We start from the raw sequence: 101,231 nt of genomic DNA, 5'->3' as shown, positions 1-101,231 counted from the left end.
GGAGCCGAAGTGGTGCAGTTATATGTAAGCGACCCGGTTTGTTCGGTATTGCGTCCAGAAAAAGAGCTTAAAGGGTTTAAAAAAGTATTTCTGCAACCAGGCGAAACAAAAACGGTAGAACTGGATGTAAAGGTTGCCGACCTGGCATTTTATGATGCATCAAAAAAGTCATGGAATGCGGAAGCCGGCGACTATGTTCTTCAATTAGGTAATTCATCACGCAATATTTCAAAAAAAGTAAAAATCCTGGTTAAATAAACTCATTTCAGAAGCCGTATGAGGTTTATGGAAATCTGTAAACTGGACATACAGGTTATCCGGAATACCGATAAACTCAGAAATAATTTTCAATGGGAATGCCCTGTTGATTTTATAAAATAAGTGTGAAAAACACAATAAATAATATTAAATTTCACGATGAAAAAGTTATTATCCATTTCAAGTTTGTGCCTGTTCCTATTCACTGCAACAAACTTAAAAGCGCAAAACCCTAAGCTTACGCTTGATTTAACTAAACCCGGTGCAAATGTAAGTCCGCAACTGTATGGGTTGATGACCGAAGAGATCAACCATTCATACGATGGAGGTTTGTATGCCGAGCTGATCAAAAACCGGATATTTAAGGACAACCCAAATACGCCGGAAGCATGGAGCGTAATCAAGGAAGGTGGTGCAAAGGCCACAATTCAATTAGTTGCCCCAAACCCCGACAATGTACCCATCGATCAGCGGCGCCATGCAATTAATGGCGCGTTAACTACGTGTTTGAGACTATTAGTGGATACAGGTGGCGGTCGGGCCGGTATTGCAAATGAGGGTTATTGGGGCATACCTGTTTTGCCTAATACAACTTATAACGCTTCTTTTTACATTAAGGGTACAGAAAGCAAGCCACTCCCCGGCCGCCCCTGGGATCCCAAACCTACAGTTGCTGTTCCGATAATTGCTGATAACACTGCCGGACCTATCACCGTAAGTATAGAAAGCAATGACGGTAAAACGGTATATGCTTCGGGGACTATTAATCTGGTAAAAAGTACCTTTTGGAAAAAATATGAACTTAAATTAACAACAAGCGCAGATGTTAAACCAACATCTGCCGCCCGTTTTGTTATTTCAACAAACCGTACTGGGGTTTATTATTTTAACCTCGTGTCTTTATTTCCACCAACTTATCATAACCGTCCAAATGGCAACCGGATTGATATAATGAAGTTACTGGCTGATATGAAGCCCCGTTTTTTACGTTTTCCCGGCGGTAATTTTCTTGAAGGTCCAAAATTGAACGATGCATTTCCGTGGAAGACTACTTTGGGGCCACTTGAGGGGCGGCCCGGCCATACCGGCTCATGGGGCTACCGTCCTTCTGATGGAATGGGCTTACTTGAATTTTTAGAATGGTGCGAAGACTTGAAAATGGAACCGCTGCTTGCCGTTTATGCTGGCTATTCACTCGACGAGGATCATGTGGACGCAGGTCCGCTTTTAAAGCCATATGTAGATGATGCGCTGGATGAAATTGAATATGTTACGGGAGACGTACACACGTACTGGGGCGCTAAGCGCGCGGCAGATGGGCACCCGGCGCCTTTTAAACTCAGCTATGTGGAGATTGGTAATGAAGACGGGTTTGACACGTCTGGCAGTTACGATGGACGTTTTGCCCAGTTTTATGATGGCATTAAAGCCAAATATCCAAACCTTCACTGTATTGCAAGCATCGGCGGTAAGGATTGGCTTGGGAGCAGGGGTAAATTAACCATCCGCAAGCCCGAAATTGTAGATGAACATTATTACCGTAATGCCTGGGGGATGGAAGAGGATGCGGCACATTATGATAACTACGACCGCAAAGGGTATAAAGTGTTTGTAGGTGAATGGGCAACAACGGAAGGCATGCCCACCACCACTTTGAATGCTGCCCTCGGTGATGCCGCGTGGATGACCGGTATGGAACGTAACTCAGACCTCGTTATCCGCTCATGCTACGCGCCTTTATTGGCAAATGTAAATAAGGCTACCGCAACCGCGCCGAAAGCATGGCAATGGGAGTCAAACCTGATAGGTTATGATGCATTGACAAGTTTTGGTTCACCATCGTATTATGTGCAAAAGATGTTTAACAGCTATATCGGCAATAAAGTGGTGCCTATAGCGGGCGCCAATATACCAACCCAAACGCGGCCTGCCACTAAGCAAGACAGCGCAGCGAACAAAATGCCCCAACCTATACCAGCCATGTTTTATGTAGCTACCCAGGACACCAAAACTGGAAAATTGTTTCTTAAAGTAGTAAATGTAACAGGAAAGCCGCAGCAGGTTGATATTGATTTTAAAGGGGCCGGAAATTTATCACCAGAGGGTATCCTGGTAGTAATAAAAGGTGATAAACCCGAAGATACGAACACAATTAGCGATCCGGTAAAAATAGTTCCGGTTACCTCCAAAATAAAAGTGGCCGGCGCTAAATTCACAAGGACTTTCGACCCATACTCAGTAAGCGTGCTTCAAATAAATACATTAACTAAATAATTAAAACCAGGTAAGAATATATCAGGACAAAAAAACAAATGCCAAAATGAGAAATGCGATTTACAGGTTATGGATGACGGCCTTAATTATCACACTTATAGCGCCGTGTTTATACGCGCAAAAAGCCACTAATCCTATTATTTATGCAGATGTTCCAGACATATCAATAGAACGTGTAGGCAATAGCTATTATATGAGCAGCACAACGATGCACATGAGTCCCGGTGTGCCAATTATGAAGTCGAACGACCTGGTGAACTGGAAGCTTGTGAATTATGCATACGATACTTTAGCAAATGTTGACGCATTAAATCTCACAAGTGGAAAAAACGCATATGGGGCGGGTTCGTGGGCAAGTTCTATTCGTTTCCATAATGGTACCTATTATGTAAGTACATTTTCTGCAAATACCAATAAAACGCACATTTACAGTACTAAAAATATCGAAAAAGGTCCGTGGAAAGCAAGGTCGTTTGCCCCCGACCTGGGTGATCACTCCTTGTTTTTTGATGATGACGGAAAAGCGTATATGATTAGCGGGAGCGGAGATTTAAGGTTAGTTGAATTAAAGGACGATCTTTCTGGCATAAAACCCGGCGGAACGGACAAAATTATCATTAAAAAAGCAAACGTGCCTTCGGGCGGTACCGGCCTCGGTCCGGAGGGCTCTCAGCTGTTTAAGATAAACGGCAAATATTACCTTTTCAATATTACATGGCCACCGGGCCACGTACGCACTGTTATCATACACCGGGCAGATAAAATCACCGGTCCGTACGAAGGACGAATTGGCCTTCAGGATCTGGGTGTGGCACAAGGTGGGTTGGTTGAAGCGCCAAATGGGGCCTGGTATGCTTATTTGTTCCGTGATTATGGCTCGGTGGGCCGTATTCCCTATTTGGTCCCTGTAAAATGGGTGGATGGATGGCCCGTTTTGGGCACCGGCGGCAAAGTGACCGATACACTCGACCTGCCGGCCGGTAAAGGTTTGATCCCGGGCATTGTTGCTTCGGACGAGTTTACCCGTAAAAAAGGCGAACGGGCATTACCGCTGGTTTGGCAATGGAACCATAACCCGGATAATAGCTTGTGGTCTGTTACCGCGCGGAAAGGGTATTTACGACTCACCACCGGCAGGATTGACACCAATTTCCTGACGGCACGGAATTCACTGACACAACGCACTATCGGCCCGGTATGCTCCGGGACAGTTTCGCTCGACGTTTCAAATATGAAAGATGGTGATTTTGCGGGTTTGGGACTTCTGCAAAAAAATTACGGATTGACAGGTGTCAAAATAACCGGAGATAGCAAAGCCGTCGTCATGATCAATGCAAGTACTGGAAAACCTGTAGAAGCACAAAAAATCCCCTTAAACCAAAAGGTAGTATACTTTAAGGCTGAATGCAATTTTACGAACAGAAAAGATGTGGCAGATTTTTTTTATAGCCTGGACGGGAAAACGTGGATACCATTGGGCACACAATTAAAAATGGCCTATACCTTCCCGCATTTCATGGGCTATCGTTTTGCTTTGTTTAATTATGCTACAAAAAACATAGGCGGTGCGGCCGACTTTGACTTTTTTCATATAACAGATTCCATTTCCCCGGAAAAATAAAGCCTATTAAATTAACTAACAACAATATCAGCGTTCACGCTATTTGAATAAAATAATGAAAATAAACAAACGGATATTATTAGTGTTTTTTACACTATTCTACTGTTTTCAAACATCCGGTTATGCCCAGGTAACTTTGGCAAAAGTGTTTGGCGATAATATGGTTTTGCAAAGAGGTATAAACATTCCTGTTTGGGGTAAAGCAACTCCGGGTTCTTTGATTGTTGCAACAATTGGTAAAGCAAATACAAAAGCAAAAACCGGTAAAGACGGCAAATGGATATTGCATTTGCCGAAGTTTAAGGCAGGTGGCCCTTATGATCTCCAAATTTCTGAATCAGGAAAGCCCTACTCTGCAATCAAATTAACGGGGATTCTCATCGGGGATGTATGGATAGCTTCGGGACAGTCCAATATGGAATGGCAGGTACAGCAAGCGCAGGATGCTCCGAATGAAATTGCTAAAGCAGATTTTCCTCAAATCCGCTTTCTTACTGTAGAACACGATATTAAACTTACTCCTCAATCTGATTTTTTAGCAGGTAAATGGAAACCATGCGACCCAAATAATGTAAAGCAGTTCTCTGCCGTGGCCTATTATTTTGCCCGTAAGATTCATAAAGAACAAAACGTACCAATCGGTATCATTCAAAGCACCTGGGGCGGAACGCCGGTACAGGCATGGACAAGCCGGGAAATGCAGCTTTCATCGCCTGCTACCAGGGCAAAAATGCTCGCAGGAGACACGCTGACTCAAAATAATGTTGTAAAAGATAGCCTGGATATGATCCGTTTTTGGGACATCGTTTATCATCCACAGAATAATGCTGATAAAACCGTTCCATCACCGCAATACGATGATTCTGGCTGGACTGCGGTTGATATGCCCAGGCTGGTTAAAGATTTTGGGATTGGAAAATATGAAGGGATGATGTGGTTACGCAAAAAAGTTGTGTTACCCGCATCTTTTGCAGGAAAACAATTGATATTGAATATTGGTCACCCTGAAATGAATTACTCGCTTTATTTTAATGGGGCCGAAATATGCAAAGCTATTTGGAATAGCAATCCAAAACAATCTTATACCATTCCGGCCGGCCTGGTTAAAAACGGGGAAAATACTATTGCTATAAGAATGGCTATGCTGTGGGGCGGTGGCGGATTGAACCCTCCGGCCGAAAATATTTATATTGCCGGTGAAGATGCTAAGACCTCTTTAGCAGGAAAATGGTTGTATAAAACAAATATTGAACCGGCCACTCCTAAAATTCACAATTATCAAAATTACCCCGCGGTACTATTTAATTCCATGATTAATCCGTTAATTCCTTTTGGGGTCAAAGGGTTTATCTGGTACCAGGGCGAGGCTAATGATACTGAAGCTTACCTCTATAGGAAATTATTCCCAATGCTGATCAACGACTGGAGACAACGCTGGCATCAAGGTAACCTTCCTTTTTTATATGTTCAGTTGGCAAACTTCAAAAAAGAAGATCCGCTTCCTGCTGAAAGCGAATGGGCTGAACTGAGAGAAGCACAAACACTAACACTGTCACAACCCAACACAGGCATGGCTTGCATAATAGATATTGGCGATGCCGGCAGTATTCATCCGACAAATAAGCAGGAGGTAGGACGCAGGCTGGGGCTGATAGCGGAAAAAAAAGTATATGGGAAAGACGTTATCGCCTCGGGGCCAATGTATAAAAACTTCGTTATTAAAGGGAAAGATATAATTATAGGGTTTAACGATACAGGCTCGGGGCTTGCAACCCGCGATACTGCTTCACTAAAAGGATTTGCGATTGCCGGAGATGATAAAAAATTCTATTGGGCATCGGCCAGGATCGAAGGTAATAAGGTGATAGTTAGTTCGGATAAGGTAAATATACCGGTAGCTGTACGTTACGGGTGGGCCGACAACCCCGTTTGTAACCTTGTTAACAAAGAAGGGTTGCCGGCCGTACCCTTCAGAACTGATGAATGGAAGGGAGTTACCCAAAAGTGATTGGGTTTACAAACTCCAAATAACGGGTTAAGGAAATAGCAAAAGTAGTCAATAGCATAACAGTAAAAATGCGTAAATGAGTAAAATAATGAACTTTATGGTGAACATTCTGGAAGGTTTGGCCGGTCTATTCTGTATTCTTTAGAGCACCAAGTTGGGTCAGCAATAAGAAAAGCTCGGTTAATCGTCAATTAATTAATATGGTCAAAGTGTGTTTCGGAATAATTTGTTTTCTATTCCGGAACGAGCTGGTCAATGGCTTCGGAATGTCCACATGAAGCTGCATTTCCGTAAAAGGACCTACCAGTTTGGTTCTTCTATAGTTCCTAAATATTCTGAAAGGTGATTGCTACTGTGAATATATTATTGTTATTTTCAGACTAATTACAAACCAACATATGAAACGAATTACCGCGCAGGCTTTGCGCAAAACCCGGATTTTTACGATCGGATTGTTTTTCAGCATACCGGCATATTCTCAATACATCGGTCAACATCAGCATATGGAGATGATTAAACCGAACATCACTGCCAAAGCTCAAAGTTTCAACTTGAATAATATTAAATTGTTAGACAGCCGTTTCAAAGATAATATGGAACGCGATGCCAACTGGATGTTAAGCATTAGTAACGCAAGCTTGTTGCATGCTTGGCGGTTAAATGCCGGTATCGCATCTAATGCTAAACCTCTTGGTGGATGGGAATCACCAAATTGTGAGTTACGTGGACATATTATGGGCCATATACTTTCGGGACTTGCGTTAATGTACGCTTCAACAGGTGAGATGGTTTACAAACAAAAAGCTGATTCGTTGGTGACAGCACTTGCGGAGTGCCAGCAGGTTTTGGATGAAGGTGGTTACCTAAGTGCTTTCCCAAAACAATTTATCAACCGGGCAATTAAGGGTGAGTGGGTGTGGGCACCCTGGTATACGATCCACAAAGTGATGGCAGGGCTGACTGATATGTATCTGTATGCAGGCAACAAGCAGGCTTTGGATATTGCAGAAAAGATGAGTGGATGGGCTTTTCATAAACTTGAGCCTTTAACACCTCAACAATTGGACACAATGGAGAAAACTGAGTTTGGCGGAATGAGTGAAGTTGCCTATAATTTGTATGCCATAACAGGGAACAAGAACGACAAAAGATTAGCAGAACTTTTTTATCATCACGCTATTCTTGACCCTTTAGCAAACAAGGAAGATAAATTGGCAGGGTTTCATGCTAATACTCAAATTCCTAAAATAATAGGTGCGGCGCGCGGATATGAACTTACACATGATGACACGCTAAAAACGATTGCTGAATTTTTTTGGCAGACGGTTATCGATCATCATACCTTTGCAACCGGCGGTAACAGCGATCAGGAATTTTTTTTTACGCCTGATCAAATCTCGAAACATATTACCGCCACTACCACCGAAACCTGCAATACCTACAATATGCTAAAACTGACGCGCCACTTGTTTACGTGGACGGCGGATGCAAAGTATGCAGATTATTATGAGCGTGCTTTATACAATCATATATTACCATCGCAGGAAGCGGGAACCGGTATGGTGACTTACTTACAATCCTTAAAGCCCGGTTTGTTCAAGACTTATAGTTCACACGACGACTCCTTTTGGTGTTGCGTTGGCACTGGTTTTGAAAATCATGCTAAATATGCAGAAGGTATTTATTACCATACGGATAATGGCATTTATGTTAATCTGTTTATCCCATCGGAATTGAACTGGGGCGAGAAAGGTTTTAAAATCGTTCAACAAACCAGCTATCCCGAAGAAAGTGTGACTAACCTTACCGTAAAGGAAGCGCCACCGCGGATTCCATTTTCGTTATATATCCGATATCCGCATTGGGCAATGTCAGGTGCTAAGATTACAGTAAATGGTAAAATGGTTAAGATATCAGAAAAACCCGGAAGTTATATTGAGTTAAAAAGAGTATGGAAAACCGGTGATAAAGTGGTTGTTAATTTTCCAATGTCATTGCGATTGATCCCAGCGAATGATAATGCAAAGGTGGCCGCAATCGCTTATGGCCCACTATTGCTGGCGGGGGATATGGGCACCGACGGAATAAACCCGCCTGCACCTTTTGCTAAGGACCAGCTGGAATTTGTAAAATATAATATTCCTGAAGATGTTATCAGTTCGCTAACCGTAAAAAAACGGAAATTGACTGAGTGGCTAACACCATTGGCGGGGAAGCAGCTTACATTCGAAACGAAAGACGTGGGAGCCAGGCCCATTACTATGATTCCCTATTACCAGATTGATAAACAGCGTTACGTACTTTATTGGAATTTGAAATGACCGAACTACAATTATGAAAAGCCGGTCTCTCACTTTACATTTGCCTGAAATGACAAACAGAAAGAGCTTACCATATCTCTATTTACATTCCTCATTCACCGGTAAAGCAAAGATAGCCCATGCCTCGATAAAATGTCTTGGCTACCAACGACTGACGAATAGTAGATAAAGCTGAATTTACGGTACCTTATGCACCTGGTCGGCTTAAAGCAGTTGATGTGGTTGATGGGAACAGCTGTCAAAGGTTAATAATTTATAAAGGATTATGAAAAAATATCAAAAATACGCGGTGCTGGTGCTATGTTTTTTGTTTTGCCTGTCAATATCATCAACAAAAGCACAGCAAACACAATATCAATATTTGTCTGGTACAAACAAGGACCACACTGTCGACTGGGATTTTTATATCAATACCGGTCAAAAAAGTGGTTCATGGAGTAAGATAGCTGTCCCTTCAAACTGGGAGCAGCAGGGCTTTGGTACTTATAATTATTATAAAGACACACAAAACCCCCAGGAGCAGGGAAAGTATAAATATCATTTTAAAGTACCGGCATCAGTAGCTGCCAAAAATGTTTTTATAGTTTTTGAAGCCTCCATGACCGAAACTGAAGTTAAGATAAATGGAAAGCTTGCGGGTCCTATACATCAAGGTGGCTTTTACCGGTTTAAATATGATGTTACCAAATTGCTAAATTATAACGGTGATAATTTATTGGAAGTAACTGTTAGCAAAAGATCAACTAATGAATCTATTAATCAGGCTGAGCGTAAAGCTGATTTTTGGTTATTCGGCGGTATTTTCAGGCCCGTTTACCTTGAAATAGTCCCCAAAACATATATCGACAGGTTAGCTATTGATGCCAAAGCAAACGGCTCTTTAACGCTTGATGTATATACCGCGAATGCAAACAGCGGCCATATTATAAAAGCACAGGTACAAAAGCTTAACGGGCAACCTTTGGGTTTACCTTTCAGTATGAAAGTTGCCAGCAACGAACAGAAAACAACACTGCAGCAGCAGGTCAACAATATTTTACCCTGGAACCCAGAGTCGCCAAATTTATATAACCTCGTAGTATCAGTTAATAGTCCAAAAGGTGTAGTGCATGTGATAAAACAACGTTTTGGTTTCCGTACCGCGGAGTTAAGATTACTGGACGGTTTTTATGTAAACGGCAAAAAAGTTGTTTTTAAAGGTGTATGCCGGCATAGTGAATGGCCGGAGTCTGGTCGTACGTTAAGTAAGGATATCAGCCTGATGGATGTTAAGCTGATGAAAGAAATGAACATGAACGCCGTAAGGATGTCGCATTATCCACCCGATCAGCATTTTCTGGATGTTTGTGATTCGCTCGGCCTTTTTGTATTGGACGAATTAACCGGCTGGCAAGCCAAATATGATACCGAAGTTGGGAAAAAGTTGGTAAAAGAACTGGTGGTAAGAGATGTAAACCATCCATCTATCGTGATATGGGATAATGGAAACGAAGGAGGCTGGAATACGGATCTGGATACGGAATTTGCTAAATATGACCCTCAGCATCGCCTCGTGATTCATCCCTGGGAAAAATTTAATGGAACAGATACCAAACACTATCCCGATTATAATTATGTAAGTAATTCAGTTTTATATGGTAAGGAGGTGTTTTTTCCAACTGAATTTATGCACGGTTTATATGATGGCGGGCAGGGTGCAGGATTAGACGATTTTTGGAATCTGATGCGCAAACATCCGTATTTCGGCGGCGGGTTTTTATGGTCATTTCATGACGAAGGGGTGGCACGTACAGACAGGAATGGGCAAATAGACATACAGGGTAATGCCGCACCTGATGGCATATTAGGCCCACATCGTGAAAAAGAAGGCAGCTTTTATACGATCAAAGAAATCTGGTCGCCGGTGGTGATTGAAAAAACTTTTATTCCAGAAATATTTGATGGTAAATTGGAGGTAGAGAACCGGTATATTTATACCAACCTCAATAAATGCTCTTTTAAATGGAAACTGGTATCCTTACCCTTACCTGGGAGTAGTGATCTCCAGGGTAAGACTGCAGCATCCGGAACGGTTGCACCTATAAATCTTGAACCGGGGAGCAAGGGATTTTTAAAACTAAATTTACCTGCAAATAGAGCAAACAGTGATGTATTGTACTTAACTGCCATTGGCCCTGATAACAAAGAGATCTTTACCTGGAGCTGGCCATTAAAATCACCGGTAAAGGTAATAGATAAATTTGTTGCACAAACAGTTGGTAAACCGGTAGCCAATGAACAGGGGGGGAGTCTGGAGATTAAAGCCAATGGCATCAGTTATTATTTTGATACACAAACAGGCTATCTTCAAAAGGTAATTACTCCAAAGTCAACCATTGATTTAAAAGACGGACCTGCTTTAGCCGGTGCAAAACATATCCTTAAACAATTCAAACATTATATGGTAGGCGATGATGAAATAGTAGAACCAGTATATGAAGGAAGCCCGCGTCTTTACATAAAATGGACATTCAGCGCCGGCAAACCAGCAAAGCTTGATTATCAGTTTGATGAAAAGGGCGAATTTGATTTTTCTGGTATTACCTTTAATTATCCGGAAGACCAGATAACCGGGATGAAGTGGGAGGGGCGCGGCCCATATCATGTTTGGAAAAACAGGTTGAAGGGACAGCAGTTTGGCATTTGGCACAAAGCTTATAATAATACCATAACTGGCGAAAGTTGGAACTATCCCGAATTTAAAGGCTACCATGCCGAAGTATATTGGGTAACTGTTGAAAGTAAGCAAGCTCCATTTACCGTGTATACTAACCAAAAAGGTATGTATTTACAAATGTTGAAACCGGCAAAAGCTGCAGGTTCAGGAAATGATAATACTGATCCACCTTTTCCGGAAGGTAACCTGGGATTCCTCCATACCATAAGTCCAATTGGAACAAAATTTCAGACTGCCAATAAACTAGGTCCGCAAAGTCAAAAAAATGTTGCTCTGAATTATTCGCCGGTAACGGGTAGTTTATGGTTCGATTTTCAGTAGAAGATGATTGTCGAATAAAAATGGAATACTTTAGTAATAGATTTTCATTAAATAATAGAATGCCTTATTGGATAGACAATTTCATTTGAAATGATTGAGGTTTATCTTTTTTCAGGACATGTAACGAACAATAACTATTCGTTTGTGGTAATAAAGCATAAATCCTTTGAAGTAACTATAATTTTCTACCCAGACTTGGCGGTTTATTTGCGACTCTTAATCAGAGCCTCTTGGGGCCGAATTCAACCTCAATAACAAAAGCGACCTTAGTAATACAGTTAAGGTCGCTTTTGTTTTTAGCTGTTTTCATGAAGCTTGTATAAGAGCCACTTGTATAGTTATAAGAAATACAGGGGAAGCAAGGTGAAGTTATATAGATGTTATAGCGTGGCGCTCTTTTCAACAATAACGTTTCTTGCAGACATGGAAGTAGTTCCTGTTGGACCAGGCGTCCCTGACGAGCCTTCCATCTGATAGTCAATAATAATGTTCAAGCCCTTACCAACAAAATTGGCCCCAGTTTGCGTACTTTTTAATGAACCATCGATCCAGTATTCTATCGAAACATCGGTTGCATTGGTTTTTGTCATGTATACCGAGTAGGTGTGCCAACTGGCCGGGTTGGATATTGTTGTACCTATACTTGACCAGCCACCGCTGGCATTTTTGTAGGTATTTGTCCAACACGTTGTACTTCCTTTAAATTCCATAAAATCGCTTTCTGGCGGCCAGCTGGTAGACCCTGTTACCCAAAACGCAGGCCATGTGCCCGTTTGCGAAGGGCATTGAAACTCTCCCTTAAAGTGCCATTTAGGCCATGAATCATCAACAACGGGTACTGTTTTAGCATAAATAGTGCCCGAATAATAATGAATGGCGAGGTAAGGGGATGACGAACTGTTACCAACACTGCCGCTGGGAGAGCTGGTTAAAGTAAGTACGCCCCCTGATACCGAGATGTTTTCGGCACGCATACGGGCTGATCCATTATGATCTGATCCCCAGGGATACAAATTGTTCCAATAGGTACTAAAGGAGCTAAATGAATTAGCCGGAATAACATTTACCCACGAAACGGCATTCGTTTTTAAAGTGGATGAAGATTGATCGGCATTTAGAATCTGCTGTTTAGCTTCTTTTTTGCATGCCAGCAATGCGACAAACAAAGACAACGCGGTAAGCATGTGAATTGATTTTTTCATAAATAAGATTTTTTTTAGGTTAATTTGTTTGCTTCTCCAGTATTCCTTATTAATTGGTGTGACAAATGAAGTATAAAAAAGTCGACCTAAGCGGGGGCAAATCAGCCTTTTATAGGGGTGAGTTTATGGAGACTTTAAGTTTACAACCCAAGAACAAAGTTAATCGAGATAATATATGAGAATATAATCATCCCAGTATTTAATAAATTTGATTGACCAATTATTTACTGAGGTGAAATGTTTTATCGGGCAAAATTTATATTGAAGAGCGGAATATTCATTTGTGCCTGTTTTATTTTTTTATGCTATTCGGCCCTGGCGATAGGAACTAATCAATCTATCAGGTATTTAGGTATTGAGAATGGCTTATCGAACAATGCTGTTACCTGCATTTATCAGGATCGATATGGGTTTATGTGGATGGGTACTTATGACGGATTGAACCGGTATGACGGTGATCAGTTTAAGATTTTCAGAAATATATGGGGAAATACCAGGTCATTAACCAATAATCATATTACTGCCGTTGGCGGCACCGGTGATAAAATATTAATTGGGACACAAAGGGGACTTGTGTACTATAATTATACTGATGCTTATTTTTATCCTGAATATTATCAGCCAGGGTCGGGAACTCAAAAATTAAAAATAACAACTAATATAAATGCAGTGATTACAGATAATGCTGGTCATGTTTATGTTGCTGCTGACGAAATGGGGTTGCTGGTTTATAGTAAAAAACTGAATTTATACCAGCAGGTTGCTCTAAATAAAAAGTATAATTATAATATACAAGCTCTCGCATTAGCCAATAAAGGTCTATGGCTCTTTGTAAAGGATGTTGGGTTATGCCTGTATGATATACAAAAAAATAGCATTACTGAATTTAGCGGGCAACTCCAATTTGCCAGTTGCCTGATCGATGACGGACATAATCATATTTGGATAGGAACTGAAAACGGGCTATATATCTGTAATATCAATACCCGGAAAATTAACAGGTTTAACTCGGCCTACAGTAAACTTACGAATGATAACATCTTCAATTTAAGCCTGGATGAAAAAGCAAATTTATGGATAGCTACTAATGGTGGTGGGGTAAATATTTTAAATACCAATACCAATAAGCTAACCTATATAATAACCGGCGAAGAAAAGGGATCTTTACGTAGTGGTGCTATAAACGCGGTTTATCAGGATAAGGAATCAAGAAAGTGGATAGCAACACTACGCGGAGGGGTTAATATAGTAGATCCTGAAAATAAGCCTTTTGATCGATATAGCCATGATCCTTTTAATAAAAATACAGTCATTAATGATTTTATACTTTCATTTTGCGAAGATGAATTAGATAATATCTGGATCGGAACAGATGGAGGAGGGTTAAGTTATTGGAACACCAAGAATAACACCTATACCCACTACATACACAATCAGCAGCGGGGCGCATTAAGCGGCAATTTTATTGTCAGTATCATTAAAACCTATGATAATAATATCTGGGTGGCCACATTTTGCGGCGGGATTGATTTATTTAACAAATCCACGGGGCATTTTAAACACTATGCCTGTTATAATACTTATACTAAAAGAGCTGATAAAAACCTATGGAAGTTATATGAAGATTCGCACCACCATTTGTGGGCCGGAACAACACGGGGGGGAGCCTTGTATTTGTACAATAACAAAAGGGACAGGTTTGAACTGTTTGATAAAAACCTGGTTGATATACATTCGTTATATGAAGATCTGGAGGGAAGGCTTTGGGCCGGTGATTATACCCATTTAATTAAGATTGATACTCAAAATAAAAAGCATCAATATTTTACTATTGGATACGCCATACGATCAATCACGGAGGATAAATCACATCATTTATGGATTGGAACAGAAGGTGGCGGACTTTTATTATATAACCCTGACCACAATACCTACAAAAGATATACGCAAATTAATGGCCTGCCCAGCAACTCCATACTTAATATGCTGGTTGATGATAAAAACAATTTGTGGTGCAGTACCTACAATGGATTAACGCAGTATTCGCCCCAGAACAACAAGTTTACCAACTTTAATGTATCAGATGGTTTGCAGAGCCATCAGTTTAATTACAATGCCGCTTTAAAACTTCAATCGGGCAAAATGCTTTTTGGCGGTATTAACGGTTTTAATCTTTTTAATCCGGATAGCATTCAGATCGGAAGCCATCAGCCCGGTCTCCGTTTAACCGGGTTGAAAATAAATAACATTGATGTTGAGGGCAATAGTTCACATACAGGATATCAGCCCATAGTTAATCTCCAAAAAATTATACTACCCTATGACCAGGCAACTTTAACGATTGATTATACAGCGCTTGAATACTCATTTCCTGATAAAATTGATTACGCTTATTATCTGGAAGGATGGGATCATGGTTGGAATTATGTAGGCAAAATCAAAACGGCATATTATACCCGTTTAAATGAAGGAGATTATATACTTAGAATTAAAGCAACCGATACTAAAGGGCATTGGACGGCCAAACAACTGATAATTAAGGTAACCGTTATGCCGCCATGGTACCGGACATGGTGGGCCTATATATTGTATGCATTTATTATTTCGGCAATTGTATATGTATTCAAGACATACCGCGTAAGACAGGCAAAACTTCAATTTGAAATTGAGATTGCCAACCTCAGGGTGGAAAAAGAAAAAGAGCTTAATGAAAAGAAACTTTCATTTTTTACAAACGTTTCGCACGAGTTCAGAACACCGCTAACTTTAATTATTAGTCCCATTAAAGATCTGCTGAATCAAAATAAAGGCAATGCCGATGAGTTGAATATTATTTACAGCAATGCCCGCCGCCTGCTTGGTTTGGTTGATCACCTGCTGCTTTTCAGAAAAACAGAGAGTGAAAACACACAGCTGAAAGTAAGTAAATTAAACTTTGTAAATTTATGTAATGAGGTATTTGCCTGCTTTATTCATCAGGCCCGGATCAAAAAGATAAATTATACCGTTCACAGCTCCTGTGACCAGATCGATGTATACGCCGATCTTGAAAAAATAGAAACTGCCCTGTTTAACCTGATATCTAATGCTATTAAGTTTACACCCGACTGTGGAGTCATCAATATTATAATTCAGGAAGACGAGGAGCAGGTATATTTTAAAATCACAGATAACGGCATTGGTATAAATACAGATATAGGCGATAAATTATTTGATAAATTTTATCAGATCAAAGATAAAAACTACTTCAGAACGGGTTTTGGCATAGGTTTATACCTGGTAAAGGTTTTTATTGAAATTCATCAAGGCAATATCAGCTATTCAAACAATGTAACTGGCGGAACCACTTTTGTATTGAGTTTACCAAAAGGAAAAAAGCATTTTGCTACTGAGCAGTTGGTTGAAGATATTACGCCTGATTATACTTATGTTAATGAATTTATTGATCATGATAATAAAGACGCCATTGTTCAGGAGGAAGGAATTAATAAGCTTGAATTATTCATTTCAGACAAGCATTCTGTTATCATTATTGATGATAATGATCAGATGAGAAGCTATATCAGGAAGATATTTATACCTGATTATACTGTTTTTGAAGCTGATAATGGTACAGTTGGTTTTGATCTGATAAAAAAGCATGTCCCGGATGTGGTCATTAGCGATATTGTGATGGATGGTATAGATGGGTTAGAATTATGTAAGATGGTAAAGGAAGACCCGGCCATTAATCATATTCCAGTTATTCTGTTAACCGGTAATGCTACCCCTGATATTATGATGAAAAGTATAGAGGAGGGGGCAATTGACTTTTTGCGAAAACCATTTGAAAAAGAGTTGCTTATAGCCCGTGTCAAAAGTGTTTTACGGAGCAAGACCGAGCTGCAAAAGTATTTTTATAAAGAAATTACTCAAAAAAATGCAACGCTGCAGATATCTCAGGAGCATAAGGACTTCTTAAACAATTGTATCGCTGTTATTGAACAGAATTTTACAGACGAGCTTTTTGATGTTGATGTATTGGCAAAAGAAATGAGTATAAGTTATTCAACACTTTTTAAAAGAATTAAAAGCATTACCGGGCAATCTGTTAATAATTTTATCAGGGTTGTGCGCCTGCGTAAAGCCGCTGAGCTTTTGATCCATACCAATTGTAATGTTAACGAAGCAGCCTTTCAGGTTGGGTTTAGCGATATGAAATATTTTCGCGAACAATTTAACAAACAGTTTTGTGTAAACCCTTCTGAGTTTATAAAAAAACACAGGGCAAATTTTCAAACCTCTTACCGGATGTGTGAATTTGTTAAGGAAAACCCAGTCAAATAATTAATGGTTATTCTGCTGCCTAACGTTTATTGGTTTTGATGGATAGCAGAGACTATGACAATAAAAAATAAAGGTTCTTTTAACACTTATTTTTCTCGAATTCTCATCAAAAAGGCTAAAAATGCTTAAAACAGGTATTTTAACCCCCACAATTTATAGTTTTACCCCCCTCGCACAACGGTAAATAACGCTTATTTAGTTTTAACCAGTTAGTAATAGTATCAGCTTTTACTGTTCTTCTTAAACAATAATAAACTAACCATCAGCATGAAACATTCAAAAACCAGTAACTGGATTTTGACCTGTAGGATATTAAATCTGTCAGGTTAACACTTATTTATTCTCCTAATTATTATTAAACTTATTTAACCCTAAAAATTATGAAAATAAAATTTACTTATTTAACTCGTTACACCATGTGGTTATTGATGATAATGCTCACGAGCATAAGTCAGTTAACCTATGCGCAAACAAAAATTAATGTTAAAGGCATTGTAAAAGATGTTTCAGGCAATATATTGCCTGGCGCTACCATTAAGGTAGCTGGTACAGCGCAAGCTACCGTTACCGATGTAAATGGTGTTTTTAAGATCGAAGTAAACGATGGCGCCACACTAAACATATCCTTTGTAAGTATGGTTACCAAAACCGTACAGGTTAATAAAGACCATGCCTTAATAAACATAGTACTTGAAGATAAAGATAAGCAGCTGAATGAAGTAGTAGTAGTAGGTTATGGTACCCAAAAACGCTCAGATGTAACAGGTTCAGTGGTGTCAGTGCCCAAAGCGCGTTTATCGCAATTGCCGGTTACCAATGTGTTGCAGGCACTTGAGGGTGCCGTTGCAGGTGTAAGCGTAACAACTACTTCATCTGTACCGGGTAGCTCTCCCTCGGCTATTGTGAGGGGGCAAAACTCCATTAACGCAGGTACTGGTCCGTATGTGGTGGTTGATGGTATCCCGCTTAGTAAAACCGGTGGTTCGCTTAATGATATTAATCCTAATGATATTGCCTCCATGGAAATCTTGAAAGATGCATCGGCAGTAGCCATCTATGGTACTAATGGTTCAAACGGAGTAATACTGATTACCACAAAAAGAGGAACCAGTGGTAAACCTGTGATTCGTTATAACGCTTATGCAGGTGTTGAGAACATAGCACATATTCTGGAACCACGTGATCCGGCTTCGTACATTCAAAAATATGCAGATTACATGTCGCAAACCGGCCAAAAACAAACAAGCCCGGTTCCTAATAGTTCTGAACTTCCTAATTACCAGGCCGGTCGTACCATAGACTGGGTGAAAGCAGTAACTCAGCAAGGCGTTATGCAGGATCATAACCTAAGCATATCAGGTGGTAACCCCGATGTTAAATATTTTGTTTCTGGTGATTATATGAAGCAGAAAGGTGTAATACAAGGCTATCAATATAACCGTATAAGCATTCGCTCAAATCTCGATGTTAATGTTACCGATTTTTTAACCGTAGGTACATCTGCTTTTTTTACCAATAATAATTATGATGGTGGTCGGGCTAATTTATTGTTCGCTACTGCTATGAGCCCTTATGGTAATAAGTATAATGCCGACGGTACCTATGCAATTTACCCCATGAATCCGGAGCTGTTATATACTAACCCGTTATTGGGACTTGTTACTGATCAGGTTAACCGCAGTATAAACCTTAATGGGAATGCTTATGCCGAGCTGAAATTTGGGGGTATACTCAAAGGGTTAAAATATCGTGTAAATGCAGGCTACTCTTATTTACCAACGCGTATTGACAGTTATAGCGGCCGCCTTGCCAATACCCCGCTTGGTTATGCTACTGCAACCAGCTCAGAAACCAATTCATATACTATTGAAAACCTCTTGTATTATAATAAGGATATAGGGAAACATCATTTTGATCTTACCGGCCTTTACAGCGCCCAGCGAAGGCGGTATTTTATTTCAAGTTTTGCCGGAAGTGGTTATGTAAATGATCTGTTGTCATTTAATAATATTGGAGCCGGGGCTACCATATCAGCTTTGAATATTCCAGGCACATCAGTTTCTGGAACTTATTCAGATCGATATGCACTTAATTCACAAATGGGGCGCATAAATTATTCGTATAACAGCCGTTATCTTTTCACTTTTACCGCTCGCAGAGATGGCTCATCTGTATTTGGCGCTAATACAACAAAATATGGTTGGTTTCCTTCGGCAGCTTTGGGCTGGAATATAAGCCAGGAAGATTTTCTGAAAAGCTCAACTGTTATCAATAGCTTAAAATTAAGGGCATCTTATGGTAAAACAGGTAATGAAGCCATCAGCGTTTACCAAACTATTACTACTGATGGTGCTGTTAAATCTCCGTTCAATGGTGTTGGGGTCACAGGTATACAAGCAAGTAACCTGGGTAACCCCAATTTGCATTGGGAAACAACTGTTGGTACTAATATCGGGGTCGATTATTCGTTATTTAACAACCGAATAAGTGGCTCGGTTGATGCCTACAGTACGCGTACATCCGGTTTATTGCTGCAAAGGAGCCTGCCCCTTATAACCGGCTATTCAAGAATATTGGATAATATAGGTAAGGTGGCTAATAAAGGTATTGAGGTTACGCTTACTACCCGTAATATAACCGGGAGTGATTTCCGTTGGGAAAGTAACATTGTGTACGCAATTAATCGTAATAAAATTGTTGACCTATATGGTGACGGTAAGGACGATTTGGGTAACCGGTGGTTTATCGGACAGCCAATCAACGTGATATATGATTACAAGATGACAGGTGTTTGGCAAACAGGTGAGGATGCATCTAAACAAGATCCCGGCGCAAAACCTGGCGATTTAAAGTTTGCAGATACTAACGGTGATGGTAAAATCACAGCGGATGACAGAGTAATACAAGGCCAAACCGCACCTAAATGGACTGGCGGTTTAACCAATACATTTCATTATAAGCAGTTTAACCTGAGTGTATTCATTCAAACCGCCCAGGGCCAGATGAGAAATAATGCCGACCTGAACTATGCAGATGAATCAGGCAGAAGAAATACCCCTGCTGAAATAGGTTACTGGACACCTACCAATGGCAATAACTCATTTCAGGCATTGTCGTATACTAATACGCGTGGATATGGTTACCCGCGCGATGCCAGTTATACCCGTATAAAAGATGTAACCTTTAGTTATGTAGTTCCGCAAAAACTATTGGATAAAGCACACCTGGCCAGTTTAACTTTTTATGCAAGCGGTCGTAACCTGTACACCTTTACCAAATGGATAGGCTGGGATCCTGAGCAAACCTTTTACACAAGAGGAACATCAAATTCATCAGCCAATCAACAAGCTTATGCCTCCGATTGGACCAATAACTATCCTGTAACACGCACATTTGTTTTAGGTGTAAATATTTCATTAAAATAAACTGATAATTATAAAGACATGAAAAAGTATTCAACAATATTGGTTTCAGTATCAGTGCTTATTATTGCATTTGCGTCCTGTAAAAAAAACTACCTGGATGAAAAACCATATTCCTCATATACGCCGCTAACACTTACAGATTCACTTGGGTTTGAAGCCTCTGTTGTTGGTCTGTATAACTACGAAAGCACAATTTTAACTTATTCAAGTTCACAAGGGTGGCCAAGTGTATGGCAGGTAGGTACCGATGTGGCCAACGCTACCGCCAACCAGCAAGGCATCGAAGTACCTTATTACAATTATGCCCAACTAACATCAACTGATGGAGCTGCCTCTTATATATGGGGCAAATATTATTCAATGATAAATAATGCCAATATTATTGTTGACGGTGTGGAAAGCCCCTCAACAACTAAAATAAGCCAGGTAGGTAAAAACGCTTTTGCTGCTGAGGCTAAATTTTTCAGGGCTTATGCTTACAACAACCTGGCGACACTTTTTGGCAAAGTACCGCTGATTATACATACCATTACCGCCCCCAAAACAGATTTTGTACGTACATCTCTTGACGATGTAAATGCACAAATCGTAAACGATCTTACCTTTGCCATTAGTAATCTGGCTGACCTAACAGCGGGTACAGGTAAATTAAACTCGCAGGGTAAACCTGTTGGCCGTGCCAACAAGTATATGGCGATGCAGCTGCTTGCCGAAGTTTATTTACGCATGGGTAAAAATGATCTTGCCGAACAGCAGGCACAGGCTGTTATTAACAGCGGTAAATTTAGCCTGATCAAAGCTCGGTATGGTGTGAGGGCAGGCGGAGCAGGTGATTATTATTCTGATATGTTTGTTTACGGTAACGAAAGGCGCGCCCAGGGAAATACAGAAGCTATTTGGGTGCTTGAGCAGGAAAATCCAAGCACGGTAGTAGGGGGTAATACTGATGCCGCGCAACAGCGCCGGGTATGGGGAGCAGCCTATTACAATATCAGCGGACTGGTTATTTCCGATACTTTAGGTGGCCGTAGTATTGCCCGGCTCAGGTTAAGTAACTGGGTGTTATATGGACTTTATCCAGCAGGCGACATTCGTAACTCGCAGTACAGTATACGCCGCCGGTATTACTATAATGATGTTACCAAGCCGGATATTTACGGCAAACAAGTGCCGTTTACCGGTCCGGATACCCTGTATAAAATATGTCCGAGCACAACAAAATGGGGCGCTTTTGATCCTAATGATGTTTTTGGGTATGCTATGATCAAGGATTTTATGATGATGCGTTTAGGCGAAACCTACCTGCTATTGGCCGAAGCTCAGGTAAAACAAGGTAAAACCGCCGACGCTGCAACATCAATAAATGTATTGAGAACAAGGGCAAATGCTCCACAGGTTACATCTGACCAAATGACCCTTAATTTTGTGTTGGATGAGCGTGCCCGGGAACTGATTGCTGAAGAAAACCGCCGGATGACACTAATGCGAACAGGTACTTTGGTTGAACGCTCCCTGCGTCTTAATTCAAATGATGCACAGCATCCAACAACAGGTTTGGCAACTAAAAACTTACTCTTGCCTATTCCGTTGTCAGAAATTCAATTAAATAAGGATGCCGTTTTAGAGCAGAATCCTGGTTATTAATTTTTTTAATAAATAAGGGTTTACAGGTAAGCCCTTATTTATTACTTTAAACCTGTATAATATAGTTTTATTGATCAGGCTTTGACTATACGTAAATACTGTTTACTTTTTTTATTTACTGTGTACTGCCTGGCAATGCATGGCTTATTTCGGTTAAATCCAAAACAATTCATTTGAATAGGTTTGTGTTATCTAAGGTATAAATAAAAAACAGGTGGTCGGATAGGTAATGAGAACTTTGGCTTTAGGACGAGTTATTCCGGGTATAATTAATGAAAAAACCCTGTAAATCAACGATTTGCAGGGTTTGTCATAGTTGAAAGCTACTGTTTTGTGCGCCCACCTGGGCTCGAACCAGGGACCAAAAGATTATGAGTCTTCTACTCTAACCGACTGAGCTATAGGCGCGGTTATTTGTTTTTGTTTGCGGGTGCAATTTTACATATTTGCCGTCAAATTACAAAACGCTTTTATGGAAAACATTAAAAATATCATTTTTGATTATGGTAACGTTATATTTAGTCTTGACTTTTTGAAGGGCCAGGCAGCCTGGAAAGAGTTGGGTATCAATAATGCCGCTGATTTTTTTGGGCATAAACAACAGGATGAAATTTTTGATAAATTTGACAGGGGAGAGGTCACTGCTGATCAATTCAGAGACTATATCAGGCAAAAAACAAGTAATTATCAGCTTACCAATGATCAAATTGACGCTGCCTGGAACAGCATGTTGCTCGGAATTGAAGCAGGCAACCATGAATTGTTATTGAGTTTAAAAGATAAGTATCGCACATTTTTGTTAAGTAATATCAATGAGATCCATTACGAATACATTATGAACTATCTGAAAACTGATTTCGGATTTGATGGTAATGATCACATTTTTGAAAAAGCTTACTACTCTCACTTAACAGGTAAACGTAAGCCTGAACCAGCAATTTTTGAATTAGTATTAAAAGAAAATGATCTTAACCCTTCCGAAACACTGTTTATTGATGATAGCCCCCAACATTTGGCAGTTGCGCAAAAGCTGGGGATACAAACCTTTTTAATGACGGTCCCGGATACTTTACAACAGTTTTTTAAAAGAGAGAAGCTATAAACAGTTTAGTTTTGCTTGCCAATAGTGTTTAGTATCAACTCAATAAAATGATCCATTATATTAAGCGGATCGTTGCTGAACTGATTTGTTGAACGGTTGGCAAGAATCACATTAAATGAAAGCGCCTGGTGACCCAAACAAGCGGCAAGGCCATATATTCCCGCGGTTTCCATTTCCAGGTTAGTAATTTGCGAGCCATCAGAACCCTTGAAGGATGAAAGTATAGATAGCAGGTTAGGTGTAGATGATTTTGCGCGTACTTGTCGGCCCTGTGGCGAATAAAACCCTGGAGCGGTAAGCGTTATACCCCGCGAAGCTATGTTTCCAAATTGTTTGAGCAGTTTTTCTCCTGCGGGGGCATAATAGGGTTTAAGATCGAAGTGGGCCGTAATGGCTTCATGAAATGCCTGTAAAAGTTGTTCGTCGTGATCACTTAGCTGGTATTCATAAAAATGCATAAGCGCGTCTAAGCCAAAGGCACCAGACGATATCAGCAGGCTATCAATGGGAATATCAGGTTGTACTGCGCCGGAAGTACCAATGCGAATAATGTCGATACTGCGAAGCTGTGGATGGAGTAAACGCGTATTCAGATCGATATTTACAAGAGCGTCCAGTTCATTTAGCACGATGTCTATATTATCAGTGCCTATGCCTGTTGAAATAACCGAAATCCGTTTACTATCAATGCTGCCGGTATGCGTAATAAATTCGCGTTTGCCTTTTTTTAATTCTATATGATCAAAAAAACGACTAATCCTGGGCACCCGGTCAGGGTCGCCAACTAAAATAATAGTGTCGCTTATATCTTCTGGGAGCAGGTTTAAATGATAAATGCTGCCATCGTCATTTAAAATAAGATCGGTTGATGAAATTCTTTCCAAGTGATTTGTTATTGGGTGATATAAATTAAGCAAATAAAACTAATAGGGGCTTTTGTGGTATTGACTGAGATAAATATAATTGTTTAATTTTTATCCATAACCTTTAGTTTATTATCATTGTTAACGAACAGTTAATCTAAATGAAATATCTGAGAAGCAATTTTGACACAATTTTTAACTTTGATTATAACTACTAAATTCAACTCCATAATATCATAAATATGAAAACCCTTTTAAGTGTACTTTTGATACTGATTTTGCCTCTGCGCCAGTGGAGTGATGGTGATGACAATATACCTATGAATAAAATACAGGTGATTGGATCTCATAACAGCTATAAAGAAGCCATATATCCTACCTTATTTAAAGCTTTTCAACAACAAAATCCCGAAGCTGCAGAAAAGATCGATTACGAGCATATTGGTTTATCAGATCAATTGAATATGGGATTGTTAAATTTAGAAATTGATGTTTATGCCGATTCAAAAGGAGGGAAGTATGCACATCCAAAAGGTTTGGATTGGGTGAAAGATCAACCCCCATTTGATCCCGAAGGTGAAATGAAGCAACCAGGTTTTAAAGTATTTCATATTATTGATCTTGATTTTCGCAGTCATTGTTTAACTTTTAAAGATGGTTTAAAGCAGTTAAAAACATGGTCTGATGCGCATCCTGATCATAATCCCATTTTTATTACACTGGAGCCTAAGGATGAGAAACCAAAAGATCCAAACCGCACTGCTCCTGAAAAACTCACTGAACAAACGCTTGATGAGTTGGACCAGGATATCAGAGACGGTTTAGGCAATAGCCTGATAACTCCTGATATGATTAGGGGTACATACGCGACCTTGGAAAGCGCTGTATTGCATGGCAATTGGCCCACATTAAAAGCAGCCCGTGGCAAGTTTATATTTATAATGGATAATACTAAAGATTGCCGCGATCTGTACATTAAAGGTCATCCATCCTTGAAAGGAAGGGTTTTGTTTACCAATACAGACCCGGGCAATCCGGAGGCTGCTATGATGATCAGAAATAATCCTAAAGATCCTGAAATAAAGGAGTTGGTTAAAAAAGGCTACATTATCCGTACCCGTGCCGATTCAGATACCGAACAGGCCCGTGCAAATGATAAAAGTGATTTTATAGCCGCCTGTAATTCAGGAGCACAAATTATAACTACTGATTATTATTTGAAGAGCACCCATTTTAAATCTGATTACGTAGTAAACTTTGAAGAAGGAAATAAATATTTTAGGTTAAACCCCGCGTTTAATAATACACGGCAAAATAATGGCACAGGAAAATAAAACGCGCTTAAAATAATCGTTTTCCATGAATTAATAATAATTGAGCTGCAATACTTCGGTATATCTTGGCATTTAGCTGTAATTTTATACTTTTATCCCTATTATAGCTAAGTGTATGTATTGGTACGAAGAAGAAGTTAAAGGACTTGAAAAAGAAAGATTAAAACTAACATATGAACCGTCAACACTGTTCTATGGAAGTTCATCGATAAGGCTGTGGGATGCATTATTTGACGACTTTAAGCCCTTTAAGCCAATTAATTTGGGCTTTGGTGGTTCAACACTTGCGGCCTGTTCCTGGTTTTTTGATCGTGTTGTTGCTCCTTATGATGCTAAATCCATCGTTGTATACGCAGGTGATAATGATCTGGGCGATGGAAGGCACCCCGAAGAGATTTTTATTTTTTTTGAACAGCTTGCCAACCAAATATCGCAAAGGTTTGGCTCTATTCCTTGTTACTATGTTTCCATTAAACCCAGCATAGCGCGCTGGGATCTCATAAACTCACTCCGGTATACCAATAATATTATTGAAAATGAGATCATTAAGCGGGATGATAATTGGAGGTTCATCAATATATATAACAAGATGTTGAATAAAGATGGATATCCAGATAAAGAATATTTTCAACCAGATGGTCTCCATTTAAGTAAAAAGGGGTATGCTTTGTGGAAACAAACTATTTATGCCCGGCTTTCAGAGAATTTTCATGCAGAATTAATATAAATATCACACCATAGAGGCATCTTGCATATAGTATGAACAGAGAATACACGCGATGGTATAGCCCGGTTCTTCAAAAAAATATGGAGATGCTGATATTTGGCCATAGCGGAGCCTCTGTTCTGTTTTTTCCGGCAAGAATGGGGCGATTTTATGATTACGAGAATTGGCGTGTGATTGAATCACTACGTCATAAAATTGAAAATGGGTATATCCAGGTTTATTGCGTGGATAGTTGTGATACTGAAAGTTTTTATAGCTCAGGATTTCATCCATCGGTAAAAATATTACGGCACATTCAATACGAGCAATATATTCTTGAGGAGGTTATGCCATATATCGATGTTAAAAACCCCGATTCATTTAAAATTGCCGCAGGTTGTAGCTTGGGAGCTTATCATGCGGTAAATATATCGTTAAGACATCCTGGTATATTCAATAAAGTGGTTGGTATGAGCGGCCGATATGATCTGGCAACCAAAATAGGGCACTACGAAGATCTGTTAGAAGGTTATTGGGATGAGAATGTATATTTTAACATGCCATTACAATATATACCCAATTTAACAGATGAGCATAAGCTTGAAGTACTTAGACAGCTATATATAGTTTTGACAGTAGGGAAGGATGATATTTTACTGGATAACAATTATACATTAAGCAATCTGTTAACAGAGAAAGGGATTAATAATTCGTTGTACATCTGGGATAGCGAAGCGCATCAGGCCCGTTCATGGCGACAAATGGTAGTCAATTACTTATAGGACCTTCGCGTGTGCCTGCTGCTTCCTTACAGATTAACTAAATTAATGATAGTGAAAAGATGATGAGCTTCATGTAGCAGGAATCGCTCTGTCCATTTTGTGATATTTAAATTTCCAAAAAAAGGGTGCAATCCTTTTTTATCCGATTGATTTTCAGGAATCGCATTGATCAATTGTATGATATCCCGCCTGTCTGCATTGATTTGTTGTATCAGTTCTTCTGTAGATTTATTTTGACAGCTTATAAACTCCGGGTCATTATCAGCTTTATAGCTGCCAAATAAGGGGTTTTCAGTATTTAAAATTTGATTGATCCGTTCAATAAATACATGTTGATATCTTGCTAAGTGCGCAATGTTATCATGGATATTCCATTTATCAGGCTGAGGTCTTTTAAACAATTGCTGCTCATCAAGATTAAAAATGAGTTCGCCAATTGTTTCATGCTGAAATTTTAGTCTGCTTGTTATAGAATTACTAAGGTTCATATCAAGTTATGGTTGTATTTAAAAACAATATTAGTAACAATTATGATAATTTAGCATCGCTTAACTTTCATTATAAAGTGTTAGTATAATTTTACCGGCCAGGAACAAAAAATGAATAACAGGAGTCGAAAAATATTTACCCTTATTTCAGGGTTGTCTATATTGGTTATGGCTTGCCATAACATAAACAAGAATAAACAGTCAACCGCTAATGAGCAGGTGAACATGCATAGCGCCTATGATGACAGTACGCTAAATCGGAACATATTGCCTGTTTTAATGCCTTATAACCGGATTGTTGATCCAGCGGGCAAAGTTGTTTCATTTGGTGATCCTGGTGACGAAAACCACAGTATGGATGTGAGGCTTATACCCAACAGCAAACTTATAGCTGTTGAGGATAGGTATGGAATCACTTTAATTGATACTGTATTAAGTAAAGTGGTTACCCGCTGGACGTATAAACAGGATGCCCGGTATCTTGGGCTTTCCAGTACTTATTCAGGGTTAAAGGTTTTAAAAACAGGTAATCAAACACAGATATTCTGGAGCGCAGCTGCCGGCAAAGGGAAAGACTCTAAATCATATGTTTTTGAGGCAATTTGGAATGGCGAAAGCATCAGTATAAAAAACACCTTTACTTTTAAAGCCGAAGGAGAATCGCCTTTGGCTTTACCAAATGATCTGGCTATAAATAACGAAAATGGTGTAGATTTTTTATATGTGGTTTTAAATGGCAATAATCAGTTGGTTAAAATTGATCTGTCGACCAATAAAACTGTCTGGACAAAGCCTACAGGAGTTGCCCCTTATGGCATTGTGATAGCTAAAGGCAAAATTTTTGTAACCAATTGGGCCGGTCCCAACGTCATTGATACCGTGAATAAGGAAACCGCCGGTGTACCGTATGGCAAAACCTATATTGATCCCAAAACCGGAGCTACCGCCCAGGGTACCGTTATGGTAATGAATTTAGAAAAAGGGGATCTAATTAAAGAGATATCAGTTGGTTTGCACCCCAATGCAATAATTAGCAGTGCAGATGAAGCCTTTGTTTATGTAGCCAATGGTAATAGCGATATGGTATCGGTTATCTCAACAAACGCACTGCAAAGTGTTGATGCGATTGATGTAAAGTTAAATCCAGGCAAAAAAAGTTATATAGGTGATACGCCAAATGCATTGGCTATTAACCAAGAAGGTACGATCTTATATGTAGCCAATGGACTTGATAACGCGGTTGCTATAGTAAAACTTGGATCAAAAGCGGCAACAAAGGGCATAGGGCGTAGTATTGTAAAGGGTTTTATACCTACAGAAGCCTACCCGGGCGGACTTGCAGTTGATAATAATAATACACTATTCGTAACCAATCTGGAAGGAGAAGGATCGCGTATAAGCAGCAAAGAAATGGATAAGGGCGGGGTAGATGGTGAGATAAGTGAGGGTAGCCCGGAGGCATACAATTCGCATCATCAAAAAGCGACGGTATCCATTATCCCAATCCCCGGTGAGGCACAGTTAAAGCAATATACTCAAAAGGTAAAAGACCTTAACCTGAGTTTCAGGCAGCAAATTGCTCAGCTATTACCCCGGAAAAACGTTCCTGCACGGCCAGTACCTGAACGTATAGGTGAACCATCTGTGTTTAATCACGTGCTTTACATTATCAAAGAAAATCGCACCTATGACCAGGTTTTAGGCGATATGCCTGAAGGTAATGGAGCAAAATCATTATGCATCTATGGAGACAGCGTTACACCTAATCAGCATAATCTGGCCCGTAATTTTTTGTTGCTCGATAATTATTATGCATCCGGAAAATGTTCTGCCGAAGGTCATCAATGGACAGATGCAGCTATGGTAACCGATTATGTTGAAAAAAGTGTACGGTCATGGTTCCGCAGTTATCCGCATGTGCAAGAAGATGCATTGGTTTATGACGGTAATGGTTTTATATGGAACAATGCGGCAGACCATGGCAAAACGGTAAGGATATACGGGGAAGCTTGTGCGGTTCATTTTGATGAAAAATTAAGCTGGAGCGATATTTACAACAATTACAATGCGGGTAAACCTTTTGCATTCAAAAATACGAGTACCATATCGAGGGTACGACCTATGTTGTCGCAAAATTATCCCGGTTCTGATGAACACAAGATCAACGAACAATTGCGAGCCTCGACTTTTATTAAAGAACTAAATGAGTATGAGAAAAAGCCCGGTGATCAGTTGCCTCAGCTAATGATCATGGCTCTTTCAGCCGATCATACGGTAGGTACACGACCAGGGTTTCCTACACCCGATGCCATGGTGGCTGATAATGACCTGGCTCTTGGGCGTATTGTTGAAGCAGTATCAAAGAGTCGGTTTTGGAAAAATACGGTGATTTTTGTTACCGAGGATGATTCACAGGCTGGGTGGGATCACGTTTCGGCATATCGCACTACCGGTTTTGTGATAAGTCCTTATAGCCGCCTGCAAAGTAAGGTTAGTAAAAACTACAATCAAACCTGTATAGTACGTTCCATTGAGCAGATACTCGGTTTACCGCCAATGAATATCATTGATGCAACCGCTTTACCCATGTTTGATTGTTTTACCAATAAACCATCAAACTATACCTATCAGGTTATAAAAAATAAAATTCCATTAAACAAACTTAGCCCTAAACTATCCTCCCTTAAAGGAGCAGCATTACATTATGCGCAGCAATCATCAAGGCCAGAATATGATCATATTGATGGGGGAAATGATGACGTGATGAACCGTATTTTGTGGTTTGCGGCCAAAGGGAAAAAAGCATACCCGGCTAAACTGGCAGGAAAGGACACAGATAATGATGATTAGGCAGTCCACTTTTTAGCGGAAATGTATTTAAATGCTGCTTAGTATATAAATAGGCCAATATAATGCCACGTTTTGTTATAATAAATTTAGACATTTGCCTATCAAAACATTTCTTAATTAATTTAGACTGTTATTAAATGTCGTCCGTTGTGAGTACACAGGAACATATTCGTCGTATTCAGATAAATGGTGATGAAGCGGCATTTAATGAGCTTTATGAGTTGAACGAATCAAGGCTCAATAAATTTGCTTATTCGTTTTTGGGCGACAGAGAAGTGGCGCAGGAGATTGTAAATGATGCTTTTTTAAAAATATGGACCAACCGTGCAAATCTGGATACTATAAAGAATTTGCAGGTTTATTTATATGTTTTGATAAAGAATGCCTGTTTGAACCATTTACGAAACACATCTTCCAAAAAAATTAAAGAACTTCAACTTACCGAGACCTATTATTTTCGGTTATCTGTAGATCCCTCTCATTTGCTTATTAGTAAGGAGTTAGAAACAAGGGTTTTGAATGCAGTTAACCTATTACCTCCCCGTTGCAAACTCATATTTAAAATGGTTAAGGAAGATGATCTTTCCTGTAATGAAGTGGCGGCCATTCTCGGCCTTTCCAATAAAACCGTTTTTGCTCAGTTAGCCATCGCCCTTAAAAAATTGGATGACGCGCTTGGTGGTAAGTAAAGCTTTGGTATTCGATTAAACTATTTAAAAAAAAGTTTTATTTCCTTTAGGAAAAACCAATAGTTGTGTGTCCTTATGGAGTATACAAATTATTATGGGCAAATCCAGGTTTATTGAGTTAATGGCTAAAAGTATGGGCAAAACGGCCACTGCTGAAGAATTAGCCGAACTTAACACGTTTCTTGAGCAGTTTCCGGAATCAAAAAAAATGTACCAGGTTACTGCTGCTTTAAAGGGCAGCGCAAAACAAGTTGATACTGTAAAACAAAAAGATATCAGTACAAAGCTTGAAGAACTTTGGTATAAAATAAAAAGCTCAGACAAAAATCAAGGTTTTATTAATGATGCAAGCAAGGTAAAGCCTTTATTTCATTGGCGTTGGGCGGCCGCGGCTGTTTTAGTGTTAGGTATGGTAGGTAGCTTGTTGTATACACGGAAACTGCGATTGGCAGATCAGGCCGCAAGATTAGTTATGCATGAAGTTCGGGTTCCTTATGGAACAACCCGGAAATTAGTAATGCCGGATGGAACTAAAGTAATACTGAATGCAGGGAGTACCTTTACTTATCCCGAAACATTCGCAAAAAATACCAGAGACGTTACGCTTAATGGTGAAGGCTTTTTTGAAGTAACCCACAATGCTAAAAGGCCTTTTCTGGTACACACCAACAACTTAACAGTAAAAGTACTCGGAACAGTATTTAATGTTAAGGCTTATAATAACGATAAAAATATCGAGACTACATTACTAAAGGGTAAAGTGCAGGTTGAATTGGAAAACAACCCAGAGAAAAACATTATACTGCTACCTAACGAAAAACTATTAGTTACCAACAATGAGCCTCAAACCCGCCCTCGGGCTGGTAATACTCTTAACCAGGCAAAAGTAGAATACCAGGTGATCACACTACCAGCTGTTAAAGCCGATGAGGTCAAAGAAACCGCCTGGCTTGATAGCCGGATATTGTTTACTAATGAGCCATTTGAAGATGTGGCTAAACAAATAGAGCGAAAATACAACGTGCAGATTGTGTTTGAAAGCCAGGCGCTTGAAACCGAACAAATAAGTGGCCTGTTGGATAAAGAGTCATTGCAGGATGCTCTTCGGATTATTGAAATAACAACTCCATTCAATTACCGCATGGATGGAAAGACGGTTTATTTGTCGAAAAAAGAGAAACAAAATTAATTTAACTAACCCCTAAAACTAACGCGTATGACATTGAAGCATTACTTATCAGATTCCTGACATCCAAATAAACAAGGGAAGAGCTGGCACTCCTCCCTGTAAAAACAAATCGGATTTTTATTAACAGAGTAAGATGTTGTAACACAGTGCTTACTCTATCCATTAATTTTCAAAACAAATGTAATGAAAAAAACAAGAAGGGTATTTCCACTTCAGGGTGCCTCCGTATGTCTAAAAGTTATTTTGCTGATGAAAGCAGTTTTCCTCCTAATTCTGGTTACATGCATGCAAGTTTCGGCAACAGTGTATTCTCAACAAAAGTTTACACTTAGCATTAAGCAAACCGAAGTAAGCAGCATATTAACCAAAATTCAAAAACAAAGTGATTATCGTTTCTTTTACAATTACACATCCATTAAAAAACTTGGCAAGGTTGATCTGGATGTAAAGGATGCCACGATTGATCAAATACTAAGCAGCCTTATTGATAATAAACTTTCCTATAAAATGACTGATGACCATGTGGTTATCATATCTAATCAGGAAGATGCCAGCCGTCAGGCTATCATTAAAGGTAAAGTTGTTGATAAAACAGGTGAGCCCCTGATAGGCGTAAGCGTTAAATTGCAAGGTACCAATGTGGGTATCACTACGGATGTTAATGGTACATTTAGTATCAATGCACCAGACGACGGTACCTTGGAGTTAACCTATATAGGTTATGCCAAAAAGATAGTGCCAATTGCAGGCAACCACAATTTAACTATTACAATGGATGCCTTGCCATCAGCTTTAAATGAGGTGGTAGTGGTTGGTTATGGTACCAGCAAAAAAGTTGACCTTACAGGTTCGGTAGCCAACGTTAAGGGAAGTGATATTCAAAACCTGCCAGTAGCTTCGGCGGCACAGGCTTTGGATGGCCGTGCCAGTGGTGTAAACATTGTAAGTAACAATGGCTCGCCAGGAGCGGCTCCTAGTATACGTATCCGTGGTACAGGTACTATTAATGATGCTAATCCATTAATAGTAATTGATGGTGTACCTACGTTTGATCCCAATGCGTTTAGCGATCTGAACCCAAATGATATTGCCAGTGTCGACGTTTTAAAAGATGCTTCTTCAAGTGCTATTTATGGTACAAGGGCTGCAAATGGTGTGGTAATGGTAACTACAAAAAAAGGTACTTATAACCAAAAATTGAGCACTACGGTTAATTTTTATAATGGGTTTTCAAAATCAGTTAAATATCTGGATCCGCTTACAGCACCCGATCTGTATAAATTGAAAAGAGAACGTTATACGAATGATGGCGTTGCTATTGACGCGCCATGGAATGATACCTATTATGCTACTCAAAGAACCGACTGGCAACGTGCCATTATGGGAACCGGCCATGTAACCAGTGGAGATATTAATATAAATGGTGGTAATGAAGTATCAAACTACTATTTTTCTACCTCTATTTATGATGAAAAAGGAATCATCGATAAAAGTGATTTTAAACGCTACAGTGTACGGATTAATTCTGAACACAAACTAAAACCCTGGTTAAAAGTAGGCGAAAACATACAGTTAACCTTTACCGATAATAATGGGTACGATACTTACAGCTCACAAACCGGTCTGGTGTTCTCGGCGCTTCGTTTTAACCCAGCAATACCATTGGTAAACCCCGATGGTAGTTTTGGAACATCAAGAAATTTTGCCAATCAATTGGGTGATATCAATAGCCCATATGCAACTATTCAGGAAACAGATGCCTATAAACGCAAATACCGGACATTAGCTAACGCTTTTGCCGAAGTGCAGTTCATCAAAGATCTGAAATTGCGTGTTAATTATGCTTTTGATGGTGATATAGGCCGTCAGTATGAGTTCGATATTAAAGATATTAACCAGGCAAGACCTAACAATAGTTCTTCGCTAAAACAATCTGAAACAGAAGAATACTCCCAATTGCTGGAAGCTTTTCTTACCTATGATAAGGTTTTTGGAAAAAGTCATTTAACAGTTACCGGTGGTTATTCGTACCAAAAGTTTAATACCAATAATGGCTTTACCGCGCAAAGGATTGGATTTGATGATACGTCGCCAAGCCAGCGATACCTTTACCTGGGCCAGGATCAGTTTGCCACTGGGCTACCGCCTGATCAATCATCATTACAATCGGCTTTTGGAAGGGCTTTTTATAATTATGACGACAGATTTTTAGCTACCGTAACATTCCGGGCTGATGGATCATCAAGATTCGGACCTACCAATCATTGGGGGTATTTTCCTGCCTTTTCACTCGGTTGGCGCTTATCACAGGAAGAATTTATCAAAAATATCAGTTGGATCAGTAATCTAAAATTAACAGGCGGGTACGGCAGGCTGGGTAACCAAAGTGTTGATACCTTTCAATATTTAAGCTTAATACAGGTTAACAACACCTATGGCAACGGTGGTTATGCTTTTGGCGGAACAAGTGCGAGCGGAGCGGCTGTTACCCGGATTGCCAATCCTGATATACACTGGGAGGTTACCGCTATGACCAACGTAAGCTTAGACGCGGGTTTTTTAAACAATAAGCTAAACACTACCATTACTTATTTTAATAAAAATACCAGCGATATGCTTTATTCTCCACCTACGGTAGGAACCTTTGGCATTGTTAATATTCCGAGCCAAAACGTTGGCTCAATGAATAACAAGGGTATTGAGATCGAAGCAAATTATCAGGGAGGCAACAAACTAAAGTTTAGTGTTGGGGCTAATGCATCATTTATTAAAAATAAGGTTACCCATCTTGATGGCGAAGGGTCATATATTGGGTCGGTTCTTTACGGACGCTCCAATCAGGAGATCTCCAGAACTTATCAGGGGCAACCCATCGCATCCTTTTATGGCTGGAAAACCAATGGCTTATATCAAACTCAGGCCGATATTGACAACGACCCGGCGCTGAAGAACGATCCTCGTAAAGGAAATATTAAACCAGGTGATGTGCGTTTCCGGGATCTGGATGGTAACGGCCTGATTGATGGTAACGACCGTACCAATCTGGGCAATCCAAATCCAAATGTAACCGCTGGTTTGCAGGGAAGCTTATCATACAAAGGCTTTGACCTTGCAGCAAATTTTACAGGAGTTTTTGGTGTTAGTTTGTATAATGCTGATAGAATGCAAGGTATTGATCCAACTTATCCGTTCAATATGTACGCATCAACATTGGGCCGCTGGACCGGACCGGGTACCAGTAATACCATTCCCCGCATGTCATTAGACCGGGCGAATGATAATTACCGTACATCTGATCTGTTTGTTGAAAGCGGTAATTATTTCAGTCTTAAAAATGTAACCCTGGGTTATACACTACCAACAGTATGGAGCAAAAAAGCTGCTTTTAGTAGTATAAAGCTCTATGCATCAGGTCAAAATGTATTTATCCTCACCAAATACTCCGGTTATACACCTGAGCTGGGTTACAACAATGGTGGTAATCTGCAAAGAGGGGTTGATGTGGCCCAATATCCGGCAGTACGTACAATAACATTTGGTATATCAGCAAAACTATAACCTCATGAAAGCAAAAAGTATTATATATATAGCAACAGCGGTAATGTTATTTACAACCGGCTGCAAAAAAGCGCTTGATCTGGATCAGAAAGGTGCTTACAATAGCGATAATTATTTCAAGAACGAATCCCAGGCGGTAACCGCTATAACCGGTATATACAGTTTACTGGAAGGTGAGGATTACATTGCCCATGCCGAAACTACCTTTGATGTGGCATCTGATGATTACTGGCGCTCTGGTGACCACAGCGAGGATGAAGCTATAGAGAATTTAACCTATGACGCCTCAAACGCGCAGGTTAACTACAGCTGGAAATGGAAATATGAAACCGTTAACCGCGCTACGAATTGTATTATCAATATCCCTAAGATCACTGATATAACCCCCGCCATCAAAACACGCAGCATGGGCGAAGCCTATTTTTTCAGAGCTTTTGGTTACTGGCGTTTAATGGTAATTTATGGCGATGTACCTATTATTACCGAGGATGATTACACTAAACAAAACTTCAATGTTCCTAAATCACCTATTGAGGATGTACGCAAGCAAATTGAATCAGACCTAAAACTGGCTATAGCCAATCTGCCTGAAAGTTATGGCGCTGCTGATCGTGGTCGTGTAAGTAAGGGGACTGCGCTTGGGCTTTTAACTAAATTGTATATGTATTGGGAAAAGTTCCCCGAGGCGATAGCTACCGGGCAACAGGTAGTATCCAATGCTAACTACGCGCTGGCTGCTAATTACCAGGATAACTTTACCCGTGCAAATGAACAGAGTAAAGAGTTATTATTATCAATACAAGCCATTCAAAATGTAATACAAAACGATTTTACCGTGTATTATATTCCAAGGCCATGGGGTGGTTATGGTTTTAGTCAGCCATTACAGGGGCTCGCTGATGAGTTTGAGGCTAATGACCCACGCAAACAGGCAACTCTATTGAGTGTTGGTGATAAGATAGACATTGGAGACGGCAATGGTTTAACTACATTTACAGCTGATCTTTCAGCAACTGGTTTTGCTTTCCGTAAGTACGCTGTATTTAATACGGTAGCCGATGGCGGTGGTCCTGACCACACTTTCGCGGTACCGTTAATGCGTTCAGCCGACATTTATCTGCTGGTAGCGGAGGCGCTTATCCGTACTCAAGGAGCTGGAGCAGGGGATGCCTTGATCAACCAGATCAGACATCGTGCTTCGCCTTTATTAAAACCGGTTTCGGGGGCGGGCATGAAAGAGTTGATTCATGAGCGTCGTGTGGAGCTCGCCGGTGAAGGTGAGCGTCACCAGGATCTGATGCGCTGGGATAAAGATAAAATTGTTGATATCGCTGCGATTTATAATTCTCCGGTATCAAAAGCGCCGATCGATAAAAATAAGAATGTCATTTTTATTCGCCCTAAACATTACTATTATCCAATTCCCCAAGTTGAAATTGATAAGAGTAAGGGTGTTTTAAAACAAAACCCCAACTTTTAAAGGATGATAAAATAAATTACCGACAATCAGGATAAAAATTCTCTTGCAGAATATTTTGTTCTGATTGCCGGTGTTTTATGAGACCTCATCCCAACCCTTCTCCTTTGGAGAAGGGCTTTAAAAGAATAATTAATCATCTTGCCGATCAAAGTCCTCTCCTTTGGAGAGGATTTAGGTGAGGTTACATACCCTATTAAATGAGAAAGTATTTACTTGTACTTGTTGTTATGGCATTTGGCTTAAGTGCCAGTGCACAGGTTGATCAAAAGGCATTATATGCCTTTATTGAACGGGTTATTCCCGGCAAAAGCAGTTCTTTTATTATCGAGGCTATTCCGCAGCAAAATGATAAAGATGTTTTTGAACTTGACAGCAGGGACGGTAAAATAATTTTGCGGGGCAATAATGGTCTTTCCATTGCCTCGGCCTTAAACTATTATCTTAAAAATTACTGTTTTTGCGATATCAGCTGGAACGGTACAAACCTTAATTTACCAACTACCTTACCCTTAGTTAAAGGACCGATTCATAAAAGTACACCATATCAGTATCGCTATTATTTAAATTACTGTACCTACAATTATTCCATGGCCTGGTGGGATTGGGCCCGTTGGCAAAAAGAGATAGACTGGATGGCTTTAAATGGAATTAATCTGCCCTTGGCCATTACAGGCGAAGAAGCCGTTTGGCAAAATGTTTACAAAAGCATGGGCTTTACTGATAAGCAACTAGATGAGTTTTTTAGCGGTCCTGCTTATTTTGCCTGGTTTTGGATGGGCAACATTGATGCCTGGGGTGGCCCGCTGCCACAGCATTGGATGGACTCCCACAAAGAATTACAAAAGAAAATATTGGAACGTGAGCGTTCCTTTGGCATGAAACCTGTACTGTCTTCATTTACTGGACATGTGCCACCATCATTTAAAGATAAATTTCCCGGCGCCAAGGTTAAAAAAACCAACTGGGATGCCGGTTTCCCCGATGTATATATCCTTGACCCCGACGATCCGATGTTTGAAACCATCGGTAAAAAATATATAGAGGCACAAACCCAAGAGTTTGGTACAGACCACCTGTACTCTGCCGATACTTTTAATGAAAACGTGCCGCCAACAAATGATTCTACTTACCTGGATGGCATGAGCAAAAAGGTTTTTAATTCCATGGCCGCAGCAGATCCCAAAGCAATTTGGGTGATGCAAGGCTGGATGTTCCATTATAACAATAAATTCTGGCAACCACAGCAGATCAAGGCCTTGTTAAACGCTGTACCTAATGAACAAATGATCGTATTAGATCTGTATAGTGATGCGCATCCAGTTTGGAACCGCACTGAAGCTTATTACGGCAAACCATGGATCTGGAGTATGCTGCAAAATTTTGGTGGTAACATCAGTATGTTTGGTCGCATGCGTCACGTAGCCGCCGATCCGGCGATAGCGTTGCACGATCCGGAATCAAAAAACATGCGAGGTATAGGCATTACTCCTGAGGGCATCGAACAGAATCCGGCCCTATTTGCCCTGATGCTGGAGAATGTTTGGAGTGATACCCCCATAGATGCAGATAAATGGCTTGTTAATTATGCACAAAGGCGTTACGGTCAAAGCAACACACAGATAAATGAAGCCTGGCATATATTGCTAAACACAGTGTATTCCGGCGGTTTAACAGAAGGAGGTCCGGAATCTATTATTGTTGCACGGCCTACCTTTAAGAAAACTGTAGACAGGGTATTAACCAAATTGGATTATGACCTTGCGCAATTGGTTAAAGCCTGGCAGCTGTTTGTAAATGCTGCAGACAGTTTGAAACAAAGCGACGGTTTTCAATATGATCTGGTTGATATTACGCGGCAAGTACTGGCCAACTATGCAAGTCCGCTGCAACAGCAAATGGTGAAAGCATACCAAACCGGAGATAAAGAACAGTTTAAGCAATACAGTAACCGATTTTTACAATTGATGGACGATATCGATGCGCTGTTAAGCACCCGAAAAGATTTCCTGTTAGGTAAGTGGATCACTGAGGCAAGGGCCAATGGCATCACCGAAAAAGAGAAGAACTTGTATGAGTTTAATGCCCGTGACCTGGTTACGCTGTGGGGTGATAAAGAAAGTGGCTTGCGTGAGTACTCCAATCGCCAATGGGCCGGGCTGATTAAAGGATATTACAAGCAGCGTTGGGCTTTGTTCTTTGATCAGTTAAATAAATCGCTTGTATCGGGCAGTAAATTTGATGAGCTTGCTTTTGACAAACAAGTAAAGGACTGGGAATGGCAATGGGTAAACAAGCACGATAATGCTTACCCAAATACCGTCAGCGGTAATTCTGTGGAAAAAGCCAAACAATTATTTGAGAAATATAATCCTATAATTCAGCAAGCTTATCAACGCTAAGTAATGAACAAACGTTTTTATACCGCGCTTTTAGTTTTTGCAATGTTGGTTGTGAGCAACGTGGGTTATAGCCAAGCCATAAATGATCATATATTCCCGGCTCAGGAATCAGCTAAATCATTTATCAATTTTGATAATAAAGGTTTTCTAATAAATGGTAAACGAACTTTCCTGGCATCAGCAGGGTTAGACTATGCACGTATTCCACACCAACTTTGGCATGATAGACTGTTGCGATTAAAACGTGCTGGCTTTAATTGTGTGGAGGTGTATGCCTTTTGGAATTTTCATGAACCTCATGAAGGTAAATTTGAGTTTACCGGCGATCATGACCTGAACGCGTTTTTATCTATCGTAAAAAGTCTGAATATGTATGCTATTGCCCGGGTAGGCCCTTATGCCTGCGCCGAGTGGGATCTGGGTGGTTACCCCTTATGGTTGAAATTTAAACCAGGGTTGCGCGTAAGGGAGGACAACCCAGAGTTTGAAAAATACGTCGACCGTTTCTTTGACAAATTATTGCCCGTCGTTTTTAACCAGCAGATCAATAAAGGCGGCCCGGTAATTTTAGTACAGTTGGAGAACGAGCATAATAATGGCTGGGGAACTGTTGTCCCCGATAATTATTTTAAACATCTGCAAAGCAAGGCACTAAGTTTAGGGTTGCAGGTGCCCTATTTTTTTAGCGGTCTGCATCATGCCAGCGATCCCGCCGGAGAAGGCTCATTGGATGATCCTAAACGACCTAATCCCTGGTTTTCAACCGAATTTTGGAGTGTATGGTACTCTCAATATGGAGCTAAGCCAACAGATTCGGCAGTATATGCCCGGCGCACCTGGAAAATAATAGCGCACGGTGGTGGCGGATATAACTATTACATGGCTCATGGAGGCTCGAATTTTGGTTATACCAATAATGATGAAGACGCTGCGTCTTATGATTATGGCTCCGCAGTTGGGCAGGCCGGCGATCTTCGCCCCATTTATTACGGTTTTAAACGCGCTGCCATTTTTGCCCGTAGTTTTCAGGATATATTGGAGAATTGCACCGATGCTACAGCCGCTTATAAAGATATTGCGGTAGATAGCAGTTTAAAAGTAACAGCGAGATCAGCCGACATTGGCGATCTTGTATTTTTAGATAATCCGGGTAAAAAAGTACTTAAAGCGGTGGTTAAGGTTGATAACGACATGCCTGTAGCCACTGTAATGCTGGCTCCGGGTGAAATATATCCGCTGGGGCACAATTATATCATTAGCAACCAAATAACGCTTAATTGGGCGCTTACACGTATATACGGATTGGTAAAGCAGGGAAATACTACCACTGTTTTGGTCGAAGCCGAAAGAGGTAGTCCTATAATGCTTTATTTTAAGGCGGGAGGAAAAGTAACCATACCTAAAGGAACAACCACCGGATTTAAAGTAAGTGATGGTAATGTCGATCTGATAACTACTCAAGGGGACAAACCCAGCGAATATACATTTGAAGTGGGTGGTCAGTGCGTCCGTATTTTAACGATGGATGCCAAAACAATGGATAAAACCTGGTTGGTGGAGCAGGCGGGTGCTAACGTTATCATCAGTGGTGTATCTTACCTGGCTGATGTTAAACTGCAAAATGGTCAGTTGCAAGCCACTGCGGAATATCCTTTAACAGGTAAAAAAGATGGACAAGTTTGGTTATATAAAAGCAATAGTTCATCGTTGTTAAAATCTGTATATCAGTCGGATATAAAATATAACTCAAACGTAAGTTTATCCCCATGGCAAAGTAAAAACGCATCGATTTATGCCACTCCAACCTATGATGATACCAACTGGTTTAGTTCTGCTGATCCTCAGCAAATGGGAGCAGATGATAACTTGACGGCCGATGCCTGGTATCGTACCATGGTTGATGTACTGGCATCAGGAAAGTATACTATGCAGGTTGACGGTGGAGATAGAGCTACCGCTTTTGTAGATGGCAGGAAGACCGTTCAATGGAAAGTTAGGGAGGGTGAGGTGACTTTTGATCTGGAAAAAGGCAAACATATGCTGGCTGTATTTACAGCACATGATGGTCGCGATAAATTGGCCGCCTACATTGGATCGATCACCGATGTTGACAAGAAAGGGTTATCGGGCCAGGTTCAGCTTAAACAGGGTGGACCATTTATATCTACCATCAACAATTGGTATTTTACCAAAGCCGAAAAAGCTACCGACGTAAAAAACAATATCCCGGCATTTGATACCCTTAGCTGGAAAAAGTATAAAATTGGCGATGATGTATTTAACAAACAGGAGGGCTTTGGCTGGTTTCAAACTACGATCCCGGTTCAGGGGGGCAATCCTAATAAGCTTACCATCAATTTCAGGAGTGTAGACGAAGACGCTACCGTATTTATCAATGGTAAACAGGTAGCACAACACAAGGGCTGGAATTCACCTTTTACTGTGGAAATTAATGATACCTCTACACTTAGAAAACCAATCATGCTTACGCTATTCATCGAAAATTACTCCAACGAAGGCGGCATAGATCAGCCTGTAAAAGTAAACAGCATTGGTGATGCTACTGTATTACACAATTGGAAAATGTTTGGAGGCCCGGGTAATCCAGATGCCGTTGATGGCTGGAGTAAATTGGCCCCAAAAACTTCATTTTCCGGACCGCAATTTTTCCGGTCGCAGTTTACCGTGCCGCAGCCAAAAGGCAAGCATCTGATATGGCGGGTTCATACAGATGGCTTAAGTTATGGCTCGGTTTGGATAAACAGCCATAACCTGGGACGTTACCCCGAAAAAATTGGTAATATCGGCATGTATATACCGGAGTGTTGGTTAAAAGCCGGCATAAATCAAGTGGTAGTTTATGACGAAAATGGTAACCGGCCAGATAAAGTGAGCATACGATCAGAGAAAAAAGCCGGCAGGATAACTTATACACTTCAGGGAAAACTATAAAATTTAAAAGATATGGCTTTAGCAAAAGACAGGTTTATAACACTTGATATTTTCAGGGGCATGACCATCTGCTTCATGATCATCGTAAATGCTCCCGGTTCGGGCGCGGTTCAATGGGCGCCACTTGATCATGCAGCCTGGTTTGGTTTTACACCAACCGATCTTGTTTTTCCTTCTTTTTTGTTCGCAGTAGGGAATGCGTTGAGTTTTTCCAAAAATAAGTTTGAAAGTAACAGTGCTTTTCTGCGTAAAATAGGCAAACGCACGCTCATCATATTTTTACTGGGTTACCTGATGTACTGGTTTCCCTTCTTTCATCGCGAGGCCGAGGGCTGGGTTTTTAATCCGCTGGGCAATACCCGTATTATGGGGGTGTTACAGCGTATAGCACTTTGTTACTTCTTTGGCTCGCTCATTGTACATTACTGCTCAAAACGCATGGCCCTCATTATTTCTGTTTTGCTTTTGCTGGGCTACTGGGTATTCTTATTGCTGCTTGGCGAACCCGGTAAAGAGCTGACCATGCTGGGCAATGCCGGTACCCGTTTGGATATATTAATTATGGGTAATGCGCATTTATACCACGACAAAGGAGGCCCAATAGCTTTTGATCCCGAAGGTTTACTGAGCACTTTGCCAGCCATTGTGAATGTAATAGCCGGCTACCTGGCGGGGGCGTATATACAACGAAAGGGTCGTAATTATGAATCGATAGCTAAATTACTCATTGCAGGGGCTTGCCTCATTGGTATAGCGCTGTTTTGGGCGCAGTTTTTCCCTCTTGCAAAAAAATTGTGGACAAGCACATTTACTCTGCTTACTATCGGTATCGATCTGGTGATCATCGGTGTATTGATTTATGCCATTGAATTAAAGAATATCAAACGCGGTACCAACTTTTTCCTGGTTTTTGGCCGGAATTCATTGGCAATATACCTGCTGTCGGAATTGTTGTTTACCGTTATTTCGACTGTTTGGGTAAAGCCAAACCTCAGCTTTTATGATTGGATAAACCAGGTATTTTACCAGCCGCTTTTCCCGGGTGCATTTGGTACACTGGTTTTTGCTTTATGTTATATGATGCTTTGTTGGCTGGTAGGTTATGCGATGGATAAAAGAAAGATCTATATCAAAATATAAGTTTACGTATGTGTGAAATGTACTCTCTTATGAAAAAGGCAGTTTGGCTGCTGTTGTTATCGTTTGTTATTACCATTAATGTAAATGCACAGAACCGGTCTAATTTATCATACGTAAATCCATTCATCGGGACTACCAAAAGCGGCGTACTCACCCATTGGGGAGGCGATGGCGGTACATATCCCGGTGCAGTGGCCCCATCGGGTTTTATCCAGATCAGTCCGGAAACACGGGTTACAGGAGCCAGAGGGTATAACTACACCGATTCATCCATTTACTATTTCAGCTGTTTTGGGCATCATAGTGGCTTTCCGGAAGGTTCGGCAGGGCGTTTATTTATTATGCCTGTGACGGAAGGACGTGATTTTGAACCGGGTATGTATAAAAGTCGCTTTTCGCATCAGAATGAGATAGCGCGTCCGGGATATTACCGGGTAAAATTTACCGATAATGATATCATAGCAGAAGCAAGTGCATCCACCCGCACGGGAATATTGCGTTTTACATTTCCGGCTAAAACTAAGGCACAGGTTTTTATTGGGAATGCAGGAGATATCACCATCATTTCCGGAAAAGTGATACATGGAACTACGTTGAACACAGTGATCAATTTTAGTGAAGCTTTTAGCGAAAAGAAAAAGATAAAAGATGGCTATTTGTTTACTTTTAAGACTGCCGCAAAAGTTATTGAACTTAAACTGAGCACATCAACTGTAAACTTTGCAAGTGCTCAAAATAATATCGATAAGGAAATCGCCAAATTAAGTTTTAAGGCTTTTACTGCACGTACAGCCGATGATTGGACTAAACAATTATCTACCGTAGATATAACCGATACCAGCAAAAATAACAAAACCATATTTTATACCGCCCTTTACCATTCGCTATTGATTCCCTGGGTAATTTCTGATGTGGATGGTAATTATCGCGGAGATAACGGAGCCGTTCATCATGCTTCGGGTAAATATCAATATGGTGGATTTTCTCCATGGGATACCTTCCGATCATTGCACCCGTTATTGAGTTTGCTGTATCCCGAAAAGCAGAATGATATCATTTTATCGATGCTGGATATTTATAAGCAAACAGGTCATTTACCCACAGAGAGTATGACAGGCAATCATGCTATACCTATTATTGTAGACGCTTATTTAAAAGGCATCACCGGCTTTGATAAAGCACTGGCTTATAAGGCCATGAAAAGTAATATTGTCGACTCGCCTTTTGTGCAGGGGGATATGCCTATATACCACCGTTTAGGTTATGTGCCGTACACCAATTCTGAATCGGTAACCCGTACAGTGGAATATGCTTACGATGACTGGGCGCTATCGCAGTATGTCAAAGAGGTAATACATAATGAGGCCGACTATCAGCTTTTACGGGATAAGGGTTTAAATTATCGAAATCTGTTTCATCCTGACGACTTGTTTTTACTACCACGATCAGGAAATGATTTTAAGCTAAACCCCGGTATGTCGGGTTATAAAGAAGGGGATAAGTGGGTGTATTCCTATTTTGTGCCGCACAATGCCAAAGACCTGGTGAACCTTATGGGCGGTAATAAAGCGTTCTCTGCCCGCTTGGATTCTGCTTTAAGAAACAATGTTATACTATTTGATAATGAAACGGTTATACATCTGCTTTATTTGTTTAATGCAGCCGGACGGCCTGACCTTACACAGGCATGGTGCAGGGATATTATGCTGTTGCGATATAAAAACCAACCAGACGGTTTGCCGGGGAATGATGACCTTGGTGCTATGTCAAGCGCCTATATATTTAATGCATTAGGGATTTTTCCGGTAAGTCCGGGCAAGCCGTTATATGCTATAGGAGCACCTTTATTTCAAGCTGTAACCCTGCATTTGGCTGCTCATAAAACGTGGACAATTAAGGTTAAAAACCAATCGGCTGGCAACAAATACGTAAGTTCTTTAACCGTTAATGACAAGGCATATGAACAATTGGTTTTACCTCATGCAACTATCGCCAATGGCGGTATAATGCGGTTTACCATGAGCAATAACGTGCAAAACTGGCCTGCGGATAAAGATCCAATCGCGTTATCAGAAACAAAAACCTCATCGGATATAAAAGTTATCAATTATAGCTTGCAGAAAACCCAAGTTGAACCGAATGAGCAATTATGGCTGAGGTTTACAGCACAGAATAAGGGGGCGGCAGGTACCAAGAACATCAGAATATATGCTGACGGAAAGGTCATCGCCAACAAAAACTATCTTGTTCAACAAGGAAGTGGGATTACTGATTCTATTAGCTGCAGATCATACAGATTAGGAAAAACAACAATAGGTTTAAATGATGCAGGGGGGAATATTGTAGAGGTTAATGAACCCAAACAGCCAGTACAACATCCTTTTGAAATATATGGGATCAATAGCAGGCCCTTAATACATTGCGACAGCCAGCAGCAAATTAATTACACAATTAGAAACCTGACCGGCAAAGATCAGTCATTTTCTATCCCTGTAAGGTTGAATAACACCCTTTTGTATACTGATCATTTGCAACTCGCTCCAGGAGAAAGTGAGACCCGGAGTCATCATTTTGAAGATAAAGTGACTGGGGTTAAGGATTTATATATCAATGATATATCATCAGTATATAAAGTATTTGGTGATGATACAGGTTCGCTATTACTTGATCTTTCACTCGTTGCAAAAGATAATGATCAACCTATTTCAGATCATTCAGGATTTGAGAACAACGCGCATATCATTCATTCCAAACCCCTGGAAGTCGGAAAAGGAAAAAGGTTATTATTGGGTGATCATTGTTTTGTAGAAGTACCAAATGCGCCGAGCCTGGATAAGCTGGAGCAGAGCATCACCATGATGACCTGGGTATATCCGGAAGGCAAAGAAATAGGGCTGGTAGATATGCTTACCAAAGGCGATACCCATGTTTTGCAAATGAGCAATAACGAAACGCTTACCTTTTTTGCCGGTGGCTGGGGACGGGGTGATTGTACCGTAAAGCTTCCCGCCAACTGGAAACAGAACTGGCACCATATTGCTGGTGTTTGTAATGGTAATGTACTGTCTGTGTACATCGATGGCAAATTGGTAGGTACATCTACAGTAGAGGGGCCCGTGAACTTATCGGTAGACAATAGATGGCAATTAGGGCGCAATGAAGAGTTTCCTTCAGAAAGAATATTTCATGGCTATATGGACGGCATCAAGATTTTTGCCCAGCCATTATCATCCGTTGAAATCCAGGATATTTTTAATAAAGAACAAAGCGATTATAAGAACCAACCTTAAAATTAATAAGCTTTAAGCTGATATCGGAACTTCAACCTGTTTAGACATATGCCTTCTTAGTTTCCTGATCGGGAAATAGGTAAACATGATAGAATATGCCGCCGCCAATGTACCATCAAGATATGCCATTATTGGTCCGTTGAATTTATAGTGAGCGGGTAAACTTACTTGTGCAATTAACATCACCGCTAAAACAATCAGCAGTGTACCTACACCATTGATAATAGCTGTTTGCATGGCAAATTTATTTTTATTCAGGTCATCACTGATGGTTAAATCAAGAGCCCCTTGTTCAACGGCAAGTATCGTCTTTTTAAGTATATCCAGACTAAGGATAAATGGTAAAAACAACGACATGGGCAGCGTAAGCCTGGCCAGGCTTTGTTCTCCCTCAAACAGGTGAGTATAGCCTAATTTTGCGAAGCTGGCGTAGGCTATAATGGTATTGAAAAAAATGTTAGGTATAATGTATTGCAGCAGTTTCTTTTGTGCAAACCGTTTTAAGGTAGTTTTTTGTATTGGTTTTTCAGGCATGCGATAATTGCTGTAAGTTGGCAAATAATAGTTCCATCGCTGCGGCTTTTATTTTTAAAGCCTCTGCCTCTTCAAGGAAATTATCATTTGACATAAAAGTGAAATCCATCCTGTTTTTAAAAGTGGTTGTCACCAGTGTATTCGGGTTGCGCCAGGGGAAAGCAACCGTTGGGCTATAAATAGTTTCTACTTCAAATAATTGGTATTTTTCAGGAATGGTAAGCCTGCCCATGTTTGATAGGGTAACGTCATGTGAGCCATCTGTAGTCTTTAAAAACCCGATCATTCGTTTTACTGTTTTGTGCATATATTCGCCCATCCATAACATTTCATAGGCGTTCATGTTTTCAATTTTGGTGGTCAAATCGGTTTTTATTTTGCGCGCCTGATCCCAGAAACCCATGCCAGGGTCTTTATCAACGGTCAATTCTACAATAGGCGCGAAAGCAAACATCGTATCGGGCTTTATCTCGGGGATAAAACGTCTGATATCTACCGGACTAATCACTTTTCCGCGGGCTTTACCCCCCCTCACTTTCTGAAATGCTTTTAAAAAGGCTACACATAAAGCAGCATGTACCGATGTACCAGCATTTTTGCATGCTTCGGCTATGGCAAGGGTGTATTCTTCATCCAGTTTCCAATGTATGGCGTAGTTTCTGCCAGGCTCAAATTTACTTCTGGTACTTTTAAACAGGAAAAATAGTCTGCCTAAAAAAGAGTAGATCCGGCCTTTACGTTTATTTTTAGCAATATCAAAGCTATCGGGCATTAATTCCTGTACCGAATTGAATGGTGCGTATGTATCCAGTTCCTGTTCAGGGTTATCCAGTAAACTCAATATTTCCCTAAGTAGAGCTATGCAGGTACCGCCATCACAAACACAATGCGGCATCACCAACAAAAGCTCCGATACAACGGCCGATCTTATCCAGACTATGCGGGCTAATGGTACATTTTCACCATCAAAGAGCTTATACCATTCTGTTTCCGATTCCTTTAACCAGTCATCATCGGTAACCCGTTCGGCTATGCGTACAGGGATGGACTGAACTTGTTCATTGGTTATGAAATAGGGGCCACCTTTTTGTTCCTCATCTATCTGTACACGTAAAAGCGGGTGTTTTTGCTGAACTTTTGCAAGGGCTGTATGCAGGTTTTCGGCATTAATGCTACCTGCTATTTTGACGGTAAATACACAATTAAGCGGCGTAGACGCGTCTACGTGCATAATTCTTTCCACCATCATTAATTTTCTTTTCATGCTACGGCTACCGCTATGTTACCAATCTGTTCTTTAATCATTGCTATCATCTTATCTTTTATAGCCAGGGCATCTTCGTACGGCACAAAACCCTCACTGGCAATAAATGAAAAGTCCATTTGGCCGCGATAGGTAGATGTTACCATAGTGGTGGTATTACCTAATGGCCCAATCACCGCCGGACTGAATATCGTTTCTAACTCAAAGTTGCGATATTGATACGGGATATCGATTTTACCCAGGTTGGAAAACATGCAATCATTTGTTGATTTTCCGTTTTTAAGCAAATTAGTAAAGTTATCCATAGCAGAGTGCGCCGATTCCATCATCATCATAGTGGCATAAGGATCAAGCTTAGCCGATTTTTTGTCGACATCTTTTTGCATCGCCTTAACATTGTCTAAAAAATTCAAACCTGCATGTGCCGAAAGTACGATCATCAAACCAAACGCGAATAGTTGATCTTTTTTGATTTCGGGAGCAAATCTCCGAATATCAACCGGGCACGAAACCTTGTTATGCGCCTGGTCTTTCCTCACCTGTTTAAAGGCTTCCAGTAACACCCCACACAACATGGTATTTACCGTAATGCCAGCCGATTTACAATAAACGATCAGGTCTTTACTCAGGCTTTCATCAAATTTCCAGTGGATCAGGTAATCCCTTTTCCTATCGACCGGGTTTTTCTTTACCGGCATCAGCTTCAGCGCTACGGCGGCCAACCCACCAATCAATTTAGCCTTTATCTGTTTCGCTTTGTTATTTAAAATAGCCGGAGGAATAATATCTTCCATGCCTTTTATCGGATTTTCTTTGCCTATATCTGTAGTCGGATCGTCTAAAAGCTGTAGCAATTCAGCTAATATGCTCATGGCCGAACCTCCGTCGCATAAGCAATGGTGGATGGTGATGATCATATCTGATGTAGTATCGCCTTTTATCCATACCACGCGTAAAAGCGGACCTTTGTCCGTATTAAACGGAGTAAGCAATTCTCTGTGTGATTCTGTTTGCCAATCGTTATCACTTAACTGATCTATTATCCTTACCGGAATCTTAACTGGTTTTGCCACGTCGATAACAAACCATGGCCGTTGTTGATCATCATTCTGCACAAAAGCATTCAGCCAGGGGTGTTTTTCCTGTATCTTCCCTAAAGCGAAATGCAGGTCGGCCTCCGCAAAAACGCCGCGCAGTCTAAATGGTATAACGCCATTGAAAGGCAGTGTACCGTCGCCGTGCAACATTCTTTCGCCAAATAATAGTTTTCTTCTCATGCCACACTAAGTTCTTCTGTAGTTCCGGTTAATGTAGAAATTGTTTCCATCATTTTATCCTTGATAGCTAAGGCGTCCTCATAAGTAAGGCTCCCTTCATTGCTGATGAAAGAAAAATCCATCTCTCCACCATAAGTGGTTGTTGTAAACGCGGTAGCATGCCCTTCAGGTACCATAACTGAGGGACTAAATATGGTTTCCACCTCAAAATGTTTATAGTGCTGCTGAATATCCAGCTTACCCAGGTTAGAAAACATGCAATCTTTATTCGCTTTCTGGTTCCGTAAAAATTTAACTATTTTAGGTAATGACCCGTGAGCGGCTTCTAACAGCATGATAAGTTTATACGGATCAAGTTTAGCCATTTTGCTTTCGATGTCATTTTGCATAGCCCGCGCGTTGCTGAAAAAATCAAGACCCGGAAAAGCTGTTACCAGTATCATTAAAGGAAAAGCAAAAATGTTATTCTTTTTTATCTGCGGATTAAAATTGCGGATATCAACAGGGCACATGATCCTATTGAGTGCTTTTTCTTTGAGAACCTGTTTAAAGGAATCTAAAAGGATGGCACACATGATGGTGTTTACCTTGATGCTTTCGGCCTTGCAGCAGGCCAGGAGGGCTGCGCTAAGCTCCTGATCAAGCCGCCAATGGATCAGGAAATCCCTTTTTTTCTCTACTTGTTTATCTTTTGATGGTATAAGCGACAAGGCTATTGAAGCCATGCCAAATAGCAATTTGGCCATAAACTGGTGTATCTTATTATTCAGCATCGCCGGCGGAACAATATCGCCAATACCGGATATGGGAGCCTCGACAGCTATGCGGGCATCAGGATCATCCAGAAATTGCAAAAACTCTTCGAGCATTACCAATGCCGAACGGCCATCGAAAAGACAATGGTGCATGACCAGCAAAATTTCCGAAACCGGTTCGCCTTTGATCCATACCAGGCGCATCAGCGGTTCCCGGTAACTGTTAAAAGGTACCGACCACTCCTTTACCGATTCTGTTTGCCAATCATCACTGTCTCTACGTTCCATAATACGTATTGGGATATTAACCGGGCGTTCGTCATCAACTACAAACCAGGGCTCTCCATTCTTGTCATTTTGTACCACTGCATTTAGCATGGCATGTGTTTTTTGCAGACTTGCCAGCGCCACCCGGATGTCTGTTTCTGAAAAATTACCGCGTAATCTTACCGGTAAAAGCGCGTTAAATACGTAGTTCCCATCTCCATGCATAACGCGTTCAATCAAAAGTAATTTTCTTCTCATAGGCAACAAATTGGTCAAAGGTTTAGGTTGGTGGTTAGTTCAAAGGCGCCAGGACAGATTCTGCAGCAGCAAAATCTTCCAGTAACTGTACGGCCTTATCATTACCACCGGCGGCTATAAAGGTCTCATTTACCTTTATGGCAGCCTCACGATATTTTGGATTTTGTAACAGTTCAAAAATGGTATCGCGCAGATCAGCAATACGCAAACGTTTGTACCGTATGCTTATACCAGCACCTGAGTTCTCGATCAGTTTTGCTGTGTGAAAATGATCATAGGCGATAGGGGTGATCAGCATGGGCAATCCATTAATAAACGTATCATTTACGGTATTAAAACCACCATGGCAGATCACCGCGTCCATGTGCGGCATCAGCTCGGTTTGAGGTACAAAGCCGTTTACGATAAAGTTATCTGGCCATTCCTCAAAAATATCAGGATTAGTGGCGGCTACTATAGTTACCGGCTGATCTGCAAAAGCGGTTATCAGTTTCTGAAAAAATTCCTTGCGGATGTCAACCAGCAATGTACCTAAAGATACAAATACCTTTGGTGTAGTAGCCTTTGCCAGCCTCTCCCAGTCAAAAGCGGCATTATTGGGCCTGCCTTTTACGGGGCCCACAAATTTCATATGCGGTTCTGCTACATCAAAGCCAGCGAAGGCTTGTGAAGTAAATACCATATTAAGTTTATGTGAGTGTATAACGATCTCATCGCCATAAACGCCAAATTCCTGCTGCAAGCCTTTTACCAGGTTTTGCTGCCATTCGAAAATTTTAGGAGCACTTTTGGCGGTATCGCCCATCACATCTGGTGGTACAGGTGTAGTAGTTACCGATGGGATGCCTTTAATATGGGCACATAAAGCGCCTGCAAAGGTTATACAATCGTTAATGATCACATCGGGTTTCCAGGCATCTACAAAATTGCTTAGTCCTGGCATCATGATGCGGGCAAATGGCACATAGGTTTCCTCAAGAGCTAATTTCATAACCTCCGGACCTGAGCAGGCCGGGCCATCGTCCTGACGTTTCAGGATCCGGTTTATTTCATCCATATGCGGTTCCAGTTCGGCTTCAGGATATATGAACTCGCCGCCGGCAGGGATATGTTTATCAACCAGCGGTGTAATACCCAGCCATTTTACTTCATGGCCACGAGCAATAAGACTTGCACCGATGCTTAATGTTGGACTGATATGCCCGAAAAATGGTGGAACAACAAATAAAAATTTTGCCATGGTAAATGGTAGCGTTAGTTTTTTAATATTTCTAATGATTGTTTTGCAGCGGCTTGTTCAAGCATATCTGCTGCGGTCTCCGTTCCGCCGGCTTCTATGAACGATCTTTTGATCGTTTCGGCGGCGGTTTTATAATCAGGGTTGTTCAATACTGTGTTAACTGCTTCTTTCAGGTGATGAGCTTTAAAACGATTAAAGTTTAAGCGTTCTCCGGCACCTGTGCGCACCACGCGGCCCGCCACATGCGATTGATCATAGGCAATAGGAATAACCACCATAGGTAAACCATTAGACAGGGTTTCGCAAACGGTATTATGCCCGCCATGGCAAACAACCGCATCAAGATGAGGCAGCAGATCAAGCTGGGGCACGTGACGCTGTACGATAAAATTGGCAGGCCATTGTTCAAACAAGTCGGGATCAGAAACTACTACCGCAGTAATATCCTCGTTGCCAAAGGCTTCTATCACCTTGGCAAAGAAGCTCTTTTTATGCTCGTGGTCAAAAGTAGTACCTATGCTGATCAGTATTTTAGGATTGTCGCTTTCTTTCAACCTATCCCAATTAAAGGCCGTTTTGGTAGCCGGGCGATTAATTACAGGGCCGGTAAAACGGAAGTTGGGTGTTAACTCCATATCGCCAAAAAAGGCCTGTGAAGTAAGCACCATGGTTAACAGATCAGAACAAACTATTGGAGTGTCGGCTTCAACGCCAAACTCCCGCTGTAAGCCTATTACCTGGTTCATTTCCCATTCATGTATTTTGGGCAGCTCCTCCATTACTTTGATAGCAGCGGGAGCAGTTACCGAAGTAGCATAGGGTATCCTTTTGTTAGTAGCTGCAATAGCGCCGGCAAACATCTGGTGATCAGTGATAATCAGGTCCGGTTCAAATTGATCAAGCAAATAGGCAATACCATCATAGCTATGGCGGTTAAGGGGGATCAGTACCTCTTCATACAGGAATTTAAGACTATCAATACCGTAAACTATCTTTTTGGTGATGATATCCAGATATTGTTCGCTTTCCCGTTTCTGCTGGTCATTTTCATCGTAACTGATGTGGAGCAACTCGCCGCCTGTGGGGAGTTTGGCAGCTAATGACTCATCGAGCGTTATCCAGCCTACGCGGTGGCCGCGTTCTAATAGAACAGCGCCCATGCTTAGTGTAGGGTTGATATGCCCGGTTAAAGGTGGTACTATAAATACAAACTTCGCCATAGGTATATGTTTTTCGCGGGTAAAGTTTAATTCCTAAAAAATGTATTGATCATATTACCAATCAATACAGGTTCCTGTATTGGTATATTATGGTCGCCAGGCACAGGGGTAAGCTCTGACGTTTTTATTTTTTCATTCAACTCTTTGCCGGTTTCCAGGCAATTGGAATCGGTTCCGTAAAGTAATAAGGTATCCTTATTCAAAAGCATAATCTGCGGATCGTCCAAAAAATCCTTTTCGGCTATCATATCACTTTTGATACTGGTTTGGTAAAACAGGTATTCATACATGCGATGGTTTCGCTCCATCTGCCGTTTACCCATTTTTACTTTGGTGGTATCGGTGAAGTTTTCCACGTAATGCTCCAAAAACTCGCGGCTATAATCATCAATAATACCGCGTGCTTTCTCGTCTTTAGGATCGGGCGCTTCAATAACCACCAGCTTTTTTACTTTATCCGGGAAACGCAGCGCCATTTTCAGTGCGATCAACCCGCCAAAGCTGTAGCCGGCCAGGTGTACTACACTTAAATTCAGGGCTTCCATCAGGACGTTCAGATCATCAGTCATGCTGTTCAGATCGTAGCCATGCAGAGTGCGCTCGCTCATGCCATGACTTTTCAGATCGTACATCACCACGTGGAAATGTTCGGCCAGAATGGGGGCTATATTAAAATAATAAACAGACAAGTTACTGAACATGCCATGAACCAGCAGCACGGTTTCGGCCGCACCTTTGTTAAGTTCCTGGATATGTACATCCCTGTTATTTACTTTGATTACTGGCATTCGTAAATGTAATTGATGATCATACCTAAGTTCAGATTAATCAGCTGATCAAGATCCATAGATGACAACCATCCGGTAAAATCGATCTGGTCACCAAAATGCGCTTTAATTTTTTCGGAAAAAGACACGATCTCGATGCTGTCCATTTCAAGGTCTTTAGTGAAAGAACTTTCTGGGGTGATATCCATTTCCTCTACAAATTCCTCACCTATAACTTCGGTGATGAATTGTTTCATCAGATCAAATATTTCTTCTTTGTTTAATTTTCCTGTTGATGCTACTGTGTCCATCCGATTATGTAGTTTTTATGTTTTAATGTTTTGATGTAAATGTCATTAATGCGTAGTTCGTCGCCTTTGATCTCCTCAACTACGTATGCTTTGGGATTACCTTGCAGGCCTTTGCCCAGGTATTTGCCATAAGCCTCTTTAGCCACCCAAAAGCGGGTTGCCCATTCGGCTGCATCCTTGCCTTGCAGTAAGGCGCTTTCTGCCTCGGTAAACACCATGTCAAAAAAGCCTGTGCCACGGTCTTCGATGGTTTCTATATCGATACCTACGGGTTTGTCATACTGTGCGATACCAACCGCGTCGGTACCTTTATGGGCGATAGATATATGGATACCATCGGCCAAACCACCGCTTGGATAGGGCTTGCCCAGTTCATCAGCCTTTATTTCAAAGGTGATAGGGTAGCAGGCCTGCTGTTTTTGTTTATTAAGCAGGTTTCGCACAGCATCCTTTACCGCCACACGACTGATCATCCAGATCTTGCGTTTGTTAGGCATCAGGGTGTTGTGATGTTTTTTCTCATCCTGGTTAAAGTATCGTTTCAGGATAAAATCCCAGGATACCACACGTGAATACGCCTGGTGGAACATGAATATACCCGGCGCTATCTCTTCCGATAAACGGTTATGCAATGGCGACATGGATACGTTCCAAAGTGGTTCGTCAATTTCCAACCGGCGGTTTTGCCAGCCGTTAATGATGGCCCAGATCTTGCCATTGCGTTTCATTACGAAATCAGCAGTAGCAAATTCATCGTTCAACTCGGTTAATACGCAGGTACATTCAAACAGACCCTTTTGATCTTCCATTGGTTCAAAAAACTCGATCTCCTGAATTTTTACGGGGAAGGCGATACGATCTTTGGTCAACGTTAATTGCAGCCATAGGCCAAATAACTGTCCCGCATTATCCAGCAGAGAGCCTTTACCAGCATCACCTTCAATAATACCCGTGATGCCTTTTTTGCCTACAGCGGTTAAGGAGCGGATACCCTGGTAACGCGGGCCGTGGAACATGTGCGCGTCATAGATCTGTTCGGCTGTGCGCTGAATGTCCAGCAGTTCGCCTACGTCAAAATGCCTGTCTGGTGCCGGGCTAAGTTCGCGGGCCAGTTGTACTTCGGCATTGGCGAATTTATCCAGGTCGAGGTAAACGCGTTGCTGATCTTTCCACTCGCCGGTAACGGTTTCGCGGAAGGGTTTTACTACGTTCATCCACTGGAACACCTTAATGTTCATGATCTTTTGCACCTGTTCATCAGGCGATTGTTCGGCAGCTATTTCGCCAAACATTTCAAATATCATAGTCATCGGTATCACCGGATCCATATCTTCCACGCAATGCCAGCCTTTGGGTTGACGAAGCAGGGAGTGATCTATCAGGTAAGGACAGTTATCAAGGGAAACGTCCAATTGTTTAGAAAAAGAAACCCGTTTTGCCGGAGCATTAGTTGCCGTTTGCGGTGGTGCCGCAGGAGGCGAGGGAGCAGAAACAGGCAATGATGTTGTAGCTCTTGCCACAGGTTGTGCAGGCCTGTTCTGGAAAAGCTGCATCATCTCGTTCTGGATGCTCACCATTTCCGCTACGTTTTCGCTGAAGGCCCGCATGATCGGGTCGGCGACATCAACCAGCATAGCTTCATGGCTTACAGGAACCTGTTGTTTAACTGTGGCAAGATTTTTCAGTCCAGCAAGGTCATGTATAATAGGTGATCCCAACTCCAGTTTAATGCCTTTTGTTTTAACCGGCGAAGAGGTCTTTTGACGACCCATAAAATCTAACCCAACTTCTTTACCTTCCACAAATAAGGCTGCCAATACCCTTTGCAGCTGGTTTAAACCCGGGCGTGTAGGTACGTTTGATGCTATAGTGCTGAAGCTTTTACCTTTTAAAGTATCGTCGATAAAGCCAATAAGTCCGCCGGAGCCAACCTGTATAAAAACACGGGCGCCTTCGCTGTATAGTTTTTCGGTAAGCTCACGAAAACGCACCGGTTTAATGAGGTGCTCGGCGCTTAGCTGCCTGATGGCCTCAAAGCCCTCCGGATAAAGATCCAGTGTGGTAGCCGACCATAGTGGCGTGGTGGTTTTGCGGAACTGCATATTGCGCATTCCGTCCAATATTAAATCCAGTTTATCAGCCACAAAAGGGGAGTGGAAGCCCGATTGAAATGGCAGTACCTGGTGAAATATCTGTTTGGCTTTTAGTATTGGCACTAACTCGTCAAGCGCGGGTTTACTGCCACAAAGTATGACCTGCTGCGGGCAATTATCGTTCGACAGGTATACGTCTTTAATACCGGCCATAATAGGCTCCAACTGATCTATACCGCAACCTACGGCTATAAAACGGGAATCTTTTAGTTCGAATGTCTCAGGATTCAGTACATCAAGCAATTCCAGTACCGAACTTTCCTCGGCCAGTTCTGATGAACGTGCCGCCAGCCATTCGCCCAGGCTGTGTCCGGCGTTCATATCTGGTTTTACGCCCAATTGTTTAAGGGCAGTATCCAGGATACTACTTTTGTTGAGTATGCCTAACGCTTCGCTTAATAAGCCGTCAGCTTTGGTATCGTTATCTTGTGCAATGTTAAAGTAGCTGGATACGGTTGAAACCTCACCGCCTGCTAATCCATCCAAACCAGGAAACACAAAGGCCACTTTACCGCCATCATTTAGCAATGGGGCATTGGTATACCAGATATCCTGTTTATTGCGCCATGGATTGTTTTTGGCGGCTATCTTGGTTGCTTTTTTTATTCTTTCGGGTGTTGGGTCAAATAAGGCTATGCGGAAATTGCCTTTACCTTCGCTAAAGTCTCCTGTCTCCAGTGCGGTGATCAATGCATCGTGAGTTTCACGGGCAAGTAGCAACACTTCGTCTTTTTTAGGAGCATTAAAGCCCTCTAATACCACGTGGGCATTAATACCACCAAAACCAAAAGCATTTACACCGGCAAATTTGGGCAAACCTGATGCCGACCAGCTACGGGATGCTTGTACCGGTGAAAACCGGGTTTTTTCCATTTGGGCCAGTGGCGTTTCGCAATGCAGGGTTGGCGGCAAAGTATCATGATACAAAGCCAGGCAGGTTTTAATGAAACCCGCGATACCCGCGGCCGGCATGGCATGACCGATGTTTGATTTTACCGATCCGATACCTGCATCAGGCAATTCGGGGTGGTGACCAAAAAACTGGGCCAGGGTTTGCAGTTCGGTTTTATCGCCGAGTGGAGTACCTGTGCCGTGAGCTTCCAGGTAACCAATTTTATCTGTGGGCACACCGGCGTTTTCCCAGGCCTGTTCAATAGCTTTAAGCTGACCTTTTACCGCCGGGCTCATCACGCTGGTGCCGCTGCCATCGCTGCTTACACCAACGCCCTTTATTACGGCGTAAATTTTATCTTTATCGTTTATGGCATCTTCCAGGCGTTTTAAAACCACAAAACCACAGCCTTCTCCAATGATCAGGCCATCGGCTGCCGTGTCAAAAGGTTTTATTTTTTCCTGGCGGGATAGTGCGCCTAATTGCGAAAATATGCTCCAGAAAGCGGCATTTTGCCCGGTGTGTACGCCTCCGGCTATCACCATATTGCAGCGACCGCTATTCAGCTCCTGTACACCATGGTCAATCGCGATCAGCGAGCTGGCGCAGGCAGCATCCAATGTAAATGCCACGCCGCCAAGGTTTAAGCGGTTAGCCACCAGCGATGCCACCAGGTTGGGGATAAGCCCCATGGCGGTATCTGCGCTGAAACGCCCTTTGCGTAACTGGAACTCTTGTTTTACTTTTTCTATTTCGGCATCGCCCAAATCGGGCAATATTTCTTTTAATAAGGAAGCGATTTGCTCGCCGGTACGTACTATTTCAATGGCACGGGTTGCACCGGGGCCTGTGTAGTTACCTTTGCCAATAATGATACCCGTTTTATCGAGCGTGGCGTTCCGGGCAAATACACCCGCGTCTTCCAATGCTTTATAGGCCAGGTCCAGCGTTAGTAAATGATCCGGTTCGGTGCCTTCAACGGCTACCGGCAGAATGCCGAAACGGCGCGGATCAAATTCATAATCGGGGATAAAACCACCGCGGTTACAGTAAAAACGATCTACAGCCGACCCCTCTTTACTAAAATGCACCGGATCAATACGATCCGGTGGCACTGTTTGGGTTGAGTCGACCCGGTTAATTATATTTTGCCAGAAGGTTTCTACATCGCCCGCTCCCGGAAAAATGCATGACATCCCTATTACTGCTACATCCGTTTTCTTCATATGTGGAATGTGGTTTAACCGATGTATAATTACCAGTTGTTACCTGCCATAATTAATACCTGGCTTTCTTTGCCATATTTTAACTCATTTAAAAATATCTCGCGACCATGTTGCAGCGGTATCAGCGCTATGCCACGACGTTCGTATTCTTTTTCGAGGGTTGGCGATACCATGCCGGCACCTTTCCATGGTCCCCAATTGATAGACATTACTTTACCGTTGATGCGTTTGTTAAGTATCCACGCGTACTTGTCTAACACGCTGTTGGCTGCGGCATAATCTGTTTGTCCGCGGTTGCCATAAACCGAAGCGATGCTCGAGAACAGGATCACAAACTGGGTTTCTGGACGCAGTTGCTCAGCCAGGATCCGCAATGGTGTTACCTTGGTATCGAAAACACGGCCAAATGATTCCGGTGTTTTGCTTTGGAATAGCTTATCCTCCAGTAAACCGGCACCGTGTACCACACCATCTATGCGACCATATATTTCATAAGTATCGTCAATAAAGCTGCTCAAGCGTTGCTCGTCGCACAGGTCGAGTGATTTATACACTACGGTTGAACCACTGGCTTCCATTTGCGCGATGGTGCGCATTACCTGGTTGTTTTTGTAGATACGGGCTGTTTCCTGTTCAACTTCGGCGGGTTTTTTAATGAGACCTTGTTTGATCACATATGCGCGGATCTCATCTTTAGATTCCAGCGCATCAGCTGCACTTGATTCCGCTTTTCTTGGATCGGCAGAGCGTCCTACTAAAATATAAGTACATGGATAATCTTTAGCAAAATGGATCATCAACTCTGAAGTGATGCCTTGTGCGCCGCCAAATACGATCACTACCGATTTTTTATCCAGTTTAATGTGTGATTCTTCCAAACCGGTGATCAGTTGTGATGGGATCAGTTCCATCACATGTCTTTGGTGATCGCGATAGATCACTTCCGATGGTTTATCTGGATTCAGGATCTCCTTCAGCGTAACATCAGCAATTTCCTCTGTGGTCATCGGTGTACCTACACTTACAACGCGGCATTTGGTTTGCTCAAACTCGCGGTCGAGGCTTTTGAAGAAGCCCGGGTAACCCTGGTAGCGTCTTAATAAACTGATGTCGGTAAACTCATTTAGATGCAGCATGGTATCTGATATGATATAAACCCATTTTACAGTTTCAAAATCCAGTTTCTTGATCAGTGCAAAATGATCTATGATGCCCACTGTTTTTTGTGAGGCGAACATATTAAGTATGATCAGCCCCTGGTAACCTTGCAGGTCACCGCCGGCATACACAATATCGGCCATGGCCCCATGCTGTTCCAGTAAATGTTTGATCTTGATGGCCTGGATGCCGCCATCATCGGTGATGGCAAAGCGTTTGCCTTTGATGATGGCGTCTTCTGATGTCGACGATTTGGTGGGTGTAAGCTCAAAACGCAGGCGCGACAATGTTTCGTCGGTTGTTGGTTCAGCTACAGGCTCTTCTATAATCTTTTTGGCTTCGGTCACCAGGCCTTCGGTTTCTGAATCTATTTCAGAAATCCAGTTGGCCAGGCCATTCAGCGTTTTTATCGCGGCCAGTTTTTCCATGAGATCATCGCTCTGCTCATTTGCTTTACCAAAGCCTACTTTTAGCTTCAGATCACCGATGATCTCCATACGTTTGATTGAGTCGATGCTCAGATCGGCTTCCATATCCAGGTCCATTCCCAGCATTTCCTGCGGATACCCGGTTTTGTCGCTTACCACAGATAGTATAGCTGCTTTAAGGTCTTCTAATGAAAACTTTGTTTTTGTTGTGGTTTGTACAGTTACTTCTACATTGATTGCAGCAGGAGCAGCGGCAGGAGCTTGCGCTGTGTTCTCGTTGATCCAGCTAACCAGTCCGCTCAGTGTTTTGATACCGGCCAGTTGTTCCATCATGGTGTCTTCGCTTTTTTCGCTGTTGCTAAAGCCGCCCAGTTCGGTGCGTAATGTACCAATGATCTCCACGCGTTTGATCGAGTCGATGCTCAGATCGGCTTCCAGGTCCATTTCCATACCCAGCATATCCTGTGGGTAACCGGTTTTATCGCTTACTACCTGTAATAATATCTGTTTAACATCTTTTTGCACGGCAACAGGCTGAGTTGCTACGGGTTGAGCAATAGCTTTTACTTCCTGCTTAACCTCAACAGGGGCAGCTACCGGGATAGGTTGCTGAACATAAGCTTGTTGCTGATATTGCGGCGCCTGCTGATAAGCCATCGGGCTGCCCAGGGCGAGATTTTGTCCTAAAAAAGACATCATCACATCTCTTTGAGCCTGTATCAGCATCTTCATGCTGTTCAGGTATTCCTGCATCATCAGCTCCGCACCCGAATTTACGACGGTGTGCGTTGTTTCAGTTCGTACTTCGTTGTTTTTCATTTTTATAGGTTCAATGATAGGTAAGGCACCGTTAGCAGGCAGCTTTCCATTAGCAGGGAGGGCTTGCTGACCATTTACGTACCAAATAGTAGCGCTCTTTTTGTATAAAGTGGGTTCGTCCAGGTTTAACAATTTAGCACCACGACCTTCAAATAATTTTTCAATATGGATATTACGGCCTGTAGCCATATAATCTGCCAGCATACAAAGGAGATGGGTGATCTTGTTGCGGCTGTTATCTTCGGCATACAACAATACCTCGTCTTTACCCAGGCAGGCTTTGGTTAAACCGGTTAATACTTTACCCGGGCCAACTTCTATAAAGATCCGGGCGCCTGCGGCATACATTTGCTGTACTTCTTCAACAAATTTTACCGGTTTTACCAGATGATCGCTTAAACGCTCTTTTATTTCATTTGCTTTAACAGGATATGCGGCGGCGGTGGTATTTGACCATACCGGCAGAGCCAGATCGTTAAAGTTTACACCGGCAAGCACCTCTGTATACAATTCTTTTGACCGGGCTACCAGCGGACTATGGAACGCACAGGCAACTTCCAGTTTCCTGGCCGATATTTTTGCCGTTTTAAGCGTTTCCATTAAGTTTTGTATGGCAGGGGTAGTGCCCGCAATTACACACTGTAATGGTGAATTGTAGTTAACCGGGTAAATATCTTTTAAACCTGCAATTACCTTTTGCAATTCATCCTGTGTAGCATTTACGGCTATCATCGCGCCGGCATCACCGTCAACAACCGCATCTAAAATAGATTGGGCACGTTTGGCGCTTAATTTTACAAGTTCGTCCTCGTCAAATGCACCTGCAAAGCATAGCGCCGGTAATTCACCATAGCTATGACCGGCAACCATATCTGGCTCAATGCCTATGTTTTTCAGGAAATTTGCCAGAGCCAGGTCAACCATACCCAGTAATGGCTGTGCCATGCGGGTATCTTTAATGGCTTCTTTTTGTTCTTTTATCAGCTCAGCATCAAAAGCGGCGTTCGGGAATAATACTTTTTCATATTCAGGGTGCTGTTTAAGCAGCGTACGCATGGCCGGGAATACCACAAAAAGGTCGCGGGCCATGTTGATGCGCTGGCTTCCCTGTCCCGGGAACATAAACGCCACTTTACCATCCTGTTTTTTAACAATGTATGTGTCTTTGCTTTCGATGCCTGAAAGGGCCAGTTCAACCTTCATCATCAGGTCGTCGGCATTATCGGCAACGATGCTCAATTGTACCGGTTTGGTATTTTCGGTCGCTAAGCTAAAGGCAATGTCTCTCAGTTCGATATTTCCGTTTATCTCCAATAATACTTTTACTGAATTTAATTTTGTTTTCGCTTCTTCATAAGTATCGCCGCGGAAAACAAAAAGCTCCGAAGGCCATGAGGTTAAAGCTGGGTTTTCTGTCGTTACCGGGCTGCCGCTTTCAATTACGGCGTGGAAGTTGGTACCGCCAAAACCGAATGCGCTTACACCCGCATAACGTTTCTCTTCCATCCACAAACCGGCTTCGGTATGGAAAGCGAATGGACTTGTCTCCGGATTATAAAATGCGTTTGGTGTTTTTAAGTTGATGGTTGGTGGTTTTACACCATGATAAACTGCTAATGCTGCTTTGATCAAGCCAGCTAAACCAGCAGCGCACTTGGTATGTCCGATCTGTGTTTTTACCGAACCAAGGTGTGTTTGACCAGCAAGGGCGCCCGATTGATTCAACATATCGGTCAGCGCGCTTAATTCGGTTTTATCACCAACTACAGTACCTGTACCGTGAGCCTCAACCAATCCTAATAATGATGGAGTGATACCGGCTTGTTCATAAGCACGTTCCAGTGCACGCACTTGTCCGATCTTGCGCGGAGCGGTTAAGCCAAGGGCTTTGCCATCGCTTGATCCGCCAACGCCTTTGATCACGGCATAAACCCGGTCGCCATCGCGCAGGGCATCTTCATGTCTTTTCAACACGATCATGGCTACACCTTCCCCCAAAGCAATACCATCGGCTTCACCATCAAATGTGGCACAGCGGCCCTTGCGGGATAGGGCATGGGTGCTTGAAAACATCAGGTAGTCGTTAATACCGTTGTGTAAGTCGGCGCCACCTGCCAGTACCATATCTGATTTTTCGAGGAACAACTCCTGGCAAGCCAAATCGATAGCAGCTAATGACGAGGCGCAGGCGGCATCTACCGTAAAATTGCGACCACCAAAGTCCATACGGTTGGTGATACGACCAGAAATTACGTTAGCCAGGATACCCGGGAACGAATCTTCGGTAGTTTTTGGCAGGACAGCATCTACTTCGGCTGGGATCTCGCCAAATACCTGTTTGTAATAACCTCTGAAGCTATAGCTGTTGGCCAGGTCATTACCACCTTCAGCGCCAATAATTACAGAGATATTATCACGATCGAAGTTACCGCTGCCATAACCGGCATTTTCCATCGCTTGTTTAGCAACCATTAAGGTTAACAGTTGTGTTGGCTCAATAGCTGCCAGTGATTGCGGCGGGATACCAAATTCAAGCGGATCAAAATCGATCTTCGGAATAAAACCACCCCATTTGGAGTGCGACATATCATCGGCAGTAGATGTAGGGTCGTAATATAATGCTTTATTCCAGCGCTCGTCAGGCACTTCGGTCACGCAATCTTTTCCTAAGATAATATTGCGCCAGTATTCTTCAATATTTTTTGCTTCGGGGAAAATACACGCCATACCAACGATAGCCACATCAAGTGAACGCTCGGTCGACTCCGGTGCGGCAGGTAAAGCAGCTTCCTGGATATACTGATAATTGTTTTCGGCAACATCCTGGTGCAGCTCCAGCAGAGAAATAACCTTGTTGTGCATCACGGCAATCTGGCCTATCATATACATACCCAGGTTAAGCTGATCGGCTTCGTTGATGGTTACCAATTCATCGCCACGGCGCTCAATACCTTTGGCGGCTATGCGCAGCCTGCCAACGTTAAGGCTTTCCAGTTTCTCCCAGATCTCTTTTTTGTCGATACCGGCCTCTTGCAGTTTGGCTTTCTCTGTACTAAAGAAATCGGCGAAAGCAGTATTCAGGCAGCGGGTTTCATGGCCCGGGGCTGTTTCCAGCAATACGGTGTCTTTAGCTTGCAGGGCCTGCTCCTGGAACTTATCCTGGATAGCACCTGTAATCACAGCTTCTTTAGTATATAAATAAGCGGTACCCATCAGCACACCTACTTTTACACCTTTGGCCGCCAATGGTGCTGCCATTATCGCTATAAAAGCTGAGGAGAAAGCATCATGTATGCCACCGGCAAAAAATACGCTGATCTCTTCGGGTTTATCTTCTTTTAACAGGCGCTCAATTTGTTTTTCCCAAAGCACCATGCTGGATAGCGGGCCAACGTGACCACCGCATTCGCGACCTTCAAAAACAAAGCGGCGGGCGCCTTCTTTCAAAAACATGTCCAGCAGGGAAACGGAAGGAACATGTAAAAATGTTTTTATACCCACTTTTTCAAGCGGTTTAGCCTGTGATGGTCTGCCGCCTGCAATAAGTACTACAGGTGGTTTAGCTTCCAGGATGTATTGCATTTGCTCATCGCGCAGCTCCTGTGGGGCAAAACCGAGGATGCCTACGCCCCAGGTTTTATTACCTGCAAGTTTCTTAGTGTCCATCACCAACTCCTTGGCACGCGGCCCTTTCAATAAAGATAATGCAATGAACGATAAGGCCCCGGCCTCAGCAACAGCATCGGCAAAGGGAGCTACATCACTTACACGGGTCATTGGGCCCTGAGCAATAGGATAGGTTATATTCAGATCTTTGGCCAAAGCGTTGTTTGGTTTGATCACGTTTAGCGCCCGTGCCTGGTTCAGGTGGCCATAGATGGCTTCTTTGATACCAAATACAAGCTTGTTTAATTTTTTGTAACGGTTAACCAGATCGGTAGCCAGGGCGATGTCCTGGCCCATCGGAATATAGCTTTTCTCCGGATTAAGATCGGTGAACAAAGCTTTAAGATCATTATAGGTAGCGTTTTCTGGTAGGGCAGGAGAGTTTGGGCGAACCAGTACCCTACAATTGTCTATCAGTTTGGTTTCGGTACCGCTTAGTTTGGTACAAAGTTCCTTCAATTCTTTTGGCGCCGAACATTCAGGGAATAGAGCCAGCTGGCTATCTAATACGATACCGGCTGCGCCTTGCGCAGATAATGCCGCAGCAGTATGTATACCTACACCACCCTGTACCCAAACCGGGATATCCTTTACTTCCTGAATAACGCGCTGGAATAATATGTAGGAAGATTCATAGGCCACATTGCCCGCGCTTTCATTACCCTTTATGATAAGGCCGGCAGCCCCCTGGGCTTTTGCCTGTTTTGCAGTAGCCACATCGTACACCTGATAAACAAGCTCGGTATTTTTTGGCTGTTTGATCTTTACCCCGAATGGCGCAATGATCATGCTCACCTGTTCAGGAAGTTTAATATCGATGATATCGTTTGTGGTAAAACAAACTCCAAAATCGATTAAGCCACGGCTTACTAAATTTTCAAGCGCCTTTTCGGCGGTAGTTTTATCAAGTCCAAGACTCAGGACAGGAAAAGCCCCGGCGTAATGCAAATCAAGTGCAAGCGATACATCGGGTTTTTCAAAGGGGGTTAATCCAATTATTGCACGTTTTTTCATGGTATAGGGTAGGTAAAATGTCAAAATCGATGGCTATCTGCAAAAACTACCATTAAATCCCAGATGATGGATATACAGAACACTAAATATTATGGTAGATGAAAAATAATAAATTAATCTTATACTTTAATCAAAAAGTAATAATTTAATAACAAAGGCATCTTAATCTTGTTAATTATACAATAATACCACTATATTTTTATATTTATGCATGGTGAATACAATGAACAGAAAAAGAATAAAATGGAAAAAAAGCCCCTCAATATATAGCTATGGCCTAATATTATGCTGTTTATCAGCAACATTAAAGCATTTGCCTTAAATAATAATGGTAATTATTGGTTAAAAAATAAATTCCTCTGAGTTAAATAAGTTGATTTTTGTTATAAAATTGTACAATTTGTTAATAATTATTTAATGCCGCCTTTGTTTCATTATATCTGGCCTTAAAAAATTATAATTTTACATAAATTATTAATAATCAATTAATTACATATGTAATTGGCAAATTAGCCCGCCCGGTGGCATCCATATCTGATTTTTTGAGAATTGTGGGAGTTTGCGCTTGAAAAAAGCTGCTTGTGGTACTAATTGAAAGTAATATTTGTCTATAGTTTAAAAAATAAATTAAAGTGTAAGTATTTAAATAAGGAGCTGGGATGGACTGATTTTCAGCATGGTTTTGCTTGATTCCGAAAGAACCAACCTGCTGAAAGCTGGCGAAATCAATGTACGGTATAAACAACAAAAGACCGCCTTTATGAGACGGTCTCTTGTTGTTTTATGTACGTATTTATGTGCTTAGTTTACATCAAACCAAAGTTTGGTAGTAAGCACATCGGCACCCTGGTTAGCAACGGCAGATTTGTAGCTTGCGCCATTTAGCGTTTGCTCCGTTCCCGGGTAAATGAACCTTACCGGCAATTTTCCATTCAATGCGCCGGCTACAGCAGGTTTTAACTGCGGGTAATCCAAACGGCGCCATTCTGCAAAGGCTTCTAATCCCTGACCAAACAGGGCTATCCATTTTTGATTACCTATCGACTTTTTATAATTCGAGGCATCATATTTAACTGCTGCCGAATTGACGTAGGTTGCTATAGCTGCGGCAGCGATCCCATATTGCTGTAATGAGGCTGTTACCGCCTGATCGTACAGATCGGCGGCATTCCCGGCAATAAAGCCACGTGCTACAGCCTCGGCCTGGTCAAACAGCACTTCGGCATAACTGATGATCACTGCCGGGGCGTGCGGCGCCAGAAAATAAGTACCCGGTTTTGACGTTTTGCTTAGTCCTAAACCGCTGGCGTCTCCAACCAATAAGCCATTCGGCACACCAACATAAGTTTGTGGGGTAGCGTCCTTTGTCGGACTGGCATAAACAGGTAATCGCGGATCGTTAAGGGCAAACAACTGGTCGACTATAGTTTTGCTGATACGGTAATCATCGCGAGTATCAAACAAGTTGCTGATTGGGTTTTGGTTTGGTGAATCTACATAAACCAGTTGAGCTATTTCGCTATTCGAGCTGATGTATCCGCTGCCTTCTGCCTGAATATCGGCTAATATCTGTTTGGCTTTTTCGGGCTCGCGGTCGGCAATACGAAGCGCTATACGCAGGCGCAGCGAATTGGCGAATTTTTTCCAGGCGGTAATATTACCACCGTATATTACATCACCTAAAATGGCTTTACCGGATGGGTTAAGCGAAGCTTGGGCCGCCTTCAGATCATCAAGCAAGGCAAAATAAACATCTTTTTGGGCATCATAAGCTGGAGTAAGGTATTGATCAATGTTGATGGCTTGTTTATAAGGAATGTCACCGTACTGATCAGTCAACAGAGTAAACACCCATGAACGCAATACCAGCGCCACACCTTTGTAATTAGGATTTGCTTGTGCATCGGCTATTGAAATGACCTTATTAAGGTTAATGATCCCTTTGGTATATGCGGTTGTCCACAAGCCCTGGAATGAGGTATTGGTGAATATATATCGGTCGGGATCGGTATATTGTATTTTGGACCAATTTTGTACGAAAAGCAAACTTGAACCCATGTTGTCTTCTACGCCCCAGTACGTATCGGATATATTTTTGATAACGCCTGTAAGCAGGTAATCAGGTTGTGGATTTTGTGTCGCATTGGGATTCTGGTTAATATCAACCAGTTGTTTTTTGCACGATGCTAATGATAATAACAAGGTGCCTGATAGTATAATGGATGTATATTTAAGCTTCATGATTGTTAGAATTTAAGGTTAACATTAAAACCAATATTGCGTACAGTAGGCAGGGTTAGGTCTTCCAGGCCTTGCCCGTTGCCAGTGTTAAAGGCGGTTTCGGGGTCGATGTTAGGCGCGTTTTTGTGGATGATCAGCAGGTTACGGCCCACAACGGCAAATGACGCTCCCTGGAAACCAATACTTTTAGCCCATTTTTGAGGCAGGGTATAACCCAGTTTTATTTCCCTTAATTTAACATAGGTAGCGCTGTAAACAAATGGCTCGTCGGCATTGGTTAGTGATTTATAGTATGCCTGTGCCGGTAAAATAGTGGTGTTTTTGCTGCCATCAGCTTTTACACCGTTATAAACAATACCATCATTATATACCGTTACGCCAGCTGGGGCATTGCCGCTTACCTGCACTGCGGTACCTGATGTATTATTGCCCGGATAGTAATAACTTATACCGCCATTAGCTGTGCCACGACCGGGCAGGGTAGATGCCAGGATACCGGTATAGGTACCTGTTTGGTTAGTACCCGAAAAAACAGAACCACCAATGTGAGCGTCAATCAGGACGCTTAAATTAATGCCTTTATAAGTAAAACTGTTATTGATGCTGCCCAACCAGTCTGGTGTATATTTGCCCAGGTATTGTATAGTTGGATTAATGGCCGGTGTGCCATCGGCATTTACAACAACCTGACCGCTGGCATTTCGCTGAAACGCATTACCATAAATAGCGCCATAGGGCTGTCCAATCGCTGCCAGTACCTGTACGGTACCATCAGATCCTAAGATAAAGCTTTGCAGGCGACCCTCATTATCCAGCGAAACAACTTTACTTTTGTTGCGCGAGTAATTGACGTTGATGTCCCAGCTAAAATCTTTCAGTTTTACCGGTGTTAAGCCCAATTGTAACTCCAAACCTTTATTATTAATAGTACCGCCATTGATTAGGTTTTGGCTATAACCTGTAGTTTGGCTTACATTTACGTTGAGTATCTGATTAATACTATTGGTGTTGTAAACGCTTGCATCCAAACGGATCCTGTCATTAAAAAAGCCTACTTCAAATCCCGCTTCTGCAGAGGTTGTGGTTTCTGGCTTTAAATTAGGATTAAGGTTGAGGCTATTGGCACTTTGCTGAGGGTTTGAACCAAAGGGAGCAGTAAAATCATATGTATTTAGCAGTTTGTATGGGTCAGTGTCTTTACCAACTTTTGACCAGCCACCACGAAGTTTTAAATAGCTCAATACATCGCTCTTGATATCCAGCGCTTCTGATAATATCAAGCTTCCGTTAACAGAAGGGTAGAAGTATGACAGACTGGCTCTTGGAAGTGTAGATGACCAATCGTTGCGTGCAGTAACGTTTAAAAAAGCATAGTTCCTGAATCCAATCTGGCCCGATGCAAAATAGCTATACCTTTTAGATTTGTAATAAGCGCTTGATGATATCAGCGGATCACGGGAGTTGCTTAATGTATACAAACCATTAACAGCCAGTTTGGGTGCCTTTTGATCATGATTCTCTAATAGATTTACCCTGATATTACCACCTATTAAGGCGTCGATTGAAAAATCATCGTTTAACTTTTTGGTATACTGTAACCGGCCTTCGGTGTTGGTTTCGGTAACATCGTAAGCATCTTCTTCATATGAGCCAAAAGGAGTACCATTAGTACCATAGGCTATTTTGATCTTGCGGCGGTCGTTATAGTAATCAGTACCGGTACGGAAGTTTGCCGATAATCCGTCGATGATCTTATAGTTCAATTCCGCGCTACCGATAAAACGGTTCTTTGTTTGTCCAACTGTATTTTCATAAGCCATAAAATATGGATTGCTGTAATAGCTGTTGTTCCAGTTAAAGGTATTGCCATTGGCATCCAAATAATTTTTTAACTGACTTACATCAACCTGGCGACCAAACCATGTAAATTGCAGCATAGTACTGGTAGCTCTTTTACCGCCTGAGCCTGGCAAATTGGCGGCATCATCTTTAATATAGTTAGCAATGGTGGTTAAGGTTAGTTTAGGAGTGATCTTGTAAGTGGCATTCAATATAAATGAGTTGCGACCCTGTTCGGAATTAGGAATAACCCCGGTTTGATGCAGATTATTATAACCTAATCTGAAATCATATTTATCACCTGAGCTTGCCAGTGAAATACCATTATTTAATGTTACACCTGTTTTAAAAAAACTGCGTACATTATCTGGATGGGCTATAAAGGGAACGGGTGTACCGTTTGAGTTAAATTGAGGGATCAGCTGACCATCCAGGGCAGGACCCCAACTTTCATCCACGCCATCATTTACACCACCGCCTTTACCATCCACATAGCTGAATTTGCCGTTTGAACCCTGACCGTATTCATTTTGATACTTGGGCAGACCCAATAAATTGGAAAACGAAGTATTTGAATTAATATTAATTCCCAAGCCTTTGGTGCCTTTTCCACTTTTAGTTTTTATTAAAATTACACCATTAGCAGCTCGCGAGCCATAAAGTGCAGCAGCATTAGGCCCTTTTAGCACAGTAAGTGATTCAATATCTTCTGAGTTAAGATCTGAAATAGCATTGGCAAAATCCCTTGAACCACCGGTTCCTAAAAACTGGCTGTTATCAACGGGTAAACCATCAACTACAAACAAGGGTTGGTTATTACCTGAAATAGAGGTTTCACCACGGATGATGATACGTGATGAACCCATATCGCCCTGGCTGTTGGTTACATTTACACCTGCTATTTTACCGCTTAAAGCATTCACCAGGTTGGTTTCCTTGGCTTCGGAGATATCCTTTGATTTTAAACCCTGCACGGCATAGCCGAGCGTCTTTTTATCTTTGGATATGTTGAGCGCCGTGATCACCACCTCGTTGAGGGCGTTTGCCTGTTCTTCTAAGATGATACGGAACTGGGCGTCGCTGCCGGTAACGGGTATTTCTTTAGTGGTAAAACCAATATAAGTTATCCGTAACACGTCATTTACCTTGGCGCTTAAGGTAAACTTACCGTCGCTGCTGGTTTGTACACCGTTGGTTGTTCCTTTAACAGAAACACTAACGCCGGGCAAGGGTAGCCCGTCTGACTTGGCGGTTACCACTCCGCTTATTTTAACAGATTGCGCTGCAACCGTTTGGATGAAAATAAAAGGCAACAGTATTGCCAGTAGTAGTTTGTAATTTTTAAACATGGTAATTGATTGTGAATGTTAACGATACCATACAGCATCCGAAAAAATGAAAGGCTTAGTCATCCGCAGATCTGATGACCCGGTGATCTATAGCATTCCCTTAACTGTAAATTTTTGATTGTTGGGTTTGTGTTGCCTGAGATAAAAAGCCTGACCGACCTAAGCAACGCTGTAAGTTAACAGCAGCAACACATGTTTTGCATAGATGACATAGGGGTAGAAGCAGATGTTAAAGTGTAAATGTTCAAAACAGAAGCGTTGTTTAAGGTTATGTAATTTGTTTTCATATCCGGTGTGATTGTTGATTAAATCGATATAGCATTGTGTGACGACAGGATCAACGACACATGCCTTATTATTTATTTTAGTTTACAGACGCGGTTTTGTTATTCACCAAAGCGTCGACCACTTTAACCATTGAGGCAAACTCATACTGATCATACAGGCGGGTGAGATAAACGATGCGGCCCTCGCGGTTGATGACTACATTGCGGGTAACACCGCTCTTTTTTTTGGCAAACCTTCCAAAAATTTCGGCACCAGGATCAAGCGCCAGATCATAGGTGATCTTCATGTCGCTGTGAAACTTCTGCACTTTTTTCAAAGGCTCATCACGGTCTACGCCAATCAATATCAGGTCCTGGTCTTTGTAAGCTTCCCAAATGTCTTTTTGCAGGTGTGGCATTTCCTGGCGGCATACACTGCACCAGCTGGCAGTAAACTGAAGTATCACTACTTTACCGCGTAACTGCTTTAAAGTTGTTGTGCTGCCGTTGGTTAATACCAATTCAAAATCATCTGGGGCCTGGTCGCCAACTTTTACCAGATAACCACGATCGATATTAGCCGAATCTACAGCCTGTACCGATTGTGCCTGGACGGCAACGCCGGTGGATAGGAAAAGAGAAACTATGAGTAAAAGTTTGTTGTTCATTGAATTTATTAAATAAGGCCCGCTATAATTAAGCCGGGGATAAAAAATTAACAGATTTCAATTAAACAGAAATAATGGAGAGGATATCAGAACAGCCTATAGCTGTATATGTGGACGTATCATTATCTTTTCTGCAAATAATGGCAGATAGGAATTAGCACCTTTATAACAATCTGTACAGGTTGCTAAGACATCACAGGGCCTTTCCCTCAGTCTTTCTGGATAATTAAAAAATGAAATAAAGAACGATTTCGGCTGCAAACATATAAATAATTCTATTAAATCCATAGACTTTATATCGATTTGGTAATTTTCGCTTATTTCTTACAATTGGGTGGCAAAAGGAGAGAGGGAGATAGATGAAATAGAGTAAGTCATCCTGAACTTATTTCCAGATTCCACAAGACTGAGCACCCTTAAAAATAGATGGCGGGTAAAACAAAAGATCAGGAAAACGATTAAGTAAATAATTCAAATGTTTTTGAGAAATATGATCTTAAAAATAAGAGATTTGTTTTTGATCTGCTGTCAGGTCGCTTACCAATTATACCTTCTGCTCACTATGCAATTAAAACGTAGCATTTACTTGTTAGGCTTACTAACCTTTGTTTACGCGGATAATTTCGCCCAAACCACAGCCACTAAAAAGCAACTGGATGAGGTTGATTATGTTGATCCGTTAATAGGTACTTCTCTAAAAGGTTTTGCCAAAAATTTTGAGGAAGGCAATGGTGGGGGCGGCACCATGCCCTGCGTAAACGTACCCTTTGCCATGACCAACTTTGTAGCGCAAACCCGCGAAAACAAAATGAGCTATATGGTTTATCACTATGAGGATAGTAGGGTTATCGGGTTCGCGGCCAGTCACCAGCCCACCGTTTGGATGGGCGATTACGGCTATGTATCAGTGATGCCGCAGGTAGGTAAATTACGTGTTTTACCAAAGGAGCGGGTACTTTCCTTCAGCCATAAAGATGAGGTGTCCAAACCTTATTACTATTCGGTAAAGCTAAAAACTACCGAGGCAGAGAAGATCAAAGCCGAAATAGCGGGCGCTAATACCTGTGGTATGTTCCGGTTTACTTTTCCCAAGGCCGATCAGGCGCATATCATTATCCAGGGTATCAACCTGAACCCCGAACTGAAGGACTGGGCCAATGATTATACCGTACGGATCAAAAAGCTAAAAGGTTACGTGCACGTAGATACGGTAAATAACGAAATAACAGGTTATAACCCCGACCGGCAGTCGGCACAGTTAGGTCCTGAGTTGAAGAATTTTAAAGGGTATTTTGTGATCAGGTTTAACAAGCAGATCAAAAAATATGGTACCTGGGACAAGCAGGTGATCAACAAAGGCAGTCATGAGCAATATGGTACCCGGATGGGGGCCTTTATATCGTTCCGTACCAAGGCTAATGACGAGGTGAGGGTAGTAGTAGCCACGTCGTTTATCAGCCTGGAGCAGGCCCGCGAAAACCTTAAAAAGGAGATCCCTGACTGGGATTTTGACCAGGTAGTAAAAAACACGCGCGACCAATGGCAACAGGCCCTAAAAGCAATACAGTTAAGCAGGGTAAGCAGGGATCAGCGGACGATCTTTTACACCGCTTTATTCCATACCATGCTGTTTCCGAGGCAGTTTTCGGAATATGGTAAATATTACAGCGCCTTTGACGATAAGGTGCACAAAGGTGAATCGTACAATGATTATTCGCTTTGGGATACCTTCAGGGCGTTGCACCCGCTGCTGACGCTTATCCAGCCGAAGAGGGTTGATGGTATGGTTCAATCGCTGTTGCAGATGTACCAGGAGGGTGGCTGGATGCCGATGTGGCCAAATCCAACCTATACCAATATTATGATAGGTACTCACGCAGATGTTGTTGTGGCCGATGCCTATATAAAAGGTTTCCATGGTTTTGATACCAAACTGGCTTATGAAGCGCTGCATAAGGACTCGTACGAAGCCCCGGATGGCGATGCCCACAAACGCTGGGGCGACCGTGACCTTTGGACGAGCTTTGAAGCCCGTGGTGGCCTCACCAACTATCATAAATTAGGCTTTATACCCGTAGATAAAACCCGGGAATCGGTTTCGCGTACCATTGAGTATTCTATTGATGATTATGCTGTAGCCCAGGTGGCTAAAGGTTTAGGCAAAGACGACGACTATAAACAGCTGATGGCCTGGAGTAAAAACTATCAGAATGTGTACGATAAGGCAACCGGTTTTATGGCTCCCCGTAATTCCGACGGACATTTTTCGGCCAAGCCGGATTCGGGTTTTACGGAAGGAACCAAGTGGACCTATACCTTCGGCGCCATGCATGATATTCCGGGAATGATCAAATTAATGGGCGGTGAAAAGGCTTTTGCCGATAAACTGAGCCAAAATTTTAGCGAGGGCCACTATCGTGCGGACAACGAGCCTGGTCATCATTACCTGTACCTGTTTAACTATTGCGGCATGCCATGGAAAACGCAGGAGCTGGTTCGGGAACATACTTCGACACAGAACTTCAGGAACGCGGCTATAGGTATCAACGGAAATGATGATTGCGGCCAGACTTCGGCATGGTATATTTTTAATGTGATGGGCTTTTATCCGGTAGCGCCTGCGTCTGGAGTTTACAGTATTGGTGCGCCACAATTCCCATATATAGTTTTGAACCTGCAGCATAGCAAAAAGCTGATCATTAAGGCTACGGGTCTCTCTGCCAAAAATAAATATGTAAAGGAAGTAAGCTTTAACGGTACGCCAATAAAAGATTTTACCACTTCGCACAAACAGATCAGCGAAGGGGGAACGTTGGCATTCACCATGACCGATAAACCACAGAAGTTATAAGAATCGAAAACTGCTTAGTTGGTGGCACGAGTAGAGTCTCTGACTACCAGTTTGGATGGGAGTGTGATATTTTCTTTTTCTAACTGTATAGGCTTCCCTGCCAGGTGACCGAATAATAGTTCAGCGGCTTTGCGGCCCATATCATATGCCGGTTGTAAAACCGTAGTAAGTGGTGGGTTTAGGATGGCCGCGGTGATCTGGTTGGTAAAACAAACCACTTTGATATCATTAGGGATGTTTAGTCGCAGCTCCTCGCAGGCCAGGTAGGTGGTAGTGGCCAAATGTTCAACCGTAGCGATGATGCCATCAGGCTTTACGGTGATTATATGTTCTTTTAAAACAGCAATGTTTTCCTGGTTATACTTATTGGAGCAGCTGATAATATTTTCTTCTTTGGATTTCACCTGATATTCGGTCAGCGCCTTTTTATAGCCACCCTCACGGGCCTGCAAGATAGAAGGATAGCCTTCAATAGTAACCAGCGATATGTTTTTACAACCCCGTTCAAGCAGGTGTTTGGTGGCCATGTAAGCACTGTTAAAATCATCGGTTTTGATCTTGGCGGTAGGAATATCCTCACAAACCCGGTCGAAAAAAACAATGGGTACACCTGCTTGCTGTAGCTCCTGTATGTGGCGGATATCTTTGGTATTGCTGGCAACAGACATGATCACGCCATCAACACGGCCACTGCTCAGGTCGTTGAACATCTGCGCTTCACGCTCGTAGCTATCATGGGTTAAATAAATAAGGGCGTGGTATTTTTCCTGGCCAACAATACTTTCAATGCCATTGATAGCCTGACTAAAAAAACTGTCGGCAATCTCGGGGATGATAATGGCAATGGTGTTGCTTGATCGTTTGCGGAGGCTGCTGGCGTAAGGATTGGGTACATAGTGCAGCAATTTGGCGGTTTCTATAACCCGTTGCTTAGTTTCCTCACCTATGTCATGACTATCCCTGAGTGCCTTTGATATAGTTGCAATAGATACATTTAACACCTTAGCCAGTGTTTTCATGTTTACTTTGTTACTTTTTGCTTCGGCCATCGGGGTATTGGTTTTCGGGATTTTAATTGTCTGTTAGGCGATTTTTATCGCTAAACTATAAAAAAGTTTAGCAAGGTAATAAAAATAGCAGGCAAAATAAGCGTCAACAGATAGCTGTCACCTTTACAGTTTAAGTAAACGTTTAAGCAAATAAATACGGGATTTTTGATAAATCTGATTCTAAAAATGGACAAATTTGTATAACACAGCTATAAAAAACCAGCTATAAAGGATTGTTTACCAATTATATTTCCTTTTAAATTATAACATCATGAGCAAGATAATCGGAACGCCAGAACAAGGCCCTCTAAATTCCATAGAAGAATGGGAAGATGATTTATTAGTTCGCTATCCTGATGCAAATTCCATTGCAGCCGGCAGGGATACGCAAGCATATCGTGACTACGAAGCTACCACAAAAGATAGTGTGAGGGAATTTTATCGTTTACAGCACATTAATCAAACCTACGATTTTGTATTGCAAAAAAAACAGCAATATCTGTCGTTTGATAAGCAAGAAATGACGGTTTGGGAAGCCTTTGATTTTTTAAATCAACTGGTTGACGACTCCGATCCGGATACCGACCTGGATCAGTTACAGCACTTGCTACAAACATCTGAGGCTATCCGTGCAGACGGTCGCCCGGATTGGATGGTGCTGACCGGCCTTTTCCATGACCTGGGTAAAGTGTTATGTCTGTTCGGCGAGCCTCAATGGGCAGTTGTAGGTGATAGCTACCCGGTAGGTTGTGCTTTTTCTGACAAAATCGTCTACTCCGAATATTTTGATCAGAACCCTGATCACCATGACCCTCGTTACAATACCAAATATGGCGTTTATGAGCCAAATTGCGGTTTAGAGAATGTACACATGACCTGGGGGCACGATGAGTATATTTACCATATCATGAAGCCATATTTGCCTGAGCAGGCACTGTATATGCTGCGTTATCACTCATTTTATCCGCAGCATCGGGAAAACGCCTATAGTCATTTAATGACCCCTCATGATCACCAGTTATTTAAATCGGTTGATCTGTTTAACCCGTATGATCTTTATTCCAAGAGTCCCGTGCCACCGGATTGGAAAAAATTGCGTCCGTACTACGAAGATCTGGTTGCCAAGTATTTACCGGCAACGCTGAAATTTTAACCGGGCGTTTCTATAAATACCCCATTAACATAACCGCTGGCGACATTATATCACCGGCGGTTATGTCAATTCATTTTATTTCATAGATTTGAAAAATTGAACCGGCCCTCAAAATAACCGGCCTAAATTTCCTATTGCAAAAAATACTCATGCTGAAACACATTTCTACGGCCGATCTGTTGGTCTTTTTCTTCTATTTTATCATAGTTGCCAGTTACGGATACTACATTTATAACCGCCGTAAAAAAGAAACCAATAATAGCTCACACAGCTTTTTTCTGGCCGAAGGATCACTTACCTGGTGGGCTATTGGCGCCTCCATTATAGCATCCAATATTTCGGCAGAGCAGTTTATCGGCATGAGCGGCGATGGTTTTTTTGCCGGGATAGCAGTTGCCGTATACGAATGGGTAGGTGCTGCAGCACTAATCATTGTGGCTGTATTTTTTATGCCGATATACATTAAGAATAAGATATTTACCATGCCTCAATTCCTGCAAGACAGGTATAACGGCGGGGTGGCCCTGGTGATGTCGATTTTCTGGCTGCTTTTATATGTATTTATCAATCTCACCGCCATATTATTCCTGGGTGCCTTAGCTATAAACGGATTGCTGGGCGGCGAATATTTCCATCAGATCATGATCGGCCTGGCCATATTCGGGGTTATTATAGCTCTGGGCGGTATGCAGGTGGTAGGTTATACCGATGTTATACAGGTAGGTGTACTTATTGTTGGCGGACTGGCTATTACTTATCTGTCATTAACCATCGTAAGCGAAAAGTTTGGCTTTGGCACCAATGTACTTACCGGCTTTAATTTGTTACTGAAAAACGCGCCAGATCACTTTCACTTGATATTCAAAAAACCAACAGCCGGTGCTTCGCCCGAAACCATAACCAAATACCTGATCTTACCGGGTTTTGCCATGTATGTTTCCGGCCAGTGGATCAGCAATTTAAATTATTGGGGCTGTAATCAATATATTACCCAAAGGGCTTTGGGCGCTAACATCACTACGGCCCGGACAGGTATTTTATTTGCCAGTTTATTAAAAATACTGATGCCGGTAATTGTAATGCTACCGGGAATTGTTGCTTTTGTTCTGTATAAAAACGGTCACTTGCCACAATTAGCCGGGGGGAAGGATGGAGCCTATTCTGCTATGCTGTCCTTTTTGCCATCAGGTTTAAAGGGGTTGTCATTAGCAGTTTTAACGGCTGCTATTGTTGCCTCGTTAGCGGGTAAGGTTAATAGTATCGCCACCATTTTTACGCTGGATATCTATAAAAAGTACATCAAGAAAGACGCCAGCGAACGCAGTATGGTTTGGACAGGCCGGGCGGCTATCTTAATGAGTTTATTAATAGCTGTATTATTTACCTGGAATGATGTTTTGGGCATCGGCAGCGAGGGCGGATATACCTTTGTGCAAAAATACTCGGCTTTTGTAAGCCCCGGCGTATTAGCTACTTTCTTGTTGGGGATGTTCTGGAAAAGAACCACCGCTCCGGCCGCTGTAATGGGGATATTGATTGGTTTTGCTGCATCTGTATTTTTCAACAAGTACGCGGTTGAGTGGTTTGGGCCCGAAACGATATTGTACTCAGCATTTCGCAACGCGCATGGCGAATATGAGATACCATTCTTTATCTCCCTGAGCTGGTCGTTCCTGATTACTTGTATTACTATGGTTGCCATTAGTTTAAAAGGTCAGGTGATCAATGCCAAAGCTATCGTTATTGAAAGATCGATGTTTAAGCTAAAACCATCATCAGTTATTCTGATAGCGGTAATATTGATATTATTATCAGCTATTTACGTGAGGTTCTGGTAGGTTTTAGTTTATGGATCATAGTTCATAGTTCATAGTTCATAGTTCATGGTTCATGGTTCATAGTTCATGGATCATAGTTCATAGAAAAACACCTTGTGTCATTCGATCAACTTCGGGATATCAGGTTTGCGCTTGCCGAAAATTTGCATTATCTCTGTTGCCGAATCCTTATAGCTTCTTGGTGGAGCAATGAGGAATAAAATACCCAATTAAACTGATTTGATACGATTGAGAGGAAATCTTCAAACTTCTGTAGACAGAGTTCGGCTATCGGTCGATATTATATTAATTGAAAACTTATTTTATTTGATGCGAATTGGTGATAACAATGTGTAGCTTTATATATTATACAGGTTATTAAATAATTAAACCGATGCGGTAATTTAGTTATCATAGCCTGATCCTTTAACCTAATTTTATAATTCACATGGAAACAAGTACTTTTTCAAAATTTTCTGCCGAATTTTTCGGTACACTCGTATTGGTTTTGATGGGCTGCGGCAGCGCGGTAATTGCCGGTGCCAACGGCACAAGTGGTGTTGGTTTGTTGGGTATCTCTTTTGCTTTTGGTTTATCAGTTGTGGCCATGGCTTATGCTATTGGTCATATATCTGGTTGCCATATTAATCCGGCCATTTCTATAGGTATGGTTGTTGCCGGCCGTATGAAAGCAAATGAAGCGGTTATTTACATTATTGCCCAGGTACTGGGTGCTATTGCCGGCGCGGGTATCTTATTACTCATCGCATCTGGGAAAGATGGGTATAGCGTAGCTGCCAATGGTTTAGGGCAAAACGGTTATGATGCTTTTTCGCCGGGCCATTATAATTTAGTATCCGGATTTATTGCCGAAACGGTATTCACCTTTATCTTCCTGCTGGTGATTTTTGGTTCAACCTCTACTAAAAATATACACGGTGGTTTCGCGGGTCTGTCCATAGGTTTAAGCCTGGTGCTTATTCATATAGTTGGCATCATGGTTACAGGAGTATCCGTGAATCCGGCACGTAGCATTGGCCCGGCATTGTTGGTAGGCGGGGCGGCTATCAGCCAGTTATGGTTGTTTATTGTAGCTCCTATATTAGGTGCCATATTAAGCGCTGCGGTATGGCGTTTATTACTTGAAAGAAAATAAAATAAAAAATACACAACCAGGTCAATATGCTTAATCCCGTTTTGACCTGGTTGTATCTCATAAGATCATTCTTTTATGAGTGTTTCTAACAAAGATAATTAGTCAACTACCCCTCAGTAGTCAAACACCTAAAAAGGTTATTGTATACCAGCCATGTATGGCTATCATTTTACTCCTTCTGATTTTCGTTTACGATTAGTATTTTTATCTAATTGTTTATAATTTAAACTTATTCTTACAAGTAGTTAGAAATATACCTTGGCAGGCTTTTATAAATGCTATAATTGCCTTTAAATTTTGCCAATTAAATATCGGCATCATAGTGCTTAGCTACTGCTTTTAATGAAATCTACATATACTCAAAAAATATCGAGGAAGATCATGCTGGCGTTTTTGGCATTGATTATTATCCTGGCCATCATCGCGCTTTTTGTACGTAATTCCATCTCCAACAAATTACAGGATCTTTCAAAATTAGCACACGATGTTGAATATGATCAATCAAGACCGCAACAGGCATTATTATTATTACATGAGGCCGAAGATGATTTCCAGGAGTCGCTATTAAGTACCGACGACGCGAAAAGTAAAGCTTATAAAATAAAACTTTCACAGGCATTTGACCTGATTGATACATTGCTTCGGAATCATGCTAATATACCCGGCTTAACAGATGAACAACATCAGAAGGTATTGTATTGGCGTGTTAAAAAATTAGAACTATCGGGTAAGTTATATGAGCTTAAACACAGTTTTGATTCCCTGCTTACCGTTTATGCCGATTTTAATGAAGCTGCCGGTAAAGAACCGGTTGTTATTAGTACGACTTTCGGACCGAGAAAAAAAAGTATTGAGGGCAAATCAGATACCATAAAGAAAGATATTGTAGGCAAAAAGAAAGGGCTTTTCGGACGGATCAAAGACGCTATCGTCAATAAAAATAATAATACATCCTCCAGCATTATTGTAGTTAACCATAGCCGAACAAACTTATTGGTTGATTCGGCCACCCGTAAAGTGGCCTTTCTGGATAAAAAGAACTATAATCAAAAATTAAAACAACTGCAGGAACGGAATATCAAACTGCTGGCTACACAAAAGGATCTCACAACCCTTAATATTCATATCCGTAATGAGCTCGAAAATATTATAAACGGTGTAAAGGATATCAATTATAACATCGCCAATGAGTTTAAGGGGATGACATTTAAAAGCTATCAAGAAACCACCCGGTTAATAAACAATTTTTATCTCGCTGCGCTTTTCCTGGTACTGATATTTGCTGCATTGCTCATTGTATTTATATTGAAACTGGGAGTATCTGAAACTTTGTTACGAAAGGAAAACCAACGGTCGGTGACCATCGCCCAGCAAAAAATGGATCTGCTGCAGCACATGAGCCATGAAATACGCAACCCGCTTACCGCCATAAAGGGCTTTCTGTACATCTTCAGTCAAACTAACCTGTCGCCACGGCAGGCAGATATGCTGGGCTCTATCAGGCTTTCGTCTGATATGCTGTTACGGACGCTGAATGATACGCTTGATGCCGCCAAAATGGAGAATAGTGAGTTTAAGATCAACCGGGATCCCTTTAATGCCGATTTTGTATTGAAAGAGGTGATAGAAAGTATGGAATTTAGTGCCACCAAAAAGAAACTCAATTTGGAATATCATTTTGAAGGAGATAGGAGCGCCCTGGTTTTAGGTGATAGTTTCAGGCTTAAACAAGTAATGGTTAATCTGCTGAGTAATGCCATTAAGTATACCAATGTGGGAAGTGTTACTGTAAAAGCTTCCCTGGTATCGGTCAATAAGGAAAGCCGGCTGGTAGTTGATATTGCCGATACAGGCGCCGGTATCAGTACCGAACAGCAAGCCAATCTCTTTTCCAAATACTATCAAACCAATTCTGCAAAAGGTCAAACCGGCACAGGGCTCGGGCTTTATATCTGTAAGCAGTTAGTTCAGCTGCAAAAAGGGCAGATCAGTGTAAAAAGCACGGCAGGTAAAGGGAGCACATTTAGTTTTTATATACCATATGAAGCTGGCAGCCTTGCTGTTGCTAAACAAAAAATAGATGATCCTTTATCGTTACTAAGTGGCATTAGTATTCTTGCTGTGGATGATAATGAATTGAGTTTAATGTTTCTGAAAATGATGACCAGCAAATGGAACATTAAATTTTACCAGGCTAATAGCGGGGAAACCGCATTAGATATCCTGGCTAAAGAAACCATCACCGTTATATTAACCGATATCCAGATGCCCGCCATGGATGGTCATGAACTTATCGAGGCTATCAGGCATTTAAAGGCCCCGCTAAATAAAGTGCCGGTTATTGCTATAAGTGGTACTTCGAAACCATCGGATGCCGGAAAGATTTCGGAAAAAGGATTTTCGGGTTTTGTGACCAAACCATTTGCCGAAGCCGAACTGGTGCGACAGATCATCAGCGCGCTGAAATTGTAGGTTTTAGTCAGTATCAAGTAGTTAGTATCAAGTATCAGGATTTTCGACTTACTGATATTTTGTCGTGATACTTGATACTAACTACTTGATACTTGTTCGCTAAAAATCATGATATAAATTCCGGAAACCGCTTTTTACTCCAAATGTAATTAAGGTGGTTTTGTTATCACTCAGGGAGTTTTTTTCCTGCCGGTAAAGGCCACCGATTTCAATGCGGAGATTTGTTTTAGGGTTAACCAAAAACGATACAGTACCCTCGCCATAGTAAAGTTGTGTGCTGATACCCTGACCTATAACCGGAGTTGGGTTAGGGGTCACCGGATATGGTTTGGTGAGTAACTTCCCGTTATTGTCTGTTTCGTTAGCATCAAGTCCATATTTTCCATAATCCAGCTGGCCCTGAAAATCAAACCGGCCGATAGAGTAATTGATAATCCCTAAAAACTCCCTGAAATTGGCACCGAAAGGGTGAGCAAGCGGATCGCCAAAAAAGGTATAATTATTAAGCGTGTTGGTATTGGTGTAAGTATTTGGTTTTACGGTATTAAACTCGAAAAGATAGTTTAAACGTTCAACCTTAAAAATATCGGCTCCGCGTATACCCAGTTGTACGCCATTGGTATTATCAAGGTTATTGCCCGAAAAGAAGTTGTTGAATTTAAACCTGTCGAGCAGTAACTGACCATAAATGGCTGTTTTGTCAAATACTTTGTACTTTCCTGTAAAGCCCATAAACACATTATCCTTCGGCGAGCCGGATGATCCCAAGCCACTGGAAAATACCAGGGGATTGATAAAATTCACATCAAAACCCCGTCTGTTTCCCTGGTCATCAGCCTCCGGCGTAATCAGCGCGTTGAAGAAACCCAATGATACGCGGTTACTTACGTTCCAATCTACATAATGAAACAAAGCCCATTTGCGTCTGTTGCTTCCCAGCTGGTCAAATTTGAGTGCTTTAAGATCTTCCAGGTATGCCCAGGCCATCATATATTGCACCTTTCCGAGGTTGGCGGTAACCCTTAACAAAGGCATATTGGCCGCATAGTCCGAAAGCAGCAATGACCTGTACCCATCGCCTACAAACATTTTATCCTGACCTAACGTAATGTTCAGTTGTTTTATGGGGGTGTAAGATGCTATAGCGGTAACGTACGACCAATCCTGAGAATCTTGCTTTTGGCCGTTGTAATGGCGTGCGTAAGCCTGGCCGGGTATAAAGCCATTGGCGTTTACTACGTCGTTATAATAATCCGGAAATTTGGCCTGATCTTCAAAACCGCTCGTGTAAAAGGAGAATTTGGTACCTACAGTACCTCCAAATTGAAAGCCACGGGCATTCAAATAGGTTGATCGTTTGCCCGAAAAGTCTCTCCCAACCGATAGATCTGCAATAACGTCTCCGTAAAAAGTATAATCTTTAGTTTGTATGTCAAACAAATGCTCATTAAACAACTTGCGGCTAAGCCATGTTTTACGCTGATCACTTACGCCTATATTCATCACAGAATCATACGTGCCATTGATCACACTATCTATCAGAAAAGGGCGTAAGGAAGTATGAAATGAGGTTTTTATACTATATATATCGCCGTTGAATTTTTGGTAAAGCAGATAAGACTGTGGTAAATAAACAGATTGCGCGTTACTTATCTGAGTGGAAAGCAGGAGGATACCCGCTAATAAAAATAATTTTATATACTGAAAGAAGTAGAGTTTTTGCATCACAACAAAGTAAGCATTATTTATATTAACATGAAAATTTGATAAGCTTATTTGCCTAAGGAAATAATACCCTTATTTGTTTTACAAAATAACAGATTAATGACTGTAAAAGTTAATTTATGTTAAATTTGGTGGCACGATACTGTTTTTTTTTAATAAGCTATAAAAATCCTGATATTTGCGCGCTTATTGGTTCATTAGTTTATTGGTTCAATTATTCATTGGTTTTTGAACGAATAACCCTGCATGCTTATTCATATGCAGCCTGCTAATGAACATTGAACAGATGAACCGATAAACTAATGACCATTGAACTAATGAACCCATATATAAATGCAATACAAAAAAATTAATAATCTTTTAGGCTGGCTTTGCTTTGTTATAGCTTCTGTTACCTACATTTTAACATTGGAGCCCTCCGTAAGTTTTTGGGATTGCGGCGAATTTATTTCATGTGCCTACCGTTTACAGGTGGCCCACCAACCCGGGTATCCTGTTTTTGCCATGTTGGGCAAATTGTTTTCGCTATTATCATTCGGCGATAATACTAAAGTGCCTTATTTTACCAATTTAGGTTCGGCAGTGGCCAGCGGGGCAACTATTATGTTCCTGTTTTGGACGATAACCGCCTTGGCCAAAAAAATGCTTTTAAATAAGCGCGATGACGTTGTAGAACAATCAAATCTCATCCTGATCATGGGAGCGGGGCTGGTTGGCGCATTGGCCTTTACCTATACCGATACCTTTTGGTTTTCGGCGGTTGAAACTATTGTATTTGCATTATCATCCCTGTGTACCGCTATTGTATTTTGGGCCATATTAAAATGGGATGCACATGCCGATGAAAAAGGTGCCGATAAATGGCTGGTTTTTATAGCCTATGTTATAGGTTTATCTATCGGTATCCACCTGCTTAACTTGTTAACCATCCCCGCTATCGCTATGGTATACTTCTTCCGCAGAAGTAAAAAGATTACAGTTAAAAACGGCATCCTGGCATTTTTGGCCGGTGTTGTTATCCTGGGGCTGGTTCAGTATGGCATCAGGGGATATACTATCAAATTTGCCGCCTATTTTGATCTTTTCTTTGTAAACTCACTGGGCCTTGGTTTTGGCAGCGGCGCGTTTTTCTTTATCTTATTAATTGTTGTAGTGCTTGTTGGTGGTATCATATATAGTATCCGCGCTAAAAAGCCAACGCTTAATCTGGCTTTGTTATGCGTAGCCTTTATATATTTTGGCTATGCGGCTTTTGCCTATATCCCCATCAGGGCTACTGCAAACCCCGATCTGAATAACTCTCATCCCGATAATGCTTTTACGCTTTACGGTTACTTAAACCGTATTCAATATGGCGAAACTCCTTTATTAAGCGGTCCATATTATGATGCTACCGTTACCGATCAGAAAGAAGGCAGCATTATTTACCGTAAAGGAAAAACAAAGTATGAGAATGCCGGTAAAAAGATTGAGACGGAGTACAGCCATACAACGCCGTTCCCGCGTATGTACAGTACCGAACCCAACGATGTTCAGTTTTATAAAGAGTGGCTACGCATTCCGGATGGCCAGGCGCCTGGCTTTGGCGATAACCTGAAATTTATGTTTAGCTGGCAAATGTACCAGATGTACTGGCGCTATTTTATGTGGAACTTTGTGGGCCGTACCAATGATGCCGATGGGCAAACGAGCACTGGTGGTATCGATGGAAACTGGACTACAGGCCTTTTTGATAAGAATCTACCCAAATCATTGCTACACGGGACAACTTATACACCGTTATACGCGCTTCCGCTTATTATTGGCTTAATTGGTACGTTTTATCACCTTAACCGTAAAAAGAAAGATGCGCTTATTGTATTGTTGTTATTCTTCTTTACAGGGCTCGCCATTGTGCTGTACGTTAATCAGCCATCTATACAGCCACGTGAGCGCGATTATTCATACGTGGGCTCGTTTTATGCCTTCGCTATCTGGATAGGTCTGGGTGTTATTGCCATTGCCGAATTTGCCCGTAAATATATCAATGCCAATACCGCCGCTATCGGATCAACCGTGATCTGTTTATTATTAGCTCCGGTATTACTTGCCAGCAAGGAGTGGAAAGATCACGACCGTTCAACCAAGTGGACAGCTCATGATATGGCCTATAACTACCTGATATCGTGCCCGCCAAATGCCATATTGTTTACCTATGGCGATAATGATACCTACTCGTTATGGTATGATCAGGAAGTGGAAGGCATCCGCCCGGATGTGCGTATTGTTAACCTGAGCTTATTTACAGGCGACTGGTACATCCGCCAGATGCAGGGAAAAATGAACCAGTCGGAACCATTACCCATCACCATGCCTTACGATAAATATAAGGAAGGGGTAAGGGACATTATTTACTACAACGACCAGAAAATAGCCGGACCGGTAGAAGTAAAGGAAGTGTTTGACTTTATCTCTTCGGATGATAAAGCCGCCCAGGTACAATATCAAAGCGGCGACTGGGGTAACTATCTGCCAACCAAAAACTTTAAAATTACCATTGATCCTGATGAAGTAATTAAAAATGGGGTAGTTGCTGCCGATCAGAAAGATAAGATCACCAAATCAATGGAGTGGAAATTCACTTCAAACTATGTGACCAAAGATAACCTTGCCATGCTGGATATTTTAGCGCATAACCACTGGAAAAGACCGATCTGCTTTACTACTACTATCGGTAACGATAACCTGATAGGTTTACAGCCTTATTTATATAAAGAGGGCTTTACTTACCACCTGATCCCTTTTGAAAAGGATACTACCAAACATGATCAGCTGGGTAAAACCAATACCATGGTGATGTATAATAACATCATGAATAAGTTTAAATTCGGCAACTTTAAAAATGCCCGTTATTTAGATCATGAATCAACATCGATGTTTTACCCGGTAATGGCCTCTACGTTTATTGATCTGATCCAAAACCTGATGCAGGAAGGTCACAACGATCTGGCTTTAAAAGCACTGCATAAATACGACCAGGAAATGCCTGATATTACACCATACATTGATGTTGCCGGTCGCAAATTATTCCTGGCGCAACTGGCATTTCAGCTTAATGATGTGGTTTTGGGTAAAAGACTTACCAATAGCATTGATGATTACGTTACCGATCAGTTGGATTACAACTATCACCTGCTATCAGATAATTCCAGCAGCGTAAACATGCGCGATGTACAGATCAGTTTGCAAATACTAAACGGTATAGCCGATTTTACCAAAGAAAATAAACAAGCCGATATCAATAAAAAGGTACAGGCACAATTGAATGATTATATGAAAAAGTTTGCCCCGATTTTGGGTGGTGGACAATAATATAAATTTCAGCTATATCAAAAAGCCATCTCAATTATGAGATGGCTTTTTTTATGCACTCTATGTTATTTTAAATAAATATCAAAAAGTCAGGTACTTTCTTTATTTTCAATGCCTGTATGCCAAAGTGTTTTAAAATATACCTAACCTTAATTTTTTGCCCGCTGTTACTGTTGTTTAACAATCAATTAGCTAAAGCGGGTACCCCGGTTGTACATCAATCTTCCAAACCTGTATGGCTAAGCAGCTTTAAGCCTTATAGTCAAAAGCCATCCGCACGAACCATTGAAAGAGGTTTTTTTTATGCGCTTATTGAAGAGCAGATCCAGGTAGAAAAACAGGCGGATTACCATCACGTGATCCGCGAAATTGTATCAGATGCGGGGATTCAAAACGCCTCGCAGATCTCCATAAGCTTTGACCCGGCCTTTGAACGCCTTGATTTTCATGATATCACCGTTTGGCGCGATAATAAGCCGCTAAACCGATTAAAAATATCAGCTTTTAAAGTATTGGCCGACGAAAAGAACCTCTCTGATTTTTTATACCAGGGCACTTTTTCGGCCTTATGTATATTGGATGATATCCGTAAAGGCGACAGGATAGAATACTCCTATACGCTTACCGGCCGTAACCCCATTTTTAAAGGTAAATACTGCGATAATATTTATTTTCAATGGTACACGCCCATAGCCCATCAGTATACGGCTATCATCGCGTCGGCGCAAAGAAAGCTCAATTTTAAATATTTTAATAAGACACCTAAAATAACGGTTTCTGAAAACGGCGGACTTAAACAGTATGCTTATGAAGATTTTCAGATACCGGCTGGCGAGGACTATAATAATCAGCCTGATTGGTATGATCCTTTGGGACATGTGCAAATCAGCGAATATAACAGCTGGGCTGATGTGGTGGATTGGGCACTAAGTATTAATCCTATCGATACACATATTACCGGAGAATTGGCTGATCGCATAAAAAAACTTAAAACAGAAGCCAGTGGCGATAAGGAGAAATATTTCAGAGCGGCTGTGCGGACGGTGCAAAACGAGGTCCGGTACATGGGTATTGAGATTGGCCAGTACTCGCACCGGGCCAATGACCCTCAAAAAGTATTTAAACAGCGCTATGGCGATTGTAAAGACAAATCCCTGTTGCTGGTTTCCATGCTGAATGCCAACGGCATAGAAGCGCACATGGTACTGGTAAATGCAAGCCGCAATGAACATATAGCCGACTATATACCTACACACTATGCCTTTAATCACGCTGTAGTAACCGCTACCGTTAATGGCAAACAGGTTTGGGTTGATGCCACTATTGATTATCAGGGCGGCACGGGCACTGATGTTTACTTTCCTGATTATGGGAGAGGACTGGTATTAAAAGCCGGTAATAATGCCTTAACAAGTATACCGCCTTCAAAAACAGGCAAGATCACTGGTAAAGATATCTATACTATTAAAGATGCAAAATCGCCGGTATTACTCACTGTTAAAACTACCTATACAGGTAATCATGCAGATAATCTACGGGGTAGGTTAGCTTCTAATAGCATGGCCGAAACAGAAAAAAGCTACCTTGATTATTACGCAAAAATATATACCAAAATTGAGCGTAAAGATTCCGTAACCGTATTAGACGATTTACAAAAAAATAGCATCACCACTACTGAAACCTATCTCATCAGTAGTTTCTTTAAGAAAGGGCCCACAAGCAACCGGGTAACTGCTGAGCTTTTTGCTTACAGCGTATCAGACATGTTCCCGAATGTTACTGGTCAAACAAAAACACCTGTATCATTAAGCTATCCATATAATTTGGAGTACACACAACAATTAATTATATCTGGCGGCTGGGATATGGCAACGAAGACTAACACGATTAACCGTGATTATTATCATTTTTCTTCAAATCGCAGGGCTGTGGGCGATAGCCTGTTTTTGCAATACAAGCTAACATTTCTTAAAGATAATATACCGCTTAACAAGCTCGCCGAATATAAAGATGATGTTAAAGAGCTCAATAATACAGGCCTTAGTTATAGCTTCTCTTACATTGGAGCTGAGTCATCATCGACAACCGGCGTTAATGGCTTTATGATCATATTGGCAGTTATACTGATAGCAGTACTTGTTTTTGTAGGCATGCGGATCTATCAGCATGAAACCCCGGCTATAGTTTTTACACCTGGCTCAGGTTTCCAGCCCATTGGTGGTTGGCTGGTGCTGGTAGCCATAGGCCTTGTGCTAACGGCTTGCGGTGCAGTTTTTCGACTATTTTCGGATGATATTTTTAGCCTGCATACCTGGGGCGCCTATAGTGGTAGCCGGTATGAGTTCAATTATAAGCTGGCATTGATATATCAGTTGACAGGCGACACAATATTAGCCGGTTATGCGCTGTTTTGCCTGGTGCTGTTGCTTAACAAGCGCGATATATTACCCCGTTTTATTATTGGGTATTTTATATATGGTATGATTTTCCTGTTGTTAAAGATCATGGTTGTACAACCATTACACAAAGCTGTTTTAACTAATGAAAGTATCTCAGTTGCTGTGCGCTCGGTTTTAATAGCTGTCATCTGGATTTCTTATTTTAAGAGATCAACCAGGGTTATGGAAACGTTTATAGTCCCTTATCCGCCATATAATTATAGTTATGAAGAGCCCGAATCACCGGTAAAGGAAGAGCAGGCGAATCTGGAAGAGTAAATGTTCCGTTTTTGATTTTTGTTCCGTCAATATTCTCCGCAAGATTGCGTATATTTGTATGTGCAACGGCCTTGTTTTCTGATAAAAAGAAAACAAGGCCGTTCTGTTAAGAGGTAAAATAAATCAAAAACAGATTATTGGGTGTGTAGTTATTTGATTATCAATTACCCGATACTTTTTAAACCTTTTAAAACAGATCAAAATCGTGTTAAAATTTGTTAAAAGTGTTAATGAATGTTTTTCGAACGACTTCGAACTGTTTTTGCCACGATTTTGAGCCGGAAAGTGTTAAAATTTGAGGTTTAAAAAGTTTTCAAACGTCTACATTAAATAATATTCAACGAACATTTAACGGCCTGCCGGAAATATTAATTTTTAAAATAAATTTGAGTACTTTAACCATAAAAAGCTATCATGACATTTCAACACTTGTTAGAAGAGGTAAAACATGATGTCATATCATATTTTGATGCGCATCATGATCCCGAACTTGCATACCATAATCTTAAACATACCAAAGACGTTGTTGCCGCCGCAACGCAGATCGCCAATCATTATCAATTGTCCGACGAGGACTTTTTTATAGTGCTTTCAGCAGCATGGTTTCATGACACCGGCTACTTTGTTGATAAAAGCAATCATGAGGTAAAAAGCACTGAGAACGCTACCCATTTTTTAAAGCAAAAAAAGGTAGATAACGCGGTGATTGACAAGGTAAGTGCCTGTATTATGGCTACTGAAATGCCCCAGAAACCAACCAACTTGCTGGAAGAAATTTTGTGCGATGCCGATCTGTTTCACCTGGGTACGGATGATTTTAGAGAAAAAAGCAAGCTCATGCGTAAGGAACTGGAAGCCTGCAGGCATATGGAAATTAATAAAGATACTTGGCGGGCAGGCAATATTGAGCTGTTAGAATCGCATCATTACTTTACCGATTATTGCCAGCTGTTACTTAATGACCAGAAACAAAAGAACCTGGAGAAATTAAAGGAAAAACAAACGGATGTGGAAGAAAAAGCCGAAAAGAAGGAAAAAACTGAAGATGTAATAACTGACACAGATCATGTTGAAGCTGCTGTTGCTAAAGAAGAGGAGCATCATGAAAAAAAACACAAAAGTGATAAACCGGAAAGGGGTATCGAAACTATGTTCCGTATCAGCTCTGCAAATCATCAGCGTTTGAGTGATATGGCCGACAATAAGGCCCATATTATGATTACCGTAAATTCCATCATTTTATCGGCCATTATCAGTTTAGTATTGCGGAAGCTTGATGAGCATTCTAACTTGCTTATCCCTACGTTTATGCTGCTTACGGTAAGTTTAACCACCATGATATTCTCCATCCTGTCTACACGGCCATCAATCCCTCCAGGTATCTTTTCGCCTGAAGATATTGAGAAAAAGACGGTCAACCTGCTTTTCTTTGGTAACTTTTATCGCATGTCATTGAATGATTATAGCGATGGTATGGTGAAAATGATGGATGATAAAGATTTTTTATACGGCAGTCTTATCCGTGATAACTATTCGCAGGGTGTTGTGCTGGGCAAAAAATACAGACTATTGCGGGTTTCTTATAATATATTCATGTTTGGTCTTATTATTTCAGTACTGGCCTTCCTGATCTCATCACTGATATAATCTGCTAAACGAACATCTGCTTTTATGGATCATTACTCATTTTTTGACAGGGACCTGAGTTGGCTGCTATTTAACGAGCGTATTTTGCTGGAGGCCGAAAAGGAAGATCTGCCTGTAATGGAAAGGGTGAATTTTCTTTCGATATTTTCTTCAAATCTGGACGAGTTTTACCGGGTAAGGATGCCCGTTATACTGGCTGTAAATAAGCTAGCTAAAGGCGCTGCACACGAAAAGGAAGATGTTTTGCTGGAAGCCCAGCAATTGATTGAACGGCAGCAACAAAAGTTTGGACAAGTGTTCACCGGCAGGTTGATACCCTTGTTAAAACAAAATAAGGTAAATCTGTTGTTTAATGAGCCGCTTCCAGAGTTGGTGCGGGATAAGGTAACTGATTACTTTTTTAGCCAGGTGATGGCTTTTCTGCAGCCGGTTGACCTATCCGAAACCGGGAAAAAGTTCTTTCCAGAAAACAACCGCCTGTATTTTTTAATCACCCTTGATGTAAAGGGAGAAAAGGAAAAAACAATACTGCTTAATATACCCTCCAATCAATTACCCCGTTTTTACAGCGTATCAGCAGACGATCAACAGTATATTATATTTCTGGATGATATCATCAGGTTTAATCTCGACAGGTTATTTACCAGCGAAACCGTCAGCGGGTGTTATAGCTTTAAAATAACCCGTGATGCCGAGCTTGATTTGAAAGACGAGTATCATGGCGACCTGTCTGAACAGATCGAAAAGCAATTGTTAAAAAGGGATATGGGTATGGCTACCCGCTTTCTGCATCAACCGGGTATTCCGTTGCGTACCCTGCATTCCATAACCGAAAAATTGGGCCTGCAGGGTTCAAGTGTGGTAGAAGGGGGCGCATATCATAATTTAAAAGATCTGATGGGGCTGCCTGTTAATTTGCCCGCTTTACGTTATGCCCGTTGGTCACCAATAGTCAATACGGGTTTGATAGACAAGGAATCATTATTTGACCATATTGCAGACCATGATCAAATTTTTCATGCGCCTTATCAATCGTATAATAGCATACTGCGCTTTTTTAATGAAGCAGCTATTGATAAAGATGTGCAGGAAATATCCGTTACTCTATACAGAGTAGCCAGCGACTCGCGCATTGTAAATGCCCTCATCAGCGCGGCTTGCAATGGCAAAAAGGTGAGGGTAATGGTGGAGCTTAAAGCCCGGTTTGATGAGGCTAACAATATTAAATGGGCCAAAAAAATGAAGGCTGCCGGCGTCGAGATCATTTATAGTGATAAGGCCTTAAAGGTGCATGCCAAAATTGCTTTGGTAAAAAGATTGGTGAACGGCCGGATCAAATATGCCGGCTTGTTGGCCACAGGTAACTTTAACGAAAGCACCGCGGCCTTTTACACCGATCATATTTTAATGACCGCCAACCCGGCTATGCTTCGTGAAATGGAGCTGCTGTTCATATTCCTGGGTAAAAAAGCAAAAACATCCGAAGGTTTTCCTGTCAATTTTAAACACCTGCTGGTGGCCCAGTTTAATTTACAACAGCGGTTTATAGAACTGATTGACCGGGAAATTAACCATGTTAAAAAAGGTTTGGAGGGAGCTATCACGATCAAGCTAAATAACCTGGAAGAGCGTATATTGATCTCCAAATTATACGAAGCCTCACAGGCAGGGGTAAAAATATCGCTTATTGTACGCAGTATTTGCTGTATTATACCGGGAGTTAAAGAAATGAGCGAGAACATTACCGTACGCCGTATTGTTGATCGTTACCTGGAACATGGAAGGATATTTATTTTTCACAATAACAATGAACCCGAGGTTTTCCTGGGTTCGGCCGATTGGATGAACCGTAATATTTACCGGCGCATCGAGGTGTGTTTCCCTGTTTATGATCAAGGTATCAAGGCCGAGATCATGCAGATCATCGATCTGCAATTAAATGACAATGTGCAGGCGGTAATGCTCAATGAAGAGTTGCAGAACATAAGTATCGAAAAGCATGAACCTTTAGTGCATTCGCAGCGCGGCATATATGAACTTTTACAGCACAAAATTGATGAGAAAGTTTAAAAACAACAAAATAAATAGGAAAGTTACTGCTTTCACCATGATGGTGTTGGTTAGCGTGGCAGTACTCCTGGGTATATCCTGCACCAGTAAACCAGAAGTGATAGCAAACCCTAAGGGTTATGATCTGAATAAACCGGTAAAATATAACATGCACATTAATTTAACGGAGATATCGGGCATTGCTTTCAGGCATGGTAAAAGCGATTCGTTATATGCGGAGGAAGATGAAAATGGCAATGTATATTATTTAAAATTAGGTGATAAAAAGGTGAGTGAAAGCCGTTTCGCCAAATCAGGTGATTATGAAGATATTGCTATTAACAATAATTATATGATCATATTACGGAGCGATGGCACATTGTTTACTTTCCCGTTTAATCAGGTAAGGAATAAAGAGATCCCAGGTGTGAAAAAGATAAAAGATGTAGTACCCGCTGGGGAGTATGAAGGCATGTATGCCGATGAAAAAACAAATCGCTTGTATATATTATGCAAAAATTGTGATAACGATAAGCGTAAGATTAGTAGTGGCTATATTTTACAATTGCAAAGCGATGGCACTGTGAAACCTGCAGGAGGTTTTAGTATCGATGTTAAAACGATAGAACAACAATTAACCGGCAAAAAGAAAGGCGCATTTCGCCCATCGGCTTTGGCCAAAAACTTAAATACCAACGAGTGGTATGTTCTTTCATCGGTTAATAAGGTGCTGGCTGTTACTGATGCTTCCTGGAATGTCAAGAATGTTTATACCCTGAACTCAAAGTTATTTAATCAACCTGAAGGGATCGCGTTTGACGATCATAATAATCTTTATATCTCAAATGAAGGCGATCTTGTTACTGCCGGGAACGTATTAAAGTTTAGTTATACAAAGTAATTGATGTTAAAAGAGGCGATGAATTAGTCTGACCAAAAGTTGCTCAGGCGGTATCAAAACCCTCAAAAATATGACTAAACTAATACTATGATTTTGATAGTAAGGTCAATACAGATTGATTAATTACAAATCTGTTACTTACAAAAGCCATTGTTAGTTATAACTTTGACAAGGCAAATGTATTATTGGCGATGCAATAAGCAACGGCAACAAAAAGAATATCCGGCCAAACTGAAGATAGATACACCATATCTTTCAATAGTTTTAGTTTTAAACAGGATAATTATATAAAAATGCACACAGAAATTTTAAATATAAATAAGGATGATTGTTTTTTATGTCAGGTGAATACTTGCCTGTCATTTAATCCGTTCGTGGAGCATTTGAAGGAGCGCATACAAACCGAAAAAACACTTAAAAGCGAGTTTTACAGGTATGTATTAAATAAATTTGAACAGGATACCTGTATTGATCTGGATCTGCACCCCGAAGATGCTGAAAAGTACCGGGAAATGCTCGAGCTGATCTACAGCATACTTACACCTCCTATTTTAAACGAAAAAGAGTTTTTTTGGGCTTTGAGTACACCCGTGCCCGAAAAAATATTCTTTAGTACCGATGCTTTTTTCGATTTCCATTCCAGTAATCATTCCGGCTTGCATGCAGTAAATATTAGTAAGGGCGAATTATTTAGTCAGCGTCAGAAGCGGTTTATATACAATTTGATACTGGAGCGCTTATACGGTTTTACGGCGGTGTCAAAAAACGAAATGCTGTTTACCAACGCCGATCCTGAAACAGGACTTTCACGCTTTTACAACATCCAGACCAACACACAGTTTGTTAATATAAAATTGACTGGCGACTTACCAGAGATCAATTTTGATGCCATTGAGCCATATATTAATGATTACGAAGGGATAGATGTTTTAGAAGATATACTGCCGCTCTCTAATTTTAAATTTGAAGGGTTTACGGTAATAACCCTAACCGATGTAACCTTGCCCCACGCCATAGAAAGCATCCGTAATGAGCTCGTAAACCATTCAAACAACGAAGCCGACCAGTACGATCTGATCATCGAATCGCTTAAAACACTTTCCGAAAACCCGGCTATTGAGTTTGGCTTATTGCCCTTCTTAACAGTCAATAATAAATTAATATTCGATACCAACGAATGTTCGCAAAGTGTGCTCATTTCATCCGCAAAGGAATTTAGCCTGGCCGAGGAAACATTTTATGCCATTACCGACGATTATAAGCAAAACCCCAAGCCTGTATTCTTTCGGTCGCTGACCGACGAAAAGGTAACAAAACATCCCTTTCTTAATATTTTAAAGCAGGCGGGCATTAAGTCCTACGGTATTTTCCCGGTTTATTATAATAAAAAAATGGCCGGTATCATGGAAGTTTATTCTTACCAGGAGATCGTGTTTTATGAAAAACTGTTATCGAAGTTACAGGCTGCTATCCCGTTAGTAGCTCAGTTACTGCAAAACAGTATAGACCAGTTTACCTCCCGCATAGAGACCATCATCAAAGATAAATTTACCTCGTTGCAGCCATCCGTTCAATGGAAGTTTAACGAGGTGGCCTGGAACTATTTGCGGAAAAGCAACAGGAAAAAGAAAAACCAGGAAATAGAGACTGTGGTTTTTGATAATGTATACCCCTTGTTCGGCGCAGTTGATATCCGTAACTCCACCATCGAGCGTAATAGTGCTTTGCAGGAAGACCTAAAGTCGCTGCTCACCACTATTATGGAAACGTTGACCATATTAAAAAAGCACATCCACCTTACATTAACCGACAGGCTGATTTATAAATGCGAAGAGTGGCTGGAGAAGGTGAACGGCTTTATAACCACCAATGACGAATTGATGCTTGATGGTTTTTTGCATGATGAGGTAAATCCCTTTCTTGATCATTTCCGGAAGAATTATCCCAACGAAAAAGAGGTAATAGATCGTTATTTTGATTCACTTGGTGAAGAAGAAGGCCTTTCTTATGCCCACAGGCGTAACCTGGAAGCGTCTATGCAGCTTGTTAATACTTCTATCAATCACTATCTGGAGCAGGCGCAGGAAGAAGTACAGGGGTCATATCCTTGCTATTTTGAAAAATTCCGCACCGATGGGGTAGAATATGATATTTATATAGGGCAATCCATAGCTCCCGAAAAGATGTTTGATGTGTTGTATTTAAAAAACATCCGTTTATGGCAGCTTAAATCAATGGCCGAAATTGCCAGGCTTACTCATGGATTAACCGAGCAGCTTTCAAGGCCATTGCAAACTACACAACTGATATTTATACACTCAAATCCTATTGATATCAGTTTCAGGAACGATGAAAGACGTTTTGATGTGGAAGGAGCCTATAATATCAGGTACGAGGTGGTCAAAAAACGCATCGATAAGGTTTTAATAGCCGGAACAATTGAGCGGTTGACCCAACCGGGTAAAATTGCCATGGTTTATTTTAACCAGGCAGAAGCTGCCGAATATCTGGAATATATTAAATACCTGCAGGAAGAGGACATATTGCTGGATGACCTGGAACAGCTTGAACTGGAAGAATTGCAGGGTGTTACCGGTTTAAAAGCGCTTAGGGTAGGTGTTAATTACGAAATAGCTTTAGAAAAATAAAACTATTTTGTAATATGCAGTGGTGCTACCATTGCTTAACAAAAACCATATCATGCGGCCTGCTAAAAATGTGCTTAAAGTATTATTCCTTTCTTTAACGGGGATTTTTCTGTTGGGCCCACAGCGCTTAAAGGCACAGATTACAGGCGATAGTATAAAATTGGCTATTGAGCCCACTTATAATAGGGTAAGCAAAACCCACCGGTTTTTTCTTGGCGAGAGTTATCGGAAGCTTTGGGCTGCACCGGTTAAGTTGCCCATATTTCATATCTCCAAAGAAAAAGGAGGCTTGAAAATTCTGCAAAAGGGCGGGGGACAACAAACCAAATCATTGCGACTGCAAGATTCAACCGGGCAGCAATGGGTGTTGCGTACCATTCAAAAATACCCGGAAAAGGGTCTGCCGGTCGATCTCAGACCAACTGTAGCCAAAGATATATTGCAGGATCAGGTGTCGGCAGCACATCCGTTTTCGGCGCTCACTGTGCCGCCGCTGGCCCAGGCATTGGGTGTGCCGCATTCTAATCCCAAAATTGTTTATGTGCCCGATGATCCTGCCCTGGGCGATTACCGGAAAGATTTTGCCAATCAGGTTTTTTTATTTGAGGAACGGGAGCCTCTTGATGCCGAAAAAACTGATAATACTGAAAAGGTACAACGAAAGCTACTTGAGGATAACGACAACCGGGTTAATGAAAAGACCGTTTTAAGGGCACGCCTGCTGGATATGCTCCTTGGCGACTGGGACAGGCACGAGGATCAATGGCGCTGGGAAAAGATAGATGGCAAGCACGAAACCATTTATGAACCTGTACCCCGCGATCGCGACCAGGTGTATTATAAAACGTCGGGTGTGTTACCCTGGATAGTGGCCCATCAATGGTTGAAATCAAAGTTTCAGGGTTATAGCGACGAGATTAGAGATATCAATGGCTGGAATTTTAACGCCCGGTATTTTGATCGTTACTTTTTAAATCAGTTGAGCGAAGACGATTGGAAAGAACAGATTAGCTATGTGCAATCCAAATTGACAGATGAACTGATCAACAAGGCTATGAAATTAATGCCTGATGCCATTTATCAGCTTTCGGGTAAAGAGATAGCCGATAAGATGATAGCCAGGAGAAATGGATTGGCCAAACAGGCATTGGAATACTATCGTTTTATATCGCGCGAGGTAGAGATCCCGGCGAGTGATAAAACAGATCAATTCACTGTTCATAATGAACCAAATGGCGATTTAACGGTAACGGTTAATAAGATCAAAAAGGATGGCAGTATCGACAAGGTAACCTATCACCGTATATTTACACCTGCTGTAACCAAGGAAGTCAGGCTTTATGGTTTTGCTGGTGATGATGTGTTTTCGGTTACAGGTAACCAGCCTTCGCCAATTAAAGTACGGATGGTTGGCGGGGATGGTATGGATAGTTTTACTGTGAACGATAGTTTACATAATAAACGGAATTTGTACATCTATGACCGTTCCGACCAGCAAAACAAACTACCACCGGCATCGCAGGCAAAAAATAAAACGTCAACAGATACTACTGTAAACAGTTACGATAAAACCAGTTATAAATTTGATCGTTTTGAGCCTATTATTTTAGCCAATTACAGTAACGACATTGGTGTGTTGCTTATCGGTGGTTTTTCTTATGAAAAGCATGGTTTCCGAAAGGAGCCTTATTCGTTTAGGGAGGAGTTTTTAACCAATTACTCGTTGGCGCGGAAGTCGTTATTATTTACCTACGTGGCCGAGTGGAAGAAACTTATAGGAAATAATGATTTTGGTATTAATATACTGTCGAGAGGGCCTAATAACCTCAGCAACTTCTTTGGAATAGGTAATAACACCGTTTTTGAAAATAAAGATGACCATAAGATCTCTTATTACCGTAACCGGTATGATTACGTTACCGGTGATGTTTCATTGCACCATACCTATGGTAACTGGCGTTTAAGCGCAGGTGTAGCCGGGCAGTTTTATAACAGCCAGGCATCAAACAACAGTAAACGCTTTTTGAATGACTATAATCAGGCGTATCCAAATGAAAAAGTATTCGGTACCAAGGTTTATGGAGGGATAACCGCTAATGCCAAACTGGATACCCGTAATAAGTTGATTATACCTACGCAAGGAATTTTATGGAATACAACCATTAGCGGGTATTCTGGCGGTGGCTCGGGAAGCCATAATACCTACGGGCAAATTTTGTCTGAGTTTAGTTTCTATTTAAACCCCGACAGGGATTCTGTTTTGGTGATAGCCAACCGTACCGGTTTGGGTACCACAGTAGGCGATGCCGCTTATTTTCAATTGATGAAGTTGGGCGGAGCACAAAATTTCCGTGGTTTTCATACCAACAGGTTCACCGGTAAAACTATCGCCTACAATAATCTGGAACTGCGCCTGAAAGTACTTGATTTTAGCTCCTACCTATTACCAGGCTCATTGGGTATAATCGGCTTTAATGATGTGGGTCGGGTATGGCAACCAGGTGAATCTTCCGATCAATGGCATGATGGCTACGGCGGGGGAATCTACCTAATCCCGGCTCAATTGGTATTGATTGAAGGGGTGGTTGGCTTTTCTAAAGAAGGAGCTTTGCCTTATATATCGATAGGGTTCAGGTTTTAAGAAGATCAATCTATAAAAATAATAGAATAAATCATGTCATTGCGCAGCGTGGCAATCCCTAACTATACAGAGTAAATCTGCAAAACCACTCTCACTCTGCTAATCGGGGATTGCCACGCTGCGCTCGCAATGACGGGTTGATTGTTTAACTCATTCTCATTTTGAGAGATATGGTTACAATAACAAAATATCAATCTGGTGCGCATGAACCATATCAACTACGGGTGACCATGCAAAAACTGTAAATCGACCATCCTGTGAGGCTACCAGTGCTATGGCATCTTTTTGGTCAAATACAAATTGAGCCGCCGATAAATGCCTTGTACCGCCATTTTGTGCCGGATGAATTATTTGAGTAGAGCAGCCAACTACAGGTTCGGTAACGATAATTTCTTCAATACGGACGCTTTTGGACGACCGGCCGATCTTGGCGCCAAAGGCCAGTAATTCATGCTTGTCGTTAATCACCGTTGCGCCATCTATAGATGTTAGTCCACCGATCGT

General features: G+C 41.5%; 53 protein-coding genes, 1 tRNA gene and 1 riboswitch (1 of these 55 only partly in view). Of the genes, 34 read left to right on the top strand and 20 right to left on the bottom strand.

Annotation, left to right across the window (positions count from 1 at the left end):
* From AB6735_RS20845 to AB6735_RS20820, 6 genes are all read left to right on the top strand, one after another.
* The coding region (locus AB6735_RS20845; RefSeq protein WP_370997990.1) for a fibronectin type III-like domain-contianing protein at window positions 1-258 on the top strand (258 nt) is incomplete at its 5' end.
* Window positions 259-417: 159 nt separating this feature from the next.
* Window positions 418-2,532: an alpha-L-arabinofuranosidase C-terminal domain-containing protein gene (locus AB6735_RS20840; protein ID WP_370997989.1), complete on the top strand. Its 2,115-nt coding sequence runs from the start codon at window positions 418-420 to the stop codon at window positions 2,530-2,532.
* A gap of 46 nt (window positions 2,533-2,578) precedes the next feature.
* Complete coding sequence (locus tag AB6735_RS20835; RefSeq protein WP_370997988.1) at window positions 2,579-4,153, top strand: glycoside hydrolase 43 family protein; 1,575 nt, start codon at window positions 2,579-2,581, stop codon at window positions 4,151-4,153.
* A 55-nt stretch (window positions 4,154-4,208) separates the two neighbouring features.
* Window positions 4,209-6,161 (top strand): sialate O-acetylesterase, encoded by a 1,953-nt coding sequence (locus AB6735_RS20830; protein ID WP_370997987.1) that lies wholly within the window; start codon window positions 4,209-4,211, stop codon window positions 6,159-6,161.
* Between the two features lie 398 nt (window positions 6,162-6,559).
* Complete coding sequence (locus AB6735_RS20825) at window positions 6,560-8,482, top strand: beta-L-arabinofuranosidase domain-containing protein (protein ID WP_370997985.1); 1,923 nt, start codon at window positions 6,560-6,562, stop codon at window positions 8,480-8,482.
* A 265-nt stretch (window positions 8,483-8,747) separates the two neighbouring features.
* Window positions 8,748-11,519 (top strand): glycoside hydrolase family 2 TIM barrel-domain containing protein, encoded by a 2,772-nt coding sequence (locus AB6735_RS20820; protein WP_370997984.1) that lies wholly within the window; start codon window positions 8,748-8,750, stop codon window positions 11,517-11,519.
* Window positions 11,520-11,899: 380 nt separating this feature from the next.
* On the opposite strand, the gene AB6735_RS20815 is transcribed toward AB6735_RS20820, so the two are convergent.
* On the bottom strand, window positions 11,900-12,721 hold the full coding sequence (locus tag AB6735_RS20815; protein WP_370997983.1) for a family 16 glycosylhydrolase: 822 nt from the start codon (window positions 12,719-12,721) through the stop codon (window positions 11,900-11,902).
* A 261-nt stretch (window positions 12,722-12,982) separates the two neighbouring features.
* Between AB6735_RS20815 and AB6735_RS20810 the strand changes: the two genes are divergently transcribed.
* The 3 genes from AB6735_RS20810 to AB6735_RS20800 all read left to right on the top strand — a co-directional run bounded on the left by AB6735_RS20810 (window position 12,983) and on the right by AB6735_RS20800 (window position 22,116).
* On the top strand, window positions 12,983-17,047 hold the full coding sequence (locus AB6735_RS20810) for a two-component regulator propeller domain-containing protein (protein ID WP_370997982.1): 4,065 nt from the start codon (window positions 12,983-12,985) through the stop codon (window positions 17,045-17,047).
* A 380-nt stretch (window positions 17,048-17,427) separates the two neighbouring features.
* On the top strand, window positions 17,428-20,472 hold the full coding sequence (locus AB6735_RS20805; protein WP_370997981.1) for a SusC/RagA family TonB-linked outer membrane protein: 3,045 nt from the start codon (window positions 17,428-17,430) through the stop codon (window positions 20,470-20,472).
* A gap of 18 nt (window positions 20,473-20,490) precedes the next feature.
* Entirely contained in the window at window positions 20,491-22,116 is a 1,626-nt protein-coding gene (locus AB6735_RS20800; RefSeq protein ID WP_370997980.1) for a RagB/SusD family nutrient uptake outer membrane protein, read from the top strand.
* A gap of 334 nt (window positions 22,117-22,450) precedes the next feature.
* Here AB6735_RS20800 and AB6735_RS20795 read toward each other — a convergent pair.
* Window positions 22,451-22,524: transfer RNA gene (locus tag AB6735_RS20795), tRNA-Ile, on the bottom strand.
* Between the two features lie 64 nt (window positions 22,525-22,588).
* Between AB6735_RS20795 and AB6735_RS20790 the strand changes: the two genes are divergently transcribed.
* Entirely contained in the window at window positions 22,589-23,218 is a 630-nt protein-coding gene (locus AB6735_RS20790; RefSeq protein WP_370997978.1) for an HAD family hydrolase, read from the top strand.
* 5 nt (window positions 23,219-23,223) lie between these two features.
* Here AB6735_RS20790 and AB6735_RS20785 read toward each other — a convergent pair whose 3' ends face one another.
* Complete coding sequence (locus AB6735_RS20785; RefSeq protein ID WP_370997977.1) at window positions 23,224-24,102, bottom strand: nucleoside phosphorylase; 879 nt, start codon at window positions 24,100-24,102, stop codon at window positions 23,224-23,226.
* Between the two features lie 221 nt (window positions 24,103-24,323).
* On the opposite strand from AB6735_RS20785, the gene AB6735_RS20780 reads away from it, so the two are divergent.
* The 3 genes from AB6735_RS20780 to AB6735_RS20770 all read left to right on the top strand — a co-directional run bounded on the left by AB6735_RS20780 (window position 24,324) and on the right by AB6735_RS20770 (window position 26,903).
* Window positions 24,324-25,415: a phosphatidylinositol-specific phospholipase C1-like protein gene (locus tag AB6735_RS20780; protein ID WP_370997976.1), complete on the top strand. Its 1,092-nt coding sequence runs from the start codon at window positions 24,324-24,326 to the stop codon at window positions 25,413-25,415.
* Between the two features lie 115 nt (window positions 25,416-25,530).
* Window positions 25,531-26,142 carry a GDSL-type esterase/lipase family protein gene (locus AB6735_RS20775; protein ID WP_370997975.1) on the top strand — a complete coding sequence of 204 codons (612 nt, stop codon included), beginning with the start codon at window positions 25,531-25,533 and terminating at the stop codon, window positions 26,140-26,142.
* Window positions 26,143-26,174: 32 nt separating this feature from the next.
* Complete coding sequence (locus AB6735_RS20770; protein WP_370997974.1) at window positions 26,175-26,903, top strand: esterase family protein; 729 nt, start codon at window positions 26,175-26,177, stop codon at window positions 26,901-26,903.
* A 26-nt stretch (window positions 26,904-26,929) separates the two neighbouring features.
* On the opposite strand, the gene AB6735_RS20765 is transcribed toward AB6735_RS20770, so the two are convergent.
* Window positions 26,930-27,391 carry a DinB family protein gene (locus AB6735_RS20765; protein ID WP_370997973.1) on the bottom strand — a complete coding sequence of 154 codons (462 nt, stop codon included), beginning with the start codon at window positions 27,389-27,391 and terminating at the stop codon, window positions 26,930-26,932.
* Between the two features lie 111 nt (window positions 27,392-27,502).
* Here AB6735_RS20765 and AB6735_RS20760 point away from each other — a divergent pair, with 111 nt between their 5' ends.
* From AB6735_RS20760 to AB6735_RS20720, 9 genes are all read left to right on the top strand, one after another.
* On the top strand, window positions 27,503-30,241 hold the full coding sequence (locus tag AB6735_RS20760) for a bifunctional YncE family protein/alkaline phosphatase family protein (RefSeq protein WP_370997972.1): 2,739 nt from the start codon (window positions 27,503-27,505) through the stop codon (window positions 30,239-30,241).
* Window positions 30,242-30,390: 149 nt separating this feature from the next.
* Window positions 30,391-30,930 (top strand): RNA polymerase sigma factor, encoded by a 540-nt coding sequence (locus tag AB6735_RS20755; protein WP_370997971.1) that lies wholly within the window; start codon window positions 30,391-30,393, stop codon window positions 30,928-30,930.
* A gap of 121 nt (window positions 30,931-31,051) precedes the next feature.
* Window positions 31,052-32,119: a FecR family protein gene (locus AB6735_RS20750; RefSeq protein WP_370997970.1), complete on the top strand. Its 1,068-nt coding sequence runs from the start codon at window positions 31,052-31,054 to the stop codon at window positions 32,117-32,119.
* Window positions 32,120-32,404: 285 nt separating this feature from the next.
* The gene (locus AB6735_RS20745; protein ID WP_370997969.1) at window positions 32,405-35,677 is read left to right on the top strand and encodes a TonB-dependent receptor; all 3,273 of its coding nucleotides are present in this window, start codon (window positions 32,405-32,407) and stop codon (window positions 35,675-35,677) included.
* Window positions 35,678-35,681: 4 nt separating this feature from the next.
* The gene (locus tag AB6735_RS20740; protein ID WP_370997968.1) at window positions 35,682-37,157 is read left to right on the top strand and encodes a RagB/SusD family nutrient uptake outer membrane protein; all 1,476 of its coding nucleotides are present in this window, start codon (window positions 35,682-35,684) and stop codon (window positions 37,155-37,157) included.
* Window positions 37,158-37,354: 197 nt separating this feature from the next.
* A complete protein-coding gene (locus tag AB6735_RS20735) occupies window positions 37,355-39,556 on the top strand; it encodes an alpha-N-acetylglucosaminidase (RefSeq protein WP_370997967.1) in 2,202 nt (733 codons plus the stop codon).
* 3 nt (window positions 39,557-39,559) lie between these two features.
* Window positions 39,560-42,508, top strand: a complete 2,949-nt coding sequence (locus AB6735_RS20730) for a beta-galactosidase (RefSeq protein ID WP_370997966.1) — start codon at window positions 39,560-39,562, stop codon at window positions 42,506-42,508.
* 12 nt (window positions 42,509-42,520) lie between these two features.
* A complete protein-coding gene (locus AB6735_RS20725; RefSeq protein ID WP_370997965.1) occupies window positions 42,521-43,648 on the top strand; it encodes an acyltransferase family protein in 1,128 nt (375 codons plus the stop codon).
* 29 nt (window positions 43,649-43,677) lie between these two features.
* Window positions 43,678-46,938 carry a GH92 family glycosyl hydrolase gene (locus AB6735_RS20720; RefSeq protein WP_370997964.1) on the top strand — a complete coding sequence of 1,087 codons (3,261 nt, stop codon included), beginning with the start codon at window positions 43,678-43,680 and terminating at the stop codon, window positions 46,936-46,938.
* Window positions 46,939-46,950: 12 nt separating this feature from the next.
* Here AB6735_RS20720 and AB6735_RS20715 read toward each other — a convergent pair whose 3' ends face one another.
* From AB6735_RS20715 to AB6735_RS20655, 13 genes are all read right to left on the bottom strand, one after another.
* Window positions 46,951-47,472: a hypothetical protein gene (locus AB6735_RS20715; protein ID WP_370997963.1), complete on the bottom strand. Its 522-nt coding sequence runs from the start codon at window positions 47,470-47,472 to the stop codon at window positions 46,951-46,953.
* The gene (locus tag AB6735_RS20710) at window positions 47,465-48,736 is read right to left on the bottom strand and encodes a condensation domain-containing protein (protein WP_370997962.1); all 1,272 of its coding nucleotides are present in this window, start codon (window positions 48,734-48,736) and stop codon (window positions 47,465-47,467) included. Before AB6735_RS20710 ends, AB6735_RS20715 begins: the two co-directional genes overlap by 8 nt.
* Entirely contained in the window at window positions 48,733-50,013 is a 1,281-nt protein-coding gene (locus tag AB6735_RS20705) for a condensation domain-containing protein (protein ID WP_370997961.1), read from the bottom strand. The genes AB6735_RS20710 and AB6735_RS20705 overlap by 4 nt, the downstream gene beginning before the upstream one ends.
* Window positions 50,010-51,293, bottom strand: a complete 1,284-nt coding sequence (locus AB6735_RS20700; protein ID WP_370997960.1) for a condensation domain-containing protein — start codon at window positions 51,291-51,293, stop codon at window positions 50,010-50,012. The genes AB6735_RS20705 and AB6735_RS20700 overlap by 4 nt, the downstream gene beginning before the upstream one ends.
* Before the next feature lie 34 nt (window positions 51,294-51,327).
* Window positions 51,328-52,533 carry a glycosyltransferase gene (locus AB6735_RS20695; RefSeq protein ID WP_370997959.1) on the bottom strand — a complete coding sequence of 402 codons (1,206 nt, stop codon included), beginning with the start codon at window positions 52,531-52,533 and terminating at the stop codon, window positions 51,328-51,330.
* 14 nt (window positions 52,534-52,547) lie between these two features.
* On the bottom strand, window positions 52,548-53,753 hold the full coding sequence (locus AB6735_RS20690; protein WP_370997958.1) for a glycosyltransferase: 1,206 nt from the start codon (window positions 53,751-53,753) through the stop codon (window positions 52,548-52,550).
* Window positions 53,754-53,779: 26 nt separating this feature from the next.
* On the bottom strand, window positions 53,780-54,541 hold the full coding sequence (locus AB6735_RS20685; protein WP_370997956.1) for an alpha/beta fold hydrolase: 762 nt from the start codon (window positions 54,539-54,541) through the stop codon (window positions 53,780-53,782).
* Complete coding sequence (locus AB6735_RS20680; protein WP_370997955.1) at window positions 54,532-54,831, bottom strand: acyl carrier protein; 300 nt, start codon at window positions 54,829-54,831, stop codon at window positions 54,532-54,534. Before AB6735_RS20680 ends, AB6735_RS20685 begins: the two co-directional genes overlap by 10 nt.
* Window positions 54,819-59,102 carry a beta-ketoacyl synthase N-terminal-like domain-containing protein gene (locus tag AB6735_RS20675; RefSeq protein WP_370997954.1) on the bottom strand — a complete coding sequence of 1,428 codons (4,284 nt, stop codon included), beginning with the start codon at window positions 59,100-59,102 and terminating at the stop codon, window positions 54,819-54,821. The genes AB6735_RS20680 and AB6735_RS20675 overlap by 13 nt, the downstream gene beginning before the upstream one ends.
* Window positions 59,103-59,131: 29 nt before the next feature.
* Complete coding sequence (locus AB6735_RS20670; protein WP_370997953.1) at window positions 59,132-66,187, bottom strand: SDR family NAD(P)-dependent oxidoreductase; 7,056 nt, start codon at window positions 66,185-66,187, stop codon at window positions 59,132-59,134.
* A gap of 801 nt (window positions 66,188-66,988) precedes the next feature.
* Window positions 66,989-68,428, bottom strand: coding sequence for a SusD/RagB family nutrient-binding outer membrane lipoprotein (locus AB6735_RS20665; RefSeq protein ID WP_370997952.1), 1,440 nt, complete (start codon window positions 68,426-68,428; stop codon window positions 66,989-66,991).
* Between the two features lie 5 nt (window positions 68,429-68,433).
* Window positions 68,434-71,616, bottom strand: coding sequence for a SusC/RagA family TonB-linked outer membrane protein (locus AB6735_RS20660; RefSeq protein WP_370997951.1), 3,183 nt, complete (start codon window positions 71,614-71,616; stop codon window positions 68,434-68,436).
* Between the two features lie 364 nt (window positions 71,617-71,980).
* Window positions 71,981-72,550: a peroxiredoxin family protein gene (locus AB6735_RS20655; RefSeq protein ID WP_370997950.1), complete on the bottom strand. Its 570-nt coding sequence runs from the start codon at window positions 72,548-72,550 to the stop codon at window positions 71,981-71,983.
* Window positions 72,551-72,669: 119 nt separating this feature from the next.
* Window positions 72,670-72,779: riboswitch (SAM riboswitch) on the bottom strand.
* A 333-nt stretch (window positions 72,780-73,112) separates the two neighbouring features.
* On the opposite strand from AB6735_RS20655, the gene AB6735_RS20650 reads away from it, so the two are divergent.
* The gene (locus AB6735_RS20650) at window positions 73,113-75,401 is read left to right on the top strand and encodes a GH92 family glycosyl hydrolase (protein ID WP_370997949.1); all 2,289 of its coding nucleotides are present in this window, start codon (window positions 73,113-73,115) and stop codon (window positions 75,399-75,401) included.
* Between the two features lie 14 nt (window positions 75,402-75,415).
* Here AB6735_RS20650 and AB6735_RS20645 read toward each other — a convergent pair whose 3' ends face one another.
* Entirely contained in the window at window positions 75,416-76,450 is a 1,035-nt protein-coding gene (locus tag AB6735_RS20645) for a LacI family DNA-binding transcriptional regulator (protein WP_370997948.1), read from the bottom strand.
* Between the two features lie 271 nt (window positions 76,451-76,721).
* On the opposite strand from AB6735_RS20645, the gene AB6735_RS20640 reads away from it, so the two are divergent.
* The 4 genes from AB6735_RS20640 (at window position 76,722) to AB6735_RS20625 (ending at window position 83,048) form a co-directional block, all read left to right on the top strand.
* Complete coding sequence (locus AB6735_RS20640) at window positions 76,722-77,603, top strand: inositol oxygenase family protein (protein WP_370997947.1); 882 nt, start codon at window positions 76,722-76,724, stop codon at window positions 77,601-77,603.
* 149 nt (window positions 77,604-77,752) lie between these two features.
* The gene (locus AB6735_RS20635; RefSeq protein WP_370997946.1) at window positions 77,753-79,441 is read left to right on the top strand and encodes a sodium/solute symporter; all 1,689 of its coding nucleotides are present in this window, start codon (window positions 77,753-77,755) and stop codon (window positions 79,439-79,441) included.
* Between the two features lie 427 nt (window positions 79,442-79,868).
* On the top strand, window positions 79,869-80,576 hold the full coding sequence (aqpZ, locus tag AB6735_RS20630; protein ID WP_370997945.1) for an aquaporin Z: 708 nt from the start codon (window positions 79,869-79,871) through the stop codon (window positions 80,574-80,576).
* A 342-nt stretch (window positions 80,577-80,918) separates the two neighbouring features.
* Window positions 80,919-83,048, top strand: a complete 2,130-nt coding sequence (locus AB6735_RS20625) for an ATP-binding protein (protein ID WP_370997944.1) — start codon at window positions 80,919-80,921, stop codon at window positions 83,046-83,048.
* Between the two features lie 99 nt (window positions 83,049-83,147).
* Here the strand turns inward: AB6735_RS20625 and AB6735_RS20620 are convergent, their stop codons facing one another.
* Window positions 83,148-84,773: a gliding motility protein RemB gene (locus tag AB6735_RS20620; RefSeq protein ID WP_370997943.1), complete on the bottom strand. Its 1,626-nt coding sequence runs from the start codon at window positions 84,771-84,773 to the stop codon at window positions 83,148-83,150.
* Between the two features lie 333 nt (window positions 84,774-85,106).
* On the opposite strand from AB6735_RS20620, the gene AB6735_RS20615 reads away from it, so the two are divergent.
* The 7 genes from AB6735_RS20615 to AB6735_RS20585 all read left to right on the top strand — a co-directional run bounded on the left by AB6735_RS20615 (window position 85,107) and on the right by AB6735_RS20585 (window position 100,727).
* Window positions 85,107-88,124, top strand: a complete 3,018-nt coding sequence (locus tag AB6735_RS20615) for a DUF2723 domain-containing protein (RefSeq protein WP_370997942.1) — start codon at window positions 85,107-85,109, stop codon at window positions 88,122-88,124.
* Between the two features lie 119 nt (window positions 88,125-88,243).
* Window positions 88,244-90,841, top strand: coding sequence for a DUF3857 domain-containing protein (locus AB6735_RS20610; RefSeq protein ID WP_370997941.1), 2,598 nt, complete (start codon window positions 88,244-88,246; stop codon window positions 90,839-90,841).
* 414 nt (window positions 90,842-91,255) lie between these two features.
* Window positions 91,256-92,488, top strand: coding sequence for a Pycsar system effector family protein (locus AB6735_RS20605; RefSeq protein ID WP_370997940.1), 1,233 nt, complete (start codon window positions 91,256-91,258; stop codon window positions 92,486-92,488).
* A gap of 24 nt (window positions 92,489-92,512) precedes the next feature.
* Complete coding sequence (ppk1, locus tag AB6735_RS20600; RefSeq protein WP_370997939.1) at window positions 92,513-94,558, top strand: polyphosphate kinase 1; 2,046 nt, start codon at window positions 92,513-92,515, stop codon at window positions 94,556-94,558.
* Window positions 94,545-95,438 (top strand): SdiA-regulated domain-containing protein, encoded by an 894-nt coding sequence (locus AB6735_RS20595; protein WP_370997938.1) that lies wholly within the window; start codon window positions 94,545-94,547, stop codon window positions 95,436-95,438. The genes ppk1 and AB6735_RS20595 overlap by 14 nt, the downstream gene beginning before the upstream one ends.
* A 293-nt stretch (window positions 95,439-95,731) precedes the next feature.
* Window positions 95,732-98,086 (top strand): GAF domain-containing protein, encoded by a 2,355-nt coding sequence (locus AB6735_RS20590; protein WP_370997937.1) that lies wholly within the window; start codon window positions 95,732-95,734, stop codon window positions 98,084-98,086.
* A gap of 52 nt (window positions 98,087-98,138) precedes the next feature.
* Window positions 98,139-100,727 carry a hypothetical protein gene (locus AB6735_RS20585; RefSeq protein ID WP_370997936.1) on the top strand — a complete coding sequence of 863 codons (2,589 nt, stop codon included), beginning with the start codon at window positions 98,139-98,141 and terminating at the stop codon, window positions 100,725-100,727.
* 174 nt (window positions 100,728-100,901) lie between these two features.
* Here the strand turns inward: AB6735_RS20585 and AB6735_RS20580 are convergent, their stop codons facing one another.
* On the bottom strand, window positions 100,902-101,231 hold the 3' portion of the coding sequence (locus tag AB6735_RS20580) for a putative sensor domain DACNV-containing protein (RefSeq protein WP_370997935.1). It continues 831 nt past the right edge of the window; the window shows 330 of its 1,161 coding nt (coding positions 832-1,161); the start codon falls outside the window, past its right edge; it ends in the stop codon at window positions 100,902-100,904.

This window comes from Mucilaginibacter sp. RCC_168 (assembly GCF_041355315.1).
GTDB lineage: Bacteria > Bacteroidota > Bacteroidia > Sphingobacteriales > Sphingobacteriaceae > Mucilaginibacter.
The sequence above is the reverse complement of the archived record's forward strand: the minus strand, read 5'-3'. Positions and strand labels throughout refer to the sequence as shown.

Coding starts and splice junctions, on each gene's coding strand:
- AB6735_RS20840 (WP_370997989.1), top strand. CDS start 418: ATGAAAAAGTTATTATCCATTTCAAGTTTGTGCCTGTTCCTATTCACT.
- AB6735_RS20835 (WP_370997988.1), top strand. CDS start 2,579: ATGAGAAATGCGATTTACAGGTTATGGATGACGGCCTTAATTATCACA.
- AB6735_RS20830 (WP_370997987.1), top strand. CDS start 4,209: ATGAAAATAAACAAACGGATATTATTAGTGTTTTTTACACTATTCTAC.
- AB6735_RS20825 (WP_370997985.1), top strand. CDS start 6,560: ATGAAACGAATTACCGCGCAGGCTTTGCGCAAAACCCGGATTTTTACG.
- AB6735_RS20820 (WP_370997984.1), top strand. CDS start 8,748: ATGAAAAAATATCAAAAATACGCGGTGCTGGTGCTATGTTTTTTGTTT.
- AB6735_RS20815 (WP_370997983.1), bottom strand. CDS start 12,721: ATGAAAAAATCAATTCACATGCTTACCGCGTTGTCTTTGTTTGTCGCA.
- AB6735_RS20805 (WP_370997981.1), top strand. CDS start 17,428: ATGAAAATAAAATTTACTTATTTAACTCGTTACACCATGTGGTTATTG.
- AB6735_RS20800 (WP_370997980.1), top strand. CDS start 20,491: ATGAAAAAGTATTCAACAATATTGGTTTCAGTATCAGTGCTTATTATT.
- AB6735_RS20790 (WP_370997978.1), top strand. CDS start 22,589: ATGGAAAACATTAAAAATATCATTTTTGATTATGGTAACGTTATATTT.
- AB6735_RS20780 (WP_370997976.1), top strand. CDS start 24,324: ATGAAAACCCTTTTAAGTGTACTTTTGATACTGATTTTGCCTCTGCGC.
- AB6735_RS20775 (WP_370997975.1), top strand. CDS start 25,531: ATGTATTGGTACGAAGAAGAAGTTAAAGGACTTGAAAAAGAAAGATTA.
- AB6735_RS20770 (WP_370997974.1), top strand. CDS start 26,175: ATGAACAGAGAATACACGCGATGGTATAGCCCGGTTCTTCAAAAAAAT.
- AB6735_RS20765 (WP_370997973.1), bottom strand. CDS start 27,391: ATGAACCTTAGTAATTCTATAACAAGCAGACTAAAATTTCAGCATGAA.
- AB6735_RS20760 (WP_370997972.1), top strand. CDS start 27,503: ATGAATAACAGGAGTCGAAAAATATTTACCCTTATTTCAGGGTTGTCT.
- AB6735_RS20750 (WP_370997970.1), top strand. CDS start 31,052: ATGGCTAAAAGTATGGGCAAAACGGCCACTGCTGAAGAATTAGCCGAA.
- AB6735_RS20745 (WP_370997969.1), top strand. CDS start 32,405: ATGCAAGTTTCGGCAACAGTGTATTCTCAACAAAAGTTTACACTTAGC.
- AB6735_RS20740 (WP_370997968.1), top strand. CDS start 35,682: ATGAAAGCAAAAAGTATTATATATATAGCAACAGCGGTAATGTTATTT.
- AB6735_RS20735 (WP_370997967.1), top strand. CDS start 37,355: ATGAGAAAGTATTTACTTGTACTTGTTGTTATGGCATTTGGCTTAAGT.
- AB6735_RS20730 (WP_370997966.1), top strand. CDS start 39,560: ATGAACAAACGTTTTTATACCGCGCTTTTAGTTTTTGCAATGTTGGTT.
- AB6735_RS20725 (WP_370997965.1), top strand. CDS start 42,521: ATGGCTTTAGCAAAAGACAGGTTTATAACACTTGATATTTTCAGGGGC.
- AB6735_RS20720 (WP_370997964.1), top strand. CDS start 43,678: ATGAAAAAGGCAGTTTGGCTGCTGTTGTTATCGTTTGTTATTACCATT.
- AB6735_RS20715 (WP_370997963.1), bottom strand. CDS start 47,472: ATGCCTGAAAAACCAATACAAAAAACTACCTTAAAACGGTTTGCACAA.
- AB6735_RS20710 (WP_370997962.1), bottom strand. CDS start 48,736: ATGAAAAGAAAATTAATGATGGTGGAAAGAATTATGCACGTAGACGCG.
- AB6735_RS20705 (WP_370997961.1), bottom strand. CDS start 50,013: ATGAGAAGAAAACTATTATTTGGCGAAAGAATGTTGCACGGCGACGGT.
- AB6735_RS20700 (WP_370997960.1), bottom strand. CDS start 51,293: ATGAGAAGAAAATTACTTTTGATTGAACGCGTTATGCATGGAGATGGG.
- AB6735_RS20695 (WP_370997959.1), bottom strand. CDS start 52,533: ATGGCAAAATTTTTATTTGTTGTTCCACCATTTTTCGGGCATATCAGT.
- AB6735_RS20690 (WP_370997958.1), bottom strand. CDS start 53,753: ATGGCGAAGTTTGTATTTATAGTACCACCTTTAACCGGGCATATCAAC.
- AB6735_RS20685 (WP_370997956.1), bottom strand. CDS start 54,541: ATGCCAGTAATCAAAGTAAATAACAGGGATGTACATATCCAGGAACTT.
- AB6735_RS20680 (WP_370997955.1), bottom strand. CDS start 54,831: ATGGACACAGTAGCATCAACAGGAAAATTAAACAAAGAAGAAATATTT.
- AB6735_RS20675 (WP_370997954.1), bottom strand. CDS start 59,102: ATGAAGAAAACGGATGTAGCAGTAATAGGGATGTCATGCATTTTTCCG.
- AB6735_RS20670 (WP_370997953.1), bottom strand. CDS start 66,187: ATGAAAAAACGTGCAATAATTGGATTAACCCCCTTTGAAAAACCCGAT.
- AB6735_RS20665 (WP_370997952.1), bottom strand. CDS start 68,428: ATGAAGCTTAAATATACATCCATTATACTATCAGGCACCTTGTTATTA.
- AB6735_RS20660 (WP_370997951.1), bottom strand. CDS start 71,616: ATGTTTAAAAATTACAAACTACTACTGGCAATACTGTTGCCTTTTATT.
- AB6735_RS20655 (WP_370997950.1), bottom strand. CDS start 72,550: ATGAACAACAAACTTTTACTCATAGTTTCTCTTTTCCTATCCACCGGC.
- AB6735_RS20650 (WP_370997949.1), top strand. CDS start 73,113: ATGCAATTAAAACGTAGCATTTACTTGTTAGGCTTACTAACCTTTGTT.
- AB6735_RS20645 (WP_370997948.1), bottom strand. CDS start 76,450: ATGGCCGAAGCAAAAAGTAACAAAGTAAACATGAAAACACTGGCTAAG.
- AB6735_RS20640 (WP_370997947.1), top strand. CDS start 76,722: ATGAGCAAGATAATCGGAACGCCAGAACAAGGCCCTCTAAATTCCATA.
- AB6735_RS20635 (WP_370997946.1), top strand. CDS start 77,753: ATGCTGAAACACATTTCTACGGCCGATCTGTTGGTCTTTTTCTTCTAT.
- aqpZ (WP_370997945.1), top strand. CDS start 79,869: ATGGAAACAAGTACTTTTTCAAAATTTTCTGCCGAATTTTTCGGTACA.
- AB6735_RS20625 (WP_370997944.1), top strand. CDS start 80,919: ATGAAATCTACATATACTCAAAAAATATCGAGGAAGATCATGCTGGCG.
- AB6735_RS20620 (WP_370997943.1), bottom strand. CDS start 84,773: ATGCAAAAACTCTACTTCTTTCAGTATATAAAATTATTTTTATTAGCG.
- AB6735_RS20615 (WP_370997942.1), top strand. CDS start 85,107: ATGCAATACAAAAAAATTAATAATCTTTTAGGCTGGCTTTGCTTTGTT.
- AB6735_RS20610 (WP_370997941.1), top strand. CDS start 88,244: ATGCCAAAGTGTTTTAAAATATACCTAACCTTAATTTTTTGCCCGCTG.
- AB6735_RS20605 (WP_370997940.1), top strand. CDS start 91,256: ATGACATTTCAACACTTGTTAGAAGAGGTAAAACATGATGTCATATCA.
- ppk1 (WP_370997939.1), top strand. CDS start 92,513: ATGGATCATTACTCATTTTTTGACAGGGACCTGAGTTGGCTGCTATTT.
- AB6735_RS20595 (WP_370997938.1), top strand. CDS start 94,545: ATGAGAAAGTTTAAAAACAACAAAATAAATAGGAAAGTTACTGCTTTC.
- AB6735_RS20590 (WP_370997937.1), top strand. CDS start 95,732: ATGCACACAGAAATTTTAAATATAAATAAGGATGATTGTTTTTTATGT.
- AB6735_RS20585 (WP_370997936.1), top strand. CDS start 98,139: ATGCGGCCTGCTAAAAATGTGCTTAAAGTATTATTCCTTTCTTTAACG.